The following is a 112,713-nucleotide window of genomic DNA, read 5'->3' as shown; positions in this document are numbered from 1 at the left end:
GCGGCGCAGTCCCTCGCACCCGCTGCGGTGAACGATCCTCCGGCTCGGTGCCCCGGCATGTCCCATCTCCTTGCGGCCGAGCCCGCTCCGCTGTCCATCGATCCCGCGACCACCGCTCTGGTGATCATCGACATGCAGCGCGACTTCCTGGAGCCGGGCGGCTTCGGGGAGACCCTGGGCAACGACGTGTCGCTGCTCCAGGCCGCGGTGCCGCCGATCCGGTCCGTCCTCGCCGCCGCCCGACGCGCCGGCCTCCTCATCGTGCACACACGGGAGGGCCACAAACCGGATCTGTCCGATGCGCCTGCGGCCAAGCTGGAGCGGGGCGAGCCCACGGCACGGATCGGTGCGCCGGGCCCGATGGGCCGGATCCTGATCCGGGGCGAGCCGGGCCACGGCATCGTCTCCGAGTTGGCGCCGATGCGCGGCGAGGTGATCATCGACAAGCCCGGGAAGGGCGCCTTCTACGCCACCGATCTCGGGGCCGTCCTCGCCGCACGCAGGATCGCCACCCTGCTCGTCTGCGGCGTCACCACCGAGGTCTGCGTGCACACGACGATCCGCGAGGGCAACGACCGTGGCTACCGCTGCGTGGCGATCGGGGACGGCTGCGCCTCCTACTTCCCCGAATTCCACCGGGTCGGTCTCGCGATGATCGCCGCGCAGGGCGGCATCTTCGGCTGGGTCTCCTCCTCGGCCGCGGTGATCGAGGTCCTCGGCGGCGCGGGCTGAAGCCGCGCCGACCGGAACGAATGTCCAGGCACGCGGGAGCGGCACACCAGCGGGAAGGAGCACGAGCATGACGGCGGGCACATTCGGGACAGGGTCGGCGTCATCCGGATTCGGGGGGCAGTCCCGCCCGAGGCTCTGGGTACCGGGAGACTGGAACGCCTTCTTCGGCTTCGGCACCAACATCCTCGTCAATCTGCTGGTGCTCACCGGCCTCCTGCGCTTCGTGCTCGGCATGCCCGACGCGATCACCTTCGGACGCATCCTGCCGGCCATCGGGCTGATGCTCTGCCTCTCCACCGCCTATTACGGCTGGCTGGCCTACCGCCTCGCCCGTGACACCGGGCGCGACGACGTCTGCGCGCTGCCCTCCGGCATCAGCGTACCGCACATGTTCATCGTGGTCTTCGTGATCATGCTGCCGATCAAGCTCGCCACGGGCGATCCCGTGAAGGCCTGGGAGGCGGGTCTCGCCTGGGTGTTCATCCAGAGCTTCATCCTCATGATCGGCGGCTTCGCCGCGCCGGTGATCCGGCGGATCACCCCGCGGGCGGCGCTGCTCGGCACCCTGGCGGGCGTCTCCGTGACCTTCATCGCCATGCGTCCGGCCCTGGAACTCATCACCACTCCGGTGATCGGGGTCGTGGCCTTCGCGATCATCCTGCTCGCCTGGTTCGGGGGCCTGCGCTATCCCGGCCGCCTGCCGGCGGGCCTGGTTGCGATCCTGTTCGGGATGGTGGTGGCCTGGGGCGCCAAGCTGTTCGGCCTGGACATGGGCGGCGTCAGCGGCCCCGGCCTCGTCGCGGCGCTCCAGGGCATCGGCTTCTCGGTGCCGCTGCCGGCGGTCGGCCACGTCTTCTCGGGCTTCGACTTCATCGGGATCATCCTCGTGACCGCGATCCCGTTCGGCATCTACGATTTCGTGGAAGCCATGGACAACGTCGAGAGCGCCGAGGTGGCGGGCGACCCCTATCCCACCACCCGCGTGCTCACCGCCGACGGTGTCGTCAGCCTCATCGGCTGCCTCATGGGCAACCCCTTCATCAATGCGGTCTATATCGGCCATCCCGGTTGGAAGGCGATGGGCGGACGCATCGGCTATTCCTTCGCCACGGGGGCAGTGATCCTGCTGCTGTGCTGGCTCAACCTCGTCTCGCTGCTGTCCAGCCTCGTGCCCGTCGTGGCGATCGCCCCGATCCTGCTCTACATCGGCATGCTCATCGGAGCGCAGGCCTTCCAGGAGACGCCGCATTCCCACGCACCGGCCATCGTGCTGGCCTTCGCGCCGCACCTCGCGGCCTGGGCCAAGACCCTGATCGACGGTGCGCTGGGCGCGGCCGGCACCAGCGCGGCGGCGGTGGGCCTCGCGAAGCTGGGACAGGCGGGAGTCCTGTACGAGGGCCTGGGCATCCTCGGCGAGGGCGCGATCCTCGGCGGACTCATCCTCGGCGCCGTGACGGTGTTCATCATCGAGCGCGATTTCGCCAAGGCGGCCGCCTTCGCGCTCGCCGGAGCGGTGCTCACCTTCTTCGGCTTCATGCACGGACCGGCGGTCGGAATCGCGGTGACGCCCGGCCTGGCGCTTGCTTACGCGATGGTGGCGGCACTGCTCTACGCCGCCTCGCGCTCGACGGCGGCCGCACGCCTGATGCCGCCCTCGACTCACGCCGCGGTGGCGGCAGAATAGGTCCCGCTCCGTGCGGTGAAGGCCAACGGCCGCGCGGACGGAAGTCCCTGGGAGGAAGTTCATGTCGGAGCGCAACGACCCGCCATCCGGCGGCCTCGACGCCTACATCGACGCCGCGGCCGGTCTGCTCGCCATTCCGCTCGATCCGGCCTGGATCGGCGCCATCGGCAGCAATCTCGCCGTCCTGCGCGCGGCGGCCGCCCAGGTCGCCGCGTTTCCCCTGCCCGACGAGGCGGAAGCCGCTCCGGTCTACGAAGCATGACGCGCGGTCCGGATGCGATGCCCGATCCGAGCACCATGACCGCCGAGGCGCTGGCGGCGGCGTTCCGGGACGGAACCACGACCGCCGCCGCGAACGTGGCCGCCACCCTGGCGCGCATCGCGCGGGTGGACGGCGCGGTGAACGCCTTCACGGACGTGCTCGGCGCGCGGGCGCAGGCGCGCGCCGCCGCCCTGGACGCGGCCCGGCTCCAGGGCGAGCCCCTGGGGCCTCTGGCCGGCGTGCCCTTCGCGGTCAAGAACCTGATCGACATCGCCGGCCTGCCGACGCGCGCGGGGTCGAAGATCAACCGGGAGCGGCCCCCGGCCGAGCGCGACGGTGCCCTGGTGCGCCGGATGGAGGCGGCCGGCGCCATCCTCGTCGGCGGCCTCAACATGGGCGAATACGCCTACGACTTCACCGGCGAGAACGTCCATGACGGGTCGACCCGCAACCCGCACGATCTCGGCCACATGTCCGGAGGCTCGTCCGGGGGCTCGGGCGGCGCCGTCGGAGCCGGCCTGGTACCGATCGCCCTCGGCTCCGACACCAACGGCTCGATTCGGGTCCCCTCCGCCTTCTGCGGCTGCTTCGGCCTCAAGCCGACCTACGGCCGCCTGACGCGGGCGGGCAGCTTCCCCTTCGTCGGCAGCCTCGACCATCTCGGCCCCATGGCACGCAGCGTCACGGACCTCGCCCTGAGCTACGATTCCATGCAGGGGCCGGACCCGGACGACCCCGTGGCGACGACGCGGCCGGCCGACCCGGTCCTGCCCGGTCTCGCCGAGGGCCTCGGCGGCCTGCGGGTCGCGGTGGCGGGCGGCTACTTCGCACGCGGCGGCGACGCCGAGGCGTTCGCGGCCGTGGCTGCCGTCGCCCGAGCTCTCGGTGCCACGCGCAGCGTCGAGATCCCGGAGGCGGCCCGCGCCCGGGCCGCCGCCTACCTCATCACGGCGGCCGAGGGGGCCGCCCTTCATCTCGACCGCCTCAGGACCCGCGGGCACGATTTCGACCCGGCCGTGCGCGATCGGCTGATCGCCGGGGCGATGATCCCGGCCCCGCTCGTCGAGCGGGCGCAACGCTTCCGCCGCTGGTACCGGGCCGCCGTGCAGGACCTGTTCCGTGACGTCGACGTAATCCTGGCGCCTGCCACCCCGTGCCGCGCGCCCCGTTCGGGACAGGCCACTTTCGTCCTCGACGGGGTGACTTTGCCGGTGCGGGCCAATATCGGCGTGTTCACCCAGCCAATCTCCTTCATCGGCCTGCCCGTGGTGGCCGTGCCGGTGCGCCTCGACGACAGCCTGCCGCTGGGGGTTCAGGTCATCGCCGCGCCCTGGCGCGAAGACCATGCCCTGCGGGTGGCACACCATCTGGAGCGGGACGGCATCGTCCGGGCGCCCGTGGCGAAGCTGTGAGCGAGGCTCCGATGATCATCGACGATCCAGCCGTGAAAGCCGAAGTGGCGGCCGCCTTCGCGGCCTACGAGGCGGCCCTGGTGGGCAACGATGTACCGACCCTGGAGGCACTGTTTCACGACGATCCGCGCACCATCCGCTACGGCGGGGCGGAGAACCTCTACGGGATGGAGGCGATCCGCGCCTTCCGCCGGGCGCGCTCGCCCGTGGGGCTCGCCCGCGACCTCAGGGACACGGTCATCACCACCTACGGCACCGATACCGGGATCGCCATGACGCTGTTCACCCGGTCGAGCGCGCCGGGACGGATCGGACGCCAGAGCCAGACCTGGATCCGCTTCCCCGACGGCTGGAAGGTCGTCGCGGCCCATGTCAGCGTCATCGAGGGGTAATCCCGTCGTCGCGGCGGGTCAGGCGCCGTCCAGCGCCTTGGACAGGCGACGCACGCGACCGCCGCGCTTCTCATACGCGAAGAGAGAGGCCAGGGTCTGTCCGTCGGGGACGGACACGTCGACCGGGTCGGCATCTCCGTCCGTCCCGGGCGTCCGGGCCTCCGCTGCGACGGGGAGGGGCGGGGACAGGCGCAGGCCGGCGCGTCGTACCACCTCCCGGTCTCGCTCGATCTGCGCGGCCGTCTCGCCGTCGACCCGGATCAGCGCGCCGGCACCGTCCCTGAACCGGAGTTCGACGGACCAGGCCGGCCCCGCGTCACCGCCCAGCACGTCGAGGCCTGCATGCACGAGGGAAGCGGCGAAGCCGAACGGATTCGGCAGGGGACCGGTCGCCGCCAGGGCCTCGCGTAATCCCCGGGCGATACCGGAACGGCGCGGCGGCTGGTCCGGCGGCCGGAGCGCCGAGGATTCCAGGTCCTCGACTCCGCGCCGGCTTCCATCGGGCAACGCGAAGACGCCGAACTCGTAGGAGCCCGCTCCGGGGCCGAACGTTCCGGATATGATCTGAATGGCGATCATCGATACTTTCCGTCCGAACCATCCCACCGGCTGACCAGAGGGAGATCCGGGAACATCAACACCGTCAGGTTTTGCGGAATCGTGTGTCGGAAACAGGGCCGGAGCTTGAGCGCAACCTGAGCCCACACAACCTCAGGCTGATACGAACCCTGAAAATCCCTCGCCGCGCTCTTGACAGTCTTGGGCACAGCCTTGCCAAGAGCAGTGGTCATTCCCGGTCTTGGAGGCTTTCCGGCATGCAGGTGATCGAGACGGAGATTCCGGCGGTGCGGCGGGTGGTGCCCCTGCGGCTGGGCGATGCGCGGGGCTGGTTCTGCGAGACCTACCGGGCCGACATCCTGGCGCAGGCGGGCATCGCGGATGTGTTCATCCAGGACAACCAGTCCTTCTCCGCCCCGCGCGGCACCGTGCGCGGCCTACACTTCCAGCGCGCCCCCATGGCCCAGGCCAAGCTGATCCGGGTGCTGTCGGGCGCGATCCTGGACGTGGCGGTCGACCTGCGGCGGGCCTCGCCCAGCTTCGGCCGGCACGTGGCCGTGCGCCTCGATGCGCAAGCCGGCGAGCAGCTCTACATCCCGGTCGGCTTCGGGCACGGCTTCTGCACCCTGGAACCCGACACGATGGTGGCCTACAAGGTCGCGGGCGGGGTCTACAGCCCCGAGCACGACGGCGGCCTGCTCTGGAACGATCCGGCGCTCGGCATCGCCTGGCCGGTGAGCGAGGCGCAAGCCCAGCTCTCGGCCAAGGACCGGGTCGCCCCGCGCCTGGCCGATCTTCCGCCGCTTTTCTGAAGCCTGTGCGGCGGGACACGGCCGGACCCGGTCCCGCCCCCCTGGATCGTCCGGATCGTCCACCGATCCGCCTTCACGAGAGACCTTCATTCCATGCGCATCTTGGTAACAGGCGGCTGCGGCTTCATCGGATCGGCCCTCGTGCTGCACCTGGTGCAGGAGCGCGGGCACGACGTGGCGACCCTTGACGCGCTGACCTACGCGGCCAACCCGATCTCGCTCCAGCCGCTGGCGGGCAACCCCGGGCACCGGCTCGTCGAGGCAGACATCTGCGACCCGAACGCCGTGCACGCCCTCTACGCCGACTTCCGGCCCGAGGCCGTGATGCACCTGGCCGCCGAGAGCCACGTCGACCGCTCGATCACCGATCCGGGCGCCTTCATCCGCACCAACGTGGTCGGCACCCAGGTCATGCTCGACGGGGCGCGCAGCCACTGGGAGACGCTCGCGGGGCCCGAGAAGGCGGCCTTCCGCTTCCTGCACGTCTCCACCGACGAGGTCTACGGCTCGCTGCCGCCCGACGGCTTCTTCACGGAAGCCAGCCGCTACGACCCGCGCTCGCCCTACTCGGCCTCCAAGGCGGCCTCCGACCACCTGGCCCGCGCCTGGCACGAGACCTACGGCCTGCCCGTGCTGGTGACGAACTGCTCGAACAACTACGGCCCGCGCCACTTCCCCGAGAAGCTCATCCCGCTGATGATCCTCAACGCGCTGGAGGGCAAGCCGCTGCCCGTCTACGGCGACGGCCTGAACGAGCGCGACTGGATCCACGTGGAGGACCATGCCCGCGGCCTCGTGGCCGTGCTGGAGAGGGGGCGGGTCGGCGAGACCTACCTGCTCGGCGGGCGGGCGGTGCGCAACAACCTCGCCGTGGTCAAGGCGCTCTGCGCCGCCTTCGACCGCCTGCGCCCGGAGCAGGCCCCCCACGACCGGCTGATCACCTCCGTCACCGACCGGCCCGGCCACGACCGGCGCTACGCCATCGACCCGTCCAAGGCCGAGGCCGAGCTCGGCTGGCACCCGACCAAGGACTTCGAGCGGGCCCTGGAGGAGACGGTGCGCTGGTACCTGGCCAACGAAGCCTGGTGGCGCCCGATCCGCGAGGGCCGCTACACCGGCGAGCGCCTCGGCCTCGCCCCCGCCCCGAGCGCCTGAGGCCGCGCCGATGCCCGAGCCCCAAGCCCCCGAGCCCCAAGCACCCGAAACCATGAACATCCTCATCCTCGGCGGCGCCGGCCAGGTCGGCACCGAGCTGCAGAACCCCGCGCTCTGGGATGCGGGCGTGCGCCTGCACGCCCCGGGCCGGGCGGAGCTCGACATCACCGATGCGGGCGCGATCGACGCCGCCCTGGCGCAGCGCCCCTACGCGGCGCTGGTCAACGCGGCCGCCTACACCGCGGTCGACAGGGCCGAGAGCGAGATCGCCGCGGCCTGGAACCTGAACGCGCTGGCGCCGGCGCTGCTCGCCGCGGCCACCGCCCGGGCCGGCATCCCCCTCGTCCACGTCTCCACCGACTACGTCTTCGACGGACGCGGGACGGGCCCCTGCACCCCCGACATGCCGGTCAACCCGCAGAGCGTCTACGGCGCCAGCAAGGCGGCCGGCGAGATCGCGGTGCGCGCCGCCAACCCGCGCCACGCCATCCTCCGCACCGCCTGGGTGGTGAGCCCGCACCGGGGCAACTTCGTCAAGACGATGCTGCGGCTGTCCGCCGAGCGCGAGCGCCTCGCCGTGGTCGACGACCAGCACGGCAATCCGACGAGCGCGGGCGACCTCGCCGCGGGCCTGGCGCAGATCGCCCAGGCGCTGGCCCGCGATCCCGGCGCGCCCACGGGCACGCACCACTTCGTCAATGCGGGCGCCACCACCTGGTGCGGCTTTGCCCGCGCCATCCTGGCGGGCGCGGCCCGGCGCGGCGCCCGCAGCGTCCCGGTGGACGCCATCCCCACCAGCGCCTTCCCGACCCCGGCCCGCCGGCCGGCGCATTCGGTGCTCTCGACCGCGAGCCTGACGGCCGCCTACGGCCTCGAGCCCCGGCCCTGGGCCGAGGCCCTCGACGACATCCTCGACCGGCTGGTCGGGCCTGAACGGACAACGACGGAGACACGGGCATGAAGGGGATCGTTCTGGCCGGCGGCACGGGCACGCGCCTGCACCCGGCCACGCTGTCGATCAACAAGCAGCTGCTGCCGGTCTACGACAAGCCGATGATCTACTACCCGGTCTCGGTACTGATGCTGGCGGGCATCCGCGAGATCCTGATCATCTCCTCGCCTGAGCACCTCGACAACTACAAGCGCCTGTTCGGCACCGGCGAGCAGTTCGGGCTGTCCTTCAGCTACGCCCTCCAGCCCCGGCCGGAAGGGCTGGCCCAGGCCTTCCTGATCGGGCGCGACTTCGTGGGCGCCGACAGCGTGGCCCTGGTGCTGGGCGACAACCTGTTCTTCGGCTCAGGCATGCGCGAAATGCTGGCCCGGGCCTGCGCCCGCCCGACCGGCGCCACGGTGTTCGCCTACCACGTCGACGATCCCTCGGCCTACGGCGTGGTCACCCTCGACCCGGACGGGCGGCCCCTGCGCCTCGTCGAGAAGCCGGTCGAGCCCGAGAGCCCCTGGGCGGTGACGGGGCTGTACGTCTACGACAACCAGGTCCTCGACATCGCCGCGGCCGTGACGCCCTCGGCCCGGGGCGAGCTCGAGATCACCAGCATCAACGAGGCCTATCTGGAGCGGGGGCAGTTGCACGTGGAGCGCATGAGCCGCGGCTACGCCTGGCTCGACACGGGCACGCATGACAGCCTGCTCGAGGCGGCCGAGTTCGTGCGCACCCTCCAGCACCGCCAGGGGCTGCAGGTGGCCTGCCTGGAGGAGATCGCCTACCTGCAGGGCTTCATCGGCAAGGACCAGCTCATCGCCCGCGGCACCCTCTTCGCCAAGACCGCCTACGGACGAAACCTCCTCAAACTCGCCCAAGAAGACCAGAGCGCGCTCAGGATGCGGTGAGCGCGGATGGGAGGCCGTCGGGCAGGGCTCTCCCCCACACGAGGACGCTGGGGTATAGGAGCGGAAATGGACAACATCATTCGCCCCACCTTCGGCGCGCCGCGCCGCCCGGAACCGACCGATCCCCGCCGCGTCCAGGTTCTGACGCAGCGCGTGTACGGAGAGGCCCATGGCTGCCGCGTCTGCCTCGTCCATGACGAGGGCGCTCCGGAGGGCGACGTCTACAAGGTGGTGGTCGGCTTCCTCACGGACGACGAGGTGAGCACCGTGGCGATCCTTCCGGCCACACCGGAGGGAGAGACCGATTGCGAGATCGTCGCCCTGGCGATCCTGCGTACCTTGGGGATGATCGAGGCCCGCACCGAGCTACCTGGCAGCGCCTGACGCAGGACGCAACATCGCCCGGGCGGGGCTTCAGAAGCGGGCTTGCATCGATCCGGAAAGCCATGCTATCGCCCCTGCACCGGAACGGACCGGGCTGCGACCGCCACCGGTTGCGATGGAAAACCGGATCCTGCCTCGTGCCACGCGAGGATGTTGGGGGATAGTTTAACGGTAGAACAGTGGACTCTGACTCCTCTAGTCCAGGTTCGAATCCTGGTCCCCCAGCCACTGATCAAAGAATACCTTTCTACTTCCGATAGAGAACGGCACGGCTCGTATGGGCGATGCTGTAGAGCACACATCTGAGATCGATCACGCACATCCTGCAACGAGTGCCCGGCCACTCTCGCGCCTCCCATCGCGGAGCATCCCGCGGGCGCCGGTCTCGTTCCCTGCGGGCGGATGCGTCTCTCGCGAAGACCGCACGGATCACGGTCGGCACAGACGGCTCAGCATGGCTGGCCGGGACGTCCGTCAGTGGACTTCATTCAAGATCAGCCCGTGACCGGGGCCTCGAACCGGCAACCCCTGTTGGGCAATACTCGCCAAACGCTCAGCGCAGGCCACGCGCCGCCATCTCCTCCGGGGCCTGCTCGGCCGCATTCTGGCGTGCGATGAGCGTCATCAGGTTGACCGGTCGATAATCGCACGCGTCCGCGCCCACGTCGCAGGAACGGCTCGTGTCCGGCAGGCAGGCATGGGTATGTCCGTAGAGGTGGCGCGTTTCCCGCCAGAACCCCGGCCAGGACCGGTGGGGGTAGTGTGACAGGAACAGCCGCCAAGCTCGCCCTTCGGGGTCGTGCACGCTGATCCGGGCATTTTCCACGGGCGGCTCGGCCCAGGGCAGATCAAGTACGCGATTGGTGTCGTGGTTGCCGCGCACCAGCCGTTTGATGCCGTTGAGCCGGCCAAACACCGCCGCACAATGCGCGCGGCTCGCGCCCGCTGCGAAATCGCCGAGATGCCAGACCTCGTCGCTTTCGCGGACAACCGCGTTCCAGCGGGCGATCAAAGCCTCATCGTGGCCCTCGATCGACCCGAAGGCCTGGCGCCGCCTCTGTACGAGGGGCGCATCCCCGAAATGCGTATCTGCCGTGAAGAACGTCGCCATGCACTCTTCGGTGTCAATCCGTCTTTGGAGCACGGAAATCGGCCCGCGCGCCGTCGACCACCGAAATGGCACGGCTTCGGCAGCGCTCAATCGGGCGCGATGTCGCTTTCTCTGCGCGACCCATTCGCGCGCGACGGTCTTCGATCGGCCGGACCGCGATCGAAGGACTTGCGGCTACCCGCCGCGTGCCGGAACTCCCGTCCGCCGCAATCCTTTCCTCGATACACAACACGAATGGATCGGGGTCGTTTTCATGCGTTATACTTTGCTCGGACTTGGTGCACTGGCGACCATGACCCTCACGGACGCGGCCCTGGCCCAGAGCAAGCCTCTGCCGCCGCCCTCGAGCGACGTCATGCCCCCCGTCGAGCTCACGATCACTATGGACGGCGATAAGCCCGTCTGTGCGCCGGCCGAACTGAAATTGCCTGCCAACACGAATGTGGAACTCCACATCGTGAGCCAGGCTGCGGAACCCGTGACCATCACGGCGCCGGGACAATTCGAGAATGCCAACGTCCTGCATGCCGATGGCGATCTCGTCCACGTCGCCAGCGAAAAGGGGTATCTCGTCAAGCAGAACGGCAAGGGCGTCCTGCGCATCCGAACCCTGAAGGAAGGCCAGGAAACCTATGCCTGCACGAGCAACCGCAACCAGAAAGCTCCCTTCGAAGGCAAGCTGGTGCTGACGGCGCCCGCGGGCTAGCCCCACCGGGGGCAGCGGTTCGTCTCCGATCCCCTCGCGGCTGCCGATACGACAGCCCGGGGGCGTACCCAGCGCTTCCCGCTACGGCCATCGTCGTCGGGTCCGGGTTTCGACAGCGCCGTCTCGCCGGCCCCGATCTGCCAATCAGGAATCCGCCGCGATCTCGAACTCCATGCCCCGGCCCGGCCCCTGATCGGCATAGTCGACGAGGATGTAGCCGCGTTCCCGCAGGGCGGCGTTGAGGCTTTCGCGGTGCTTGCGGAACGTCTGGCCGATCGCGAGCGGTGTTAGGCGCGGATTGCCCTGGCGAAGTGGATCGACGCCGATATTCAGGGGCGCTCCCTCGCGGTCGGCGATCCGGATCAGGGCGGAAGCGAGGTCGGAGGCCTTCGTCTCGGCCGCGGATTTCGCCTTGAAGGCCATTGTCAAATCCTTTCCTTGCTGCCGCGCGCAGGTGAATGGGGCGACCGGGCACGTTCCGATCAGGAACGAAGCAGTTCCGTCGATCCTGTTCCTCGTTCGTTCTAACAGGCCACCGGCCGGGATGCACGGGGAAAGGACCGAGTTCGGCAGAGCCTCCTCCACAGCGGGTGCCAGGGGCGATTGAAAGACGGGAACGCTGGCATCCAGCACGTGCAGTCATGAGCTATCATCACGAAGTCGTGTGCGCGGGCTATGCTTTTAACTCAGGACATAAGCCTCGTCTGATCTTTCCAGTCGGGAAGCAGAGGTAACGCATCGTTCATTGCGGCTCTTGACGAAGACATAAGGCCTTCGTCGCTAAAAGCTGCGCATGATGCTCACCCTGATTACGCTTCTGGAGAGCCAGGCGGTCGTCTCCGTGCTGGCCGCAGCGACGATCTGCACCCTGAGTGCCTGGCTGACGGTGCACCTGCTGCGCAAGGCCGAGGCCGCTCCGGCGAACCGCCGTGTCCGCTGGCTGACCGGCACGGCACTCGCGGCGGGCCTCGGGGTCTGGACCACGCATTTCATGGGGATGCTCGGATATCGGACCGACGTCATCCTGGGCTATCACTACGGCACGACCGTCGTGTCCGCCGTCATCGCCGTGATCGCGGTCGGCGTGCCCTTCGCGCTCTCGGCCCTGCCGAGGAGCCGCCTGTCCCGGGGCCTCCTCGGTGCCATGTCGGGGCTCGGCATCGGTGCGATGCACATCACCGGCATGTCCGCTCTGGAGGGGTGCCTGCAGAGCCAATCCGAGACGGCCAATGCCCTGGCCTACCTCCTGGGAGCGGTGGCGATGGCCGTCGTCCGCCTCCTTCCCGGGCGACGTCCCTTCGATGCCCTCGCCTGTGCGCTCATCGTCCTGGCGGTGTGCGGAACGCACTTCACTTCCCTGGCGGGGACGACCGTAGAGGGGCAGCTTACCGGCGGTATCGGCGCCAACATTCAGGTGGCACTGAGCATCCTCACCGCCTCCGGCGCCACGATCCTCATCACCGGCGCCTTCATCGCCCTGGCCGCGACCCGACGCTTCGAGGCGCAGGAGCAGGCGCATCTCAACGTCCTGGCGACGGCCCTTCAGAACATGTCCAACGGCATTCTAAAGATCTCGTCCGGCGGGACGATCCAACTCTACAACCAGCGCCTCCTCGGCCTGCTCGGTCTCAGACCCGGCGACATGCACATCGGCATGCATCTCGACGCCTTTCTTACGGCCACGGGCAAGGCCAACGGCTGGGATGCCGAGCGTATCGCCCGGACGGTGAGGAATCACTGGATCTGGATGGCCAAGGGCGAGGAAACCTGCATCGAGCACGTCTTCGACGACGGCCGAATCCTGTCGATCGCCTGCCAGCCCGTCACCGACGGCGCCGTCCTGACCTACGACGACGTGACCCGGGACCGGCGCGCCCAGGAGGAGATTTCGCAGCTCGCCTATCACGACCCTCTGACGGGCCTGTGCAACAGGCGCGCGCTCAACGAGCGGATGCAGGCCGATCATCACGCCGGAGCCCAAACCACCCTGCTGCTGGTCGATCTCGACCGGTTCAAGTTCGTCAACGACACGTTCGGGCACGCGGTCGGGGACCAGCTTCTCGTCGCAGTGGCGGCCCGGCTGCGCACCCTCGCCGGCGAGCAGGGATTCATCGCGCGGCATGGTGGCGACGAACTCGCGATCCTGACGTCGGGCGATGTGGAATCCGCCAAGGCTCTCGCGGACCGGATCGTGGCGGAGATCGAGAAGCCGTATCCGCTGGAGAGCGTGACCGTGGTCGTTGGCTGCAGCATCGGCGTGTGCAGCGTCGACGACAGCACCAGCCCGAGCGACCTGATGCAGCGGGCCGACATCGCACTCTATGAGGCCAAGCGCCGTGGACGCGGGCTGGCGGTCGGCTATCGGCCCGGCATGATCGAGGCCATCGCCGAGCGCGGTCACCTCGAGAACGATCTCCGCGGCGCGCTGGCCGAGCAGCAGTTCCACCTCGTCTACCAGCCGATCATGTCGCTCACGAACGACCGGATCGTCTCGTGCGAGGCGCTGATCCGCTGGAACCATCCGCACCGCGGCGCGGTCCCTCCGGACGAGTTCATCCCTCTCGCCGAGGAGAACGGCCTGATCGTCCCGATCGGACGGTGGGTGCTGGAGCAGGCCTGCCGGGAGGCCGCCGGCTGGCCGCCCGAGCGGCATCTGGCCGTGAACGTCTCCGCGGTGCAGCTCCGTTCGCCCCTGCTGCTCTCGCACGTCACCGAGGCCCTCGCCCGGAGCGGGTTGCCGGCGAGCCGCCTCGAACTCGAGCTGACCGAGACGGCCCTCGTCGAGGACGGGCCGCAGATCGCCCATACCCTGCAAGCCCTTCGCCGTCTCGGCATCAGGATCGCGATGGACGATTTCGGGACGGGCTACTCCTCCCTGGCCCATCTGCGCGACCTTCCCCTCGATCGGATCAAGATCGATCGCAGCTTCGTCGCCGCGGCCCTGAACGACCGCCAATCCCTGGCGGTCATCAAGGCGGTGACGCAGATGGGCCGGGACATGAACATCCCGACGCTGGCGGAGGGCGTGGAAAGTCGGGAGCAGGTCGACCTTCTGCGTACGATCGGCTGCGACGCGGTCCAGGGCTACCTGATCGGCCGTCCCGCCCGCCCCCGACAGGAGAATAGTCCGGAGGCCGGCAATCGGGCCGCCTGACTGCTCCGGACCGAGCCGCCGGCTCACCGGCAGAGCGGATTATGGGAAATGGCGGGCTGGACGCGGCTTTCGGCGCAGCCGCCCTGAGAGCCCGGCGGGACGCATGAGCGGTGTATCGGGCGCGGATGCGCCACCCCGGGGTGAGAATGTTAACCCAGTTCGGGTCATCGAAAGCGGGGCAGCGAGCGCAGGGCACCCTCCGGGATCGTCACGCGCTCCGAGGGGCATCCTTCGCGGGTTCCAGGTAATTCGATGCGGAATGATCCACGGCTGTACAGTCTTCCCCGCTGGGGCGTGACCCGGTGGCTGACCGATGCGGGCCGCGACGTCCCGGAGGAGATCCGCACTGCCCTGATCGCGAGCCTGTTCGGTACGCTTCCGATCTTCGCCGGCGGCGTCCTGAACACCCTCTCGGTCTCGACGCTCGTCGCCTGCCGGAATCCGCAGCCGCAGTTCCTGATCTGGTGCGTCCTCGAGTTCGGTATCTGCCTGACCCGTCTCCTGGTGCTCGTGGTCGCGCAGCGGGCTGCCGTCGCCGGCCGCAGGACGCCCACGGACCTCTACATCCTGCTCGGCCTCGCCTGGGCCGCGAGCGTCGGCTACGGGACCTTCATCAGCCTCGTCAGCGGGGATTGGGTCGTCGCGACCCTGGCGTGCCTCTCCGCAGCGGCGATGGTCGGGGGTATCTCGTTCCGGAACTTCGGTGCGCCGCGGCTGGCGGGCGCGATGATCGTCCTGACCCTCGGCTCCTGCTGTCTCGCCGCGCCCTTCACGGGAGAGCCGCTCCTCTTCATCACCTTCCTGCAGATCCCGTTCTACCTCGCCAGCATGAGCGCGGCCGGGTTCCGTCTGAACCGGATGCTGGTCGCCACCATGCAGGCCGAGCGCGATCAGGCGTTCCGGGCCCAGCACGACAGCCTGACCGGCCTGCTGAACCGGGCCGGCCTCGCGGAGGCGATCATCGCACGGCGCGACGGGCTCGCCGCCCTCCTGTATCTCGACCTCGATGGCTTCAAGGCCATCAACGACACCCACGGCCACGGCACGGGCGACCAGTTGCTCCAGGCGGTCGCGGAGCGCCTTCGGAAGAGCGCGAGGCCGCAGGATGCGGTCGCGCGCATCGGAGGCGACGAGTTCGTCGTCCTCACCGACGTGCTGGCCCCCACGGCGCTGCTCGCCTTCAGCGAGCGGATCGTCGCCGGGATCTCCGTCCCCTTCACCCTGGAGTCCGACCGGACGGTGACGGTGGGCGTCAGCATCGGCATCGCCCTGGCTCCCGAGCACGGTACCGATCTGGCGGGCCTGCTCTCCGCCGCCGACGAAGCCCTCTATGCCGCCAAGGCCCTGGGGAAGAGCCGAAGCGCCCTCGCGTCGGTCCGCGCCGCGGCCTGAGTCGCATCGGGCAATCGCGGGAGCCTTCCCACACACGCAGGAGGCCTGGAAGCGCGACCGAGATCCGGGACGGTCCCGGGATCAGGGGCGCCGGGGACTTCCGGCCGAGCGGAGGCATCCTCATCGACCGACTTGCCCGACCCAACGGGGCGACCCGCCGCCCTCGCATCCGAGGCCGCCGTCCCTTCTATTCCGCCGCGGCGACCGCGTGGGAGGCCGCCGGCCGCGTGAGTGCGAAGAAGGCGAGGGCGGCGGCGAAGATCACGGCGCCGAAGGCCGCGGCGGTCCCGAGCACGACGTCGAAGCCGCCGCGGTCGTGCAGCAGGGCGATGATCGGCACCACGAATCCGCTGACGGTGAAGCCGAGGAAGTAGCGCACGCTGTAGGCCCTGGCACGGTAGAGCGGCGGCACGTAGCGGGCCACCATCGCGTCGTTGATGACGACCTGCCCGTAGAGCGCCGCCATGGTCAGCACCAGTCCGGCGAGGAGCGGGACGCCGGTGCTCAGCGCCGCGAGGGCGAGGCCGAGCGGTTGGAGGGCGGACAGGCCGAGGAAGAGCGCCGGCAGGCTGAAGCGGTCGATGAGGCGGCCCATCAACAGCTGCGTCAGGGCTCCGAAGACGAAGACGAGGGTGGCCACCGAGCCGATCAGCAGGAGGGGCAGGCCGTCGCCGACACGCTCGTCCACCACCTTGGGCAGGGCGATCGTGGTGATGTTGAAGGTCATGCCGCCCGCCACGATCGCGACGGCGAAGACCACGAGCAGGGGAATCGGGCGTGCGACCGGGATGATGGGCTTGGCTCCCGCCTTGCCCTGCGAACCGACGCCGTCGCCGGGTACGAGGGCCAGGAACGCCGCGCCGCAGGCGAGGCAGAACAGGCCCGGCACGATGAAGGTCGCCTGCCACCCGAACGCGGTGGCGAGGAGCGCCGTCACGCCAGAGGCGGTGGCGGCGCCGAGATTCCCCCAGACGCCGTTCACGCCGAGATCGCGCCCGAGGCGGCGCGCATGGGTCACCAGCATGGTCGAACCGACGGGGTGGTAGATCGCGGAGGCAAGCCCGAGCACGCAGAGCCACACCATGAACGCCGTCGGGCTGCGCGCGCTCGCCACCCCGAGGCAGGACAGGCCGTAGCCCAAAAAGAACACCGCCAGCAGGGTCCGGCGCCCGAACCGGTCGGCGAGCCAGCCCATCGGCAGGGCGCAGAGGCCGAAGGCCACGAAGGCGCCGGTGGCGAGCCTGATCAGTTCACCGTAGCCGAGACCGGTCTGGGCCGCGATCGCGATCACGGCCGTGGGGTAGATCAGCAGGACGAAGTGATCGAGCGCATGCGCCACGTTGACGAAGCGCAGGGTGCGGCGGGACAGGGTCTCGGCGTCCATCGGTCGGGGATCTCCTCTGGCGGGCTCCTGCTCGGATTCCCGCCCCGGCCGCCCTCTGGGGGGCTTGTCTCCCGTCTACCTGACCCGTTGAATGGTGTCGGGCCGAAGATGTACGCAATCGGGCCAGGGGAGAGGCCATGCGTTCGATCCGCGCCGAGGACTACCAGGATGTCCCACGGGCCGTCGCGGTGATGCCCAAGACCTTCGCGGCCGGCAGCAGCACGGACCGGCATCACCATCCGCGGGCGCAATTGCTCTATGCCACCGCAGGGCTGATGATGGCGACCGCCGAGGACGGGACTTGGGTCGTGCCGGAGGGCCATGCCCTGTGGATCCCGCCGGGCCTGCCGCACGCGGTCGTCATGCACGGACATGTGGCGATGTGCTCGGCCTACCTCGCCGTGGAGGCGATCGCAGGCTTTCCCCCTCGGGCCCGGGTGATCGAGGTCTCGGCCCTGCTCGCTGCGGCGCTGGCCGCCCTGACGCACGAGCCCGTTCTCTATGCCGAGGCCGGCCGCGGCGGACACTTGGCGGCGCTCATCCTCGATGAGATCGGGCGCGCCGCCGAGACTCGCCTGACCCTTCCCCTGCCGCGCGATCCCCGCCTCCGCCGGGTCTGCCTCGGCTTGATCGACGACCCCGCCCGGGCGTTCGACCTCGACGCCTGGGCCGAGCAGGGCGGTCTGAGCCGCCGGACGCTGACGCGGGGCTTTCGCCGGGAAACGGGTCTCACCTTTGGGCAATGGCGGGCGCGGGCCCGCGTCGTGCGCGCCCTGGCGCTCACCGCGGATGGCCGAACCCCGCGCCAAGTCGCGGCCTCCGTGGGGTACCGAAGCCTCCAGGCCTTGCGCGGCAGGACCGAGGCCTTGGTCGGCGGCGTGCGGGAAGTCTGACGAGACCGTCTGCCGTGGACGATGCGTCCGATGCCGACAGGCGATGGCAACGAAAAACCCGCCCGGCAGCGCCGGGCGGGTTTCTGACAGATCCGTCGAAGTCAGGCGATCAGCAATCGTCACCCTTCTTGCCGAGATCCTGATTGGCGCCGGCATTGTTCATGGCACCCACGGTCCCGGGGGAGGCGGGCTGCTGGCCGCCGGCGAGGTTCTTGCTGGACGTTCCGACCCCGCCGCCCTGATCGTTCTTGGCGTCCGAGCCAGGCTTGTCGCCGACCATCTGGTTGGCACCCACGTTGTTCATCGCGCCCACCGTTCCGGGCGAGGCGGGCTGCTGGCCGCCAGCGAGGTTCTTGCTGCCCTGATCGGCCGCGGAACTCTTGTCGTTCGAAGCCTGCTGCCCGGGGCTGTTGCCCTTCGTCGAGCCCGTGTTGCAGGGGGCGGCGAGGGCAGTCCCAGCCGTGAGCGCGAAAATGGCGGCAGCGCCGGCAATCGTCGAAAGTTTCACTTGGCGTTCCTCCAGAGATGATATCGGGAAGTATAATTCTGCTCTGGAAATTCGGTTCCCACCCCTTTGGATGGTTCGGCAACCGGATTTGCCGAGATATCGCCAACCGATCGGCCGGAATGTCCCACCGGCCGGGCTGCACTGCGAAGACGAACCGCTCTCGCCGGTCGGTTTGCCGTCACTGCGCGATCTCGGTTCGAAAACACCGGATCCCGAGACCCGGGTCCCTGCAGCCCTGTCGCGGCCTGGACCCGCCGCGACAGGGCTTGGTTCGGCAGAACGTCCGGGATCAGCCGAAGATGCCGTCGTTGAGGACGGCGCGGTTCTCCACGAGGCCGAACTGCAGGTAATGCTGCATCGGATCGTAGCCGGCCTGGGCCACGTCCGGGTTGGCCTTCAGGTAGGCCTTGGTGTCGAAGTCGGCCGCCGGATCACGCCCTTCCCGGATACCGAAGGTCTCGTAGTGGTTGAGCGGGTTCATGCCGGCCTGGGCGACGTCGGCATAGGCCGCCAGGTAGCCCTTGGTGTCGAAGATCGCGTTGGGGTCGCGGCTCTCCTTCCAGCCCAGGGCGTCGAAGTGCTGGCGCGCGAAGGCGAAGGTGTCGCCCCCCGCCCGCGAGGCGGCCGCGGCCACGTCCGCGTTGGCGAGCAGGTAGTACTCCGCATCGAAGCCGCCCTTGATGTCGATGGGCCGGCCCACCGCCGCGAAGGTCGACCGCCCCTCCGACTGGCCGAACTCGAGGTAGTGCGCCAGCGGATTGGCCCCGGCGGCCTTCACGTCGGGATTGCGGGCGAGATAGAACTCGTTGTCGAAGGCGGCACCGGGATCGCGGCCCTCCTTCCAGCCGGTGAGCGCGTACTGCGTCAGCGGATTGGCTCCGGAGGCGGCGACATCCGGGTTGGCGGCGAGATAGCCCTTGGTCGAGAAGAACGCGTTCGGGTCACGGCCTTCCCGGGCGCCGAACTGGGCGTAGTGGTCGTCCGCATCCAGGCCCGAGGCCAGCACATCCTTGTACCGGGCGAGGTAGTACAGGTCGTTCACCAGCGGATTGGCGTCGTTGAGGACGATGGTCGCGTCCGAGAACAGGATGCGCTCGAAGCCCCCGATCGTGTCGCGGCCCTCCGGCCCGGTGACGATGGTGAGGTTGCCGTCCTGCGTCACCTGCGCGTCGGCGAGGCGGGACTGGAAGATCAGGGTGTCGTTGCCGACCGCGCCGGCGATGCCGCCGCCGGTCAGGATGTCGTCGCCGAGGCTGTTGACGATGATGTCGTCCCCGGCACCACCGGCCAGTATGTCGTTGAAGGCCGTGCCCTGGAGGATGTCCGAGCCCTCCGTGCCGTTCTTGGCGAGTCCCCGCTGGAATACGGTGTCGGCGCGGGCAGCGAGGTTCTGGATGCGCGGGTCACCGGCCGGTCCAGTATCGGCGGTGCCGTAGGGTGTGACGGTATGGAACGCCTTCAGGTACTCGGCGAGGGCGTCCTGCTCGGAGCCCTTGACCGCGAAGGTCTCGGTATCGGGCAGGGAGACCGGGGTGGCGTCGCGCAGAGCGATCTTGTTCTCGCCATAGGCCGGGAAGGGGTAATTGTCGCCGCCGAGACCCGGCGCCGAGGCGGTTCCGGTGGCGAGGAAGTCGAGGGTCACGACCTTGATGGCGCGCCCCGCATCGCCCACGATCTGGCCGTTCTGAACCAATGTGTCGAGGACGCGGCCGTCGGCATCGATGATCGCCGCGTTGACGATGCGCTGGCCCTCGCGGGTGACGCTGCCGTTCGTGTCGAGGGTCTGGGCCTGTTTCGTCGCGTCGAAGCTGTAGGAGATCCCACCGACCTGGGCGAACTGGCCCGGGGTCGCCCCCGGCGCCACCGCGGCGACGCCGTGCTCGAGGATGCGTTCGAGCTCGGCGGCCGTGACGGTGGTGATCGCGAGGTTGTTGTTGAAGCGCAGTGAGTTGGTGACGTCGAGCTGCGAGATGTCGCCGGCCTGCTTGCCGGCCGAGGGATTGGCCGCCGGGGGCAGCTCCGCGGTGGTACCGCCCGCGGTCGAGAAGGAGCCGATCGAGTCGCGAATGCCGCCGCCGTTCTTGATCGAGACCGTGACGCCGGCATCGAACTGCTTGGCGTACCAGAGATTCGCGTCCGACGAGAGGTCGCCGAGATTGGTCTCCTCGGTGCGGACCTCACCGCGCCGGCCCTCCAGGTAGACGCTGGTACGGCCGAGGATGTTGCCGTCCTGCTGGCGGATGACGTCGGCGATACCGGCGGTCTCCTGGACGCCGTCGTTGTTGGCGTCGAGGCCCTCGATCACCTCGCGGACGAGGAAACCCTTGCTGCCGGGGGTAAAGGCGGCGGCCGTCGAGCCGTAAAGCGCGGCCACGCTGGCGTCGTCCACCGCCACGGCGCCGCTGGTGGCCGTGTTCACCGAGTTTCGGATGATGTTGCCCCGCTCGTCGAAGGTGACGGTGAGACGGCCCACGTAGGAATACTCGGAGGCGGTGTTCACCAGGGCGAGGGTCTGGCCGCTGGCATTGGTGAAGAATTGCGGGTAGCCGCCGGCGGCCGTGTCGCCGGGAAGCAGCCGGTCGTCGCCATCCGCCAGGAGGGTGTGCGAGCCGCCGCCGATGAGCACGTCGACGTTGCGCAGGAGCGGCGCCAAGGCCTGCTCGTTGGCGAGCTGCTGCAGGTGGGTGCCGACGATGACCTTGTTCACGTCCGGATTGGCGGCGAGCACCCGGTCGACCTCGGCGTTGATTTGGCTCGCCAGCAGGGCGATGTCGTCCCGGCCGGTGAAACCGTCCAGCGTGACGTTGCCGAGGGTCGTCAGGAGGGGCTCGAGCTGGGTGGTGGCGCCCACGAAGGCGATCTTCTCGCCGTTCTCGACCAGGATCGTGGATTTGGCGATCTTGTCCGCCCCCGTGCCGATCTGCGTCGAGGTCGGCCCGGTCTGCGCGAAGGTGGCGTTCGAGACGTTCGGGTTCACCAGCCCCGAGAGCGCGGCCTCACGCGAAAAATTCAGGTTGGCGGAGAGGTAGGGGAACTGAGCGCCGACCCAGGTGTCGTCGCCATTGCCCGCGGCCGTGCCGAGGTTGGCCCCGATGATGTTGGCCACCTCGGTCGGCCCCGAATCGAACTCGTGGTTGCCGAACACCGCCGCCTGGACGCCGATGATGTTCTGGATCGTGACGTCGGCCCGGCCCACCGAGGCCGCGAGCTTGGTGTAGGCGGCCGCGCCCGTGAGACCGTAGAGTTGGTTGTAGACGCCGTTATAGGTCGCGGCGAGCTGCGGATCGGCGCCCGCGATGAAGAACGGGCTGGGGATCCAGCCGTCCCCGGTGGAGAGGGTGATCGAGTTCGGGGTCACATCCTCGAGCTTGTCGACGATGGCGGCGAAGTTCGCCGCGCGCTGCGTGGCGAGGAGGCCGGCCTCCCAGTCGGAGGCGTGCAGGATCTGGAGCGTGTAGGTCATGGCCGGCGGGGTCTCCGTCGTGAAGTCGAGCTGGTCCTGGGGGATGCCGGCGAAGGCGTTGCCGGCGCTGTCGAGGACGGCGCCCGCCGGGACGATCACGTCGTAGGCGGTGCCGGCCTTGAGGTCGGCGGCCGGGTCGATCGTCACCGTGGCGCCGCTGATCGAGACCTGGGAGGTGTCGCCGATCGCGATGACGCGGATGTCGCCGGCTCCGTCCGTGATCGTGATGCTGCCGCTGCCGGCCCTCACCGCCTCGCTGAGGGTCAGGACGATGCTGGCGCCCACCGCCACCGCGAGGGCATTGTCGGCCGGCGTCGCGGCGACGAGGCGCGGCGCGGTCTGGTCGAGGCGCAGGCCGACGAGGATCGGGTCGTGGTCGGATTCGCGGGCGGGGACGAGCCCGTCGAAATAGCTGGCGGAGCGGCCGAAATCGAGGTTGTAGTCGATGGCGTCCGCCTCATCGGCGTTGATGTGCCATTCGGTGACGCCGGTGACCTGGCGATTCAGGCTGCCGCTCGCGAGGGCATGGTCGAGGGCGCCGTAGGCCCCATCGAAGACGTAGGAATACGGGTCGGCGAGCCGGTCCTCGGCGAGGTTGATGAAGCCGCCGGCCTTGAGGACGTCGAGGGCGTCCTCCTTCAGGTAGGCGTTGAAGTCGCCGAGCAGGACGACGTCGCCGTCCGGCGTTCCCGTCGGCTTAAGGGCGAGCCATTCCTTGAGCGCGGTGGCGGCCAGCTCCCGCTGCTGCTGCCAGCCGCCCTGTCCGTCGCCCTGGTCGGCATCGGCTCCGGTGCCGGCACCGCTCTTCGACTTCAGGTGGTTGATGACCGCCGTGAAGTCCTCGCCCGTGGCGGTCTCGCGGAAGGTCACCGCCAGGGAGGCGCGGCTGGTGTTGGCGCCGTTGAAGATGTGGCCGATCGTGCTCTGCTGGAGCAGGGCGGGATCGAAGGCCTGGACGTCCGTGTCGTCAAGCTTCTCGATGGTGGTGTTCGGCGCCACCGAGACCTTGCTCGGCTTGTAGACGAAGCCCACCGCGATGGCGTCGCCGCCGAGGAACTGGCCCTGGTCGAGCTGGGCGCCGGGCCGGATCCAGTCGTAGGTGCCGGCGCCCGCACGGGCGTTGAGCTGCCCGACGAGGTATTCGAGCGCGTTGCCCGGGTTGCCGGGCTGGAACTGGTTCTCGAGCTCGGTGAGGCCGAACACGTCGGCCCCGGAGGCAATCACCGTGGTGACGAGCTTGGCTGTCTGGCGGTCGAACTCGGCGGTGGTGTTGGCGCCGCGCGGGTCCAGACCGAAGGCGGTCTTGACGCCCGAAGCCGTGCCGTCGCTGTCGAGGGTGCGGAAGTAGTTCAGCACGTTGAGGCTGCCGACCTTCAGGCTGCCGCCGACGTCTTCGGGGGCGGCCGGACGTGGATTGGTCCTGGCGAAGCCGTTGTCGCCGTCGTCGATCGCCCGGACCCGGTAGGCATTGGCCGGGCCATAGTCGAGCACGCCCGTGAGGCCCGTCACCGTGTCGCCCATCCGGAGCGCGGCGGCGGTGGCATAGGCCGGGCCGAAACCGTCGAGGCGATCGACCGGCTCATTCTGGACGTCGAGCCCGTCGTCGTAGGTGATCGAGCGAGCCGCGACCTGCGCGAGGTAGGCCGCGTAGGCGGTGGTGCCGGGGTCGAACGCGTTGGTGAAGGTTTCCGGGCGGCCGCCGGCCGCGAGGCGGATCTCGTTGAAGCGGTCGAGGTTGAACTGCTCGGTGATGGTCAGCGTCTGGCCGAACCGGACGAGCATGCCCTCGTAGCGCTCGAGGTCTGGCTGCGCCGTGGTGCCGGTGCCGATCGTGGCGGCGGCGGGCAGGTCGACTACTGTCGCGGCGGCCTTCAGGGCGGCGGCCGAGATCGCTCCGGTCTGGACGACCTGAATCTGGCTGGCGTCGGTGACCGTGATCTGGGTTTCGCCGCCGAACTCGCCGACGATCCCGGTGACCCGGACGCGGTCGCCCTCCTGCAGGTCCTTGAGCAGGTTGCCCGCGCCCTCGTAGACGAACACCCCCTCGGAGGTCAGCGGGCTGCCGTCGGCGTCCGTTGCTTCCTCCTGCAGGTAGAACCCGCCGAGGTTGCGCTTGGCGTCGCCGTCGCCGGTCTGGAAGTCGCCGACGACGATGGCCTCCACCGTGACGGTGCGGCCGGCGAGGGGGCTCGCGGTCCCGGCGCCCTGGATGGCGGAGATCAGGGTGACGTCGTCGTTGAGGATGATGCCGGTGGCCACCGTTCCGCTCCCGGCGAGCGCCGCCGTCACGCCGCTCTGGCTGGCGCTGGCGCCCTTGAGCGTGACGGTGAAGCTCTCGTTGGCCTCGGGCAGCGCGTCGCCCTGAACCGTGACGGTGATGACGGCCGAGGCCGCGCCCGCCGGGATGGTACCGGCGATGGTCGCCGGCAGGGTGGGACCGCCGGCGAAATCCGCACCATCCGCCCCCGCACCGGTGAGTTCCGCCGTGAAGGCGAGGCTGCCCAGCGTGCCGCCCGTGCGCTCCACCGTGAAGGCGAAGGTGGTGGTGCCGGCATCGCCCTCGGCCTTGGCCAGCGCGAGGGCGCCCGGCTGGAAGGCGAGGGTCTGGGTGGAGCCCTGGGTCAGGGCGGCGTAGAGCGTCGCACCGCCACCGGCCTCGTTGGCGGTGACGAGGAGCGGCGTGCCGGTGGGGTTGCGGTCGGCGGCGATGAAGGTCAGCACCTCCGGACCAAGATCGGCCGAGACGCCCGCCAGGGGCGGCACGTACGAGACATAGGAAGCCGTCTCGGGGGTGGTGACGTCGTAGACGATCACGCCGCTCTGGCGCTCCAGGCCGACGAAGGCGTAGAGGCGGCCGTTGACGGTGCCGATGGTGACGCCCTCGGGCTCGGGGCCCTTGTTGTCGGAGCGGTCGTCGGGCGTGTTGGCCACCCCCTGGTCGTTGTTGAAGCGCTGCGGGTCGAGGCTCGCGAAGATCTTCTCGAACTCGCCGCCGGTCTCGCGCACCTTGGTCAGCCCGCCATCGGCTTCCTGACGGAAGATCGAGATGCCGCGGCCGCCGAGGGTGTTGAGCTGGTCGATGACGCCGTCGTTGTCGGTGTCGCCCGTGCGCAGCAGGACATTGAGGCGGGCATAGGCCGGGTCGGCCTTGAGCGCCTGCAGCGCCGGGGTGAGGCGGCTGTTGGCGATGCTAGAGAGGCGGGCCACGTCCGCCGAATCGTCGGCGCCTCCGATGACGCGCTGGTCGCCCTCGTTGGCGGAGACGACGTAGGTCACGCCATTCACGGCGAAGCTCGCCGCGGCGTCGGGCTGGAGCAGGCCGTAGATCGGCGCGGCGGCGGGCGTGTTGGCGATGCGGATCGAGGCCGTGCCGCCCGCGCCGTCGCGGTCGGAGGCGTCGAACTCGTTGCCGGGCAGCGAATGGTTGACGGAGCCGAGCGGCTGGATCGCGATCGGGGCGGTGCCGGGATTGGCGAGGTCGATCACCGCGATACCGTTGACCTCCTGCAGGGTCACGTAGGCGAAGCGGTTGTCGGGGGAGAGGGCGATGTATTCGGGCTCGATGTCGGCGGCCGCACTCTTCCCCGCGGTGATCGCGAGCCCCCTGGCGCGCAGGACCGCCTCGCTGCCGTCGAGGGACTCGAAGCCCACGGTGGCGCTGACGCCGGCATTGGCCGCGCCGCCGGAGAGATCGAGGATCGAGACGCTGCCGACGGGGTTGATGGCGCCCGTGAACTGCTCGCCCTCGTTGGCGACAAGGAGCTTCGTGCCGTCGCCGGTGAAGACGATCTGATCGGGCCCGACGCCGACCGTCACCGATTTCAGCAGGGTGCCGGCCCGGTCGAACAGGGCGACGCGGCCGGGCTGGTCGCCGGAGGCGTTGGCGTACGCCACCGCGACGACGCCGTTGGAGACCGCCACCGAGTTCACCGAACCGTACTGGTCGAGGCCGGCGAGCCGGATCTCACCGGATTTCGCCAGGGTGCCGTCGGCGCCGATGGCGACGATCTCGATCCGGTTCTCGTTGGTGTTCTGGATATAGAGGCTGCCGGTGGTGCGGTCGTAGGCCACCACCTCGGCATTGGCCGCGGCGGCGGTGGCCGGGTCGTTGGTGGTGGCGTAGCTGCCCAGGCGCACGAGCTGAAGGGCGCCGGTGGGAGAGGGAGGAGTCGTCGCGGTCGCCCCCTGGAAGCCCTGGAGCGAGGCCGCCGCATCGAACACCGCGACGCCGTTGATCACGGTGGCGGCGTCGTCGTTGACGATGGTCCCGACCGCCACGCCGTCGGCGACGGTGGCGCCGACGACCTTGGTCACCCGCAGCGCGAAGGTCTCGCCGGCCTCGAAGAGCCGGTCTCCGATCACCGGCACGGTGATCGTGGCGGACGTGGCACCGGCCGCGATGGTCTGTCCGGTCAGGGCCGTGGCGACGTAGTCGGAGCCGGCCTGGGCGGTGCCGTCGGCGGTGGCGAGGTCGAAGGTCACGCCGCCGGCCGGGGCGGGGGCATCGAGCGAAACCGTGAAGGTCAGGCTGGCCGTGCCCGCCTGTCCCTCGATCACCTGCGCATCGGCGATCGACAGGGCCGGCAGGGTGACGGCCGCGCTCAGACTCGACACCGCGATGTCGTCGATCCCGATCCACTCGTCGTTGCCGACGGCGTTGGTGGTGAGGATGCGGACCTGGAGATTTGCCACGCCATCGGCGTCGGCCGGCAGGGTGAGGCTGATGGGGGTCACCTGCGTGGCGCTGCCCTGGGTGGCGGCATCGGCCACGAACCCGGCCGGCAGGTTTTTCCAGGCCCCGTTGTCGGTCCGATACTGGACGGCGATGGGCTGCACGGCGTTGTCGGCCGAGCCGTCGATGTCGCGGGCGTTGAAGGCCACCGTCACGTTCCGGCGCCCGGTGGCATCGAGGGAGATGACGAGATTCGGCGCATCCGCCGTGCCCGAGCCCTGCAGGGCGATGGTCGGGTCGGCGAGCGCGAACTCGGCGACGCCGCCGGACCCCAGCGTGCCGGGATTGGTCTGGTTGGCGATCACGTCCACGTCGTTCGGCAGCGCCGAATCGCCGGTCACGACCTGCGGATCGGCGCCCGTGCCGGTGGTCAGATCCTGGCCCAGATACCCGACGATGGCCGGCACCCGGCTCCAGTCGTCGTTCGTCGTGATCGCACCGGTATCCGTCCAGTCCTGGAGAAGGGAACCGTTCGCGAGGACGTGCGGCGTCGTGTTCATGCGGGTACTCTGCGGAGGGGACGCGTCGGCGATCGACGCCCGGTTCGCGGGCCTGCATGGCCATTCGGCGGCACAGGGCACGATCCGCCATCCCGCTGGTCTCGCAGCATCGGAAGGCAGGCCGCCCTGCCGCGTCAGGACAGATCAGGCACAGGCAGCGAATAGATCCGCCAGATGACAGATCGATGAAAACAAGCTCGCCGATCGACTTGCCGGACGATCAGGTCGCGGCAAAGTATTCTTCGTCTCCGGATTGGACTTGCTATCGGACTTTAATCCGCAACGATCGATGTATTTTTGTATGCGTTGGGCACTGTGCCGACGAGGGGGGAGGCGGAGGCTGACGGGCCCGCCTCGCGTTCAGGCTGCGGGCAAGGGCGAGGATTCGGGGGCGGCCACGATCCCGGCACCATACCGCGGGTGTTCGCGCCACAGCGGGCGGCCCGCCGCATCAGCGATGGCCGCGAGACGCGAGGCGCATCCGATGAAGCCGGGACACACGGATCCTGGTCGTTCGCCACGACGCCGCCTCGGACGGCATCGTGCGCGATGAGCGGCGTCGAGACGCGCCCCATCCGCCGGTGCCTTGACGCGCTGCGGCGAAGTTCGCCACATCGGCCCGACCCGGGAGCCCTCGAATGACCGCATCGTCCTACAACCCCCCATGCGGCGGCCTGCCGCCTCAGACCGCGCTGATGACGGGCCGGGCCGTGTTCACCGAGGCCTACGCCGTCATCCCCCGGGGCGTGATGAGCGACATCGTCACCTCCGTGCTGCCGTTCTGGGAAGGCACCCAGGCCTGGATGCTGGCCCGCCCGCTCTCGGGCTTCTCCGAGACCTTCGCGCAGTACCTCGTGGCGCTCACCCCCGGCGGCGGCAGCGAGCGGCCCGAGCCGGACCCGGAGGCCGAGGGGGTCCTGTTCGTGGTGGAGGGGCAGGCCCGCCTCGTCCTCGACGGCCGGACCCACGCCCTGACACCCGGCAGCTACGCCTACCTGCCGCCCGGCGCCACCTGGAGCCTGCGCAACGACGGGGCCGGACCCGCCCGCCTCCATTGGATCCGCAAGGCCTACATGCGGGTGCCGGGCATCGAGGTTCCACCGGCCTTCGTCACGCATGAATCCGCCGTCACCCCGGCGCCGATGCCCGGCACCGACGGGGCCTGGGCCACCACCCGCTTCGTCGCCTCCAACGACGTGCGCCACGACATGCACGTCAACATCGTCTCCATGCGCCCGGGCGCCTCGATCCCCTTCGAGGAGACGCATGTGATGGAGCACGGCCTGTTCGTGCTGGAGGGCAAGGCGGTCTACCGGCTCAACCGCGACTGGGTCGAGGTGGAGGCCGGCGACTTCATGTGGCTGCGCGCCTACTGCCCGCAGGCCTGCTACGCCGGCGGCCCGGGCCCCTTCCGCTACCTGCTCTACAAGGACGTCAACCGGCACGCCCCGCTGGCCCCGTTCCGGGCGGCCCGATGAGCGACCGTCGGATCGTCGCCGAGCCGCTGACGGCCGGGGCCTTCGCCCCCTTCGGCACGGTGATCGACAGGGCCGCCGTCGCGCCGCGCCCGATGAATGCCGGCAAGGCGCGCCGCTTCCACGACCTCGCGCAAGTGCGGGTGGCAGGCGAGGACGGGCATGTGGTGATCGGCTACGTCGAGGCCGAGCCCTACGCGCTGCCCCTCCCCGTGAGCCTCGTCGAGCGCCATCCGCTGGGGGCGCAGGCCTTCCTGCCGCTGAACACCGCCCCCTTCCTCGTGGTGGTCTGCCCCGACGAAGGCGGCCGCCCCGGCCGGCCGCGCGCCTTCGTCACCGCCCCGGGGCAGGGCGTCTGCTACGCCCTCGGCACCTGGCACGGCGTTCTGACGCCGTTCGGCGCCCCCCAGGACTTCCTCGTGGTCGACCGCGGCGGTCCCGGCACGAACCTGGAGGAATACGTGTTCGAAGCGCCCTGGGAGATCCATGGGCCGGCGCGTCGCTGACGGGCGGTTCCGCCCGGTCCGTCAACCGACCAGCACGACCGCCTTCCCGACGTAGAACGAGCGTTCGATCTCCGCGACCAGGAAATGGGCGACATCGGCCCGGGAGATGAGGCCGTTGCGCCATGACGATGGCGTACTGAGGATTTCGTAGCGCCCGGTCGCAGCCCCGGAAGTCAGGATCCCGGGTCGGACGAGCGTCCAGTCGAGGCCGCTTCGGCGGATGCGGATCTCCTGGGCATCCTTGTCGTCGTAGGCCCGGCCGAAGACCAGGCGGAACGGAATGCGCTGGAGGACGCCCATGGCGTCACGGCTGTCGCCGGCGCCGAAGCCCGTGACCGCGAGCAGGCGGCGAATGCCGGCCCTCTCCATCGCGGGTACGAGCACGTTGGTGGCCTCCGAGAACAGCGTCACCGGGCCGAGAAGGGCGCGTGTCGGAACGCCGAGGGCCTGAACCACGACGTCGATGCCCTCGAGAGCGGAGACGACGTCCACGGAACGAGTCGCATCGCCGGCGAACCGTTCCAGGTTCGGATCCGAGACCGGGATCTCCGCGGCGGAGCGCGCGAAGGCCCGCACCTGATGCCGGGCGGCCAGGCCCGCCTTCACGGTCTGCAGGCCGATGCCTCGGCTGGCACCGATGACGAGGATATGGGCCATGACGGTTTCCAGGGTGTGACGCGCTCGACGGACGGAGCCGCGCCCCGGGACCATTCGGAGGGCGATCTCCGAGTCGGGAAGGGCGCCCGGTCGAGACCGGGCGCCCGGGCTTCAGATCCGGACCGCCTTACCAGCGGTGGTGCCAGCCCACGTGGCGATAGCCGCCATGCCAGCCCCAGGGGCGATGATAGCCGATGTGGCGGTAGCCACCCCAGCGATGCCAGCGGGGGCCGTACCAGCCGACGCGACGGTAGCCGTACACGATCGGACGGGCCACGATGGGGCGGTAGACGACGTTCGGACGGCAATATCCGTAATAGCCGCGATGCCCCCCAGGTCCACACCCGTCACGAGCCTCGGCGGCACCAGCGGTGGCAGCAATGGTACTCAGCGCAAGGACGGCTGCGCCAGCAAGCTTCAGTCGCATTCGCATCTCCTCTGTTGCGATGACCCAGGAACACCAGATTCATCAGAATGGTTGCGAATCTATAGGCTAGATTTTGTAACGAAACGTTTCAATCACCGAATCTTGAGGGATACTCATCTGCCGGATCAGAATCGACAACAGACAAGATCTTTATGGCTGCGCTCTCAACGGGTCCTGCGCGAGGTCCAGCGCCCGGAACAGCTCACCGGTCCGGTCAGGGTCCAGAGCCCGGACCCGTCCAAGGCCCGCAGCAGGCCTTCGACGGCCACGTTCGCCAGGCCGCTGCGGATGGTGCCGACGATGCGGCCGTCCGATCCCGCTCGCCCGGAGACATCGACTCCGCTGCCGCCCGCGTCATCGACGATGCCGTCACGGATGACGATGGGATACCGGTAGGGTCCCGTGCAGCTGCCGTCGTCGACGGTCGCGGTCACGGACCAGTTTCCATCGAAGCGCGTGGCGGCTTGGGCCGCCGAGACGCCTACGACGGACAGGACCGTCGCAAGCCATCGTGAAAAGGGGCTCATGTTCTCCACTCTGTGCCGCCGTCTCGGCGGCGGTCAGTGCTCGTCCGCGTCCCCGGCGAGGTAGCGGACCATCAGTTCACCGGTCGCCCGAACCGCGTAATCCGCGGCCGTCTCGCCGGCCTGCGGCGGAACCACCTCGGTGACGGGGCGTCCGCCGAGGAGGGCGGCGAGTTCCGCGCGCGCCATCCCGGATTCGACGGCTTCGCGGACGACGCCCTCGCCGTAGGCCCGAATGTCCGGGATGGACGGCGGGGCGGGTCGGCCGGGGGTCAGGAACGGGCTCCGGGATCGACCGGTGCCCCGGGACCGAGGTCAGGGCCGATATCGGGCTCGCCCGGGATTGCGCCCGGCAGTTCCTCGAAAGGGGCCGAGGGCTCGTCGGACCCGAGCGGGCGCTCGCCCGGATAGGGTCGCGGCGGCAGCTCGGACGGCGTGCCGCCCGGGACGGGCCCGGGCATGCCGGGATAGGCCATTCGACGCTCCTCCACTGGTGTCGCGGTTTCCGCGTGATGCTCTCGAAAGGGGGACCTTGGGGCCGGGCCTGCGCCCGGAACGGCACGACGCCCGGCCCTGCGGCCATGCCGGACCTGATCGGGGGGACTTACGAGGTCCGGCATAACTCTGAAGCGATTTCGACTGCGAAGCAGTGCTGCCGTTGATCTGCGCTGGCGTCGAGATATGTGCGGCAATGCTGGGCTCAATGATGCAGATGCATCATTTCATTCGATTTTTTCCTGGTGCAACCGGCTACCTTTGCTTGTCGTCCTTGGGAGCCGGGAGGCCCCGGAGGGAACCCGCATCGATCAGGAGGCGCGCTTCTTAAGGACCTCCGTCTCGGTCGCCGGTCCCGGCTCGTAGAGCCAGCGGGCGAGGCTGCCCGCGATGACCGCACCGATCATCGGCGCGAGCCAGAAGAGCCAGAGCTGCCCCACATGCGCGCTGCCCGCGAACAGGGCCGAACCGGTGCTGCGGGCCGGGTTGACCGAGGTGTTGGTGATCGGGATCGTGATGAGGTGGATCAGGACGAGCGCGAAGCCGATGGGGATGCTGGCGAACCCCACCGCCGCGCCCTTGGAGGTCGTCCCTTGGAGATCGTCCCGATGATGATCATCAGGAAGAAGAACGTCGTCAGAACCTCCGCCAGCAGGCAGGCCGGCAGGACGTAGCTGCTGGGGCTCAGGGGCCCGTACCCGTTGGCCGCGAAGGCGCCGGGCTGCCAGCCGGCCTTGCCCGAAGCGATGAGGTAAAGGATGGCCGCACCGAGAGTCGCACCGAGGATCTGGGCGACGACGTAGGCGACCACGTGCTGGTTCGCGCACCGGCCCGCGGACCACAGCCCGACGGTCACGGCGGGATCGGCATACGCAGCGAGGTCCCTGAGCGAGGCTCGGTATCCGCGCGCCTCGGCGGCGAACCGGGCTCGGGACCTCAGGCCTGCCCGGAAGCGGGGGGCGCGTCGTCGGGGGCAGGGGGCGCCAGCGGGAGCGGCGCGGACGGGCTCGTCGAGATCCCGCCATAGCCGAGGGCGACGGCCTTCCAGAACGCCTCGCGCTGGTCGGGCGCGCGCTGGCGCAGGTAGCTGTCGATGGCCGCTCGAACCCACGCGCCCATGGGGCCGGGGTCGAAGGGCGGTGCGGATGCATCCGGCGGACTCATGCCGCGCCCATCGCCTTGACCAGGCGCTCGCGGGCCCGGCTGACACGGCTCTTCACGGTACCGGTCTGGCAGCCCAGCACGGCGGCGGCCTCGTCGTAGAGCAGGCCGTCCACCATCACGAGGAGCAGGGTCTCGCGGTGCTCGGCAGTCAGGCCGTTCAGGGCCGCCTGGAGTTGGACGAGGCCGACGCGGTGCTCCTGCTCGGGCTCGAGGCGAAGGGTGGCGGCGAAGGCACCATCGACATCCTCGACCTCGCGGCGCAGCCGTTTGCGCTGATTGATGAAGGTATGACGCAGGATCGTGAACAGCCAGGCGATCAGCCGGGTCCCCGGCTCGAACCGCGACCGGTTCTCCCAGGCCCGCATCAGGGTGGTCTGGACCAGATCGTCCGCCTCGGCCGCGTTCCGGCACTGGGAGAAGGCGTAGCGGCGCAGACGCGGGACGGCAGCGACCAGGTCGACCCGGAACGTGTCGGGCACCTGCCCATCGGCCTGCGCCGCCGACAACGCGTCCCCGAGCCGAACCAGAACCCGACCGAGCTTCGAACCCTCCTCGATGCCGTCCGGAAAGGGAAAAATCTCGTTCAGTCGTCGGCCGATCAAATCCTGGATATGCCGCGGCAATCCTTCGCCCTCCGAAGAGGACCGGAGCACTGTGACGTCTGGCTGCACGGATGATCGCCCTCTTGTTTTGAACAGACGATGATTTGCCAGCCTCAGAACGAATGGAGGCTGCCGGAGCCTTGTGATTGGGCAATCACATTCACGTCAATGATCCAGATATACCAGACAATCGCTTGTTGACCGCGGAACCGGCCTTCCACGGACTTGTTACGAGCTGGACTTCGCGAACAGCGCAATGCGCGATGGGAGCCCCGGTGACACTCGGCGTCGACAGGCATGAACTCCGGCAGATCGTTGCGGGCTTGAGCGAGGGCGTGATCCTGGTCGAGCCGGACCAGACCATCGCCTATGCCAATGCGGCGGCGCTGGAGATGCACGGAGCCGAGACTCTGGAGGAGCTGGGCGGGACGGTGGACGCCTACCGGGCACGCTTCTCCCTACGCTACCGCAACAACCACGCTCCCAACCACTATCCGATCGAGCGCGTGGTGGCCGGCGAGAGCTTCCACGACGTCATCGTCGAGGTGACGCGGACCGACCGGCCCGACGCCGACTTCGTCCATTCCCTGCGCAGTCTCGTCGCCACCGATCGCGACGGCCAGCCGAGCTGCCTCGCCCTCATCCTCAAGGATGTCTCGGACCAGTTCGAGGCCGAGGCGCGCTTCGAGGCCACCTTCAACGCCAACCCGGCGCCGGCCCTGATCTGCCGGCTCGCGGACCTGCGCTTCGTCAAGGTCAATCTCGGTTTCCTGGAGATGACCGGCTACACCCGCGATGCCGTCATGGGCCGCAGCGTCTACGAGGTCGACGTCCTGGCCAATGCCCGCAACCGGGATCTGGCGATCGCCCGCCTCAACAGCGGGGGCACCATCCCGCAGATGGAGGCCTGCCTCGATCTGCCCGACGGCAGCACCCGCTTCGTCATCGTGGCCGGTCAGCCGATGGAACTCGGCGACGAGCCCTGCATGCTCTTCACCTTCGCCGACCTGGAACTGCGTCGGAAAGCCGAGACGGCCCTGCGCCAGAGCGAGGAGCGCTTCGCCAAGGCGTTCCGGCTCACCCCCGTGCCCACCCTGCTGGCCCGTGCCGAGGGGCTGGCGATCACCGGGGTGAACGAGGCGTTTTCCCGCGTCTTCGGCTTCGGTGCCGAGACGGTGACCGGACGCACGCTGGCCGATCTCGATCTGTGGGTCTCACCGCCCCAGCGCGACCGGTTTGAGACCGCGCTCGCCCGCACCGGCTACGTCCTGGGCCTGGAGGTCTGCCTGCGCCACGAGGACGGGGCCAATCTCGACTGCCTCGTCTCGGCCGAGCGGGTGGAGATTGGCGCCGAATCCTTCGCGCTCCTCGTCCTGCAGGACATCACCGAGCGCAAGCGCACCGAGCGCGAGCTGTTCGAGGCCATCGAGGCGGTGATGGCCGACACCTCCTGGTTCAGCCGCGGACTGATCGAGAAGCTGGCGCATCTGCGTCAGCCGGGCGCCGGCCATCAGGATGCGGTCTCGCCCAACATGACGGTGCGCGAGCGCCAGATCCTCGATCTGATCTGCGCCGGACTCTCCGACGAGGTGATCGCCCGGCGCCTGGGCCTGTCCAAGAACACGGTCCGCAATCATGCGGCCGCGCTCTACCGCAAACTGGACGTCCACAAGCGCTCGGAGGCGATCGTCTGGGGCCGCAACAACGGCTTTCCGACCGCATCATCCGGGTAAAAAAACACGGTCTACCGGTACGTCTGCATCATTGATGAGGCGGATCGCGAACCCATCTCAACAGCCATGGACCCAGCCATGGGTGCCGCGCGGCGGCGCCATCGAACCCTCGTCCGTCTTTCCGGAGACCTGCCATGACCGCGATGAAGCCGCCCGCCTCCGCCGCTGCCGTGAAGGGCTCGGTCAAGGAAGCCCTCGGCAAGCTGATCGGCGACGGGTCGGTCGAGGCCGAGGGCCGCAGCGAGGCGCAAGGCTCCCCCGAGGGGCAAGGCGACCCCGAAGCGCGGGGGCAGCGCGAGGGCGCGTCCCCCGGGGACGAGGCCCGCAGGCCCGGGGCGGACAGGCCGCGCAGGGCCGACAAGCCGGCGACCCGGCCGGCCGGTCGCTAGCGGCGGGCCTCGCCCGACCCGCCCCGCCTCACCCCCGGCGCCCCCGCGCGTCTTCACCCCACCCCTTACCCACTCACCCACTCACCCCGGCCCGCCCCAGGCGCGGCCAACAAGGATCAGGCATCATGGTGGACACCAATCGGATCACGGGCGCGGCCCAGGAACTCGGCGGCAAGGTCCAGGGCGCGGTGGGCGACCTCACCGGCTCGAAGCGCGACTCCCTCGAGGGCCGGGCCCGCGAGGCGCAAGGGGCGGCCGAGAGCCTCTACGGCCAGGCCAAGGACGGGGTGCGCGAGGCCGCCGACACCGTCGCCGACACCGCCCGCGAGCTCGGCGGCAAGGTCCGCGACGCGGTCGGCCACCTGACCGGCTCGGGCGAGCTCGAGGAGCGGGCCCGCCGGGCGCAGGGCGCGGCCGGCGACACCTACGAGCGGGCCGAGCGGGCGGTGCGCCACGCCGCCGACGATGCCTACGACCAGGTCGGGGACGCCTATGCGGCCGGCCGGCGCTCCCTGCGCCAGGGCGGCCACGAGGTCGGCCACCAGGTCGCCGAGCATCCCGTGGCCGCGCTCCTGGTGGCCGGCCTCCTCGGCTACGGCCTCGGCCTGCTCATCCACGGCCGCGACTGAAGCCCCGGCCGCGGCGGCCTTCGCCGCGGCCGGGCGCCTTCGCAGCCGGGACTTCTTCGCAGCCGGGACTTCACGGCTGGAACTTCCACGGCCGGGACCCTGCCCGGCCGCCCCCTCACCCCCCCGACGACCTCACACCCCCGACTGACCCCTCGCCCCGACTGACCCCTCGAACGACCGAGCTTCTCGGACGACCGACGACCCGGAGTACCTGTCACGTGTCCACCTCCCCCCTTCTCGCCACCTCGACCCCCGGCGCCTCCGCCGACACCCGCACGGTCCTGCTCAACCAGGTCTCGTGGGGCGCCATCTTCGCGGGCGCCGTCACCGCGCTGGTGAGCCAGGTCATCCTCAACATGGTCGGCGTGGGCGTGGGCCTGTCCAGCGTCGGCGCGAACGCCGCCGACAACCCGGCCGCCGCGACGCTCTCGCTGGGCGCGGGGCTCTGGTTCGTGGGATCGGGCGTGGTCGCCTCGCTCGCCGGCGGGCTCATCGCCGGGCGCCTGTCGGGCAAGCCCGTCCCGGGTGCGGCCGGCCTGCACGGCCTCGTCTCCTGGGCGGTGACCACCCTGGTGGTGCTCTACCTGCTGACCTCGGCGGCCGGCGGGCTGATCGGGGGGGCCTTCTCGGGCGTGACCAGCACGCTGGGCGGGGCCGGCTCGCTGGTGGGCGGCACGGTGCAGACCGCCGCCCAGGCGGCCGCGCCGTCCCTGTCGAAGATCTCGAACCCCTTCGACGGCATCGAGCAGTCGGTGCGCCAGCAGGCGGCCGGCCAGGACCCGCAGGCGGCCAAGGACGCGGCGGTGGCCGCCATCCGGGCGCTGTTCACCGGTGACCCGGCCCAGAAGGCCCAGGCCGAGACCCGCGCGGCCGACGCCCTGGCCAAGGCGCAGGGCATCCCGGCCGACCAGGCCCGGGCGCAGATCCAGGACTACAAGAAGCAGTACGACGAGACCGTGGCCAGCGCCAAGCAGAAGGCCGAAGCGGCCGCGCTGGCGACCAAGTCGGCGGCGACCCAGGGGGCCTTCTACGGCGCGCTGGCGCTGATCCTGGGCGCGCTGGCCGGCTTCCTCGGCGGCCGCCTCGGCGCGCCGAAGCTCCACACCCTCGCCGCCGGCTACGACGCCCGCCGCGCCTGAGCCGACCCCCGGCCGGTCCCCCCGCGGGACCGGCCGGGTCCATCCACTTAGCCCCGGGGCCCGACCCCATCCCAGGAGACCTGCCATGAACCGCGACGAGTTCCGAGGCGCCGCGCGCCACCTCAAGGGCCGGGCCCAGACCGCCCTCGGCGGCCTCACGGGCGATCCGGCCCGCCAGGTGCGCGGGGCGGTCGACCAGGTGGCGGGCGGGGCCCAGTACGCCTACGGCCGGGCCCGCGACCGGGTCGAGGACTGGGCCGAGGACGGGCGCGACCGCGCCGGCGCGGCCCGGGATCGCGCCGGGTACCTGATCGCGGACGGGCGCGACCGCGCCCGCCAGGCCCGCGCGCGCGGCACCGCCTATGGCCGGCAGGCCGTCCGCTACGCCGACGACCACCGCGCCTCGGCCCTGCTCGGCCTGGCCGCCGTCGCCTTCGCCGTCGGATGGCTCGCCCGCCGTCCCTGAACTCCCTTTCAGGACTGCCCCTGCACGCCTCCGGGCCCTTGGAGAGACCCCATGATCCGCAAGCTTCTCACCGCGTTCCTGCTGCCCAAGCTCATCGCCTATGCCAGCCGTCGCTTCGGCGGTCGCGCCGCGGCTCCCCCGCGCCGCCGGGGCTGAGCCCGATCGCACCCGGGGGGACGCCCCCGGGTCCACCGCCGAAGTCCGAGGATTCCCGATGAAGCTGATCTTCGCCCTCGCCGCCACCCTGGCGGCCTCCCTGCTGAGCCTGCCCGCCACGGCCGCCCCGACGGAGCAGGGCGCAGCCGCCGCCCTCGTCCGAGGCGACCTGCCCACGGATTACGTCCAATATCGCCGGTTCGGCCATCGTCACGGCTGGCGCGGCGGGCGCGGTTACCATCGCGGCTACGGCTATCGCCGCGGCTATGGCTATCGTCGCGGTCCGGGTGTCGGCGCGGCCGTCGGAGCCGGCGTGGCTGGTCTCGCCGCCGGCGCGATCATCGGTGGCGCCATCGCGAACTCGCAGGCCCAGGCCGCGCCGCGCGGGGTGCCGGCCGAGGCCGTCGCCGCCTGCGCCCGGCGCTTCCGCTCCTACGACGCGAGCAGCGGCACCTATCTCGGCAACGACGGCGAACGGCATTCCTGTCCGTAGGGATTCGGATGGCCGGCGCGCAGGACGCAGCGGGGCCGCGTGCCCCGCTCCAGGAGGGAGCGAACGACCATCGATGAAGTTCGCCAAGGTCCTCCTGCGGCCGGAGCTCGTGTTCCTGCTGCTCACCGTCCTCCTCGGTCTCGCGGCGGGGGCGGCCTATTGGGTCTCCCGCGCCACGGTGCTGACGGTGGCGGTGGCGCCCCGGGACGGGACCGAGCCGGCCCTGATCCAGGCCTATGCCGACGCGCTCGCCAAGCGCCACAAGGAGATCCGGCTCAAGGTCCTGGCCCTGGACGACGTGCGCGACAGCGCCGCCGCCCTGCAGGAGGGACGGGCGGACCTCGCCGTGGTACGTCCCGACGTCGACCTGCCCGACAACGGCCTGACCCTCGCGATCCTGCGCGACCAGGCGATGATCATCGCCTCGCCGGAAGGCTCCGGGCTGACCCGGTTCCCACAGCTCGATCGCAAGCGCCTCGCCATCCTGGCCCACCGCGATGCCGACCAGGCCCTGATCAAGGCCATGGTGGAGCATTACGGTCTGACCCTCCTCGACAAGGAGCCCGACGGTCCGGTGCCGCCGCGCCACGTGGCGCTGGTGGAGATGACGGAGGCGGAGCTCGCCGGCGCCTTCACCCGCAAGCGGATCGACGCGGTGGTCTCGGTGATCGCCCCGACCTCACCCACCGCCCAGCGTATCGTCGGCATCGTCCAGGGCGTCAGCCGGACCGGAAAGGTCGCCTTCGTCGACGTGGAGAACGCCGACGCCATCATCGCGCGCCTGCCGCGCCTCCAGGCCGTGACGATGCCGGCCGAGACCTTCGGCGGCAGCCCGAAGGTGCCGGCCGAGGATGTCCATACCGTGGGCGCCTCCTATCGTCTGATGGCCCGCACCAGCCTGTCCCGCCCGGTCGCGGCCGACGTGACCCAGCACCTGTTCGAGATGCGCAGCGGGATGGCCAACGTGACACCTGCGGCCGACTACGTGCAGGCGCCGAGCTACGACAGCACGGCCGGGGCGACGAGTGCGCGGCTCCCCATTCACCCCGGCGCCGTGGATTTCTTCGAGCGTGAGCAACAGGGCTTCGTCGAGCGCTACGAGACCTGGATCTACCTCGTCGCCTTCCTCGGCGGCGGCATCGGCTCGGCCGTCGCCTGGGTCGGGCAGCGCCTGTCGCGCCTGCGTCGCGAGCGCATCGAGGAGGCGACCGACCGCCTGCTGGAGATTCGGCAGGAGGCGCAGGACAGCGCCGACGCGCCGCGCCTGGAGCAGCTCGCCCGCGAGATCGACGACCTCGCCGGCGACATCGCCAAGCACGCCCTCGAACGCCCGACCGAGGCCCGCACCATGTCGGCGGCGGCCATCGCCATCGACGCCGCCCGCTCCACGGTCAAGCGCACCATCGCCGCCAGCCAGTATGCCGCCGAATCGAGCGATCTGGCCGGGCGCACCACATCGACGGAGGCCGCCGCGGCAGGCTGACGACGAGAGCCCGGGCAGGTGCCTGTCCGGACCCCTTCCACCCCCAACACCCATCCACCCCCCACCCACGGAGACGAACGATGAGCAAGGGCTATCCCTCGATGACCGCGCTGCTGGGCCTGCTGGCCGTGGCCGGCTACCAGAACCGCGACAAGCTCGCCGAGCTGCTGAAGGGCCATGAAACCGTCCCGACGCGCGGCACCGTCCCGCCGATCCCGAACACGTCGGCGACTGGCGGCACCTCCGGCGGCGGCCTCGGCAGCCTGGCCGGTCTCCTCGGCGGCGTCGGGACGGCGGGCGTCGGCGGCCTGATCGCCAGCGGCCTCAGCGAACTCGTCGACCACTTCACCAAGAGCGGCCACGGCGAGACGGCGACGTCCTGGGTCAGCCACGGACCCAACCGGGACATCCCCGAGGCGGACCTCGAGCGCGCCATCGGCTCGGACACCCTCGACCACCTCACCCAGCAGACCGGCCTGAGCCGGTCGGCCCTGCTGGCGCGCCTCTCCCGCGAGTTGCCCTCGGCCATCGACCGCTACGCCGCCGACGGCCGCCGTCCGGCCTGACCCGGCCCGCGTCAGGCGACTCGCCCGTGGGCGCGTGCGTAAAGGATCGCGCGCGCCCACGTGAATGTCCGGAAGGAGACATCGAAACCATGTCCAAGTTCATGAAGACGGTCACGTACCTCGCGGCAGCCGCAGCCCTGCTCACGCTGATCTTCGTGGTGTTCCAATCCACGAGCATGCTGGCCAATTCCTGAACCCCGCCCAGTGGGGTCGCGATACGACACGTGGAGAGTTCAGACCCGGCGGCGCGTTTCGCGTCCGGATGGTCCATCGACATTCGTTGCGACCTCGAATTCCTGCGATGAATTGGCACTTGTCGCGCAAGTGAAGGAACGGTCCTGCTCTGATCCGGTTCTTGGCATCCCAAGTCGGAGCCCGGAACAGACATGCGCAACTTGGCCTCTGCAGCCTCGATCTTCAGGAAGCGCCTCAAGGCTGAGCTTCCGCCGATCAAGACATCGCGACCGCCGCAAGCCCGTTCTCTGCAGGGCCCGAATGACGTTCCCGTCTATCCGGTCGGCCAGAGCTATATCTGGGGCGCTCCAGCCCCGGCCTCGCATGGTTTCGCCCCCGCTATAGGCTACGATGCCTATCTTGGTGGAAACGGCTACTGACCCTGTGACGTGTTGAACCATGGCCGGGGCCGGAACGTGCCGGGCGCCAGGCTGTTATGAGGCTACATCCCACACGATAGGAGAGATCGAATGCGCAAGCTCGCACTTGCTTCGACGGCCCTGCTCGGACTCGGCCTGCTGGCATCGGCACCCGCCGAGGCCCGCGGCTGGGGCTATGGCGGCGGCTACGGCCATGGTGGTTACGGCTACGGCGGCGGCTATCGCGGCGTCGGCTTCCGCGGCGGCCACGGTGGATACCGGGGTTACGGCGGCTACGGCCGTGGCTATGGATATCGTCGCGGCATCGGGCCCGGCGCTGCGATCGGCCTCGGCATCGCGGGCCTCGCGGCCGGGGCCATCGTGGCGAACAGCTACGGCGGTTACGGGTACGGCTACGGGCGCCCGGTCGGCTATTACGGCGGCTACGGCTATGCGCCTGCCTACGGTTATGGCGGCGGCTACGGTTACGGCTACCCGGCCTACGGGTACGGCTACTAATCGGGCACCATCGGCAACCGGCGTTCCGCCGTTGACTTGACGTCCTGAGACACCGATGCGCCCGGAGAAGATCCGGACGCATCGGTCGTTTATTTTCGAGCTTCTACATTTCACTCTACGCTTTAAACACAATCCTTAAATTAAACGTGATGATTCTATAGTGAACTTATATTTGATCTAGTCGTTGACGGGGGCATTTCAGCGAGGAATCCCATGTCACGTCTCAAGACGATCAGCTGCACCGCCGCATTCTCCCTCCTCGGTCTCGTGAGCACGGCCGCCTTCGCGCAGGAGGGTGGTCCCTGCAGCGATGACATCGCCAAGCTCAAGCGCGAGCTCGGAACCCAGGTCGGCATGGGTGCGCCCGTATCGCAGCCGGATACCGGACAGCAGAAGGGCCCGAGCGCAGCCTCGGCCGACCAGGCCGGCGGCACCACGGGCGGCACCGCCAAGATCGGAAGCTCGGAGACGGACAAGTCGCAGCAGGGCGGCGCGTCCCGCGAGACCGGCGGCTCCCCGGGGACGGTGGGTGGTGTCGCAGGCCCCGTCGCCGCGGCCGCCGGGAAAGGCCCGGCGAATTCGGTCGCGACCGGCCAGATCGCGACGTCGCCGGCAGATGTCCGCGCTCAGTCCGAGAACAAGCCCACCGCGGCGGCCGAGGCCTCCAAGGGCGGTGAGGCCTCCGCCTCTGCGAGCCTCTCGTCCGAGGACAAGGTCTCGCAGGCCAAGTCCGCCCTCCAGCGCGCGACCGATCTCAACGCCAAGGGCGATGCCTCCTGCCGCGATGCGGTCCAGCAGGCCCGGTCGCTGATGCCGCAGCAGGGTCGCTGATCGTCCGACCGAGACAGCCGGCATCCGCTGCGAAGGCAGCCCACCGGCAAAGACAGTCCTTTAGCGAAGACATCCCCACCGACGGCGCGTTCCGATCCACGGTTCGCGCCGTCGGCTTGTCCGTGACGCCTCCTGCCGGCCCGTCGCGCCGATCGCCCTGGCGGCGCGGCCCGAGCGAGTCGTCCGCGCAGGGGCACCTTCGTCCAGGCCACAGCCCGAGGGACGTCCAGCCGGTCCGGCGACCGGGCGCCGTCGCAGTCATCGCTCGACCAGCGGCCTTCGGCACCCCGTCGAACGTCGGCGCACGGACGGACCACGGAAGCATTAATCCCGAAATCACGCGCCAGGATGCTTGGTCAACGCAGGTTCGGTCCGCAATTTGCTGCAAAGATGTCCCTTAATCTCCGATCGGGGCCAGCGCGATGACCTATGTGACCACCAAGGATGGCGTCGAGATCTTCTTCAAGGACTGGGGTCCCAAGGATGCCCAGCCGATCATGTTCCATCACGGCTGGCCGCTCTCGTCCGACGACTGGGACGCGCAGCTGCTGTTCTTCCTGCAGCACGGCTACCGCGTCGTCGCCCATGACCGGCGCGGCCACGGTCGCTCGGCCCAGGTCGATGGCGGCCACGACATGGACCACTACGCCGCCGATGCCTTCGCGGTGGTGGAGGCACTGGATCTGCGCAACGCCGTGCATATCGGCCATTCCACCGGCGGGGGCGAGGTCGCCCGCTACGTGGCGCGGCACGGCGAGCCGGCCGGGCGCGTCGCCAAGGCGGTGCTGGTCTCGGCGGTACCGCCCCTGATGCTGAAGACAGACGCCAATCCGGAGGGCCTGCCGCGCGACGTCTTCGACGGCTTCCGCGCGGCCACCGCCGGCAACCGCGCGCAATTCTTTCTCGATGTCGCGAGCGGCCCGTTCTACGGCTTCAACCGCGACGGTGCGAAGGCCCTGCCCGGGGTGGTCCAGAACTGGTGGCGTCAGGGCATGATGGGCAGTGCCAAGGCCCATTACGAGGGGATCAAGGCCTTCTCGGAAACGGACCAGACCGAGGATCTCAGGGCCATCGGCGTCCCGACCCTGGTCCTGCACGGGGATGACGACCAGATCGTGCCGATCGCCGATGCGGCGCTGAAATCGATCAAGCTGCTCCGGAACGGAACGATCAAGACCTATCCGGGCTACCCGCACGGCATGCTCACGGTGAACGCGGAGGTCCTGAACGCCGATCTGCTCGCCTTCGTGCGAGGCTGATTCCGAACGCGGCGGCCTCGGCGCCCGAGGCCGCCGGCCGTATCATCGGCCGGCACGGCGTCAAACGGAAAGGTCCGACATGACCGATACATCCCTCGCGGCGGAGACCGACGGCGACGCGCGCGCGGCGCAGACCTTTCCGCGCTTCGACGACGAGATGGCTCAGCGGGTCGCCGGCTACGGCCGGGAGGAGACCCTGCCGGCCGGGACGCTGATCTTCGCGCGCGGCCAGCGGCGGGTGGATTTCTTCCTCGTCCGCTCCGGGCGGATCGAGATGTTCGAGACCGACCGCGCCGGGCAGACGAACGTCTTCACCGTGCATACGGAGGGTCAGTTCACCGGCGAACTGGACCTGTTCAACGACCGCGAGATCCTGGTCTCGGGCCGCACCGCCGTCGACACGCGCGTGGTCCGGATCGACCGGGCCGCCTTCCGTCGGCTGGTGACCGCAGAGCCCGATATCGGCGAGATCGTCATGCGGGCCTTCATCCTGCGCCGGGTCGGGCTGATCCAGCACGGGCGCGGCGGGGTCGTGCTGATCGGCCTCGGCCACCAGCGCGAGACCCTGCGCCTGGAACGCTTCCTCGTCCGGAACGCCTATCCGCACCGCATCCTCGACATCGCCCTCGACGGCGAGGCGCGCAGCGCGCTCGACGGTTTCGGTCTGACGGAGGCGGACCTGCCGGTGGTACTCGCGCCGGGCGAAGCGGTCCTGCGCAACCCGAGCAACGCCGTGCTGGCGGATGCCCTCGGGCTGACGGAGACCATCGATCCGGGACGCGTCTACGACGTCGCGGTGATCGGCGCCGGGCCGGCGGGCCTTGCCGCCGCGGTCTACGCCGCCTCCGAAGGGCTCGAGACCATCGTGGTTGAGGGCTTGGCGCCCGGCGGGCAGGCGGGCACCTCCTCGAAGATCGAGAACTACCTCGGCTTCCCGACCGGCATCTCCGGCCAGGCCCTGGCCGGCCGGGCGCAGGTCCAGGCCCAGAAGTTCGGGGCGCGGCTCGCGATCTCCCGCATGGCGACCGGACTCGACTGCCACGGCCCGGGGTTCCGGGTGCTCCTGGAAGATGGCACGGCGATCCCCGCCCGCGCGGTCGTCGCCGCCACCGGCGCCCGCTACCGGCGGCTCGACCTGCCGCGCTACGCGCATTTCGAGGGGCAGGGCATCCACTACGCCGCCACCGCCATGGAGGCGCAGTTCTGCACCGACGAAGAGGTGGTCGTGGTCGGCGGCGGGAATTCGGCCGGCCAGGCCGCGATGTTCCTGTCCCGCACCGTGGCCCACCTCCATCTCCTGGTGCGGGCCGACGGCCTCGCCGCGACGATGTCCGACTATCTCGTGCGCCGGATCGCCGCCTCGCCGCGCATCACGCTGCATGCCCGGACCGAGATCACCGCGTTCCACGGCGACGACACGCTGACGGCGGTGACCTGGGCCGACCGGTCCAGCGGCCTGAGCGAGACCCGGAGCGTCAAGAACGTCTTCATGATGATCGGCGCCGTGCCGAATACCGGCTGGCTCGCCGACTGCCTAGCCCTCGATCCGAAGGGGTTCGTCCCGACCGGCCTCCAGCGGGACGGAACGCCGGCCCCGTCGCCCTACGCCACAGCCGTCCCGGGACTCTACGCCGTCGGCGATGTCCGCGCGGGTTCGGTCAAGCGGGTCGCTTCCGGGGTGGGCGAGGGCTCGGTGGTCGTCCAGGCGGTGCACGGCTACCTGAATCGAGATCCCTGATCGCTTCGCCCGGCGGCCCGGCCTCGGGCGCGACAGCGTCCGCCGGCCTCGCCAACGCCTCGAGGCCGGACGGGCCCCGGGGACCCGGCCCACGGAGGTTAAAGGAAAATTAACCGTCCTGCCCACAGACGTGACGAGACCCGTCCGTTTTGTGTCGCGTTCCGGGACATGCAAGCAGCAGAGCGATCAGCGACATGTTGGGAATGGATCGCGTTTCTCTGAAGGCCATAGCGGCCTTTCAGGCTGGCACCGTCGCCGTGCTCAGCGCCGCGGTGGTCTGGGGCAGCCTCGCGCTGACGGGGGCTCCGCGCGGGTCCGGGTCCGACGCCACGCAGCTCCGCCGCACCTCCGAGGCCTTCGCGGGCGCCCTCGACCGCGGCCTCTTCGAGGTCTCTCAGGATCTGCGCACCGCGGCCGTCGCGCTGCGCCAGACCGGCACCGGCCTGATGGACGCGGACCCCCAGGCCGTGCTGCGCGCCTGGGCCGACCTGCGCCCGGCCTATGCCGACATCCTCCTCGTCGGCGCGAACGGGCGCATCCGGGCCGCCGGCCGCGAAGACATGATCGGCCGCGACGTCTCGGGACAGCCCTGGTACGCCAGCGCACGCAACGCGTCCGCGACCGTCGTCACGGCCGCCGCGACCCCGCGCGACCCCGTCCCCTTCGAGGTCTCGATTCCCGTCGCCGGGTCCGGCTCCCGCAACACCGAGTACCTCGTCGCCCGTCTTGCCGACACCTGGCTCGGCGACCTCCGCAGCGGAATCCTGCGCGCGCGGCCCGCCTCGGACTCCACCCTCGCCCTCACCGTGCTGGCGCCCGACGGACGCGCGCTCGTCAGCGCCGGCGGACAGCCGGCCGCCGACGGCGGCCCCCGCAACGTCGAGCACGCGACCCCGAGCGCCGGCTACGGCGACCTCGGGCCCTCGGGCTGGCTCGCGGTCGCCCGCGCGGCCGAGCCGCGCGGCACCGCGATCGGCCTGCCGGACCCGCGCCTCTGCGCGCTCTGGCTCGCCACCGCCCTGCTGGCGGCCGGCCTCGCCTACGCCATCACCGGTCGCCTGACGCGACGCCTGACCAGGATCATGGAATCGGACGGTGAGGCGAGCGTGCCGTCGCGCATCGCCGAGTTCCGCGCGGGGGCCGAGCACCTCGTCACCCGTGAGCGCGCCCGCGGCCGTGCTCTGCAGGAGGCGCGCACCGCCCTGGCGCGGGTGCGCGAGCGCCTGCGCACCTTCGAGGCGATGTCGGGCTGGACTTACTGGGAGATCGACACCGAGGCAGGCAACGTGACCTGGGTGGATTCCACCGCCCCCGGCCTCGCCACCACCGACCGCGCGGTCGCACTGACCGACCTCACGAACGGGATCAAGCCGCAGGATCGCGACCTGATGCGGTTCACCATGCAGGCCGCCCTGGACGGGGAGGGCCCGCACGACGTGGTGCTGCGCCGGGCGGAATCGACGGACGGCCAGGAGGCGCGCCGCCTCCTCGTCCGCTTCATCCGCGGCAGCGCGGCGGTCTCCACGCCCGGCGCGGCCCGCCTCCATGCCCTGAGCCGCGAGATCCCGGCGGGACTGGCCACCGGTGAGACCGGGTCGCCGGACGGCTCGGAAACGGTCGACGCCAGGGCCAAGGCGCCGGAGCGGCGCGGCGAGGGCATGCTGCGTCAGGTCATCGACGGCGTCGTCGACGACTTCAACAACCTGCTCACCGTCATCAGCGGCAACCTCGGGACCCTGAGGCGCCGCAACGGTCTCAACCCGGAGCAGATGCGCCTGATCGAGGCGGCCCTGGCCGGTGCCCAGCGAGGTTCGAGTCTGACCCGGCGCCTGGTCCGCTTCGTGCGCCGGGACGATTCCACCCTGCAGGAGACGGAGATCGGGACCGCCCTGACGGCGTTCGCGCCGTTCCTCAGCGCCAACGTGCTGAACCAGGCCGCCATCAAGATCCGGGTCCGTCCCGGTCTCGCCCGCGCCCTGTGCAGCGAGGGCCTGCTCGAGGCCGTGCTGCTGAACCTCGCCTTCCACGTCCGCGATCTCGGCTCCGAAGGCTTCGCGATCGGCGCCGACGAGCGGGTGCTGACGGAGGAGGATGGAATCGCCCTGCGGCCGGGTCGCTACGTGCGCCTCGTGCTGGCCAGCGGTACGCCCGGGCGGGTCACCCCCCTGGCGACGCCGCCCGGGGAAGAGCGCTCCACGGCCGCAGTGGCCAGCCTCCTCAGCGGCATCGGCGGCGGCTTCCGCCTCGTGGCGGACGGACGCGGCGAATCCGCCTTCCTGGCCGAGATCTGGATCCCCGCCGGCGAGGCGCCGGCCGAGGCCGGACACGAGGAGACGGCGCCGGCCCAGCCGCGCCTGCATGTCCTCCTCGTCGACAGCGACACCCTGGTCCGCGAGAGCTTCGCCGAGGCGCTCTCCGATCTCGGTCACCATGTCACCCAGGCCGGCTCCGCCGAGCATGCCCTGGCGCTCCTCGACGCGCCGGAGGGGTTCGACGTCATGATCGCCGATCAGCGCATGCCGGTGATGAGCGGGCTGCAACTGGCCGCCACCGTGGTGCAGCACCATCCCGGCATCCGCATCGTCCTCGCCGGTCCGCAGGGGCACTTGCCGGAGAGCGCCCGGGCGTTCCTGCAGATCGACAAGCCGTTCCGCTACGGCGACCTCGCCGCCGTGATGCGCCGGGCCGCCCGCGATCCCGCCGCCAAGGCGGCCTGAGGCCACCGCCCACGACAGGTGCTCCGGGTCCCGGCACGGGAACCGGAGCACCTGTCGTCCGGCGGGCGAAGGTTCGGGCACGTCAGTCCGGCCTCGTGATCGACCGCGCGATCCGCAGGCGCCCCGGCCGCGACGCGTGGGTCCCGACATGCGCATCGGTCCACCTGCGCCCCCTGGCCTGCGCTCCCTGGTTGGAGCCATCCACAGCGCCATCCTCTGAAAAGTTGGTCCCGCATCGGCGGCGATCGCACCGACGCGAACCGACGGTTCCAGGCACTAGCGATCCCGATTCGACGGCGCTCCAGCGCAATGAATCCGCCGCAGATCCGATTCGTCCCGCCAGCCGGTCGTATGATTCGACAAACCCGTGGCCGAACTCCGCCGCGATGCTGTGACGATAGCCTTGGGAAGACTCATACGAATAGCCGAACTCTTGGGCAGTTGCTCATCGAACGAACATCGTGATCAGCAATTCAAAGATCATCCATCACCGCCGATCATCGCGCATGTTGCCCGCAAACCCGCCTATGGGCTCAGCGACTTGAGATATGCAGCTTTCGTGATCGCGTTAAGATTTGATTAACCCCGAAGGTCGATGAATTACCGCGAGCGGACGCCGTCGATCTCCATCGCATCGCGCGCGAATGCCTCAACGGAACGGATCGCCCGCATCGATGTCGCGCATCGCCCTTCTCACCTCGACCCTGCCTCTGGTCCTGGGCCTGTCCCACGCGGCCATGGCCGCGGACTGGTACACCGGCGCGGAACCGGTGATCCTGGACGAGAACTGGACGGTGGCGGTCGACGCCTCGGTGGCGGTCACGTCCAACAGCTCCGCCTTCGGCTCCGTCACCGGGACGATCGCCACGGAGGGCACGCTCCTGGAGAGCGGCCCACGCCTGCGCGTCGAGGGCGTCGCCGGCACCTACAGCTATCCCGGGCAGCGGGTGGGGCAGCGGGTGACGGGCTACCAGCAGGAAGGGGCGCTGTCGGGCGGCTACGAGTGGATCTGGCGCGACGCGGCTCTGGCGGGCTTCGTCGGGTTCAACGTCCGCAGCAACCAGCTGTCGATCCTTGATCCGGGCAACCCCGTGGTCGGAACCGGCGTCGGCGCCAAGTTCGCGGCCAACTTCTATGCCCGGCCGACCGAGAACACGATGGTCTCGGCCTACGGCTCGTACTCGACGCAGTTCAACGCCTACTACTCGCGCTTCCGGGTCGGCTACATGGTCGCCGACGGGGTCTATGTCGGCCCCGAAGCGATGTTTCTCGGCGATAACTTCTTCAACCAATACCGTATCGGCGGACACCTGACAGGCTTTTCCTTCGGCCCGATCAAGATGGCTGTCGGTGTCGGCTACGTGAAGGATCGCATTCAGGGCAGCGGATACTACTCGACCGTCGAAGCGAGAACCGCGTTCTAGCCGTGCCTTCAGACCTCGTTAGGAATGATTCGGTGCGTGCCAGTTGAGTTTTTTCATATGTGCCATCTTACAACAGTTGAGCGCATTCAATCCCGGAAATGCGCAAATCCCGCGACGCGTGGCCCGGATTCTCTTGGCAGGCAAATCGCTCAGGTGTTTCAAGGTTTTTGCGCCGTCCCGTTCCCGCGCAGGTTGCTGCCCTGAAGGCCCTCCGGGCGCAGGGCGGCCCTGGAGGAACCCGGGCGACGCGGATTGCGGAAGGGCAGGGTCGTGGCAAGTGCATTTCGTTGGGTGGCCTGGATCACGTCGGCCGCTGCGATCCTGGTCCTGCTGAGCCAGCCCGTCAGCACGCAGGACCAGCTGGTCATGAGCCTCTGCGCCATGGCGGCCATGGTGGTGCTGTGGGTGTTCTTCGACAACCAGCCGGCGCGCTTCGTCTTCCTGGCCTTGGGCAGCCTCGTCGTGCTGCGCTACATGTTCTGGCGCGTAACGAACACGCTGCCCTCGGTCAGTGATCCGGTCAGCTTCGGCTTCGGCCTTCTCCTGCTCCTGGGCGAACTCTACTGCGTCTTCATCCTGTTCGTCAGCCTGACGATCAACGCCGATCCACTGCGGCGTACCTCCCCGCCGATGGCCACCGCCGACGATCCGGAAGCCTTCGACGCGCTGCCCACCGTCGACATCTTCGTCCCGAGCTACAACGAGGATGCGAGCATCCTCTCGGTGACCCTCGCGGCCGCCCGCCTGATCGACTACCCCGCCGACAAGCTGACGGTGTGGCTGCTCGACGACGGCGGCACCGACCAGAAATGCGCCGATCCCGACCCGGTGAAGGCCCAGGGCGCGATGCGGCGGCGCATGGAGCTCCAGGCCCTGGCGGCCTCTCTCGGCGTCGAATACCGCACCCGCTCCCGCAACCAGCACGCCAAGGCGGGCAACCTGAACAACGGCCTCAAGCATTCGCACGGCGAGATCGTCGTGGTGCTGGATGCCGACCACGTGCCGTTCCGGTCCTTCCTGCGCGACACGATCGGCTACTTCGCCCAGGACCCGCGCCTGTTCCTGGTGCAGACGCCGCACGCCTTCCTGAATCCCGACCCGATCGAGCGCAACCTGCGCACCTTCGACCGCATGCCCTCCGAGAACGAGATGTTCTATTCGGTGACGCAGCGCGGCCTCGACAAGTGGAACGGCTCGTTCTTCTGCGGCTCGGCCGCGCTCCTGCGCCGGCGCGCCCTCGACGAGGCGGGCGGCTTCTCCGGCGTCACCATCACGGAGGATTGCGAGACCGCCTTCGAGCTGCATTCGCGCGGCTGGAACAGCATCTACGTCGACAAGCCGCTGATCGCCGGCCTGCAGCCCGAGACCCTGGAGGCCTTCATCGGCCAGCGCTCGCGCTGGTGCCAGGGCATGTTCCAGATCCTTCTCCTGAAGAACCCGCTGTTCAAGCGCGGCCTGCATACGATCCAGAAGGTCGCCTACCTGTCGAGCATGACGTTCTGGTTCTTCCCCGTGCCGCGGCTGATCTTCATGTTCTCGCCGCTGCTGCACATCTTCTTCGACCTGAAGATCTTCGTCGCGAGCGTGGACGAGTCCATCGCCTATACGGCGACCTACATCGTCATCAACCTGATGATGCAGAACTACGTCTACGGAAAGTTCCGCTGGCCGTTCGTCTCCGAGCTCTACGAGTACGTCCAGGGCCTGTTCCTGTTCCGCGCCATCACCTCGGTCATCGTCTCGCCCCGGCGGCCGACCTTCAACGTCACCGCCAAGGGCACCACCCTGGAGCAGGACCACCTCTCGGCCCTGGCCTGGCCGTTCTTCGCCGTCTACGGCCTGCTGATGCTCGGCTGCGCCACGGCGCTCTACCGCTACCTGTTCGAGCCCGGCGTCACCAACCTGATGCTCGTCGTCGGCCTGTGGAACTTCTTCAACCTGCTCATGGCCGGCGCCGCCCTCGGCGTGGTGGCCGAGCGGCGCGTCACCGAGGCGAGCCCCTCCCTGGCGATCAACCGGCAGGGCCGGATGATGCTGGCCGGCCGCGCCCTCGACGTCGCCGTGGACCGGGCCTCGGCCCTCGGCTGCACCGTCCGGTTCGGGGCCGACGCCCTGCCGTTCGGCACCGGCAGCACCTACCGCACCGGCCAGCTCACGGTGCAGCCGATCGACGGCGCCCCCGCCGGCGGCGCGCTGCCGTTCGAGGTCGGGACGATCGCCCACGCGGGTGACGACGTGGTGGTGACCCTGCGCTTCCAGCCCCTCGACGCCCAGGGCTATGCCGGCCTCGCGAGCCTGATGTACGGCGATGCCGGCGCGCTGCTGCGCTTCCAGCAGGGACGCCGCCGGCACAAGAACCTGGTCTCGGGCACGCTGCAGCTGATCTGGTGGGGCCTGGCCGAGCCGTTCCGCGCCTTCAGCTACCTGTTCAAGCCGCGTCCGCAGGCGGCCGCCGCCCCCACCACCGACACCGCCCTTCCGCGCACGGTCCCGCGCGCGCCGCTCCTGCCCGGCGGCAACCCCGGCGGTGCCGAGGCCGCCCGGCCGCGTCCGGCCGACAATCCCCTGCCGGCCCGGGCGAGCTTCGCGCGCAGCAACGACGCCGAGCCGGGCACCGACTGGGTCCGCCTGATGCTGGAATTCGAGAACGATCGCCTGCTCGGCGGTGCGGCGGGCGGTGGGCGCGGCGCCGACCTCCACGCCCGGTCGTGAGGGAGGCTCGCATGCGTGTCACGACGATCACCCGCGGGCTCCTCGCCCTGGCGCTGGTGGGAGGGGCCACGGAGGCGCGGCCCCAGAGCTTCATCGGCGCGGGTCCGGCCGAGCGCTTCTCGGTTCCCCCCGCGGGCGACGCCCTGCGCCGCGAAGGCGCGCCGGTCCAAGGCCGCCCGCCCGCGGCCGCCGCCGCCACGGCGGTCCGGGACGGCACCGTGGCGACGATCGGGCCCGCCCGGCGCCTGCCCGCCACCACCGGCGGATTCCGCCTGGAGGGCGAGGAGGACGTCCTGCGCTTCCCGGTCTACGTGACCGAGGCGCAGAGCCGCGGACGGCCCCGCCTGCGCGTCTCGTATCTCTCGGCCATCTCGGTGGCCCCCGAGACTTCGGAGCTCGTCGCCAGCGTCAACGGCATCGTGGTCGGCCGCACCCGCATCCAGGCGCCCGGCGCCGTCAAGGTGGTGGAGTTCGAGCTGCCCGAGGGCAGCCTCAAGCTCGGCTACAATTCCGTCGACCTCGCGGCGAGCCAGCGCCACCGGGTCGACTGCTCCCTCGACGCGACCTACGAGCTCTGGACGCAGATCGATCCCTCCCGCTCCGGCCTCGTGGTGGCGCCGGTCGCCGCCACCGGGCTCGAGCTGAAGGATCTCGCGGCCCTGGAGCCCGACGACGGCGGCGCCCTGCCGGTCCGCGTCGTGATCAACGACAAGCCGAGCCTGCCCCGCCTGGAGCGGATGTTCCACGCCATCGAGGCGATCGGCCTCGTCGGGCGCATCGCCCGGCCGGTGGTGGAGTTCGGCTCGGTCATGACCGGCCGCGCCGGGATCAACCTCATCGTCGGCACGGCGGCGGAGCTGCGCGGCACGCCGGACATCGAGACCGTCGGCCCGATCACGGGCCCGAAGCTGGCGATGCTGCCGCCGCGGGAGGATCGGGCCCCCGCCCTCGTCGTCAGCGGCACCAGCTACGACGAGATCGAATCCGCCATCGCCACCCTGGCGCGCGGCACCGAGCCCTACGGCACGCCGCGCGGCCTCAAGGCCGCGTCCCTCCTGCGCGGCGCCCCCCTCGACAGCGGCGACCGCGTCTCGCTGCAATCCCTCGGCGTGACGACCCGCGAATTCTCCGGGCGCCTGCTGACGACCCGCTTCGACGTCCAGCTGCCGCCGGACTTCCTGCCCGCCGATTACGGCAAGATGCTCCTAAACCTCTCGGGCGCCTACGCGTCCGGCCTGTCGGCGGAGGCCCGCGTTCTCGTCGATCTCAACGGCCGCAACGCCGCCAGCGTGCCGCTTCCGCGGACGCGCGGCGAGGTCTTCGAGAACAACACCATCCCGCTGCCCCTCGGCCAGTGGCGGCCGGGCCTGAACCGGGTCGAGATCTCGGCCCAGGTGCCGACGCCCGGCGACGCCACCTGCACGGCGAACACCACGGAGCCGAAGCGCGAGCGCTTCCTGTTCCTCGACCGCACCACCCTGACCGTCCCGAACCTCGCGCGCGCCGCCCGGATCCCGGACCTCGCCGCCACCACCAGCGGCGGCGCCCCCTTCCTCGAGGACGGCAAGCGGCCGCGCCTCGTCCTGCCGGTCCTCGACCGCGACACGGTGGCGGCGGGCGCCATGATCGCCGCGCGGCTCGCGAGCGCGGCCGGGCGGGTGATCGACTTCGAACTCGCCACCGAGGCGCAGGGCGGGACCGGACCCACCCTGGTGGTGGCCCCGGTGCGCGCCGTGGCGCCCGCAACCCTGACCGGGCTCGGCCTCGACCCGGAGCAGATCCGCCGCATCTGGGAGGCCCGCGCCGAGACGGCCCGGCCGGCGGGACAGTCCGGCTCGGTACCGGCCCCGACCCTCGACCGCCTGCGCCGCAACGTGCCGGCCCGCTGCAGCCTGCCCGACCTCAACTTCCGCGTCGCCGGCCCGGTGACGCCGCGCGGCGCCGCTTCGGACCCCGTCGCCGGCGCCCGCACGGGCACGGTCCGGGCGACCGACGGCGACCTCGTGACGAAGTGGGACGAGACCCTCCGCGCCCGCCACCCCCTGGTCGAGGCCGCCGACGGCCTCGTGGAGCGCGCCTCGACCGCCGTGCGCGGCCTGCTCGGAGAGACCCGCACCTGGATCGACGCCGATGCGTCGGAGCGGACCTCCGCCGTGCCGCCCCGCGCCTCGCTGATCCTGGCGCAGGCCCTGTCGAGCGGCGGCATCGGCGTCGACGACACCACCACCCTGGTCACCGCCCCGAACCCGCTCCTGCTCAAGGCCTCCGTGGCCTGCCTCATCGACCCCGGGGTCTGGTCGCGGATCAGCGGGCGCTTCGCCTTCCTCGACGCCGCCGACGGCCGCCTCGACACGGTCGAGCCGGACAGCGTCCGCATCGTGGAGACGCGGTCCCCCTCGATCTGGAACCTGCGGCTCGTCCTGGCCGGCTGGCTCTCGATGAACCCCGCCATCTACGCGGTCCTGGCGCTGGCCCTGGCGCTCTGCCTCGGGCTGACCACCACGCTCATGGTCCGCAATGTCGGCCGGAGGAATGCATGAGCCGCCCCACCCTGAAGCGCTCCTGCCGGGCGCTGCGCGGCGCGGCCCTGGCGGCCCTCCTGGCCACGGTGTCCGCGGGCGGGTTGACCGCCGGGTCCGCCCTGGCCCAGGGCAGCGCCGCGCCGCTGCCCGCCGGCGCGGCACGCGATCCCCAGCCCCGTGATTCCGCCATGCCGGACCTGCCGACCTCCGTCCCGCCCTCCATCGCCCTGCCGGCCCAGCCCCCGGCCAAGGACGAGTCCGCCCGCGCGGCCCAGCCCCTCGCGGGGAGCCTGAAGAGCGCGGAGGGCTGGCGCCTGTACCGGGCCCGCTTCGTCACCGAGGCCGGGCGGGTCGTGGACACCGCCAATGGCGGGATCAGCCACAGCGAGGGTCAGGGCTACGGCATGCTGCTCGCCGTGGCGGCCAATGACCGGCCCACCTTCGAGCGGCTCTGGGGCTGGACCCGCGCCAACCTGATGGTGCGCCCGGATTCCCTCCTGGCCTGGCGCTGGGAGCCCGGCAAGCGCCCGGCGGTGGCGGACATGAACGACGCCTCCGACGGCGACATCCTGGTCGCCTGGGCGCTGGCGGAGGCCGCCGAGGCCTGGGACGATGCCGGCTACCGCGTGGCGGCCCGGCGCATCGCCGTCGAGGTCGGCCGCCGCACCATCCTGTTCAAGGACCGCAACGGCGCGCTGCTGCTCCCGGCGGTGGCGGGCTTCTCTGCGGCGGAACGCGCCGACGGCCCCCTGATCAACCTGTCCTACTGGGTCTTCCCGGCCTTCGCCCGCCTGCCCCTGGTGGCTCCGGAATACGATTGGGCGGCCCTGACCCGCAGCGGCCTGCGGCTCCTGCGCCGGGCCCGCTTCGGCAGCGCCAACCTGCCCACCGAGTGGATCTCCCTGAAGGGCGACCAGCCCCGCCCGGCCGACGGCTTCCCGCCGCTGTTCTCCTACAACGCGATCCGGATCCCCCTCTACATGGCCTGGGCCGATGTCGGCCGCCGGGAGGATTACGACCCCTTCGTCGCCCTCTGGTCCGGGCCCGACCGCGAGCGCCTGCCCATCGTCGACACCAGCGACGGGCGCACCGTCGAGTGGCTCGGCGAGAGCGGCTACGCCGCCCTGTCCAGCCTGCTGCTCTGTGCCGTGAAGGGGACGCCGCTCCCCGACGGCTTCAGCCAGGTGCAAGACAACGAGAACTATTATCCGACCACGCTGCATCTCCTGGCCATGGTGGCCGCGCAGATGAGGGGACCGTCATGCTCGAAGCGTTAGCCCGCCGGCTGAGCCGCGGCACCGCGCCTCTCGGCGTCCCCCTGGGCGTGGCCCTGGCGGCCCTCGCCCTGCCGGCCCTGGCGCAGGGCCCGGCCGGCGAGGATGCCAGCCGGGCGCCCGCCATCGTCGTCGATCCCACGGGGTCGGCGGCCAGCGGCATGGTCGACGAGAGTGCGCTGCGCTACTACGCGGCCCAGAAGCAGACGGCCCGGATGAAGGCGGAGGCCGCGCGGCTGAAGCAGCTCTATCCGGGCTGGACCGAGCCCACCGACCTCGACACCCTGCAGCCGAGCCCGCCCGAGGAGGCGCCCCTCTGGGACCTCTTCACCGCGGGCCGCTTCGACGACCTCTACGCGGCGATCGCGGGCCGGCGCGCGATGGACCAGAACTGGCAGCCCTCCGACGAACTGGCGCGCAAGCTGCGCCGCGCCGGGTTCCGCAGCCGCCTCAAGGGGCTCGCCAGCGCCAAGCGCAACCTCGACGTCATCGCCCTGTATCGTGCCGACCCCAGCGCGCTCGATCCCGGCGACGTCGAGAGCATCTGGATCGTCGCCGACGGGCTGGCGGCCGAGGAAGCCACGACGCAGGCCTTCACCCTCTACAAGTCCGTCCTCGACACCAGCAACGACACCGGCGCCCGCCTGGCCACCATCCAGAAGGCGATGTCGAACCTGCCGATGGCCGCGGCCGAGCAGCTCATCGCCCTTGGCCGGACGGATTCCGACGGCAATTCCGAGTTCCGCCGCATCGCCATCGACATCACCCGCGCCCGCATCGTCGCCTTCCTGCACGACGAGGCGGCGCAGGAGCCGACCGCCACGGACATCGCCGTATTCCAGGCCCAGGCCCGTCGGACCGGCGACCCGCGGGAGACCGGCCTGCTCGGCTGGTACGCCTACAAGCGTCAGCAGTTCCGCGAGGCGCTGGACTGGTTCAAGCTCGCGATCAGCCGGGGCGGCGACGCGATGATCGCCCACGGGCTCGCCCACGCGCTGCGCGCGGTGGGCATGGCGCGCGAGGCCGAGGAGGTGGCCTATGCCTGGCGCGACAAGTACGTCGGCAACAACATCCTCTTCATCGAGCTCCTGGAGCGCAGGCTCACCCAGGCGAACCCGGCCTTCATCGACCTGGACCGGATCAACCGCTACGCCAAGGTGACGCTGGCCTCGAGTTCCGGGGAGGGCGCCCAGGCACTCGGCTGGTACGCCTACAATTCCTGCCAGTTCGACGCCGCCCTCGAATGGTTCCAGCACGGCATCGCCTGGTTGCCCAGCGAATCGACGGTCCTCGGCTACGCCCTGGCGCTGCAGCGCCTGAAGCGCACGCGCGAGTACCTCGAGGTCGTCAACCGCTACGACGGGCTGTTTCCCAAGGTCGTGGACCTGCTGTTCCGCGAGGGGCCGGACGGTCCGCCGCTCGCCTGCAGCGTCGCGGCGGCACCGCCCGCCGGCGCACGCCAGCCCGCGAGTCCCGCGCCGACGGCCGTGCTCGCCAACGCCGCCCGCGCCTCGGCCGCCTACGGCCGCGTGCCGAAGCCCGACATTTCGGCCAACGGGGCGGTGCGCCCGCTTCCGGTCCAGCGCAGCGAGTTTCCTCTGTCCGTCGCCGCCGAGAACCCGTTCCGCTACCTGCCGGCCGCCCTGGTCCGGCAGGCGCCCGAGCGGAGTGCGGGCGGCTTCCTGGCCGAACCCGCGACGGGGGCGCCCCCCCTGGTGGCCCGCCGGGTGCCCGGCGCCGGGCCGATGCCCTACGAGCGCTACGGCTTCGCCCTCCTGCCGGGCTACAACGGCATGACGCAAGCCTCCACCCTGACCGATCCGCCCGCCGGCACGCAGTGGCAGGACCAGCAGACCGCCAACGCCAGCGGCCAGACCCGATCCAGCCGCGAATCCGACCGTTTCGGTATCCCGGGCTCGCAACGCACCAACATCGTCGAGGCCGGCGTCGGCGCCGGACAGCAGCCATGACTCGGAGACGGCCTTCCACGACCGCGGCGGCGCTGGCGGCGCTGCTCCTCCTGCCCGCGGTCTCCGCCGTCGCCCGCCCCGGACGCGCGGCCCTCGACCTGCCGGGCGCCGGACCCGTGTCCGACGTGGCGCAGAACGCGTCCCGGGACGGCTATTCCCAGCGGATCACCTTCCGGGACGATCCGCGCGGCGTCGCCGAGGTGAGCGTCCGCAACGGGGAGGGGGGCTCCGGCCCCGCCCTCGTCATGGCCAAGCCGAGCCGGGCCGGGATCGCGGCCGAATTGCGGGCGCGCTTTCCCGGCGAGACCATGCGGGTCGTGACCCAGGCCCACCGCAACGCCTACGGCCCGGTCGGCCTCGCCCTCGGCAACGACTGTCTCTTCGCCTGGCAGTGGATCGACATCGCCGGCGAGGCGACCGGGAGGCGGCCGTCCTCCCTGTTCGGCAGCGACGCCAGCGCGCCTGCCGCCTCGGTCCGGATCAGGCTCTGCCGCACGGCCACGTCCAGCCTCGCGGACCTGACCCGCGCGGTTGAGCAGATGCGATTCTCGGCCAATCCCGCCGATGCGCCCCGCACCGGGGCGGCGGTGGCGGCCCGCCGCCCATCCCCGGCGCGACGCGATGCGGCGGCCCCGCCGCGGGCCTCCCGGGAAGCCGCGCAGGCACCGGAGAAGGCCGTGCGCACGCCCGGCCCGATGGAACGTCCGGGCTCGGAGAAGCGTCCCGAGGCGACGGCGCGCCGCATGGCCTCCGAGCAGTCCGGCGAGACGCAGCGCTACCTCGTGCCGGGCCCCGGCGCCGCACAGCCCACGCCCGCGGTTCCCGTTCCGGTCCCCCCCGGCAATGGCCAGGGCCCGCGCTACATCACCGACGGCGCCCAGGCGGACGGCTCCATCGCGATCGCGGTTCCGAGGCCGGCCTCCAACCGCGCCGAGGTCGAGGACCTCATGGCCCGGGAACTCCCGGCACGGGCCTATCGTCCGCCGCCGTAGGGGCTCGGGCTCCGGGAATTCCAAATTCCCGTCATCCGCCGCATCTGCAACCTTGAATACGCCCGTCCGGCAGGCGAAGAAGCTTGCGGCGGGGGTGATGGGTGACGCAGATGGCCCGGGTCAGCGGACGTGATCTTCCTCCGACCGCGGCGCTCGCCGCATGAGCACCGCGACGGATGAGTCTGGCGCCGACGCGGCCGGCGCAGAGCCCGGCATCCGTCTCGCCTTCACCGCCACGGACCATGTCGGCCTCGCCTGTCACGAGAACGCGGTCCCGGTGATCCGGGAGATCGTGATCGCGAACGACTCCGAGAAAGACCTCGTCGACCTGCGGCTGCGCATCGAGAGCCAGCCCGCCGTGATGCGCCCGCTGGTGATCCGCATCGACCGGGTGGCGGCCGGCGCGGACCACCGTATCGAGACCCCGGACCTGCACCTCGACGGCGGCCTGCTCGCCGGCTTCACCGAAGCCAGCCGCCTGACGCTCACCCTGATCCTGGACGATGCGGACGGCGAACGGGCCCGGACGGTCGCCGGGATGCGCCTGCTGCCGCCCACGCACTGGGGCGGCGGGCGAAGCGCGCCGGAACTCCTCGCCGCCTTCGTCCGGCCCAACGATCCGGCCGTCGACGTGGTCCTGCGCGATGCCGCCACGAAGCTCGGCGAGGCCGGTCGCGAGACCGGGCTGGACGGCTACCGGACCGGCAGCAAGGCGCGGGCGTGGGACCTCGCGGGGGCGATCTGGGCCGCTCTCGCCGACCGCCGCCTCGCCTATGTCCTACCGCCGGCGAGCTTCGAGCGGACCGGACAGAAGGTGCGCGGACCGGGCGACGTGATCGCGCGCCGGGTCGGCACCTGCCTCGACCTCTCGCTGCTCTATGCCGCCTGCCTGGAGCAGGCCGGGCTCAACCCGGTGCTGGTCCTCACCGTCGGCCATGCCTTCGTCGGCCTGTGGCTGCAGGACGAGGATTTCGCGAGCGCGACGGTCGACGATCGGCAGCACCTGCGCAAGCGTCGCGACCTGCAGGACCTGATCCTCGTGGAGACGACGCTGCTGACCCACGATCCGCCGGCGACGTTTCAGGCCGCGACCGACCAGGGCGGACGGCTCGTCGAGGACACCGCTCCGGCCGCCCTGGAAGTCGCCATCGACATCCGCCGCTGCCGCCGGCGCGGCATCCGCCCCCTGGATCTCGGCGACGGCCCGAGCGGGACGGTGGTGCCGGGGCCGGCCGCGCCCCTGAACCAGTCCCTGTCGGCGGCGCCGGCCTTTGACGAGGCCGTCCGGCCACCCGTCGACGAGTCTCCCGAAACCCCGGTCGGGCGCATGGAACGGTGGAAGCGCAAGCTCCTCGATCTTTCGCTGCGCAACAAGCTCCTGAACTTCAAGCCCGGCAAGGGCTCGGTCGTCCTGGAGGGGGTCGATCCCGGCGCCCTGGAAGACGGCTTGGCGGCCGGGGACGAGTTCCGGCTGCGGCCGGCCGCGGACGACCGGGCCGGACCCGGCCCGCGCGACCCCGACGCCGGCGCGGCGGCCCTGGCCCGCCGAGAGATCCAGACCACCGCGACGGAGGCCGATCTCGACCGTCGCCTGCTCGATCTCCACCGCCTGGCCCGCAACGGCTTCGAGGAGGGCGGGGCCAACATCCTGTTCCTGGCCATCGGGTTCCTGTCCTGGACCCGCAAGCAGGGGGAGACCGCCTACCGGGCCCCTCTGCTGCTGGTCCCGGTCGCCCTCCGGCGCTCCAGCGTGCGCGCCGGCTTCCGCCTGGCGCTGCACGACGACGAGGTCCGGATCAACCCGACCCTGCTGGAGATGCTGCGCCAGGATTTCCGGATGCGGATGCCGGAATTCGAGGGCGAGCTGCCCCGGGACGCCTCCGGCATCGACGTCGACGCCATCTTCCGGATCGTCCGCTCACACCTGCGCGACCTGCGCGGCTGGGAGGTGGTGCCCGACATGGTGCTGTCGGCCTTCTCCTTCACCAAGTACCTGATGTGGAAGGACCTCGTCGACCGGGCCGACCTCCTCACGCGCAACCCGGTGGTGCGCCACCTCCTCGAGACGCCCCAGCACGCCTACGGCGACGGCGCCCCCTTCCCCGATCCGGCGCATCTCGACCGGGACCACCCGCCCGAGACCGTGTTCACGCCACTCTCGGCGGATTCCTCCCAGCTCTCCGCCGTCCTGGCCGCCGCCGGGGGCAAGGACTTCGTGCTGTTCGGGCCGCCCGGCACCGGCAAGAGCCAGACCATCGGCAACATGATCGCCCAGTGCCTCGCGCAGGGGCGCACGGTGCTGTTCGTCTCGCAGAAGACGGCCGCCCTCGAGGTGGTGCAGCGGCGCCTGCAGGAGATCGGGCTGGGGGATTACTGCCTGGAGGTGCACGCCACGAAGGCGCAGAAATCGGCCGTGCTCGGCCAGTTGCGTCGGGCCTGGCACGAGCGCGCCGCGCCCGCACAGGCCGAATGGCAGGGCGCCACGCGCGAACTCGCGGCCCTGCGCGCGGAGCTGAACGGCCTCGTGCAGGCCCTGCATCGGCGGCGGGAGAACGGGCTCTCGGCCTACGAGGCCTTCGGACGCGTGATCGCAGCGGGCCCCGACGCGGCGGACCTCGTCCTCGCCTGGCCCGACCACCGCGCGCACAGCGCGGATACCCTCGCGTCCCTGCGGGCGGCCTGCCGGGACCTGCGCCCCGTCCTGGCCGCGGCGGGGTCACTCGCCGACCACCCGCTGCAGGGCCTCGAGGCCACGCAATGGTCGCCGGTCTGGCGCGACGGGTTGGACGCGACGCTCACCACCACGGTCGCGGCGCTGAGCGCCCTCCGGACGAGCGGCGAGGCCTTCGCCGAGGCGATCGGCCTCCCGTCGCTCCTGGCCACCGATGCGGGAACCCGCGGCCTCCTGGTCCTCGGCAATCTCCTGCTGCGTCCCGAGGCCCGCTGCGGGGCCGCTGTCCTGGCCGACGGCGCGGGCGACCTGCGTCGGGCCGTCGCCGCACGCGAACGCTTCCAGGCCACCCGGGCGGAGCACCAGGACCGGCTCACCGGTGCCTACCGGCCCGGAATCCTCGACCAGGACCTGCCCGGCCTCCTCGCCGCCTGGGTCGCCGCGCGCGGCGCGAACTTCCTCGTCCGCGGCGGGCGGCAGAGACAGGTCCTGCTGCAGGTCCAGCCCTATGCCGAGGGCCCGCTGCCGGACGATATCGGCCCGGACCTCACCGGCCTGATCGCGCTCGCCCGGCACATTCGGACCGCCCGCCCCGAGGAAGCGTTTCTCGCCGCGCTGGGGCTGCCCTGGAGCGACCCCGACCTGCCGGCCGCCGCCTTCGGGCCGGCCCTCGCCTGGGCCGGGACGGTGGAGCAGATCCTGCCCATCCTCGGGCCGCCGACCCTCGGCGTCGCGGGCCTGCGCGACCACCTCGTCCGGCTGGTGGCGCACCCGGACCGGGACCTGGAGGCGGGCGGGCGTATTGCCCGGGCCTACGCCGCCTTCGCCCAGGATCGCCTGCGAGCGAACGATGCGACGAGGGAACTCTCCCACCGGGCCGGGCGGCCCGATCCCGACGCGCCGCTGGCGACGGAGGCGGACTGGATCGCCGCCAGCATCGCCCTGGCCCGGCGCTGGGCCTCCGGGCTCGGGCGTGCCCAGGGCTGGTGCGCCTGGCAGGCGACGGCCGGGGCGGCGCGGGGCATCGGCCTCGCCCCGCTGATCGACGCCCTGGAGGCCGGCCGCATCGCCCCCGAGCGGGCCGAGGCGGCCTTCGAGACCGCCTATGCCCGCTGGTGGATCGACCGCGTCGTCAGCGACGACCCGGTCCTGCGCAGCTTCCTGCCGGAGCGCCACGAGGACACGATCGCCCGGTTCCGCGCCGCCGACGCGCGGGTCGGCGACTTGGCCAAGCAGGTCGTCGGCGACCGGCTCGGCCGCGGCATTCCGGGGCCGACGGCCTTCGGGAGCGATCCGGAATGGGGCACGCTCTCGCACGAGCTGACGAAGAAGCGGTCGCAGATGCCCCTGCGCAAGCTGTTCGGCAGGATGCCGAACGCCCTCACCCGGCTCACGCCCTGCGTGATGATGAGCCCGTTGTCGATCGCCCAGTACCTGCCGCCCGACGCGGTGCCGTTCGACGTCGTCATCTTCGACGAGGCCTCTCAGATCGCGCCCTGGGACGCCATCGGGGCGATGGCGCGGGGTGGGCAGGTCGTCGTCGTCGGGGATCCGGAGCAGCTGCCGCCGACCAATGTCGGCGATCGCGGCGTCGACGACATCGAGGACGGCAGCGACGTCACCGACCAGGAATCGATCCTCGATGCCTGCCTAGCGGCCAACATCCCGCGGCGGACCCTGGACTGGCACTATCGCAGCCGCCACGAGAGCCTGATCGCCTTCTCGAATGCCCATTACTACGGCGGTCGGCTCGTCACCTTTCCCTCGCCGGTCACCGAGGACCGAGCGGTGCGCCTGACCTTCGTGCCCGACGGCGTCTACGAGCGCGGGGCCGGCCGCGTGAACCGGCCCGAGGCCCGTATCGTGGTGGCCGACATCGTGCGGCGCCTGCGCGATCCGGACTTCGCGCAGGCGCGGCGCTCGCTCGGCATCGTCACCTTCAACGGCGAGCAGCAGCGGCTGATCGAGAACCTCCTCGACGAACAGCGGCGGTCATACCCGGAGCTGGAACCGTACTTCGACCGCGATCGCTGGCACGAGCCCGTCTTCGTCAAGAACCTCGAGAACGTGCAGGGCGACGAGCGCGACACGATCCTGTTCTCGGTCGCGGTCGGGCCCGACGCGGGCGGCCGAACGGTGAGCACGGTGTCCTCGCTCAACAGGGACGGCGGCCACCGCCGCCTGAACGTCGCCATCACGCGGGCCCGTCGCGAGCTCGTGGTCTTCGCCTCCCTGCGCCCCGAGCAGATCGACCTCGGCCGCACCCGGGCCCGCGGCGTGCGCGACTTCAAGCACTTCCTCGAATTCGCCGACCGCGGCGCGCGGGCGCTCGCCGAGGCCTTCGCGCCCACCGGGGGCGGTGTCGAATCGCCGTTCGAGGCCGCCGTGATGGGGGCGCTCCAGGCCCGGGGCTGGAGCGTGCACACCCAGATCGGGGTCTCGGGCTTCCGGATCGACCTCGGCATCGTCCACCCCGACGCGCCGGGGCGCTACCTTGCCGGGGTGGAGTGCGACGGGGCGACCTATCACCGCTCCGCCACGGCGCGCGACCGCGACCGCCTGCGCGAACACGTGCTGACCGATCTCGGCTGGCGCATCCGGCGGGTCTGGAGCACGGAGTGGTGGACCGACGCGAGCAACGCCCTCGACAAGCTCGACCGGCACCTGCGGGAGGACCTGGAGGCCGACCGCGCCGCCGCCGCGACGGCCGCCGGCCCGATCGAGGCGCCGGAGCCTCCGGCGCCGGCCATCCCCGGGGCAGCGGACCGAACGACCTCGGCCGCGGCGGAAGCCGCGCCTGAGCCAGAGGCGGCTCCGCAGCCGCGCGACGAGACTCCGGCCCGGCGGCTCTACGCCGACCCGCCGCCTGCCTTCCCGTCCGTCATCGCCCCGGCGCCGGCCGCGGACACGCGGCGGGATCCCGCCTACCGCCTCGCCGACCCGGCCGACCTCGGCCTCACCCTGGAACCGGAGCGCTTCTACGACGCGTCCTACCGTCCCGTCCTGGCGGCCCTGGTGGCGCACGTGGTCACGGTGGAAGGGCCCATCTTCGAGGATGTGCTGCTGCGGCGCGTCGCCCGTGCCCACGGCCTGCAGCGGGTGGGGCCCCTCATCCGCGAGGCGATCCTCGATCAGGTTCCCGCCTCGGTGGCGCGCAGCGACGATGACGGCCGCTCCATTCTCTGGCCGCCCGGCGACGCACCGCGGGCGCGCCATCCCTACCGGCCGGCGGTCTCCGACCTGCGCAGCCACGCCGATACGCCGATGCCGGAACTCGTCGGCCTGGCCGGAACGCTGCGCCCGGGGGCATCCGAGGCGGAGCGCGTGCGGCTGATAGCCCAGGCGACCGGCCTCTCGCGGGTCGAAGCGGCGACGCGAGCCCGATTCGCACGGGCGAGCGAACTGGCGCGCCAGTCGCAGGCACCCGCCGACGGACCCTCCGGCATCTGATGGAACGGGCGCCGAACGGCGCCCGCCCGGCCCCTCGGCCGGATGCCTCCGGGCGCCATGGTCATGGAAGCGGGGCGTCGCAGGGATCGCCCCTCGGGTTCGATCGAGGCCGCGCGAGCCGCGGCCCCACCGGCGCCGACCTGCCGAATCGGTGGGCGGACCGCTGCGGACGGAGACTCGAATGCCGGCACGAGCCGCAACCCTGCACCGACGGCAGGGCTCGGTGGAAGAATGCGCGCCGCGCGCGGCAGGTCGCTCGACCCGGCGCGGGTGGGCCACGTCCATCAATCTTCGTGTCGATCTTCGTCCCTTCCCTCAATGGATCACGGAATTGCGATCTTCAGGACCCATCAGATGCGACAATGCGCATGGTGCATCGCAGCAAAACCGCCTCGCATTGATCAGCGAAAATGTTCGCCATTCTTACAGAGCAACCGCAGATCGAAGCGTTACACAGCAACAAATATTTGCTTAACTTACTTTCACTGGCATAAGACAACCGTCAATTGTCGCAGAAAACGCAGCTCGCGAGGCCCAACAACGCCGCGCGCGACAGTTGAGAGCTGGATTTGCCGGCTCGCGAATAATTGGCTTGGTTTCTGCTTCATTAGGAGAGATAGACGTGCAGCGAAGCGAAATGGGACGGAACTGCCCCGTTTCGCTTCAGCGCCAACGGGCTGATGCGAACCGATGTCTGCTTATCCAGAGGGCTCCGTCACGATGGACACCACTTCTGCTCGGAAGAGCCTCGCGGCCGGATCGGACACCGCCGTCCTGGCCCGGTCGCGCCCGAGCCTGTCCGCCGTCCGTCCCGCCCTCGATCCCGCCCTGGCGGCCCTCGCCCTGTTCCTGGTGGCCCCGCTGCTGATCCTCGTGGCCCTGCTGGTGCGCCTCGACAGCCAGGGCCCGGTCCTGTTCCGCCAGACCCGCACCGGCAAGGACGGGCGCCCCTTCCAGATCTACAAGTTCCGCACCATGCGGGTGCTGGACGACGGGGCGGTCGTGCACCAGGCCACGCGCGGCGATGCCCGGGTGACCCGGGTCGGCGCCCTCCTGCGCCGCACCAGCATCGACGAGCTGCCCCAGCTCCTCAACGTGCTGCAGGGCGACATGGCCCTGGTCGGCCCGCGCCCCCACGCCCTGGCCCACGACCTCTACTACGGCGCCGAGATCCCGACCTACCGCCACCGCTTCGCCGTCAAGCCCGGCATCACCGGCTGGGCCCAGATCAACGGCTCGCGCGGGCCCACCCCCACCCTGGCCGACATGCAGCGCCGGGCCGCCCTCGACCTGTGGTACATCGAGAACCAGAGCCTGCGCCTCGACCTCCAGATCCTCGTGCGCACCGTCCTGGCCGAAATCACCCGCCGCACCAACGCCTTCTGAGCCTGACGCGAGACGCGGATCGGGCAGGGCGGTCGCTCAAGTGGCCGGGTCGCGCGCGGCCCGCTTCGGGTCCGGTCTTCACCAAATCGATGCGGTCGCGCTAGGCTGGCCAGTGGCCGATTCACCACCCGCCTTCATGCAGAGCGACTTCCGATGACCGTCTCCCACAGCTTCGGCGCCCGGTTCGAGTCCCTCCGGGGTTCGGTCCAGCGGAACGTTCAGGTGGCCCGCCTGGCCGCCGCGGTGGAGATGAGCAAGCCGCGCACCCGCGGCACCGGCTACGCGCTCCTCGCCCTGGGCGTCGCGCTCGGCGTCCTGATCTCGTTCCTGCTTCAGTTTCTCGCCGTCCTGGTGATGATCGCACTGGGTTTCGGCCTCGGCTACGCCGCCCGGTCCTACGTCTCGAAGCGCCGCAGGGATCGCTTCCTGCAGGACCGGCTGATGCGCTGAGCCCAGCCCCGCGAGACCGACCGCTGCCCGCGGTACCTGTGCCGGGCAGACGCGGGTGCGAGCCCGCCGGTCTCTGCCGCGAACGTATCCCCTCAGCGCCACCGATCTTCGAAGTCCGGGGGCGCCCCCGCATGCCGCGACGAAAGCCGGCCGGCCCGAACGCGCGTGCGCGGGACGTAACGTGGGTGAATGCCGCCGTCCGGCGCGTCGGCCATAGTCGGAGCGCTGGCCGCGTCCCCCCGATGGCCAGTGTGGCCCCGCTCCGCGCTCCCCCCCAATCGATCGCGGGCGGGGCCACCCCCGATCGGTATGGCGGAAGCGGATGGAGGCTCGCGGAGCGCGCGGGCCGGTTCGTCCGTCAGAGCGGGCGCGAGCCGCGCATGCGGACCAGTTCCATCACCGCGAGCGCCATGGGCGTGCCGATGAGGACGAGGGCGAAGAAGAGAGACATGCGTGACCGTCCGCGTGCGTCGGGTTGAGGCGGGCCGTCCAGGCTCACGCAGGAGCCGGGGCGGAACCCCGCCGGAGGAACGACTGTCAACGCTGGGCCGCGGAAGAGGGTTTCGCGCCGGTGCTGGGCCCGGCGGGCCGACGGGCATGCCGCCAGGATCCGGTGCGCGTACATCCGGCGTCACCCGATCCGGCGGCATGGCCGTCGCCGGTCTGGCGGCACGCGGCCGCCACCGGCTTGATCCGACCTTGAGGCATCATGGTTAAGGATCGGTGAAGGGCCCCGCGGCCGGGCTCCCTAGAGCGGCCATCCGCAACTTCAAGAATGTCGTCTGCGGTCAAGCTTTGCTAATCGCCCTCCACAGGCGCGGGACGGGGACGAATGGCGGCAGACAGCGATACGCGGGCGAGGCAGGCTCGGGCCGAAGACCCCAGGGCAGCCCGGCTTCGGCGGCTCTGGCGGAGCCAGGACACCACGCTCCGGTCCAGCGGACTCGCCCTCGGGCGGCCGGTCCTGGCCATGGCGCGGCCGGAGGCCTCCGATGTCCCGACGCGTGGGCTCACCGCCCGCGAACTCATCAACATGGCCCGGGCGGCGCGACGCGAGGGAGAGCGCCGGACCGGCCTCAGCCCCTGACGGCCCCGAGCCGCCGCGCCGGAACACCGCCCGGACCGCTCCCGTTGACCTCGCAACAGGGAGTGAAACCGATGATCGATGCCGCGCAGATCAAGGAACATGCCGACGTGGTCGGCTCGGACGGTGCCCATGTCGGCACCGTCGATCACGTCGACAAGGGCGAGATCAAGCTGACCAAGAAGGATCCGGACGCGGGCGGCCTCCACCACTTCATCCCGGTGGATTTCGTCCAGTCCGTCGAGGGCAACACCGTGCGGCTCGACCGCCCGGCCGAGGAGGTCAAGCGGGAATGGTCGACCTCCTGACCCCGAGTTCGCTTCGCCACCCGGTTCATTGACGATGCATCGGCCCGTTCCCACATCGGGTCCGGGCCGGTCGCAGGACCGGACGCGGCCACGAGCCGGAATCGGGTGAGGCCGGAAGGATGCGCACCGGGTTTCGGCCTGCGTGGCCGTCGCGGTTTCGGCGGTCGGGCGCCCGTCCGTGTGAACAGAGCCCCTTGAGGAACAGAGGCATGGCGGACGTCATCACGGGAGATTTCGGCACGAGCCGCGAGGCCCTGGCCGGGCTGGAGCGCGTTTTCGGGGACGCCGCCGGTCTGCGCGTCGGCCTGCGCCGCATCGAGGCGCCGCACGGCGACGAGTTGCAGGTCACGGTCGGTGCGCAGGCCCTGTCGGTCCCCCGGCCCGTGGCCGTGGTGCTCGCCAATGCCGCGGGCGAGGACGAGGCCGACCGCATCGGCAAGGCCGTCCTCGAGGCCCTCCAGTTGTCGGAAGGGCTGCGCAGGGGAACGCTCTGAAAACGAGGCGTTTCTGAACAGGCGCAGCGATCAATTGACAGGTTCCATCTTGCCAGCCGGCACCGGAACCGCTTTTATTCTCGCGCTGCCCGTGCTGGTCCTCGGGTGATTGGCAACAACCTTCAGCGCCCGCGGCCCTCCGGCCTGCGGGCGTTCTTCTGTGCGGTCTCCGGGGACCCGTTCAATCCACGGCCGCGCCGTGCAGCTCCGCGCTGGTGAAGCGCTGCTGCTCGGCCATCACCAGGCCGGCGAGTTCGCGCTTCAGGGCGTTGAACTCGCCCGAGGCCGTGTCGCGCGGGCGCGGGATCTCCACCGTGAGGTCGCGCTTGATGCGCCCGGGGCGGTAGGTCATCACGAGGATGCGGTCGGCGAGGTAGATCGCCTCCTCGATGGAATGGGTGACGAAGACCACCGTCTTGCGGTACTCGGCCCAGATCCGCAGGAGCTCGTCCTGCAGGGTGCGCCGGGTCAGGGCGTCCAGCGCCCCGAAGGGCTCGTCCATCAGCATCACCGGCGGGTCGAGCGCCAGGATGCGCGCGATGGCCACGCGCTGGCGCATGCCGCCGGAGAGGTCCTTCGGATAGCGCTTGCGGAAATCCGACAGGCCGAGGGTGGCCACGATGCGGTCGACCGTCACGGTGGCGTCGGCCCGCGGCACGCCCCGGATGTCGAGGCCGAATCGGACGTTGTCCTCCACGTTCATCCAGGGAAACAGCGCGTATTCCTGGAAGACCATGCCGCGGTCGGGCCCCGGCTCGGTTACGGGGCGCCCGCCCATGGTGATCCGCCCGGCGCTGAGCGGCGTGAAGCCCGCGATGGCGTTGAGCAGGGTGGACTTGCCGCAGCCGGAGGGCCCGAGCAGGCAGAGGAACTGCCCCTCCGGCACCGTCGCGGTGATGTCGTCCAGGGCCGGCACGGCGCCGGCACCCGTCCCGAACACCTTGCTGGCGTGGGCGATCTCGATTTGCGCCGACATGATCAGGCGTCCCGGTTCAGCGTTCAAGGCCGCGGTGCCAGCGCAGGAGGTGATCGTTGAGGCGCGACATCGCCCCGTCGATGATGAGGCCGAGGACGCCGATGGTCAGCATGCCGCCGATGATCTTGTCGGACCACATGTACTCGCGCGCCTCCAGGATGCGGTAGCCGAGCCCGTCCGAGACCGCGATCATCTCGGCGACGATGACCACGATGAAGGCGGTGCCGATGCCGATCCGCATGCCCGCCAGCACGAAGGGGCTCGCCGCCGGCAGGATCACCCGGCGGAACATCGTCCAGGAATTCGCCCCGAGGTTGCGCGCCGCGCGGATGTAGATCGAGTCGACCTGCCGCACCCCCGCGATGGTGTTGACCAGCACGGGGAAGAAGGTGCCGAGCGCGATCAGGAACAGGGCCGGCGGATTGCCGAGGCCGAACCAGACGATGGCGAGCGGGATGTAGGCGATGGGCGGGATCGGCCGCAGGATCTGCAGCAGCGGGTTGAACAATCCGTAGAGCCGGTCGCTGGTCCCGAGGACGAGCCCGATCGGCACCGCGAGGCCGGCCCCGACGCAGAAGCCCATCACCACGCGGGTGAGGCTCGCCACCGCGTCGTGCGGCATCTCACCGGAGAACATCCAGTGCCAGTAGCTCTCGGTGGCCGGATCGTAGGGCAGGCCGGGCAGGAGGCCCGAGTACCACTTCGCCGCCACCGCGCTCGGCGGCGGCAGGACAATGGGGGAGAACACGCCGGCCCGGCTCAGGATCTCCCACAGGATCAGGAGGGCAAGGGGGACGAGGGCGCCGCGAAACCGGTTCATCGCGACGCTCAGTTCGTCTTGAGTTCGGCTTTCGCCTTTTCGAGGAGGTCGGTCTTCACCCACTCGGCATCGGATTTGGGCGGGTTCACCATCTTACCGAGGCCGTACTTCATCATGTAGTCGGTCGTGGTCTGCATGTGCCCGGCCGGCACGTCGTAGGTGTACTTGGCGTTGGCCATGCCATCGCGGAAATCCTGGCTCGAGAGCTGGCCCTTGAACACGCTCTCGCGGACGTACTTCTCGGCGAGCGCCGGATCGTCGATGAAGGCCTTGGTGGCGGCGACGAACAGCTTGAGCACCTTGGCGGCGACCTCGGGGCGCTCGTTGTACATCTTCTCGGTCATCACCAGCGGGCGCACCGGCACGCCGATGGGGGTGTCGTAGGGCTTGACCACCTCGGTGGCGTAGCCGGCGCTGATCGCCTGCGTGGATTGCGGCTCGCTCTGGCAGATGACGTCGACGTATTTCTGCGACAGGGCCTGGTTCAGGTCGGCGTAGTTGTTGAAATAGATCAGCTGCACGTCCTTGCCGGGCCGCTCCGACCAGGTCATCCCGTGCTTGTCGAGCTCGGCCAGCAGCATCAGGTCCTGGGTGCCGCCGCGGACGGTGGCGACCTTGAGGCCCTTCACGTCCTTTAGGGTCTTGACCGTGTCGAGGTCGGGCCGGCGCAGGATGCGCACGCCGCCATTGGCGAAGCCCGCCACCACGTAGAGCTTCACGCCGTTGCCGCGGGCGGCCACGGCGCCGTCGGCACCGGAGGCGGAGATGTCGATCTGGTCCACCGCCATGGCGGGATAGATGTCGGCCCCCTTGGCGAAGACCTTCTCGTCGATCTTCAGGCCGTATTTCGGGGCGATCTCCTTCATGTAGGAGATGGCCCCGTAATGGGCGAATTTGAGGTTGCCGAGGCGGACCACGTCCTCCGCCCGGGCGCTGCCGAGGGCACCCAGAGTCGCGAGAACCAGCAGGGCGGCGCGCGCCGTCGCGTTGCGTGTAAGCATCGGTTTCCTCCGGTCGCGGGTCGTGTCGCCCGCTTCGTCCGCCGTGAGAACGGTCGGTACGGGGTTGAATAAGCGTATTCTGGATTCGAAAGTAAACCCGCCCCGGAGAGAGTTTTGAGAGCCATTGAAACGGATGAAATCGAGCGGGTCACCGTGCTGGGCTGCGGCACCCTGGGTGCCAGCTGGGCGGCCCTGTTCCTCGCCCACGGACTCGACGTGGCGGCCTACGATCCGTCGCCCGGCTTCGAGGCGGGTGCCGCCCGCGCGGTCGAGGCGGCGCGGCGGCAGCTGGCCGAGCTCGGCCTGAGCGGGCAGGGCACCCTGCGCTTCCACGACGGCCTGGAGGAGGCCCTGGCCGGGACCGGCTTCGTGCAGGAGAACGCGCCGGAGAACGAGGCGGTCAAGCGCGCCCTGCTGGCGGAGGTCGATCGCCGGCTGCCCCCCGCGGTCCTCGTCGCCTCGAGCACCTCCGCCATGCTGCGCAGCGCCCTCGTCGCCGATTGCGCCCGGCCCGAGCGGATCCTGGTGGCGCATCCGTTCCACCCGCCCCACCTCGTGCCCCTGGTGGAGATCGTGGCCGGCGACGCCGCCACGGCGGCGCGGGCCGCCGCCTTCTACGCCCGGCTCGGACGCCGGCCGGTGGTGCTCCAGCGCGAGATGCCGGGCCATATCGCCAACCGCCTCGCCTCGGCCCTCTATCGCGAGGCCGTGAACCTCGTGGCCGAGGGCGTCGCGAGCGTCGCCGACATCGACGCCGCCCTGTGCAACGGTCCCGGCCTGCGCTGGGCCGCGATGGGCCCGCACATGACCTATCACCTCGGCGGCGGGGAGGGCGGCATCCGGCACTATCTCGACCATCTCGGTCCCAGCCAGGTTCGGCGCTGGGCCAGCCTCGGAACCCCGGAGCTGACCGAGGCCGTGAAGGACCGGATCGTGGCCGGGATCGAGGCGGAGGCCGCCGGCCGCTCGCTCCAGACCCTCGCCGAGCGCCGCGACCGTGCCCTGATCGAGATCCTCAAGGCCCGCACCGAGGTGGCGGGCGAGGGCCCCTGAGCCCCTGCATGCCACCGTTCCAGATCCCCGATCCGCCGTATCCCCGAAGGCTGACAGACCGTGACCGCATCCCCACCGGATCGCCGACCCCTGGTCGTCCTCACCAACCCCATCCACCCTGAGGCGGTAGCCCGGCTCTCGGACGAGGCCCGGGTGGTCGCCGCCGCGGACACCCGGCCCGAAACCCTGCGCGCCCTTTCGGCCGAGGCGGCGGGCCTGATCGTGCGGGCGCAGCTGCCCGACGACATCCTCGACCACGCGCCGAACCTGCGCGGCATCGTCCGCCACGGCGTCGGGCTCGACTTCGTGCCCCTGGAGGCGGCGACCGCCCGCGGCATCCCGGTGGCCAACCTGCCGGGCAGCAACACCCAGGCGGTGGCCGAATACGTCTTCTCGGCCCTGCTCCACCTGCGCCGGCGCCTGGGGCCGCTGGACCGGACGCTGCGCGAGAGCGGCTGGCTCCCGGCGAAGTCGCTGGCGAGCGACCTCGGCGAGATCGGCGGGACGACGATCGGCATCCTCGGCACCGGCGAGATCGGGCGCCGCGTCGCCGCCATCGCCCGACACGGCTTCGGCATGCGGGTGCTCGGCCATTCCCGCAGCGCCGGCACCGCCGGCGGCCTGATCGAACCGGTGGACCGCGAGACCCTGTTCGCGGGAAGCGACGCCGTCGTCGTCGCCTCCCCGCTGACGCCGGAGACCCGCGGCCTCGTCGATGCCGGCCTGATCGGCCGGATGCGGCCCGACGCCGTGCTGATCAACGTGGCGCGCGGCCCCATCGTGCGGGACGACGCCCTCGCGGCGGCCCTGCGGGCGGGGGCGATCGGGGGCGCGGCCCTCGACGTGTTCGCGACCCAGCCCCTGCCCGGGGACCATCCCTATTTCGGCTGCCCGAACCTGCTCCTCACCCCGCACATCGCCGGCACCTCTGCCGCCAGCCTGCGGGTGATGGGCCTCGGCGCCGCCGAGGCGATGCTGTGCATCCTGCGCGGCACGGCGCCCCCGAACCTCGTCAACCCGGAAGCCCTGCGAGCTCCGGGCTGAGTTTGGGCGCTTCGGCTGCGCACGGCACGGGTCGGTTAAGGATTTCCCGCTCCGTCATGCGTCGTACGCAGGGTTCCCAGACCGAGGGGGCGATTGCTGCAGCGCAGCATCGAGTTCAAGTCGCGGTCATCGCGGGTGCCCCGCCCGCATCCCCAGACCTCGCGAGATCGCCATGTCCGCCGCCCCCGCCGTTTCCGCCGCCGCCCGGCCCCGCCTGCCGGCCGCCGACAGCCTGTTCGCCCGCATGATCCAGGCCTGGCTCGGCCATTACCAGCGCCTCATCGACGCCGGCGCCCACCCGGTCTGAGCCGGAGGCCAGCCCGACCGGTCCTCCATCCCGGTTCGGCCGAACATCGCCGTCCCCGGCTTATCGCCGCCGCCGCGAACCTGTAGAACGGGCTCCTGCCGGAGGGCGGAGGACACCTCCCCCGGGGCGCGCCGCGACCGCGCGTCGGCGACCGAAGCGGAGGACAGGGCCGCTGGATCTCGGATTGCGCCCGCGTCGATGGCGGGACGATCCTGAGTGTCCGACGTGCCCTGGGCCCGGCGCGGCCGCGCGGGTTTCTCGAGGGAGGACACCATGGCTCTGACCAGTGCGATCAAGGGCGTGATCCCCATCGCCCCGACGCCCTTCCATCCCGACGGCCGGGTCGACGAGACCTCCCTCGACCGGATGTCCGAGTTCTTCCTCGGCGCGGGCATCGACGGCCTCACCATCCTGGGCCAGCTCGGCGAGGCGCCGAAGCTCGACCACGCCGAGGCGGTCGCCATCGCCCGGCGGGTGATCGGGCGCGTGGACGTGCCGGTCCTCGTGGGCGTCTCGGCCCCGGGCTTCGCGGCCATGCGGTCGCTCGCCCGCGAGGTGATGGACCTGGGTGCGGCCGGCGTCATGATCGGGCCGCCCAACACCCTGCGCACCGACGACCAGGTGGTGGCCTATTACCGCAACGCCGCCGAGGCGATCGGCCCCGACGTGCCCTTCGTGATCCAGGACTATCCGCTCACCTTCTCGGTGGTGATGACGCCCGCCGTCATCCGCCGGATCGTCACCGAGACCCCGTCCTGCGTCATGCTCAAGCACGAGGACTGGCCCGGCCTCGACAAGATCACCGCCCTGCGCGGCTTCGAGCAGGACGGCTCGATGCGCCACATCGCGATCCTCACCGGCAATGGCGGCCTGTTCCTCGATTTCGAGATGGAACGCGGCGCGGACGGGGCCAACACCGGCTACGCATTCCCGGAGATGCTCGTCGACGTCGTGCGTCTGTCGCGGGCCGGGGAGCGCGACGCGGCGCACGACCTGTTCGACGCGCACCTGCCGTATCTGCGATACGAGCAGCAGCAGGGCCCCCTGGGCCTGGCCGTGCGCAAGTACGTCTTCCGGAAGCGCGGGATCTTCACCTCGGACGCCCAGCGCAAGCCGGCCGCGAGCCTGTCGGCCCAGAGCAAGGCGGAGGTCGACTACCTCCTGTCGCGCATCGCCCGCGTCGATCCGCGCGCCCGCGTGGCCCCCTGACACCCGGACCGGGACGAGCATCATGAGCAAGGGTCTGCGCAAGGGCCTCACCAGCTACGGCGACGCGGGCTTCTCCCTGTTCCTGCGCAAGGCCTTCATCAAGGCGGCGGGCTACTCGGACGACGCCCTCGACCGGCCTATCGTGGGCATCACCAACACGGCCAGCGACTACAACCCGTGCCACGGCAACGCCCCGGCCCTGATCGAGGCGGCCAAGCGCGGGGTGATGCTGGCCGGCGGCCTGCCCATGGTGTTCCCGACGATCTCGATCCACGAGAGCTTCGCGCACCCGACCTCGATGTTCCTGCGCAACCTCATGGCGATGGACACCGAGGAGATGCTGCGGGCCCAGCCGATGGACGCGGTCGTCGTCATCGGCGGCTGCGACAAGACCCTGCCGGCGCAGATCATGGCGGCGGCGAGCGTCGACCTGCCCACCGTGGTCATCCCCGTCGGCCCGATGGTGGTCGGCCACCACAAGGGCGAGGTGCTGGGCGCCTGCACGGACTGCCGCCGGCTCTGGAGCGCACACCGGGCCGGCGAGATCGACGAAGGCGAGATCGAGCGGGTCAATGGCCGCCTCGCGCCCTCGGTGGGCACCTGCATGGTGATGGGCACCGCCAGCACCATGGCCTGCGTGACGGAGGCGCTCGGCCTGTCCCTGCCCATGAGCGCCACGGTGCCGGCCCCCCATGCCGAGCGCATCCGCATCGCCGAACTCAGCGGGCGCCGCGCCACGGAAATGGCGCTGTCGGGCGGCCCGCGCCCGAGCGCGCTCCTGACCCCGGCCGCCTTCCGCAACGCCGAGGTCGTGCTGCAGGCGATCGGCGGCTCGACCAACGGCCTGATCCACCTCACCGCCATCGCCAACCGGACGCCGCACGCCGTCGACCTCGACGCCTTCGACGCCCTCGGGCGCGCGGTGCCGGTGCTCGTCGACCTGAAGCCCTCGGGCCAGCACTACATGGAGCACTTCCACCATGCCGGCGGCGTACCGGCCCTCCTGCGGAACCTGGGGGCGCTGATCGACCTCGACGCCGGCACGGTCGCGGGCGGGACCCTGCGCGACGTGGTGGCGGCGGCCGAGACGGTCCCGGGTCAGACCGTGATCCGGTCCGCCGATGACCCGATCAAGCCCGTGGGGGCCATGGCGGTGCTGCGCGGCAACCTCGCCCCGCGCGGCGCCCTGATCAAGCACAGCGCCGCGAGTCCGGCCCTGCTCCAGCACACGGGGCGGGCCGTGGTGTTCGCCTCCATCGCCGACATGACCGCCCGGATCGACGACCCCGATCTTGAGGTCGGGCCGGACGACGTCCTCGTCCTCCAGAACGGCGGCCCGAAAGGCGCACCCGGCATGCCGGAGGCGGGCTACCTGCCGATCCCGAAGAAGATCCTGGCGCGCGGGATCAAGGACATGGTGCGCATCTCCGACGCGCGCATGAGCGGGACGGCCTTCGGCACCATCGTCCTCCACATCACGCCAGAATCGGCCGTCGGCGGTCCCCTCGGCCTCGTCCGGACCGGCGACCGCATCCGCCTCGACACGGCCGGCCGGCGGATCGACGTGCTGGTCGACGACGCGGAGCTGGAGGCCCGCCGCGCCGCCCTCGACCCGTCTCGCAGGCCGGACTGGGCCAAGCGCGGCTACGCGCACCTGTTCTACGACACGGTGCTGCAGGCCGACGAGGGCTGCGACTTCGACTTCCTGCGCGCCGAGCCGGCGCGTGGGACGGAGCGGTAGGACCTGCGGACCACTCGCGATGGAATCCGAACGGATCCATCCGCGGGCGCGAAAAATCCGCTAGAGGCAGGGCTCTCGTATCGATGCCGCGAAGAGGTCCGCCATGTCCGAAGCGATTCCCGAAGCGATTCCCGAAGCCTTCGATCCCCAGCCCGCCGCGGATATGCTGCTGGCCGCCTATCGCGACGGGCGTCAGTTCGTCGAACTGCCCGAGGCCCTTCGGCCGCGGACGATGTCCGAGGGCTACGACGTCCAGGATCGGCTCGTGGCGGCGCTGGGCGCCAAACCCGCCGGCTGGAAGCTCGCCATCGGCAGTCATAGGGGCAAGCGCAGTTCGGGAGTCGGACGCTCCATCGCCGGGCGGGTGCTGCGGGACCGGCTTTACGGCGAGGGGGCCGAACTGCGGATGCCGCATGCCGGGGCGGTGACGATCGAGTTCGAGATCGCCTACGTGATCGCCCGCGACATCCCCCCCGACGCGCCCGTGGTCCCGGCGGCCGAGGTCGTCGGCGAGACCCGGGCGGCGTTCGAGCTCGTGCTGTCCCGCTTCGTGGACCGGCGTGCCGTCGGCTGGCCGAGCTTCGCGGCCGACAATTCCGCCTTCCAGGCCCTGGTGCTCGGCCCGGCCTTCGCGACGGAAGACCGCGCCGCAATCGCGCGCAGCCTGGCGGTCGAGGTCGACGGCGCCGAGCGGGTTCGGGCCGTGACGGGGGAGGACGAGACCGATCCCCTGGCCGCCCTCACCGACCTGATGGCCGTGGCGCGCGAGCGCGGCCTGACGATCCCCGCGGGCAGCATCGTTTCGACCGGCACGCTCTCGGTGCCCTTCGACCTAGCCGGACCGGGCCGGATCACGGCCCGGTTCCTCGATCAGAGCCTGGGGTTCACGCTCCTGCCGGTTTGAGCGGGGCGGCCCGGCGCTCCGATTCGGATTGCGCGGCGCGGCGCGCCGCGCAATCCGCCCGGATCTCGGCGCTCGACGCCCCGAGGGCGGGCGGCATCCGGCGGACGGGCAGGCGCTCCCCGTCGAGCCGATAGGGGGGCGCGAGAACATGAGCGGCGGGTCCGGCGTCGCCGCCCTGGGGCAGCACGAGATTGCCGGCGCGGGCCCGGTCGGAGGTCAGGGCCTCGTGCAGGCCCAGCACCTCGCCGCAGGGGATGCCGGCCGCGTCGAGCCGGGCGATGAGCGCGGCGCGGGTCCAGCGGGCGAGTTCGGCCTCGATCACCGGCAGAAGCTGCGCACGGTTGCAGGAGCGTTCCAGGTTCGTGGCGAAGCGGGGGTCCGTAGCGAGATCGGGGCGCGCCAGCACCTCGTCGCAGAGGCGGCGGTACTGGCCGTTGTTGCCCACCGCCAGCACGACGGGCCCGTCCCCGGTCTCGAACACGCCGTAGGGGGCGATCGACGGGTGGGCGTTGCCGGCGCGGACGGGGTCGTGCCCACGCACCATCGCCTCCAGGCCGCAATAGGCGGTCAGTGCCAGGCCGCAATCGAAGAGGGCGAGCTCGATGTGGCGCCCGCGCCCGGTGCGCTCGCGCTCGAACAGGGCGGCGAGCACCCCTTGTGCCGCATATTGCCCGGTGAAGAGGTCGACCGCCGCGAGGCCGAACTTGAGGGGCGGCCGCTCGGCCTCGCCGTTGAGCGCCATCAGGCCGGCCTCGCCCTGGACCACGATGTCGTAGCCGGGCCGGGTCGCCTCCGGCCCGTCCGAGGCGTAGCCGGAGATCGAACAGTAGATCAGGCGCGGGTTCTCGGCGCTGAGGGCGGCGTAGCCGAGGCCGAGGCGATCCGCGCCCCCGGTCTTGAAGTTCTGAATCACCACGTCGCAGGTGCGGGCGAGGTCGCGGGCCACCGCGAGCCCGTCCGGGGTGGCGAGGTCGAGGGTGATCGAGCGCTTGTTGCGGTTGGCGGCGTCGAAGTAGGAGGTGTTGGTCGCCCCTGTGCGCAGGCCCCAGTCGCGGGTGTCGTCGCCGCGCTCCGGATGTTCGACCTTGATCACCTCGGCACCGAGGTCGCCGAGGCACATCGCGCTCCAGGGTCCGGCGAGCACGCGCGAGAGGTCGAGCACGCGGATGCCGTCCAGCGGCAGGGGCCGCGGGAGGGGCTCGGGGCCGTCGTCGCGCGCGGTCGTCTCGCCCATGGTCGGTTCTCCGTCTCGCAGGTGCGGCCTCTGGTCCGGCATCCGGGGCGCCGCTTCGATCCGCATCTGTCTATCAGGATTCCGGTCCGCTCGATCCGGCGACAAGGGCCGGGCCGCATAGGTGGCCTCCGCGGCGCGGCCTGATAGGATCGGCGGAACGCGAAGAAACCTCGAGGAACCGCCCATGAACGCCCCGACGCGCCCGCCCGGCTCCGCCGCGCCCGAAGCCCCCGCCTCGGCGGGCTTCGCCTGGGACGACCCCTTCCTCCTCGACGACCAGCTCACCGAGGACGAGCGCGCCATCCACGAGGCCGCCCGGGCCTTCGCCCAGGAGGAACTCCTGCCCGGCATCGTCGAGGCCTACGCGCAGGAGACCAGCAATCCGGAGCTGTTCCGGAAGATGGGCGAGCGCGGGCTCCTCGGCGTCACCCTGCCCGAGGAATACGGCGGCGCCGATGCGAGCTACGTCGCCTACGGCCTCGTGGCCCGCGCCGTCGAGGCGGTGGATTCCGGCTACCGCTCGATGATGAGCGTGCAATCCTCCCTGGTGATGTACCCGATCCACGCCTACGGCTCGGAGGCGCAGCGCCTGAAGTTCCTGCCCAAGCTCGCCTCGGGGGCGTGGATCGGCTGCTTCGGCCTGACCGAGCCCGATGCCGGTTCGGACCCGGCCGGGATGAAGACGAAGGCGGTCAGGACCGACGGGGGCTACCGCCTGTCGGGGGCCAAGATGTGGATCTCGAATGCGCCCTTCGCGGACGTCTTCGTGGTCTGGGCCAAGTCCGAGGCGCATGAGGGTGCGATCCGGGGCTTCATCCTGGAGAAGGGCATGAAGGGCCTCTCGGCCCCGACCCTGAAGGGCAAGCTTTCCCTGCGCGCCTCCACCACGGGGGAGATCGTGATGGAGGATGTCGAGGTCGGCGAGGACGCGCTCCTGCCCAACGTCTCGGGTCTGAAGGGGCCGTTCGGCTGCCTCAACCGGGCGCGTTACGGCATCGCCTGGGGCGCCATGGGCGCGGCCGAGGATTGCTGGCACCGGGCCCGGTCCTACACCCTGGAGCGCAAGCAGTTCGGCCGGCCGCTGGCCCAGACCCAGCTCGTGCAGAAGAAGCTCGCCGACATGCAGACCGAGATCGCCCTCGGGCTCCAGGCCGCCCTGCGGGTCGGTCGCCTGTTCGACGAAGGCCGGATGGCCCCCGAGATGATCTCGCTGATCAAGCGCAACAATTGCGGCAAGGCGCTCGACATCGCCCGGGTCGCCCGGGACATGCACGGCGGCAACGGCATCATGGGCGAGTACCACGTGATGCGCCATGCCCAGAACCTCGAGACGGTGAACACCTACGAAGGCACGCACGACGTCCACGCATTGATCCTCGGCCGGGCGCAGACGGGCCTGCAGGCGTTCTTCTGACGGAGCGGGAGGACCGTCGCCGGTCCACATCGGCACCGCGCCGCGTCCCTGGTCTTCTCCGGACAGGACTGGCGTCGTTTCCGGGGGGAGGACACCGCGCCGTGAGTCAGGGGGACGTGATGCCGTCGCCGCCCCGGCGCCTCGGCCGCCCGCCGCGCGGGAGCGAGGGCGACGTGCTTCTGCGCGTCCTCGCGGCCGCCAAGGTCGTGTTCCTCACGGAGGGCTTCGAGGCGGCGGGCATCGATGCCATCGCGGGCTCCGCCGGCCTCCCGAAGAAGACGATCGACACGCGCTTCGCCTCCAAGGTGGATCTTTTCGAGGCCGTCTGCGTGCGCTTCATCGAGGAGAACGTGCCCTCCATCGAGAAGGTGGCCGCGCGGCGGCCGGGTCCGTGGAGGGACGGCTCCACCGCATCGCCCTGGCGATCCTCGAGACCGTGGTGACGCCGGATTGCATCGCGTTCCGGCGGGTCATGGTGGCCGAGGCCGGCCGCTTCCCGGAATTCGCCCGGGCCCTCCACGAATTCGGACTGGCGCGGGTGGTGCCCCTGGTAGACCGCTGCCTGGAGGACGGGGTCCGCTCGGGCGCGCTCGCGGTGGACGATGTCCGGCACGCTGCCGATGCGTTCCTGGGTCTGACCATCCGGGGCTTCGTGGACCGGACGCAGCCGGGCGTGGAGCGGCCGGGCATGACCCATGTCAGGCGCGAGACGCTGAAGCGGTCGCTCAATTTCTTCCTGCGGGCCTGCCGGCCCTGATCCCGCGTCAGGCGGCCCGCGAATTCGGACTCCGGAGGCTTGCCGCCAGGGGCAGGGCCAGGACGCAGAGCGCCGCCATGCTCCAGAACGCATCCGCTCCGAGCCGTCCGTAGAGCCACCCGGACAGCCCGGTCAGGACGGTGTTGGCGAGCCCGAGGCCCAGGGTCGCGTAGAGGGTCTGGGCGGTGGCCGCGCTGCGGGCGGGCACGAGGTCGGCGAGGAGGCGCATGTTGGCCAGATGCAGCAGCGCGAAGGTGAACCCGTGCAGGGCCTGGCCGATCGCCAGCATCGGCACCGCCACCGTCGTCGCCATGATCGCCCAGCGCAGGATTCCGGCCCCGGCCGCCAGCATCGCCGCCCCGGCGGTGCCGAGGCGGTCCAGCAGCCGGGCCCCGCCCAGGACGAACACCACGACCTCCGAGAGCACGGCCAGCGACCAGAGCAGGCTGACGGTTCCGGGGCCGAGGCCGGCCGCGCGCCAGCGGATCACCGCGAAGGCCTCGTGCAGGGCGTGGCTGCCGATCACGAGGGCCGCCACCAGGAGCACCCGCCGGAAGAGCGGGATCGCGAGCAACTCGCGCAGGGCGTGGCGGGCGGATTGCGGCGGGCCAGGCCCATCCCGTCCCGCCGCCCGCGGGGCGGCGGGAACCCGGCGGGCGGCGAGGGCGGTGAGGAGGAAGAGCAGGCCGCTCGAGACCAGGACGCTGGACAGCCCGGCCCAGGCGACGGCCTGTCCGGACACCAGGGTCGCCAGGATGAAGGCGGCGGACCCGGCGCCCCGGACCCAGCCATAGGCGAAGGTCCTCTCCCGCTCCGCAGCCGCGAGGGTGAGGGCGTCGGCCAGGGGCGCCAGGCCGGCGAGGGCGACGGCCTGGGCGAGGCCGAGGACGAGGAGCGCGGGGAAGCCGTGCCCGAGGAGGGTGGCGAAGGCCAGGAGCCCGGCGGCGGCGGCACCGGCGGCCACCACCGTCCGGGTGGCGTCGAGGCGGTCCGCGATCCGCCCCGCCGCCGGCCCGGCCACGAGCCGCATCAGCGTGCCGGCAGCGAGCACGATCCCGATCTCGGAGGCGTCGAGCCCGTGCTCGCCGAGGAAGCTCGGCAGGAAGGGCGAGACCGTCCCGTAGGCGGCATAGAGGCCGCCCTGCAGGCCGACGAAGGCCGGGAAGGAGCCGAGGCCGGACCGGGCAGGGGGACCACGCATCCGTCCAGCCTCTCCTCCGTGCCGGGACGTCGGACCGACGTCCGATGCGTCAGGGGGCCACGATCCCTCAGGGGGCCACGATTCCTCAGGGAGCCTTGGCGGGCGGAAAGGCGGTGCCGGGGCAGTTGGCGGCCAGTCCCGTCTCGCCGACGCGGTCGGGCGCGCAGGCGGGAATGGCCGGGCGTCCGCCGTTCTCGATGCGCGCCTCCTGCAGGCGGTCGTACTTCCACAGGCCGAGGCCGATCACCACCAGGATGGCGAGGAGGGCGGCGCCCGCCAGCGGCAGCCAGCGCGGCATCAGCGGGCGCTCGCCCCGGCTTCCGGCACCGGCTGGGTGTGGGCGGTGTCGCCGTGCTTGACGAAGGAGAACAGGATCAGCCCCGCCAGGAGGGCGACGGCGGCGATGAAGACGGGGAAAAGGCGACGCATCGGACGAGAACCACGCTGGGAGGACGAACCGCCGGGATCGTGTCGGCGGGTGCGGGTAACGCGCGGGCGGGGCCCGGGGTCTCAGGACGGGGCATCACAAATTCAGCGGCGGCCCGCGAAAAATCCGTCAGGACGGCGCCGTGACCCGCTGGCCGGACGCGCCGTATCCGAGCCGTGCCCCCTCGCGGTTGACGATCCCGAAGCGCAGGGTCGCCTCCTCGAGGTAGTCGATCGCCGCGATGAGGGCGTGCCGGGCCGGCTCCACGGCCTCGGGCTCCTGCTCGGGTGGCGTCTCGGCGAAGTTGACGGCGGCGATGAGCACGCGGTCGCGCTCGTCCTCGATCCGGCGGTCGCGCTCGACGCGGCCCCGGATCTCGGCGTCGAAGGCCGCCACCACGGCGAACGGGAAGTCGTCGCGCCGGGATCCCCGCGGATAGGCCAGGGTCAGGCGACGGGCGAGATCGGCCGCGCGCCGGACCTGATCTGCGAGCTTGGCCTCTGTAGGCTTGGCCTCTGCGGGCTTGGCGTCCATGGCGGTCTCCGGCGCCGACGGCACCGTCGGCGCGGGGGCAACGCATCGCATCCGGTCACCGGTTCCGGCCCTGCACCAAAGGCGCTCCGCCGCGTTATCGCCCCATGACCGATTCAACCGCGACCGCTTCACCCGCCCGCCTCGGCTTCTGCTGCAAGTTCATCCTCGAACCGCCGTCCGAGCCCTTCAAGACCCTGAAGGCCGCCCGCGAGGCGACCCTGCAGATGAACCTCACCCACGCCACCATGGCGCATCTGAAGACCCTGGCGCCCGCCGCGCGCCGGGACAAGCTGGAAGGCCTCGTGCGCCACAACCTCGGCGCCCTGGAGCGCCAGGTGGCCTGGGTCGCCGCCCGCCCGGCGATCGAGCGCCTGCTGCGGATCGCCAGCAACGTCCTGCCCGGCTACACCCATGCGGTGGCGCAGGACATCTATGCCGAGCCCGAGATGCGCCGGCTCGTGGAGGACGGCCTCGCCCGGATCGGCGAGATCGCCCGGACGGGGGCGGTGCGCCTCAGCTTCCATCCCGGCCCGTTCTGCGTCATCGCCTCGCAGAACCCGGCGGCCCAGCGCAACGGCATCGAGGAGCTGGAGCACCACGCCGAACTCATGGCGATGCTCGGCTACGGCCGCGGCTGGCACCCGCACGGGGCCCACATCAACATCCATGTCGGCGCCCGCGACCCCGGAATCGAAGGGTTTCGCGCCAATCTGCCCAAGCTCTCGCAGACGGCCCGCGACCTCCTCACGGTGGAGAACGACGAGAACTTCTTCGGCCTCGACACGGTGCTGGGTCTGGCCGACGTCGTGCCGGTGGTGCTCGACCTGCACCATCACTGGGTCGAGAGCCGGGGGGAGTATATCGAGCCCGACGATCCCCGTGTCGTCCGGGTGCGCGAGTCCTGGCGCGGCGTGCGCCCGGTGGCCCATATCAGCGTCTCGCGCGAGGGCCTGCTGGAGGGGCACGACCCCGGTGCCCTGCCGGACTTCGCGGCGCTCACCGAGGCCGGCCACAACTGGCGGGATCTCGCGGCCCATTCCGACATGATGTGGAACCGCGCCGTGAACGCCCTGGTGGCCCGCCACATGGCCTGGGCGGATTTCGAGATCGAGGCGAAATCCAAGAACATCGCCTCGGCCGGCATCGCCGCCGAGATCGCCCAGACGCTGCCCACGGCGCAGATCGAGGTGGCGGCCTGAGGACGGCACCGCGGCCGCTCACGAGCGTTGCGGCGCGCCGCTCAGTGACCGTGATCGTGATCGTGTCCGTCGGCCTCCGGCAGGGTCAGACCGAAATGGCTGACGAGGTCCTGCACCTGGCCCGGGCTGAGGTAGCGCGGATTGAGATTGCGCAGGAGGAGGTAGAGCTTGGCCGTCTCCTCCAGCTCCTCGGTGGCGAAGACCGCGTTCTCCAGGCTGGCGCCGGCCACCACCGGGCCGTGGTTGGCCAGCAGCACCGAGGCGTAGCGGCCGGCAAGGCCCCGGATCGCATCCGCCACGGCCGGGTCGCCGGGCCGGTAATAGGGCACCAGGGCCGTGGCCCCGGCGCGCATGAGGTAATAGGGCGTCAGGGGCGGCAGCACCGCCTTCGGGTCGATCTCGGGCAGCATCGACACCGCCACCGCGTGGGTCGAGTGCAGGTGGACGATGGCACGGGCCTCCTGCCGGCTGTCGTAGAGCGCCGCGTGCAGCGGAATCTCCTTGGTGGGCGCGTGGCCCGAGATCAGGGCGCCGGTGGCGTCGAGGCGCGAGATGGTGCCCGGGTCGAGGAAGCCGAGGGAGGCGTTGGTCGGCGTCACCAGCCAGCCGCCGTCGTCGAGGCGCAGGGAGATGTTGCCCGACGAGCCCGGCGTCAGGCCGCGCTCGAACAGCGAGCGGCCGAACCGGCAGATCTGTTCGCGAAGCTTCGATTCGCACGTCGTCTCGCTCATGGCGGTCCTTCAGGTCACCGGAGAAGGGGACGATCTCAGGCGGTGGCGCCCGCGATCAGTTCGTAGCCGAGGTCGACGGTCTCGGCCGGGCCGTCGGCCGCGAGGCGCTCGGCGGCGACCGCACCGATCTCCAGGCGCGGGGTGCGGATGGTGGTCAGCGGCTGGGGCATCGCGGCGGCGATGTCGAGGGCGTTGAAGCCGAACAGGGCGAGGCGCCCCGGCACCGCGATCCCCTCGGCGAGGCAGTGGAAGTAGCCGCCGAGGGCCATGTCGTCGTTGGAGAAGTAGACCGCGTCGAGGTCGGGCCTGCGGGCGAGGAGCCGCCCCAGGGCCTCGCGCCCGGCCGCCGCCGAGGAGGGGCCCGGCGCGATCTCGGTCTCCGCCAGCGGGTGCCCGGCAAGGGCCAGCGTCTCGCGGAAACCGGCCAGGCGCTTGGCGGCGCGCAGGTCCCGCGTGATGTCGTGGCCGACATAGCCGATGCGCCGGTAGCCCCGGGCCAGCAGGTGCCGCGCGCTGTCGCAGCCCACCGCCCGGTTGGAGAACCCGACCACGATGTCGAGGCCGACTCCGTCGGTATCGATCATCTCGACGATGCGGATGCCGCTCGCCCGCAGGCGCGCGAGCGCACCGGCCGTGTGCTCGAGGCCGGTGACGATGAGACCGGCGGGACGCCAGGAGAGCAGGGCCCCGATCAGGGCCTCCTCACGCTCGGGATCGTAGTCCGAGACCCCGATCACGCTCTGGAAGCCGCCGCGGTCGAGGGCCGCGTTGGCGCCCCGCAGGAGGTCGGGGAACACGATGTTGGTCAGCGACGGGATGATGATGCCCACGAGCTTGGCTCCCGCCGTGGTGCCCGAGCCCGCCAGCATGCCGGCGAGCCGGTTCGGCACGTAGCCGAGGCGGGCCACCGCCTCCGCCACCCGGTCCTGCGTGCGCTTGGAGAACGAGCCCTGATTGCGCAGGACCCGCGAGACCGTGCTCTCGCCGACGCCGGCCTCGCGGGCGACGTCGGACAGGGTCACGAGCCGGCGCTCGGATTCCTGCGGGGACCTCTGGACGTTCATCGTCGGCCTTCATCTCCGGTCCCGGGCTGTCCAGCCCATAGCAAGGTTAGTTGCTCACAACAATCAGATTGGCAGCGCTGCCAACATCTGTTACGCAAGATGCAAGCGCTGCCATGAAGAGTAGCGCCGCAAGAATTGGTGCAACGCCAGAACGGCGCAGCGCGACGCGCGCCGGCAGGAGGAAACATGAGCGTGCAAGCCGCCAGCGCGCGGGGCATCGATGCGCCCGCAGGGGATTTCGTCGAACAGACCTACCGCAAAGTCTTCTGGCGGCTCGTGCCGTTCCTGATGCTCTGCTACGTGGTCGCCTATCTCGACCGCGTGAACGTGGGCTTCGCCAAGCTCCAGATGTCCCAGGAACTGGGCTTCAGCGAGACCGTCTACGGCCTCGGCGCCGGCCTGTTCTTCATCGGCTACTTCCTGTTCGAGGTGCCCTCGAACGTCATCCTGCACCGGGTCGGCGCCCGGGTCTGGATCGCCCGCATCATGATCACCTGGGGCATCATCTCCGCCGGGTTCATGTTCGTGAACTCGGCGACCTCGTTCTACATCATGCGCTTCCTGCTGGGTCTGGCGGAAGCGGGCTTCTACCCGGGCGTGATCCTCTACACGACGACCTGGTTCCCGGCCCATCGCCGCGCCCGGGTGATCGCGGTGTTCATGTCGGCGATTCCCGTCTCCGGCATCTTCGGCAACCCGCTCTCCGGCTGGATCATGGACGCCTTCAACGGCACCTACGGCCTGTCGGGCTGGCAGTGGATGTTCCTGATCGAGGCGGTGCCGGCGGTGATCGTGGGCCTCGCGGTGTTCTTCTACCTCGACAACCGCCCCGCCGAGGCCAAGTGGCTGAATCCAGCCGAGCAGCAGGTCATCGAGCGCGACATCGCCGCCGATGGCGCCGGCAAGGAGGCGAGCCCGCACTCCATCGCCACCGTCTTCCGCAACGGCCGGATCTGGTTCATGAGCCTGATCTACTTCGCCTTCGTCACGGGCCAGTACGGCCTGACCTTCTGGATGCCGACCATCGTCAAGGCCTCGGGCATCCAGGGCAACCTGAACATCGGCCTGGTCAGCGCGATCCCGTTCCTGTTCGCGGTCTTCGTGATGATCCTGCTCGGCCGCAGCGCCGACCGGATGCGCGAGCGCCGCTGGCACCTCATCGTCCCGGCCCTCTGCGGCGCGGTGGGCTTCGTGGTCGCCGCCAGCACGGGCAGCACCGTCGTGGCCATCGCGGCGCTCGCCGTCGCCGCCGGCGGCGTGCTCACCTGCGCGCCCCTGTTCTGGTCCCTGCCCACCGCCTTCCTCAGCGGCGCGGGGGCTGCCGCCGGCATCGCGCTGATCAACTCGGTGGGCAACCTCGCGGGCTTCGCCAGCCCCTACGTCATCGGCGCCCTGCGCGATTCCACCGGCAGCACCGCCGCCGGCATGTACGCGCTCGCCGTGATGCTGGTGATCGGTGCGGTCTGCGTGTTCGTCACCCCGAAGCACGTGGTCAACCGCTGAGCCGGAGGGCTCCGTAACCCGCACCGTCATTCCGGGGCTGCGCAGCAGAGCCCGGGATGACGGGACGGGTCGCGGCACCGTCGTTCCGAATCGACCGCCCCTGATCCCGACATCCAGTGAACAGGTCCCCATGAGCATCAACACCCAGACCCAGCGCGCGGCCGTGATCGGCCTCGGCTCCATGGGCGCCGGCATGGCCGGCGCGCTCCTCCGGGCCGGCTTCCAGGTTTCGGCCTGCGACGTGAACCCGGAGGCCGTCGCCCGCTTCGCCGCGAATGGCGGGCAGGCGGCGGCGAACCCGGCGGCGGCGGCGGAGGGCGCCGACGTGGTGATCTGCGTCGTGGTCAACGCCGCCCAGACCGAGGCCGTGCTGTTCGGGCACGACGGCGCCGCGAAGACCATGCGGGAAGGCGCGGTGTTCGTCTCCTCCGCCACCATGGACCCGGCCATCGCCCGGCGTCTCGCGGCCCGTCTGGAGGAGACCGGCCGCCACTACCTCGACGCGCCGATGAGCGGGGGCGCCGTCCGCGCCTCCGAGGGCGAACTCACCTTCCTGGCCTCCGGCACCAAGGCGGCCTTCGACGCGGCCCGTCCGGCCCTCGAGGCCATGGCCGGCAAGCTCTACGAGCTCGGCGACGCGGCCGGGCAGGGCGCGGCCTTCAAGATGATCAACCAATTGCTCGCCGGGGTTCACATCGCCGCCGCCAGCGAGGCGATGAGCTTTGCCGCCAAGCAGGGCCTCGACCTGCGCAAGGTCTACGAGGTGATCACGGCGTCGGCCGGCAACTCCTGGATGTTCGAGAACCGGATGCCGCACGTGCTCGACGGCGACTACAGCCCGAAGAGCGCGGTCGACATCTTCGTCAAGGATCTCGGCATCGTGCAGGACATGGCGCGGGCCGAGAAGTATCCCGTGCCGGTGGCCGCCGCCGCCCTGCAGATGTTCCTGATGGCCTCGGGCTCCGGCATGGGCCGGGACGACGACGCCTCGGTGGCCCGCCTCTACGCGCAGGTGGCCGGCGTCACCCTGCCGTCGCCCAAGGCCTGAAGGGAGCCCGAACCCATGCCGCGCTTTGCCGCCAACCTCACCCTGATGTTCACGGAGCACGCCTTCCTCGACCGCTTCGCGGCCGCCGCCGCGGCGGGCTTTACCGCGGTCGAGTTCCTGTTCCCCTACGACCATGCTCCGCAAGCCATCGCCGAGCGACTGGCGCGGTTCGGGCTGACCCAGGCCCTGTTCAACCTGCCGCCGGGCGACTGGGCGGCGGGCGAGCGCGGCCTCGCCGCCCTGCCGGATCGATTCGCGGAGCTGCAGGCGGGCGTCGAGACCGGGCTGACCTACGCCAAGGCCACGGGCGTCGCCCGGCTCCACCTCATGGCCGGCATGGCCGATGCCGCCGATCCCGGGGCGCAAGCGGCCTATCGCCGGGCCGTGGCCTGGACCGCCGAGCGCGTGGCCCGCGAGGGCCTCGACCTCGTGCTGGAGCCGATCAACGGCCGCAACATGCCGGGCTACTTCCTCGATGATTTCGGGGCCGCCGCCCGGCTGATCGAAGACCTCGCCCTGCCGAACCTGAAGCTCCAGTTCGACCTCTACCACTGCCAGATCCTGCACGGGGACGTGACCACGCGCCTGCGCGCGCTGATGCCCCTGGTCGGGCACGTGCAGACCGCGAGCGTCCCGGCCCGGCACGAGCCCGGCACCGGCGAGATGAACGACGCCTTCCTGTTCGCCGAACTCGACCGGCTCGGCTATGCGGGCTTCGTCGGCTGCGAGTACAATCCGGCCGCCGCCACGGAGGCGGGCCTCGGCTGGTTCGAGCCCTATCGCGGGTCCCAGATCCAAGAGGGCACCCGCCAAGTCCAAGAGGGCACTTGCCAAGTCCAAGAGGGTACCCGCCAGGTCCAGGAGGGCACCCGATGAGCCTCGCCCTCGGATCGGTGGCCGACGACTATACCGGCGCCTCGGACCTCGCCAACACGCTCACCAAGGGGGGACTGCGCACGGTCCAGACCATCGGCATCCCCGCCGACGACCTGGATCTGGCCGGTGTCGACGCCGTCGTGGTGGCCCTGAAGAGCCGGTCCATCCCGGCCGCGGAGGCCGTGGCGCGCGCCCGCGCGGCGGAGGCCTGGCTGCGCGGGCGGGGCGCCGCCCACGTCCTGTTCAAGATCTGCTCGACCTTCGATTCCACCGACGCGGGCAATATCGGCCCCGTCCTGGACGCCCTGCGGGCCGATGCCGGCGAGGCCATCGCCCTCGTCTCCCCCGCCTTTCCGGAGACTGGGCGCACCGTCTACCAGGGCAACCTCTTCGTCGGCGCGGTGCCGCTGAACGAGAGCCCGCTCAAGGACCATCCCCTCAACCCGATGCGGGACGCCAACCTCGTCCGGGTACTGGCCCGCCAGAGCGCGGCGCCGGTGGGCCTGGTCGATTTCGCCACCGTGGCGCAGGGGCCCGAGGCCGTGGCCGCGCGCCTCGAAGCGCTTGCCGCCGAGGGTATGGGCGCGGCCATCGCGGACGCCGTCGTCGAGGCCGATCTCGAGACCCTCGGCAGGGCGGCGCTCGGCCACCGGGTCTCGGTGGGCGCCTCCGGTCTCGGCCTCGGCCTCGCCCGTACCCTGGTCGCGGCCGGGCGCGCCGCCGCACCGGACAGCGCGGCGGATCTCGGCGCGCCGGTGGGGGGGCTGTCCGCCTGCCTCGCCGGCAGCTGCTCGCAGGCGACCCTCGGCCAGATCGCGGCGGCCGAAGTGCTGATGCCGGTGTACCGCCTCGACCCCGAACGGGTGCTCGCGGGGGATGCGGAGATCGAGGCCGTCCTGGCCTGGGCCGGCGCGCAGGTCGGCGCCGGCCCCATCCTCATCGCCAGCAGCGCCGAGCCCGAGACCGTGCGGGCCCTCCAGGCCCGCCACGGCGGCGACCGGGTCGGCCACGCCCTCGAGGATGCGCTGGCCCGCATCGCGGAAGGCCTGGTCGCACGCGGCGTGCGCCGCCTCGTGGTGGCGGGCGGGGAGACCTCCGGCGCGGTCGTCGACCGGCTCGGGCTGAAGGCCTTCCGCCTCGGGCCCGAGATCGCCGCCGGCGTACCGGTGCTGCGCACCCTGGGGACAGGGGCGGCAGGCCTCGGCGAGCCCATGCTCCTCGCCCTCAAATCCGGCAATTTCGGCGGTCGCGACTTCTTCCCCCGCGCCCTCGACCTGATGCGCTGAGCTCCCTCCCGGACAAGGACGACCCCATGCACGCTCTGATCCTCGGCGCCGCCGGCATGATCGGCCGGCGCCTCGGCGATGCCCTCGCAGCAGCGGGCGAGGCCCGCGCCCTCACCCTGGTGGACGTGGTGGAGCCCACGGCGCCGGCGGGCTTCACCGGCTCCGTCGTCACGGCCGCCGCCGACCTCTCGATGCCGGGGGCGGCGGAGGCCGCCCTGATCGGCCGGCCGGACGTGATCTTCCACCTCGCGGCGATCGTCTCGGGCGAGGCCGAGGCCGACCTGGAGAAGGGCTACCGGGTCAATCTCGACGCCACCCGCCTGCTCCTCGACGCGATCCGGCAGGCCCACGTCGCCGAGGGCTACCGGCCGCGCGTGGTCTTCACCTCGTCGCTCGCCGTGTTCGGGCCGCCGCTGCCGGGCGTCATCCCCGACGACATGATCCTGACGCCGGCCACCTCCTACGGCACGCAGAAGGCCATGGGCGAATTGCTGCTCGCCGACTACAGCCGGCGCGGTTTCTTCGACGGCATCGGCCTGCGCCTGCCCACCATCTGCGTGCGCCCGGGCAAGCCGAACAAGGCGGCCTCGGGGTTCTTCTCGGGCATCATCCGCGAGCCGCTGGCCGGCCAAGAGGCGATCCTGCCGGTGCCCGACACCGTGCGCCACTGGTTCGCCAGCCCGCGCTCGGCCACCGAGTACCTCCTGCACGCCGCCCGCATCGACCTCGCCCCCCTCGGCCTGCGCCGCAGCCTGACCATGCCGGGGGTCTCGGCGACGGTGGCCGACGAGATCGAGGCCCTGCGCCGCATCGGCGGCGACGCGGCGGTGGCGCTGATCCGGCGCGAGCCGAACCCGGCGATCCAGGCCATCGTCGAGACCTGGCCGGAGGCCTTCGACACGCGCCGCGCCCTCGAGCTGGGCTTCACGGGCGATGCGAGCTTCGACGCGCTAGTGGAGCTGCACATCGCCGAGACGCGGGGCTGAGAGCGGGCACCGGCCCCTGACCTCTCCTCCTTGCGGGGGAGGGGTCAGGGCGGGGGTGGTCGCGGGGGTGGCCGGGTGACCCTCACCGTGCGGAGGCCGGCGGCGGCGCCCCCCCCCTTCGATCCCCCCAACCGGGGGAGGGAGGTGCCTATCCCCGCACGCGGCCCTCGATCGGATAGGCCGGGTCGTTGTAGCCCGGCGTCGAGGGGTGGCCGGTGACGACGTGGGCGTCGACGAGGGCCTCGTCCTCGTCCGTGAAGGTGTAACCCAGCGCCCCGAGATACTCGTCCCACTGCGCCTCCGTGCGCGGCCCGGCGATGACCGAGGTGACGGTGCGGTTGGCCAGGACCCAGTTCACCGCGAACTGCCCCGCCGTCAGGCCGCGCGCGGCGGCATGGGCCTGGAAGGTCCGGGCGATCACCAGGGATTCCGGGCGCCACTCCGTCTGCATCATGCGGGTGTCCTGGCGGCCGGCGCGGGTGCCCTCGGGGGGCGGGGCGTCGGGGTCGTACTTGGCGGTGAGCACGCCGCGGGCCAGCGGCGAGTAGGGCACCACGCCGAGGCCGTAATGGGCGCAGGCGGGCAGGTGCTCGGTCTCGGGCATCCGGTTCAGGGCGTTGTAGTAGGGCTGGCTGACCACGGGCCGGTCGATGCCGAAATCGTCGCACAGGCGGCAGATCTCCGCGACCCGCCAGGCCCGGTAGTTCGAGACGCCGAAATAGCGGATCTTGCCCTGGCGCACGAGGAGCGCGATGGCGCCGATGGTCTCGGCGAGCGGCGTGGTGTGGTCCTCCTTGTGGAGGTAGTAGATGTCGATGACGTCGGTGCCGAGCCGCCGGAGGCTGGCCTCGGCGGCGCGCAGCACGTGGGCGCGCGACAGGCCGCGGTCGTTGGCGCCCGGCCCCATCGGATTGGCGACCTTGGTGGCAAGCACCCAGGCCTCGCGGTCCTGGCGAAGCGCCCGGCCCACCACTTCCTCAGACCGGCCCTCGTTGTAGACGTCGGCGGTGTCGAGGAAGTTGATGCCGGCGCCCCGGGCGCTGTCGATGATGCGGCCAGCGGTGGCCTCGTCGGTAGGACCACCGAACATCATGGTGCCGAGGCAGAGCGGCGAGACCTTGAGGCCCGAGCGGCCGAGATTGCGATACTGCATCGTGTGCGTTTCACTCCGTTGGGGTTGAGGCCCCGTTCTCGATCCATTGGACCACACCGTCGGGCCGACGAAAATCCTCCAGCGCATGAACCTGCGCCTCGGGCAGGGCCGCGCGGGCCATCGTGGCGAGGGCGTGGCCGGGGCCGAGCTCCAGCACCCGCGTCGCCCCGAATTCACGGATGCCCTCCAGGCAGGCGGCCCAGTCCAGGGTCTGCGAGACCTGCGCGGCGAGCTTGGGCAAGCCCGCCTCCGGCCGGAACACCGCCGCCCCGTCGAGGCCGCTGAGAAGGCGCGGGGCCGGACGCGGCGGGGTCGCCAGCGGGGCGGCGTCGAGGTGCGCGCGGAAGGCCTCCGCGGCCGGCGCGAGCAGCGGCGTATGGGAGGGGATGTGGACGGGCAGGCGAACGGCCCGGGCCGCGCCCGCCTCCAGGGCGTCCGCGCAGAGGGCGTCCAGGGCCGCGGCGGCACCGCCCACCACCACGCTGTCGGCGGCGTTGCGGATCGCCGGATGGCACCCGTGCGCCTCGGCCATGGCGAAAGCCCGCGCGGCGGGCAGGCCGCGCAGGCCGGCGAGGCCGTAGCCGGGGCCGGCCGCCGCATCCATCGCCTCGGCGCGGGCGGCGGCGAGCGTCAGCACCGTCTCGGATGCGAACAGGCCGGCGCAGCCGAAGGCCGCGAGGTCGCCGATGCTGTAGCCCGTCACCACGACGCGCGCCGGCCTGGCCGCCCGAACCAGGGTCCAGGCGGCCAGGCCGGCGACGCAGCACAGGATCTGCCCGGTGCGGTTGGCATGCAGGTCCGCCCCTGCGCGCACGAGGTCGCGCGGGTCCCGGCCGAGCAGGGGGGTCGCGGCCGCGAAGACGCCCTGCGCCTCGGGCAAGTCGGCCGTGAGGTCGAACATCCCGGGATGCTGGCCACCCTGGCCGGAGAGCAGGACCGCGAGCGTCATGACCGCTCCCAGGCGTCGACGAACAGCGTCATCGCGAGGAGGTCGGCCGCCCCGCCGGGGCTGAGGCGGCGGGCGACGAAGGCCCGGTGCAGGGTTTCCGCCCGCGCGAACCAGTCGGCCCGGGCGATGCCGCCCTCGGCGACGAAGCGGGCGGCCTGCGCCCGGGCGAAGGCATAGCCCTCCGCACCGCCGCGATGCAGGAGGTTGGTGTCTTCCAGGCGCGCGACGAGGGCGAGGCAGGCCTCCACCCGCGTCGCCTCGGGCGCCCCGGGGCGCCGGGCGCGGGCGCGGCGCAGGGCCGGCAAGCCGGTGCCGTAGAGGGTCGGAAAACCCGCCGCGGCCTCGGCCGGCGCCCCCCCGATCCCGTGCCGCCGCCGGGCCCGCGCGCCCGGCGCGTGCAGCAGTTCGGGGCCGTCCAGGATGGCATCGGCGTAGCGGACCCGGACATGGGCCCCGAGACTGCCGGCCGGGGGGCGAGGCCCGAGGGCGCCGGCGGCGGCGCTGAGGAGGCCGAGGCCGAAGATGGCGCCCCGGTGGGTGTTCACGCCCCCCGTGGCCATCCGCATCGCCGCCTCCGCCGCCAGACCGATGCGGCGCAGCTGCGCCATCCCGGCCCCGGCGGCTCCCGCCGCGGCGAGTTCGCCGAAGAAGGGCTCCAGGGCGGACGCACTCGCCCGGAAGGTGCACGCATCCATGTCGGAATGGCTGCCGCTGTCCACGTGGCTGACGAGGCCGGGCTTGGGATAGGTGGCGAGTTCGCGGTGCAGGCAGCGCGCGGCGAGGCGGGCGATCCGGTCCGCCTGCCGGGAGATCGGCACGGAGGCCCCGGTTTCCGGCAGGGCTGCGGGCCTCGGGAGGCTTGCAAGCATCGGCATCCTTCAGGCTGCCGGCAGCGGGGCGGCCACGAGGGCCGGGACCGGCCGGAGTTCCAGCCGTTCGAGGCCCTTGGCCAGGACGGTGTCGCCCGGTCCGGCCGCGTGCAGTTCGCGCCAGTTCACCGCGAAGCCGTCGGCCAGATCGATCTCGCCGTCGAGGCGCATCGGCGCCCGCATCGCGATGTCTGCAAGGCCGGCGAGGAAGGCCGGGTCGACGGGGCCGGCCCAGAGCAGGTCGAGGTCGGAGGCGGGCGAGAGATAGGGCAGGCCCGTCAGGGCCTGCCAGAGCAGCCCGCCGAACACCCGCGCTACGCGGCCGTGGACGGCCCCGTGGGCCAGGAGCGCATCCAGCGTGGGGTGCCAGGCGGCAGGCGCTGCCCCGCGCGCCTCGGCGAGGGTCAGGCCCGGGCGCGGGCGCACCGCCTCGGGGGGGAGCGCGAGGCCGATGCGGCGCTTGCCGAGGGTCGGCGGCAGCGGCAGCCCGGCCGGGACCAGGGCGCCATCCTCGCCGGGCACGCGGCGGCGTACGATCACGGGCCAGCCGCGCGCGGCCCATCCGGCGAGATGGGGAATCCCGTCGAGGTCCGGCCGCTGCGCCAGCAGCGCCCCCCAGGCAGCGGGCGCCACCGTGAGCAGGTCGTGGCGGGCGAGGTCACGCACCCCGCGCCTCGCGCACCACCATGCCCTGCGCCTCGCGCACCGGCAGATCCTGCGCTTCGCGCACTACTTGGGCGGCGATATCGTGGGCGAACGGGCGCCCGCCCCGTTCGCGGCCGAGCGCGTCGCGGGTGTCGACCGCCCGGCTGTCCGCGATCAGGGCACTGACCTGGGCCCCCAGGGGCTTGTCGGGGTCGAGGGTCGCCTGCACGGCGCCGGCCTGGACCATGTTGTCGAGCCCCGGTGCGAAGACCGAGGTCGAGCGGGCCATGTCCTGCAGGGTCTCCAGGGGCAGCTTGGTGACGCGGGCCACGGAGGGGAGGTCCATCACGCTCGGATGGGCACCGGGCAGGGCCGCGAGCACGCGGGTGGCCAGCGCCGTGGCGATGAAGGCGCCGGCCGCGCTGTGCCCGTAGAGCAGGCCGATGGTCGGGTGGCCCTGCGCGTCCGCCAGCAGCAGCGCCTTGGCCAAGTGCGCGAGGTACTCGTTGAGGCCGAGGAGCTCGTCGCGCCGGCTCATGCGCTGGCTGTCGGAATCGATGAGGACGAGGATCGGCGTGCCGCCGCCCGCCCGCACCACGTCGAGGACACGCCGAGCGAGGACGCAGGCGCCCTCGATTCCGAGCGCCGTATCGCCGTCGATGCCGATCACGGCGATACGGCCCTGGTCCAGGAAGCCCTCGCCGGAGATCAGGCCGTCCGCCACCGTGACGGCGTGACCCGCCGGGAAGAGTGAGGCGAGGATGGCGTCGAGGGACATCTGATCGGGCGGTGATTTACCGGGCATGGTGCGCGCCCTCCGGCAGGCTGTCGAGCAGGGCGTCGAAGCCCTCGGTGGTCAGGCCCGGGACGGCGTCCGGGTCGTTGACGCCGAGGCGGCCCCAGATCTCGGTGGCGTCCCGGGCGTCGCCGAAGCGTTCGAGGCGGGCCTCGAGCCGGGCCTGCTCGGCCTCCAGGGTCGCGAGGTCGAAGGCCGGAGCCGTCGGGATCGCCGCCAGGGCGGCCGCGCGAAACGCCCCGATCGTGTCGGCCGCGAAGGCGTCCGCCGCGCCCAAGAGACGGCGATGCTTGCCGCCCATGGTGCGCCAGACGAGGGCCCGGTCGCGGGAATCGAACTCCTCGGCGCCCTTGTTGGTCTCGATCACCTCGGGGCCGGAGACGCTCAGGCGCCCGCCCTCGGAGATGACGAGGCGTGCGCAGGTGCCGGCGATGAGGCCGCCGCCGCCGTAGCAGCCGGCCCGCCCCCCGATGAGGCCGATCACCGGAATACCGGCGGCGCGCACCTGCGTGATCGCCCGCATGATCTCGGCGATGGCGGTCTCGCCGGCATTGGCCTCCTGCAGGCGCACGCCCCCGGTGTCGAACAGGATCAGCACGGCGGCGGGCTTCAGGTGGAGCGCGGCCCGCAGCAGGCCGACGAGCTTGGCCCCGTGGATCTCGCCGAAGGCGCCCCCCATGAAGCGGCCCTCCTGGGCGGCGACCAGCACGTCCCGGCCGTCGAGGCGCCCGCGCCCGACGATCATGCCGTCGTCGAAGGCGCGGGGCAGGTCGAAGAGCGGCAGGTGCGGGCTCATCATCCGCTGCTCGGGACCGATGAATTCCTGGAACGTATCCGCATCGAGGAGGCCGGCGAGGCGGGCACGGGCACTCGCCTCGTACCAGCTCTGGTCCAGGGGCGCGGCGGAGAGGGCGACCGGCTTCCAGTCCATCACGACAGCTCCATCAGGCGGGCGCCCTGGGCGAGGCGCAGGGACACGGTGTCGGGGCGCGCACCCCCGTCGTTGATGGTGATGGTCAGCCCGCCGGGCTGCCGACGGGCCACGAAATCCGCCACCACCGCGGCCCAGACCTCGCCGTAGCCCTTGATGGCGGTGTCGATCTCCACGTGGCAGGCCTCGGGCGCCAGGTTGCGTTCCAGCAGCACTTCGAGGTTGCCGGAAGCGACGACCCCGGTGATCGCGCTGGCCCGCGTGCCGGGGAGCGCCGTCCGGGTGGTGTGGCGGAAGCTCAGCTTCTCCATGACGCGAAATCCCTCACCAGTTCCGGAATTTGGCCGGCGGCTCGTAGAGGCCGCCCGACCAGTGCACGAGGTCCTTGATCGAGCGCGCCGCGAGCAGCGAGCGGTCGGCGTCGAGGGGCTCGATGCCGAGATCCTCGGGGCGCCGGATGATGCCCCGCGCCCTCAGGCGCTCGACCTCGGCGTGGTCGCGGCCACGGCCCACATCGGTGTAACCCGCCACACCCCGGATCGCCTGCTCCCGCTCGTCTGGCGTCCGGCACAGCAGCAGGTTGGCGATGCCCTCCTCGGTGACGATGTGGGTCACGTCGTCGGCGTAGACCATCACGGGGGCGAGTTCGAGGTTGAGCTTCCTGGCGAGTTCGAGGGCGTCGAGCCGCTCCACGAAGGCCGGCACCAGCTTGTCGCCGAAGGTCTCGACGAGCTGCACCACGAGTTTTCGCCCGCGCCGGAGCGCCGGGTCGCCGGTGCCGCCGGCTTCCTGCCCCGCCTTCATCCAGGTGTCGGAGGGGTGCCGCCGCCCGTGCGGGTCCGAGCCCATGTTCGGCGCGCCGCCGAAACCCGCGACGCGGTTCGTCGTGACGGTGGAGGAATGGCCTGCCAGGTCGATCTGCAGGGTCGAGCCGATGAACAGGTCGCAGGCATAGAGGCCCGCCGTCTGGCAGAAGGCCCGGTTCGAGCGCAAGCTGCCGTCGGAGCCCGTGAAGAACACGTCCGGCCGGGCGCGGATGTACTTGTCCATGCCGACTTCCGACCCGAAGCAGTGGATCTGCTCCACCCAGCCGGATTCGATGGCCGGGATCAGGCTCGGATGCGGATTGAGCGCCCAGTGGGTGGCGATCCGGCCCTTCAGCCCGAGGCGCTCGGCATAGGTCGGCAGCAGCAGCTCGATCGCCGCCGTACCGAAGCCGATGCCGTGGTTGAGGCGGCGGATGCCGTATTCCGCGTAGATGCCCTTGATCGCCATCATGGCCATCAGGATCTGCGTCTCGGTCACGGCGCCGGGGTCGCGGGTGAAGAGCGGCTCGACGTAGAACGGCCTGTCGGCCTCGACCACGAAATCGACCCGGTCGCCGGGGATGTCGACGCGGGGCACCCGGTCGACGATCGCGTTCACTTGCGCCACCACCACGCCGTTCTTGAAGGCGGTCGCCTCCACCACGGTGGGCGTGTCCTCGGTGTTGGGGCCCGTGTAGAGATTGCCGTCCCGGTCGGCCGAGACGCCCGCGATCAGGGCCACGTTCGGCGTCAGGTCGATGAAGTAGCGCGCGAAGAGTTCGAGGTAGGTGTGCACCGCCCCGAGCTCGATCTGGCCGCCATAGAGCATCTTGGCGATGCGGCCGCCCTGCGGGCCGGAATACGAGTAGTCGAGCCGCCGGGCGATGCCCTGCTCGAAGATGTCGAGGTGCTCGGGCAGGACGATGCCCGACTGCACCATGTGCAGGTCGTGGACCCGGGCCGGGTCGCAGGCGCTGAGGCCCCGGGCGAGGCAATCGGCCTGCTTCTGGTTGTCGCCCTCCAGGCAGACCCGGTCGCCGGGCTGGAGGATCGCCTCCAGGAGATCGACGACCCGGGCCGCCGGCACCACCTTGCCGTCGGCATGCGGCCGCGCCCGTGCGAGACGCGCGTCGCGGGCGGTGCGTTCCCGGCGCCAGTCCATCATCCGATCCGCTCCCTCGTCACGGCCTGCGTATACCGCTCAGCTTTTTCGGCCCCCGATGGAATGCGGGCCGCCGTTTTCATGCCGTATCAGTATTCCAAATTGTGTTCCTGTCAATCACCTGTATACTGAAACCAATCAAAAACGAATCACGGAATACCCAGGAGGGACGCCCCATGCCCCATCTCGTCCGCACCCCGTGCCCGACAACGCGCGAGGCCGCCCGATGACCATCTTCGGCGTCGCGCTCCTCGCGCTCTGCACCCTGATCGGGGTGTTCCTCGGCGACCTGCTGGGCGTCGCCCTCGGGGTGAAGGCCAATGTCGGCGGCGTCGGCCTCGCCATGATCCTGCTCATCGCCGCCCGGTCCTGGCTCCTCGCCCGGGGCAAGCTCGGCGGCGGGATCAAGCTTGGGGTCGAGTTCTGGTCGACCATGTACATTCCCATCGTGGTGGCGATGGCCGCGCAGCAGAACGTGGTGGCGGCCGTGCGCGGCGGGCCCATCGTGCTCATCGCCGCCACGATCTCGCTGCTGCTCTGCTTCGCCTGCGTCGCCCTGCTCGGGCGCTTCGGGCGGCGCGAGCCGGCGGAGGACGCCCAGGTCCGACACGGCGGCCAGGTGATCGGCGGCCAGGTGATCGGCGGCGACCTCGACGACGATGCCCCGGCGCCCGTCGCGCCGCCCCGCTCCGTCCGGAAGGCGTGATCCCATGCTGCACATGATCCAGCACGTCTTCGTCGAGCAGAGCCTGGTGGCCGCCTTCGCGGTGGTGGGCGCCCTGATGCTGGTCTCGAACGTCGCCAGCCGTCGGCTCACCGGCGGCCGGGTCCACGGCTCGGCCATCGCCATCGTCCTCGGGCTGGTGCTCGCCTACGTCGCCGGCCTCTACACCGGCGGCCAGAAGGGGGTCGCCGACCTGCCGGTCTTCGCCGGCATCGGCCTGATGGGCGGGGCGATGCTGCGTGACTTCGCCATCGTGGCCACCGCCTTCGAGGTCGACGTCGTGGAGGCGCGCCGCGCCGGGCTCCTCGGCGTGCTGGCCCTGGCGCTCGGCACCGTGATCCCCTTCGTGGTCGGCGCCCTGACGGCGGTGGCCTTCGGCTACACCGACGCCGTCAGCATCACGACGATCGGCGCGGGGGCCGTCACCTACATCGTCGGGCCGGTGACGGGGGCGGCCCTCGGCGCCGATTCGGCCGTGATGGCGCTCTCCATCGCCACCGGCGTCACCAAGGCCGTGATGGTCATGGTCGGCACGCCGCTGGTGGCCAAGCTGATCGGCCTGGACAATCCGCGCTCGGCCATGGCCTTCGGCGGCCTGATGGGCACGGTGAGCGGCGTCGCCGGCGGGCTCGCCGCCACCGACCCGAAGCTCGTGCCCTACGGCGCGCTGACGGCGACCTTCCACACCGGAATCGGCTGTCTCGTCGGTCCGTCGCTGTTCTACCTCACGGTTCGGGCCATCGTGGGATGACGGACGGGGCGTCGCGCGTCCTGAGCAGGGAGCGGATGATGGACGGGGGGCCGATGGACGAGCAGGGGGCGGAGCGCGGGCTCCTGTCGGACCAGATCCGCAACGCGCTCACGGACGAGATCGCGGCCGGCCGCCTCGCCGCGGGCACGGCCCTCGACGAGCAGGACCTCGCCGACCGCTTCGGCGCCTCGCGCACCCCCGTGCGGGAAGCGCTGCGCCAGCTTGCCTTCAACGGATTGGTGGAGCTGCGCCCGCGCCGGGGCGTCGTGGTCACGCGCATGACGCCCGAGCGGATCATGGACATGTTCGAGACCACCGCCGAGTTCGAGGCGATGTGCGTGCGGCTCGCCACCTACCGGATGACCCCCCTGGAGCGCAGCCACCTGATGGACCTGCATGCGCGCTCCGGCGACATGGTCGCGGCCGGCGATGTCGACGCCTACGACACCCTGAACCGCAGCTTCCACGAAGCGCTCTACGGCGCCACGCATAACGGCTTCCTCAAAGAGCAGGCACTGGCGCTGCGCACCCGCCTCTCGGGCTTCCGCAGGACGCAGCTGCGCCATGGCGACCGCATCCACGGCTCGCGCGAAGAGCACGGGGCCATCCTGGCGGCGATCGCCGAGGGCGACGGAGAAGCGGCGGCCCGGCGGATGCGCGCCCACATGCTCAACGCCGCCAGCGCCCTGCGCCACTACATCGACGCCCACTCCGATGTGTGATGCGGCACACGCATAGAGCGGCGCGAACGCGGCGCGAGAAATGCGCCAAGCGCATGCGATAGGTGCTGCAGCGCACGCCGCCCCGGACAGGCCGGTCCTATATCGAGATCGTACCAAGAAGAACGGCCCCCGGACATCCTGGACTTGATCCTCGAATGTTTGACGGAGACCGGACCTGTACATCTGGATACCACGACCATGAAGACTCGTCTTGCTTCCGCCGCCGTTGCCCTGGTCCTGACCCTTGGCGCGCCCGCCTCGTCCGCCCTCGCGCAGAGCTACAACGCCCCGGCCGGCATTCCCGCCGCCACGGCGCCCGGCAGCCGCGTCGTCGGCGCCTTCGACGACGTGACCACCGGCTCGATCACCCGCCGCGCGGACGATTCGGCCAAGGCCGGCAACGCCGAGCAGAACAACAAGCCGACGGCCAATTACGGCACCACCTCGGGCGGCCCGGCCTACTGAGGCCACGCCGCGACGGACGGCGTGCAGCGCGGTCCGTCGCGGGAAAACCACCTGAGCCGATCACGGCGGGGCGCGAGCCCCGCCGTGATCGTTCGTGGGCGCGTCAGCGCGCGAGATAGTCGGTCAGCGTCATCCCGAACAGGATCGCGACCCAGAAGAACCCGACCCCGGCGAACAGGCGCACCAGGGGCGGCTCGTGGCGGACCTCCATCGACACCAGGACGATGATCGCCGCCATGGCGCCGACCACCGCGAGTTCGAGCAGCCAGACCTGCTCGAAGGGCCGCGTCGCCCCGAGACCGACGTTCACGGCGAGCAGCGCCAGGAGCGCCAGGAAGGTCCGCACCGGCGTGCGCAGGCGGCTCCGGAGCAGGGCCCGGTCCTTCGCATCGAGGGCGTGGAGGGGATTGCGCATCCTCACGCCTCTACCGGTTGACCACGTAGAGGACCGGGAAGGCGATGATCCAGATCAGGTCGATGAAGTGCCAGTACAGGCCGTAGACCTCGATCCAGTTCTGGTGTCGCTGCAGGAAGCCCGGCCGCGACGCCTTCCAGGTGATCCCGAGCAGGATGGCGATCCCGGTGAACAGGTGGACCGCGTGGAGCGCGGTCGCCACGTAGTAGAGGTTGACGAAGAGCCGCGACGCCGGCTGCTCGGCCAGGGCGTAGGGCCGGCGGGCGAGGAACGGCATCATGTGCTCCTCGTAGTCGGCGTAGTACTCGTAGCCCTTCAGCATCAGGAACAACGCCCCGAGGCTCGCGGTGGCGACGAGGCAGCCGACCATCATCCGCTGCCAGCCGAGCCGCGAGAGCTCGATGGCCGCCGACATGGTCAGGCTCGAGCAGAGCAGCACCACGGTGTTGGTGGCCCCGATCCAGAACTTGAGATGGCCGGCCGCCGCCTGCACCGCCTCCGGGTGGAGCAGGCGCAGGACCAGGGCCGTGAGGAACAGCCCGGCGAAGAGCAGGAGTTCGGTGAGCAGCCAGGCCCACATGCCGAGCGTCGCCGCGTGGCGCTGCTGGCCGACGGTGGCGAAGTGCTCGGCGCGCGTCACGCCGACGGGCCCGGCGGCGGCGGGGTCGGCACTCACGTGTGCTGCCTCCCGGTCTCCCGGGCCTGGATCGGGTAGTCGTAGGGGACCTTCGGCACCTGGGGCACCCCCGCGAAGTTGTGGGGCGGCGGCGGGGAGGCGGTCTCCCATTCCAGCCCCCTGGCGTCCCAGGGGTTTGCAGGCGCGCGGCGCCCGAACCAGAGGGAATAGACGAGGTAGACCATCGGGAAGAGGTAGCCCGCCGCCAGGATGGTCGAGCCCGCCGAGGAGAGCACGTTGAGGAGCTGGAATTCCGGCGGGTAGGTCGCGTAGCGCCGCGGCATCCCGAGGTAGCCGAGGATGAATTGCGGGAAGAAGGTGACGTTGAAGCCGATGAAGATGAACAGCGCCGAGATCCGGCCCCAGGGCTCGCTGTACATCCGCCCGGTGATCTTCGGCCACCAGAAGTGCAGCCCGCCGAGGAAGGCCAGCACCGTGCCGCCGACCATGATGTAGTGGAAATGCGCCACGACGAAGTAGGTCGCGTGGATGTGCTGGTTGATGGCCAGGGTCGCGAGGTAGAGCCCGGTGAGACCGCCGAGCACGAACAGGCCGATATAGCCCATGGCGTACAGCATCGGGGTGTCGAGGCGCAAAGACCCCTTATGGATGGTGGCGGTCCAGTTGTAGACCTTCACCGCCGAGGGCACCGCCACCGCGAAGGAGAGGGCCGAGAAGGCGAGGCTCGCCAGGTCGCTCTGCCCGTTGACGAACATGTGGTGACCCCAGACGAAGAACGTCACGGAGGCCAGGCCGATCGCCGCGTAGGCGACGAAGCGGTAGCCGAAGAGCTTCTTCTGGGCGAAGGCCGGGACGATCTCGGAGATCACGCCCATGCCCGGCAGCACCATGATGTAGACCGCCGGGTGCGAATAGAACCAGAACAGGTGCTGGAACAGCACCGGGTCGCCGCCATAGGCCGGGTCGAACACGCCCACGTGGAAGGCGCGCTCGGCGATGAGCAGGATCAGCGCGAGGGTGATGACGGGGGTCGCGAGCAGGAAGATCAGGCTCGTGGCGTAGTGCGTCCAGACGAAGATCGGCAGGCGGAACCAGGTCATGCCGGGGGCCCGCATCGTGTGGATGGTGACGACGAAATTGAGCCCCGTCAGGATCGAGGAGAAGCCCACGATGGTGACGCCGATCAGCGCCGGCAGCACCCAGGTGTTCGAGAAGGCGGTGGAGAGGGGCGCGTAGAAGGTCCAGCCGGTGTCGACGCCGCCCAGCACCACCGCCACGAGGGTGAACAGCGCCCCCGTCATGAAGACGTACCAGCTCGTCAGGTTGAGCTTCGGGAAGGCGAGGTCCTTGGCCCCGATCATCAGCGGGATCAGGAAGTTGCCGAAGGTCGCTGGGATCGACGGGATCAGGAAGAACCACACCATCACCACCCCGTGGATGGTGAAGGCCTTGTTGTAGGTGTCGTTGGTCATGATCGCGCCGTCGGGCACGACGAGGGCGAGGCGCACGAAGCCGGCCGCCACCGCACCGATGACGAAGAAGGCGGTGATGCTGGCGAGATACAGGAGCGCGATGCGCTTGTGGTCGGTGGTGAGGAACCACGAGCGCAGGGTCGATTCGGCGTGGAGATAGTCGCCGGGCCGGTCGAGGGTCGGCGGCGGGGTGTGGGGGTCGCGCGCGGCGGCGTCGCCGTGCAGGGTGCCGGCGCTGCTCATCGGGGGTCTCCTTCCGCCACGCGGTCATAGGCCTTCAGGTAGCCGACGAGACGGTCGAGATCGTCGGCCGGGATCACCCCGCGGAAGCTCGGCATCACCTGCTTGCCGCCGCCGGCGAGCCGGTTCTCGTTGGGGTTGAGGATCTTGGCGCGAATGTAGTCCGCATCCGCCGTGAGCGTGCGCCCGTCGGCGAGATGGACCGCGCGGCCGTAGAGGCCGACGAGGCTGGGCGCCCTCACGCCCGCCACCGCGCCGTCGTGGCAGCCGGCGCAGCCGTAGGATTCGTAGAGGGCCCGGCCCGCCGCCAGGTTCGATTGCTGCGCGTGCCCATGGGTCAGCCAGTCCTGGTACTCGGCCTGGGTCATCAGGGTGAGGTTGCCGTCCATCACCGAGTGGTCGGTGCCGCAATATTCCGAGCAGTAGAGCCGGTAGGTCCCGGTGCGGTCGGCCTTGAACCAGATCTCCGTCGTCCGGTCGGGCAGGGCGGCGATCTGCAGGCGCAGGGCCGGCAGGTAGAGGGCGTGGATCACGTCCTGGCTGGTGATGCGGATCCGGACCGGCTGGTCGATGGGCAGGTGCAGGTCGTTGATCTCCGACTGCCCGGTGGGGTGCTGGAACTTCCACATCCACTGCCGGCCCACGGCTTCCACCACCATGGCGTCCGGCGGCGGGTGGCGGGAGGCGATGAAGAGCTTGGCGCCCCATCCGAAGAAGAACAGGGTCAGCACGTAGGGGATCAGCATCCAGCTGATCTCGATGAGGACGCTGCGGCGCTCGTCGGTGCTGCGGTCGGCCTCCTCCCCCTGCCGGTAGCGCAGGGCGAAGTAGGTGATGGCGAGGAAGATCGGCACCGTGAGGAGCAGGGTCAGCACGGTGAAACCGAGGATGATGTGGTCGGTCTCGACGGCCGTGGCGGAGGCGGCCGGCGGCCACAGGGCGAGGGCGGACTGGGCCTTCATGGGGCAGACGCCTTCGCGGGTTCCGGGGAATCCGCCGCGGCCCCGGACGGGGCGGGCGCCGGGTCGAAGGGCCGCCCGGCCATGAGCGTCATCGCGCGGTCGATGGGAATGCGGGCGCGGGTGCGGTCCGCGTCGAGATAGGCGTAGCCGGCGAGGCGGCCGGCCTCGTCGGCTTGCCTCGCGTCGATCTCCGCGTAGGGGTCCGCCTGCAGGTTCGGCGGCGGCGGCCGGATCGCGGTCGTCTGCTGGGCGGTGAGGGGCGGCAGGGCGGCGCGCTGGCGCCCGAGCACCGCATAATTGAGGGCGAGCACCGCCCCGATGGTGGCTAGCACCGCCCCGGCGAGCCCGAGCATCACCCAGGCGGTCTTGCCGGCCTCGGCGTCGCTGCGCTCGTAATCCCAGTCCTGCCCGCGGTGGTCCTCGGCGGGGGCCGCAGGCGCGGGCGGCACCGCGCCGGTGCGGCGCAGGATCAGGCCGGCGAGGATCGCCGGGACGAGGGCGAGGCTGGAGCGGCGGGGGGCATCGGGCGGGCTCATGCGGCGATCCATCATGCGGCGGCCTCGGCGTCCGGGCCGGGGGCGGGGGCCGACAGGAGCGGCGCCAGCATCGGGGCGAGGCCGGCGGCGAGGGCGGCGACGCCGAGCCCGGCGAGCACGTCCGGCCCCGTGACCACGAAGGCGCCGCGCCCGGCCGGCGTCACGAACCAGGCCATCTCGGCGGCATGGACCGCCAGGACCAGGGCCGCCGCCGCCCGCGTCGTCCAGGGGCCGGGGCGCAGGGTGAGGGCGGCGGCGAGCAGGGCGGCGGCCCCGCCCGCGAGGCTGAATCCCCGGCCGAGGAGGCCGCCGCGGGCGAGGTACCACGACACCTCGGCGGGCAGGTTGGCCGACCAGACCACGAGGAACTGCACGAAGTGCAGGAAGGCCCAGGCGGCCGTCAGCACCGCGAGCGGCAGCAGCCCCGCCTTGGGCCGGCGCGCGGAGGGCATGAGGAGGGCGGCGGCGAGCGCCGCGCCGCTCCAGGCCAGCATCGTCAGGAGCCCGATCAGGCTGGAGCCCAGGCGCGGGTCGAGGGCGGTGATCAGGTCGAAGCTCAGCAGCGTCGCCAGCACGGCATGGAGCCCGAGCACGAGGGCGACGGGTCCCCGGCCCGCCGCGGTCCGGCGGCAGAGCCAGAGCCAGAGGGCGAGCGCCGCCGCGAGGCGCGCCGCGAGGAACGGCAGCGTCAGCCAGATGCCGGCCAGCGGCGTCGCGGCGGGCGTTCCGTTCGCGAAGGGGTAGAGCGCCGGCACCACCGCCAGCAGGGGCAGGGCGAGGAGGGCCGCGACCGGCATCAGGCGCAGGCACCCCACGAGCGCGGGGCGCAGGCTCGCGAGCCGCTCCGGCGCCAGGGCGTCGAGGCCGGCCACCAGGGGGAGGGCGCCGAGAGGAAGACCCAGGAGGGTGAGCCACGCCGCGAGGTAGCCGGCCTGCCACTCGCCGAGGAGGACGGCCAGACCGAGGGCTGCGAGGCCGGCCACGAGGAGGAACAGGGGGCGGGCGGCGCTCATCGGGTCGCCCGCATGGCGCCGTCCTGCAGCTTGGCCTGGTCCTCCGCCGGCAGGCGCGCCACCTCGGCCCCCTGGCTCAGCTGCAGGGCGCGCAGATAGGCGACGATCGCCCAGCGGTCGCCCGGCGCGACCTGCGCGCCCATGGGGAGCATCGCACCGTGGCCTTCCGTGATCGCCGCGTAGAGCCGCTCGGAGCTCGCTGACACCAGGCGCGCGCTCGCGAAGGACGGGGCGGCGGGAAAGCCCCGGGCCACGATCATGCCCCGGCCGTCGCCGCTGGCCCCGTGACAGGGCGTACAGGCGATGCCGTAGCGCTCCCGGCCCCGCTCCAGCAGGGCCGCGTCGATGACGGCCGGGCGGGGTACGAAGCGGGCCGGATCCGTGCGGGGCACGGTGCCGGCCACGGGCGGGCGCATGGTCATGCCCTGCGGAAAGAAGCGGTTGGCGTCCCAGGTCTTGGCCTTGGCCTGGTCGCGCATGTTGGCCTCGCCGCAGCCGGCGAGAGCCGAGGCCAGGGCCAGGATCACGCCGGGTCCGCGCCGGCGCCTCATCGCGGCACCCGCGCGATGGCGAGGGGCCGCCCGCCGCCTTCGGGCAGGGCGGCGAGCTGGCGCACGACGCGCTCGACATCGAAATCCGGGCCGCGCGCCTCGGCCGCCAGGAAGTAGCGGTCCTGCGTCGCGCGCCCGAAGCCGGGAATGTTGAAGGCCGGATGGTTGAGGCGCGGCAGGCGGTTCACGAACAGGAGCACCGCGTGCACGGCGAGCGTCCCGCTCATCATCGCGAAGGAGACGCTCGGCACCACGAAGGAGGGCCAGGAGAAGCGCGGACGCCCGCCCACATCGAAGACGTAGCCGTAGGCGGTGGCGTAGACGCACATCCCGTAGAAGGCCGCCCCGCCGGCGAGCGCCGCCCCGAGGGCGTAGGGCAGGATCGAGCGGTTGCGGCGGCCGAGGCCCTTCAGGGCATCCGGCATCGGCACCGGGCCGAAGGCGTCGAGGCGCACGGAGTCGCTGCGATGGGGCCGGTCGCCGTGGTGGGGGTGGCGCCGGGCCAGTGCCCGCATGGCGACGGCGAGTTCCGCCTGCGTGGCGAATTCCGCGCTGACGCCCCAGATCGGCGCGCCGGTCCCGGGCCCCGGCACGTCCGTCCCGGCCGAGGCCTGCGCGGGGTCGTCGCCCACGCCCGTCTGCTCGCGCAGGTCCGTGAGCGAGGCCACCGGCAAGGCCCGCAGGAACAGAAGCAGCAGCACGAGGAACAGCCCCACCGATCCGGCGAAGGTCGCCACGCCCCAGAGCCCGACCCGGTAGTCGAGGGCGGAGGAGGGCAGGAAGTCGTGGGAGAGCGTCACCACCAGCACCATGACGTGGTCGGCATAGGCGCCCACAGCCACGAGGCACCCGACGAGGGCCAGCGCCAGGGGCGAGCGCCGGAGCCACGCCCGCCAGAACAGGTGGACGGGCAGCAGCGCGCAGGTCAGCACGGTCCAGGCCGCCCAGGCATGCGGGCCGGTGAAGCGGCGCACCAGGGTCGCGCGGGCGTAGGCGTCGCCGTGCAGGAAGCCGGAGAAGAGTTCGGCCGCGTAGCCGTACAGGCTGGCGAGCCCGAGGCCGAGGAGGAGCCGGGCCAGGATCTCGATATGGGCTTCGGTGACGACGGCCTCGAGGCGATAGACGGTGCGGACCAGCATCGTCAGGGCGGCGGTGACCGCGATCCCGGAGAACACCGCGTTGACCAGGAAGGTGACGGGGAGGATCGTGTCGTGCCAGCCCGGCAGCACAGAGCCCGCCAGCATCACCGAGGCTCCGGTCTGGAGCGAGACCACGAGCAGGATGCCGAGCAGCGCGACGATGCGGTAGGCCTGGTGCCAGAGCTGCCAGTGCGAGGCGGAACCGCGCCAGCCGGCGGCGGCGACGCCGTAGGCCTGCGCCTTCAGCATCGGCCAGCGCCGCGGACGCCTGGTGCGCTCGGACTTCGCCTGCGCCTCCTCGAAGGCCCGGTCGCGCAGGGTCGCGAGGTCGGGCAGGAGTCCGATGTACCAGAGGCTCACCGTGACCACGAGGAAGCTGACGATGTCGATGGCGTCCCAGACCAGGGGCGACCGGAATTGCGGCCACAGGCCGAGCGTGTTCGGGTAGGGCAGGTTCCAGTAGAAGAACCACGGCCGCCCGAGATGGATGATCGGGTAGAGCCCGGCCGCGATCGTGCACAGGAGGGCGTTGGCCTCGGCGAGGCGACCGATGGCGCCGCGCCCGAAAGCGTCCCCCCTCGTCGTCCCCGCCAGGCGCAGCGTGCCGGCGAGCGCGAGACTGCCGCACGCGATGCCGATCCACCAGTCGTAGGAGGCGATATCGAGGGCCCAGACGACGGCGTTGTTGTTGTTCCAGATGCCGATTCCGGTGAAGAGCAGGTACAGGATCACCCCGAAGAACAGGCCGAGCAGGCTGGAAGCCGCCGCGAAGGCGATCCACCAGCGCCGACCGAGGGGGTCGTGCAGGGCGACGTCGGAGACGGCGCGTGCCATTCCGCCGGCGCGCGTCGGGGTGTCGGGGGTGAGGACGGCTCCGGCCATGGCGCGTCAGCCCTCGCGGCCCGGCTCGGCGCCGGGTGCCAGGCTCGCCAGATAGGTGGTGCGCGGGCGGGTGTTGAGTTCGCCGAGCAGCGCGTAGTTGCGCGGGTCCCGGCGCGCGGCCGCGACCTTGCTGCCCGGATCCGAGAGGTCGCCGAACACGATGGCGCGGGTCGGGCAGGCGCCCTGACAGGCGGTCTCCACCGCCCCGTCGGGGATCGGCGCATGGGCATCCTTGGCGGCGTCGATGCGCGCGCCGGCGATGCGCTGGAGGCAGTAGGTGCACTTCTCCATCACGCCGCGCGCCCGCACGGTGACCTCGGGGTTGCGCTGCTGCTGCTCCACCGGCGCCATGCCGCCGGTGTAATCGAGATAGTTGAAGCGCCGCACCTTGTAGGGGCAGTAGCTCTGGCAGGTGCGGGTGCCGATGCAGCGGTTGTAGACCTGCAGGTTCAGCCCCTCGCTGTCATGCACCGTCGCCTCCACGGGGCAGCCGAGCTCGCAGGGCGCCGCCTCGCAATGCATGCAGGGCACGGGCTGGAAATGCGTCTCCGGCGCATCGAGGTCGCCGGCGTAGTAGCGGTCCACCCGCAGCCAGTTCATCCAGCGCCCGCGCTCGACCTCCTCGCGGCCCACCACCGGAATGTTGTTCTCGGATTGGCAGGCGGTGAGGCAGGCATTGCAGCCGATGCAGGCGTCGAGGTCGATGACCATGCCCCAGGCCCGACCGGCGGCCGCGTTGGCGCCTCCGCCGGCCGACGCCTCGCCCCGCCGCGCCGAGGGCGGCTCGGGATAGAACGACGGCACCGCCGCGCCCGGCGGGTCGCCGACGCTCGGTCCCCCCAGGGCCTGGACGCGCACGAAATCGTGCCCCTGCATCGTACCGAGGTCCTGCGTCGTCACCGGCCTGGCGCGGCGGCCGGTCTTCGTCAGGGCGACGTCGGGAAGGCGATAGGGCGTGGCGGCGGGGCGCAGGGCCTGGGCATCGTAGCCGAGGCCGTGGGCGAGGTGGTCCGGCACCCGGCGGCCGTAGCCGAGGGTGAGGGTCACGGTGCGCTCGGCCTGGCCCGGCAGGATCCAGGCCGCGCCCTCGACGCGCCGGCCGTTCGCCTCCACCGCCACGACGTCGCCGGTGACGAGGTGCAGGCGCTCGGCGAGCCGCGGGCTGATCGCCACGACGTTCTCCCAGACCACCTTGGTCAGCGGCTTGGGCAGCTCCTGCAGCCAGCCGAGATCGGCCGAGGCCCCGTCCCAGACGCAGGGGTCGGGCCGGAAGACCGCCTCGATCCGATCCTCCGGGGCGGGGACCGGCGCAGGGTCCGCGCCGCGCCCGGTCAGCGCCACTGTCTCCGAGGGCAGGGCGGTGTCGGGCAGGAAGCCGAGGCGCAGGGCCTCGGTGAACCGGGCCTCGAAGGCGGCGGCATCCTCGCCGGGATCGCGCCAGTGGCGCTTCAGCAGGTCGAGCCCCTGCTCGGGCCCCTCCTGCGCGGGCGCCTCGGCTCCGAATAGGGTCAGGATCTCGTGGGCCGAGCGCCCGCCATAGAGGGGGGCGATGGTCGGCTGGATCAGCCCCACGGTGCCGTCGAGGGAGCGGGCATCGCCCCAGCTCTCCAGGGGATGGGCCAGCGGCAGGTGCCAGTCGGCATGGGCCGCGGTCTCGTCGAAATACGTCCCCGCATGGATCTTGAACGGCACCCGCGCCAGATGCTCGGCGAAGGCGAGGTCGCCCGAGGCCGCATAGACCGGGTTGACCCCGAGCATCAGAAGGGTGCCAACGCGCCCTCCGGCCATCGCCTCGCCGAGCTCGGACAGGCTCTCGGCCCCGGGCACCGGGACCGGCGCGGTGTGCACCACGGTGGTGCCGGTATTTCCCAGGGCGCCGTTGATGCGGTGGACGAGGGCGTGCACCGCCGCCGGCTGGCCGATGCCGGCGGTGACGAGGCTGCGGCCCCGGTCGGCCAGCAGCGCCGTGCCGGCGCGTTGGAGCCAAGCCGCCATCGGCCCGTCCGGGATCTCGGGCTGCCCGCCCTCGGCGATCCGCAGGAGATCCGCGGCCAGGCGCGCCAGCTCGTCCGAGCCGGCCGCCAGGGTGTGGTCGGCCTTGACGCTGGTCAGCCCCGGGGTCGGCGCCGCCGCGTGCAGGGTCAGGAGTCGGCCCTCCGCCTGCGCGGCCCGGCGCGCGTCGATCCAGCGGCGCGCCAGCCCGACCTGGCCCGGCCCGACATCGAGGAAATCGCCGTCGAGGCCGACGAGGGTGCGGGCGGCCTCGAACCGGACCTGCGTTTCCAGGGGTCGGCCGTAGGCCTGCCGCGCGCCGGCATAGAGCCCGTCCCGCGGTACGGTCTCGGCCACGTGCCAGCGCAGGCCCGGATAGGCGGTCCGCAGCCGCGCGATCTCGGCGGCCAGGGACGGCGACGTCACCGGCCCGGTGAGGAGGTGGAAGCCCGTTCCTCCGGTCTCGCGCAGGGCCGCGAGGCGCGCCAGCAGAGCGCCGCGGAAGGCCGACCAGGCGGCGGGCCGGCCGAGATGCTGTACCGCCTGGCTGCGGAAGGGATCGTAGAGTCCGAGCACCGAGGCTTGGCCCAGGACGTCGGTGCCGCCCCGGCTCCAGGGATGCTCCGGGTTGCCCTCGACCTTGAGCGGACGGCCGTTGCGCGTGGTGACCAGGATACCGTTGGCGAAGCCGTCGAACAGGGCCGAGGTGGCGTAGGCGAGGGGGGCGCCGGCGACGATGCGCTCGGGCTGCACCACGTAGGGCACCTCGCGCCCGCGCCCGTCGAAGGCGTCGCAGGCCGAGAGCCCGGCCAGCGCGAAGGAGGCCGCCATCAGCTTGAGGAAGCCGCGCCGCTCCGGCCCCTGCGCCAGGGGCAGCCCCCCCGGAAACTCGGACCGCAGATAAGTTTGGAACGCCGCCGTCCCCGCCAGCGCGTCGAGGCTGCGCCAGAAGGCGGGCCCGTTGCCGGAGGCGAGGCGCTGGCGCAGCTGCGCGAGATCGAGGTCCTGATCCATCAGCGGTGACAGATCCCGCATTCGAGGAGCCGGTCGCCCGCGTGGATGTGGTTCTTCGCCACCAGTTCCGGCCCGAGGGTCGCCTGGTTCGCCGGCGGGCTCCAGTTCATGTTCCAGACCTGGTCCGGCGTGCGCACCCAGCGCTCGGGCGCCCGGTGGCAGTCGAGGCAGAACTGCATCTCGAAGGCGTTG

The 112,713-nt window shown here is 71.2% G+C and carries 100 protein-coding genes, 1 tRNA gene and 1 pseudogene (1 of these 102 cut by a window edge); 61 read left to right on the top strand and 41 right to left on the bottom strand.

Annotated features, from left to right (window positions below):
• The first annotated feature begins 57 nt into the window (after positions 1-57).
• The 5 genes from ACXJY8_RS08435 (at position 58) to hpxZ (ending at position 4,482) form a co-directional block, all read left to right on the top strand.
• Positions 58-732, top strand: coding sequence for a cysteine hydrolase family protein (locus tag ACXJY8_RS08435; RefSeq protein ID WP_463778674.1), 675 nt, complete (start codon positions 58-60; stop codon positions 730-732).
• A gap of 67 nt (positions 733-799) precedes the next feature.
• Positions 800-2,416: a regulator gene (locus tag ACXJY8_RS08430; RefSeq protein WP_463778672.1), complete on the top strand. Its 1,617-nt coding sequence runs from the start codon at positions 800-802 to the stop codon at positions 2,414-2,416.
• 61 nt (positions 2,417-2,477) lie between these two features.
• Entirely contained in the window at positions 2,478-2,678 is a 201-nt protein-coding gene (locus ACXJY8_RS08425) for a DUF4089 domain-containing protein (protein WP_463778670.1), read from the top strand.
• Between the two features lie 17 nt (positions 2,679-2,695).
• A complete protein-coding gene (locus ACXJY8_RS08420; RefSeq protein ID WP_463778668.1) occupies positions 2,696-4,090 on the top strand; it encodes an AtzE family amidohydrolase in 1,395 nt (464 codons plus the stop codon).
• An 11-nt stretch (positions 4,091-4,101) separates the two neighbouring features.
• Positions 4,102-4,482 (top strand): oxalurate catabolism protein HpxZ, encoded by a 381-nt coding sequence (gene hpxZ / locus ACXJY8_RS08415; RefSeq protein ID WP_463778665.1) that lies wholly within the window; start codon positions 4,102-4,104, stop codon positions 4,480-4,482.
• Between the two features lie 18 nt (positions 4,483-4,500).
• Here the strand turns inward: hpxZ and ACXJY8_RS08410 are convergent, their stop codons facing one another.
• A complete protein-coding gene (locus tag ACXJY8_RS08410) occupies positions 4,501-5,061 on the bottom strand; it encodes a hypothetical protein (RefSeq protein ID WP_463778662.1) in 561 nt (186 codons plus the stop codon).
• A 236-nt stretch (positions 5,062-5,297) separates the two neighbouring features.
• Between ACXJY8_RS08410 and rfbC the strand changes: the two genes are divergently transcribed.
• From rfbC to ACXJY8_RS08380, 6 genes are all read left to right on the top strand, one after another.
• On the top strand, positions 5,298-5,852 hold the full coding sequence (gene rfbC, locus ACXJY8_RS08405; protein WP_463778659.1) for a dTDP-4-dehydrorhamnose 3,5-epimerase: 555 nt from the start codon (positions 5,298-5,300) through the stop codon (positions 5,850-5,852).
• 93 nt (positions 5,853-5,945) lie between these two features.
• Entirely contained in the window at positions 5,946-7,007 is a 1,062-nt protein-coding gene (gene rfbB / locus ACXJY8_RS08400) for a dTDP-glucose 4,6-dehydratase (protein ID WP_463778656.1), read from the top strand.
• A 52-nt stretch (positions 7,008-7,059) separates the two neighbouring features.
• On the top strand, positions 7,060-7,968 hold the full coding sequence (rfbD, locus tag ACXJY8_RS08395; protein ID WP_463778653.1) for a dTDP-4-dehydrorhamnose reductase: 909 nt from the start codon (positions 7,060-7,062) through the stop codon (positions 7,966-7,968).
• On the top strand, positions 7,965-8,855 hold the full coding sequence (gene rfbA, locus ACXJY8_RS08390; protein ID WP_463778651.1) for a glucose-1-phosphate thymidylyltransferase RfbA: 891 nt from the start codon (positions 7,965-7,967) through the stop codon (positions 8,853-8,855). The genes rfbD and rfbA overlap by 4 nt, the downstream gene beginning before the upstream one ends.
• A 66-nt stretch (positions 8,856-8,921) precedes the next feature.
• Positions 8,922-9,239: a hypothetical protein gene (locus ACXJY8_RS08385; RefSeq protein WP_463778649.1), complete on the top strand. Its 318-nt coding sequence runs from the start codon at positions 8,922-8,924 to the stop codon at positions 9,237-9,239.
• A gap of 154 nt (positions 9,240-9,393) precedes the next feature.
• Positions 9,394-9,467, top strand: a tRNA-Gln gene (locus ACXJY8_RS08380).
• A gap of 325 nt (positions 9,468-9,792) precedes the next feature.
• On the opposite strand, the gene ACXJY8_RS08375 is transcribed toward ACXJY8_RS08380, so the two are convergent.
• A complete protein-coding gene (locus ACXJY8_RS08375) occupies positions 9,793-10,350 on the bottom strand; it encodes a metallophosphoesterase (protein WP_463778646.1) in 558 nt (185 codons plus the stop codon).
• Between ACXJY8_RS08375 and ACXJY8_RS08370 the strand changes: the two genes are divergently transcribed.
• Complete coding sequence (locus tag ACXJY8_RS08370; RefSeq protein WP_463778644.1) at positions 10,334-11,056, top strand: cupredoxin domain-containing protein; 723 nt, start codon at positions 10,334-10,336, stop codon at positions 11,054-11,056. The two genes, ACXJY8_RS08375 and ACXJY8_RS08370, sit on opposite strands and share 17 nt — an antisense overlap.
• A 144-nt stretch (positions 11,057-11,200) precedes the next feature.
• On the opposite strand, the gene ACXJY8_RS08365 is transcribed toward ACXJY8_RS08370, so the two are convergent.
• On the bottom strand, positions 11,201-11,479 hold the full coding sequence (locus ACXJY8_RS08365) for an adenylosuccinate synthase (RefSeq protein ID WP_463778640.1): 279 nt from the start codon (positions 11,477-11,479) through the stop codon (positions 11,201-11,203).
• Between the two features lie 370 nt (positions 11,480-11,849).
• On the opposite strand from ACXJY8_RS08365, the gene ACXJY8_RS08360 reads away from it, so the two are divergent.
• Positions 11,850-14,210, top strand: coding sequence for a bifunctional diguanylate cyclase/phosphodiesterase (locus ACXJY8_RS08360; protein WP_463778637.1), 2,361 nt, complete (start codon positions 11,850-11,852; stop codon positions 14,208-14,210).
• Positions 14,211-14,504: 294 nt separating this feature from the next.
• Entirely contained in the window at positions 14,505-15,602 is a 1,098-nt protein-coding gene (locus tag ACXJY8_RS08355; protein WP_463778635.1) for a diguanylate cyclase, read from the top strand.
• Between the two features lie 187 nt (positions 15,603-15,789).
• Here ACXJY8_RS08355 and ACXJY8_RS08350 read toward each other — a convergent pair whose 3' ends face one another.
• Positions 15,790-16,986 (bottom strand): MFS transporter, encoded by a 1,197-nt coding sequence (locus tag ACXJY8_RS08350; RefSeq protein WP_463778632.1) that lies wholly within the window; start codon positions 16,984-16,986, stop codon positions 15,790-15,792.
• A 137-nt stretch (positions 16,987-17,123) separates the two neighbouring features.
• On the opposite strand from ACXJY8_RS08350, the gene ACXJY8_RS08345 reads away from it, so the two are divergent.
• Complete coding sequence (locus tag ACXJY8_RS08345; protein WP_463778630.1) at positions 17,124-17,879, top strand: helix-turn-helix domain-containing protein; 756 nt, start codon at positions 17,124-17,126, stop codon at positions 17,877-17,879.
• 109 nt (positions 17,880-17,988) lie between these two features.
• Here ACXJY8_RS08345 and ACXJY8_RS08340 read toward each other — a convergent pair whose 3' ends face one another.
• Positions 17,989-18,387 (bottom strand): exopolysaccharide production protein YjbE, encoded by a 399-nt coding sequence (locus ACXJY8_RS08340; RefSeq protein ID WP_463778627.1) that lies wholly within the window; start codon positions 18,385-18,387, stop codon positions 17,989-17,991.
• 289 nt (positions 18,388-18,676) lie between these two features.
• Positions 18,677-27,082 (bottom strand): ExeM/NucH family extracellular endonuclease, encoded by an 8,406-nt coding sequence (locus tag ACXJY8_RS08335; protein ID WP_463778625.1) that lies wholly within the window; start codon positions 27,080-27,082, stop codon positions 18,677-18,679.
• A gap of 638 nt (positions 27,083-27,720) precedes the next feature.
• Between ACXJY8_RS08335 and ACXJY8_RS08330 the strand changes: the two genes are divergently transcribed.
• Positions 27,721-28,560, top strand: a complete 840-nt coding sequence (locus ACXJY8_RS08330; RefSeq protein WP_463778620.1) for a bifunctional allantoicase/(S)-ureidoglycine aminohydrolase — start codon at positions 27,721-27,723, stop codon at positions 28,558-28,560.
• A complete protein-coding gene (locus tag ACXJY8_RS08325) occupies positions 28,557-29,063 on the top strand; it encodes an ureidoglycolate lyase (RefSeq protein ID WP_463778617.1) in 507 nt (168 codons plus the stop codon). The genes ACXJY8_RS08330 and ACXJY8_RS08325 overlap by 4 nt, the downstream gene beginning before the upstream one ends.
• 21 nt (positions 29,064-29,084) lie before the next feature.
• Here the strand turns inward: ACXJY8_RS08325 and ACXJY8_RS08320 are convergent, their stop codons facing one another.
• From ACXJY8_RS08320 to ACXJY8_RS08290, 7 genes and pseudogenes are all read right to left on the bottom strand, one after another.
• Complete coding sequence (locus ACXJY8_RS08320) at positions 29,085-29,720, bottom strand: NAD(P)-dependent oxidoreductase (protein ID WP_463778613.1); 636 nt, start codon at positions 29,718-29,720, stop codon at positions 29,085-29,087.
• 127 nt (positions 29,721-29,847) lie between these two features.
• Positions 29,848-30,147, bottom strand: coding sequence for a GCG_CRPN prefix-to-repeats domain-containing protein (locus ACXJY8_RS08315; RefSeq protein ID WP_463778609.1), 300 nt, complete (start codon positions 30,145-30,147; stop codon positions 29,848-29,850).
• 164 nt (positions 30,148-30,311) lie between these two features.
• Positions 30,312-30,581, bottom strand: coding sequence for a hypothetical protein (locus tag ACXJY8_RS08310; protein WP_463778606.1), 270 nt, complete (start codon positions 30,579-30,581; stop codon positions 30,312-30,314).
• Between the two features lie 126 nt (positions 30,582-30,707).
• The gene (locus ACXJY8_RS08305) at positions 30,708-30,860 is read right to left on the bottom strand and encodes a hypothetical protein (protein ID WP_463778603.1); all 153 of its coding nucleotides are present in this window, start codon (positions 30,858-30,860) and stop codon (positions 30,708-30,710) included.
• A gap of 617 nt (positions 30,861-31,477) precedes the next feature.
• Positions 31,478-32,031 (bottom strand): annotated as a pseudogene (locus tag ACXJY8_RS08300) (aquaporin); the annotation flags it as partial.
• Between the two features lie 71 nt (positions 32,032-32,102).
• Positions 32,103-32,330 carry a hypothetical protein gene (locus tag ACXJY8_RS08295; RefSeq protein WP_463780947.1) on the bottom strand — a complete coding sequence of 76 codons (228 nt, stop codon included), beginning with the start codon at positions 32,328-32,330 and terminating at the stop codon, positions 32,103-32,105.
• Positions 32,327-32,953 carry a sigma-70 family RNA polymerase sigma factor gene (locus ACXJY8_RS08290; protein ID WP_463778600.1) on the bottom strand — a complete coding sequence of 209 codons (627 nt, stop codon included), beginning with the start codon at positions 32,951-32,953 and terminating at the stop codon, positions 32,327-32,329. Before ACXJY8_RS08290 ends, ACXJY8_RS08295 begins: the two co-directional genes overlap by 4 nt.
• Positions 32,954-33,207: 254 nt before the next feature.
• Here ACXJY8_RS08290 and ACXJY8_RS08285 point away from each other — a divergent pair, with 254 nt between their 5' ends.
• The 25 genes from ACXJY8_RS08285 to ACXJY8_RS08165 all read left to right on the top strand — a co-directional run bounded on the left by ACXJY8_RS08285 (position 33,208) and on the right by ACXJY8_RS08165 (position 68,380).
• Entirely contained in the window at positions 33,208-34,665 is a 1,458-nt protein-coding gene (locus tag ACXJY8_RS08285) for a helix-turn-helix transcriptional regulator (protein ID WP_463778598.1), read from the top strand.
• Between the two features lie 134 nt (positions 34,666-34,799).
• Positions 34,800-35,054 carry a CsbD family protein gene (locus ACXJY8_RS08280; protein ID WP_463773205.1) on the top strand — a complete coding sequence of 85 codons (255 nt, stop codon included), beginning with the start codon at positions 34,800-34,802 and terminating at the stop codon, positions 35,052-35,054.
• Between the two features lie 125 nt (positions 35,055-35,179).
• Positions 35,180-35,683 (top strand): CsbD family protein, encoded by a 504-nt coding sequence (locus ACXJY8_RS08275; RefSeq protein WP_463773207.1) that lies wholly within the window; start codon positions 35,180-35,182, stop codon positions 35,681-35,683.
• Positions 35,684-35,901: 218 nt separating this feature from the next.
• Positions 35,902-36,822 carry a PhnA-like protein gene (locus ACXJY8_RS08270; RefSeq protein ID WP_463773211.1) on the top strand — a complete coding sequence of 307 codons (921 nt, stop codon included), beginning with the start codon at positions 35,902-35,904 and terminating at the stop codon, positions 36,820-36,822.
• A gap of 85 nt (positions 36,823-36,907) precedes the next feature.
• Positions 36,908-37,288: a CsbD family protein gene (locus ACXJY8_RS08265; RefSeq protein WP_463773215.1), complete on the top strand. Its 381-nt coding sequence runs from the start codon at positions 36,908-36,910 to the stop codon at positions 37,286-37,288.
• 214 nt (positions 37,289-37,502) lie between these two features.
• Positions 37,503-37,937 (top strand): BA14K family protein, encoded by a 435-nt coding sequence (locus ACXJY8_RS08260; RefSeq protein WP_463778596.1) that lies wholly within the window; start codon positions 37,503-37,505, stop codon positions 37,935-37,937.
• Between the two features lie 73 nt (positions 37,938-38,010).
• Positions 38,011-39,420, top strand: coding sequence for a TAXI family TRAP transporter solute-binding subunit (locus tag ACXJY8_RS08255; RefSeq protein WP_463778594.1), 1,410 nt, complete (start codon positions 38,011-38,013; stop codon positions 39,418-39,420).
• Between the two features lie 80 nt (positions 39,421-39,500).
• Positions 39,501-39,986: a YidB family protein gene (locus ACXJY8_RS08250; protein WP_463778591.1), complete on the top strand. Its 486-nt coding sequence runs from the start codon at positions 39,501-39,503 to the stop codon at positions 39,984-39,986.
• A gap of 704 nt (positions 39,987-40,690) precedes the next feature.
• Positions 40,691-41,098, top strand: coding sequence for a hypothetical protein (locus ACXJY8_RS08245; RefSeq protein WP_463778588.1), 408 nt, complete (start codon positions 40,691-40,693; stop codon positions 41,096-41,098).
• A 213-nt stretch (positions 41,099-41,311) separates the two neighbouring features.
• On the top strand, positions 41,312-41,929 hold the full coding sequence (locus ACXJY8_RS08240; protein WP_463778585.1) for a hypothetical protein: 618 nt from the start codon (positions 41,312-41,314) through the stop codon (positions 41,927-41,929).
• A 422-nt stretch (positions 41,930-42,351) separates the two neighbouring features.
• Complete coding sequence (locus ACXJY8_RS08235; RefSeq protein ID WP_463778582.1) at positions 42,352-43,188, top strand: alpha/beta fold hydrolase; 837 nt, start codon at positions 42,352-42,354, stop codon at positions 43,186-43,188.
• A 79-nt stretch (positions 43,189-43,267) separates the two neighbouring features.
• Positions 43,268-44,926, top strand: a complete 1,659-nt coding sequence (locus tag ACXJY8_RS08230; RefSeq protein WP_463778578.1) for an FAD-dependent oxidoreductase — start codon at positions 43,268-43,270, stop codon at positions 44,924-44,926.
• A gap of 203 nt (positions 44,927-45,129) precedes the next feature.
• The gene (locus tag ACXJY8_RS08225; RefSeq protein WP_463778575.1) at positions 45,130-47,643 is read left to right on the top strand and encodes a response regulator; all 2,514 of its coding nucleotides are present in this window, start codon (positions 45,130-45,132) and stop codon (positions 47,641-47,643) included.
• 674 nt (positions 47,644-48,317) lie between these two features.
• Positions 48,318-49,067 (top strand): cellulose biosynthesis protein BcsS, encoded by a 750-nt coding sequence (gene bcsS / locus ACXJY8_RS08220; protein ID WP_463778572.1) that lies wholly within the window; start codon positions 48,318-48,320, stop codon positions 49,065-49,067.
• 291 nt (positions 49,068-49,358) lie between these two features.
• Positions 49,359-51,779: a UDP-forming cellulose synthase catalytic subunit gene (gene bcsA / locus ACXJY8_RS08215; protein WP_463778570.1), complete on the top strand. Its 2,421-nt coding sequence runs from the start codon at positions 49,359-49,361 to the stop codon at positions 51,777-51,779.
• Between the two features lie 11 nt (positions 51,780-51,790).
• Positions 51,791-54,319 (top strand): cellulose biosynthesis cyclic di-GMP-binding regulatory protein BcsB, encoded by a 2,529-nt coding sequence (locus ACXJY8_RS08210; RefSeq protein ID WP_463778567.1) that lies wholly within the window; start codon positions 51,791-51,793, stop codon positions 54,317-54,319.
• Positions 54,316-55,578 carry a family 8 glycosyl hydrolase gene (locus tag ACXJY8_RS08205; RefSeq protein ID WP_463778564.1) on the top strand — a complete coding sequence of 421 codons (1,263 nt, stop codon included), beginning with the start codon at positions 54,316-54,318 and terminating at the stop codon, positions 55,576-55,578. Before ACXJY8_RS08210 ends, ACXJY8_RS08205 begins: the two co-directional genes overlap by 4 nt.
• Entirely contained in the window at positions 55,563-57,545 is a 1,983-nt protein-coding gene (locus tag ACXJY8_RS08200; RefSeq protein ID WP_463778561.1) for a tetratricopeptide repeat protein, read from the top strand. Before ACXJY8_RS08205 ends, ACXJY8_RS08200 begins: the two co-directional genes overlap by 16 nt.
• Positions 57,542-58,537 (top strand): cellulose biosynthesis protein BcsN, encoded by a 996-nt coding sequence (bcsN, locus tag ACXJY8_RS08195; protein ID WP_463778558.1) that lies wholly within the window; start codon positions 57,542-57,544, stop codon positions 58,535-58,537. Before ACXJY8_RS08200 ends, bcsN begins: the two co-directional genes overlap by 4 nt.
• Before the next feature lie 160 nt (positions 58,538-58,697).
• The gene (gene proA / locus ACXJY8_RS08190) at positions 58,698-64,658 is read left to right on the top strand and encodes an anti-phage protein ProA (RefSeq protein ID WP_463778556.1); all 5,961 of its coding nucleotides are present in this window, start codon (positions 58,698-58,700) and stop codon (positions 64,656-64,658) included.
• Between the two features lie 720 nt (positions 64,659-65,378).
• Positions 65,379-66,044: a sugar transferase gene (locus ACXJY8_RS08185; RefSeq protein WP_463769788.1), complete on the top strand. Its 666-nt coding sequence runs from the start codon at positions 65,379-65,381 to the stop codon at positions 66,042-66,044.
• Between the two features lie 153 nt (positions 66,045-66,197).
• On the top strand, positions 66,198-66,494 hold the full coding sequence (locus tag ACXJY8_RS08180; RefSeq protein ID WP_463778553.1) for a hypothetical protein: 297 nt from the start codon (positions 66,198-66,200) through the stop codon (positions 66,492-66,494).
• An 832-nt stretch (positions 66,495-67,326) separates the two neighbouring features.
• Positions 67,327-67,581 (top strand): hypothetical protein, encoded by a 255-nt coding sequence (locus tag ACXJY8_RS08175; RefSeq protein WP_463778551.1) that lies wholly within the window; start codon positions 67,327-67,329, stop codon positions 67,579-67,581.
• Positions 67,582-67,652: 71 nt separating this feature from the next.
• A complete protein-coding gene (locus ACXJY8_RS08170) occupies positions 67,653-67,886 on the top strand; it encodes a DUF2171 domain-containing protein (RefSeq protein WP_463778547.1) in 234 nt (77 codons plus the stop codon).
• Between the two features lie 209 nt (positions 67,887-68,095).
• Positions 68,096-68,380, top strand: a complete 285-nt coding sequence (locus ACXJY8_RS08165) for a hypothetical protein (protein ID WP_463778544.1) — start codon at positions 68,096-68,098, stop codon at positions 68,378-68,380.
• A 181-nt stretch (positions 68,381-68,561) separates the two neighbouring features.
• Here the strand turns inward: ACXJY8_RS08165 and ACXJY8_RS08160 are convergent, their stop codons facing one another.
• Genes ACXJY8_RS08160 through ACXJY8_RS08150 form a run of 3 tightly spaced genes read right to left on the bottom strand, consistent with a single transcriptional unit; the run spans position 68,562 to position 71,177 of the window.
• Complete coding sequence (locus tag ACXJY8_RS08160) at positions 68,562-69,356, bottom strand: ABC transporter ATP-binding protein (protein ID WP_463778541.1); 795 nt, start codon at positions 69,354-69,356, stop codon at positions 68,562-68,564.
• 16 nt (positions 69,357-69,372) lie between these two features.
• Positions 69,373-70,176, bottom strand: coding sequence for an ABC transporter permease (locus tag ACXJY8_RS08155; protein ID WP_463778538.1), 804 nt, complete (start codon positions 70,174-70,176; stop codon positions 69,373-69,375).
• An 8-nt stretch (positions 70,177-70,184) separates the two neighbouring features.
• Positions 70,185-71,177 (bottom strand): ABC transporter substrate-binding protein, encoded by a 993-nt coding sequence (locus ACXJY8_RS08150; protein ID WP_463778535.1) that lies wholly within the window; start codon positions 71,175-71,177, stop codon positions 70,185-70,187.
• A 114-nt stretch (positions 71,178-71,291) separates the two neighbouring features.
• On the opposite strand from ACXJY8_RS08150, the gene ACXJY8_RS08145 reads away from it, so the two are divergent.
• The 6 genes from ACXJY8_RS08145 to ACXJY8_RS08120 all read left to right on the top strand — a co-directional run bounded on the left by ACXJY8_RS08145 (position 71,292) and on the right by ACXJY8_RS08120 (position 77,435).
• Positions 71,292-72,230 (top strand): 3-hydroxyacyl-CoA dehydrogenase NAD-binding domain-containing protein, encoded by a 939-nt coding sequence (locus ACXJY8_RS08145; RefSeq protein WP_463778532.1) that lies wholly within the window; start codon positions 71,292-71,294, stop codon positions 72,228-72,230.
• 60 nt (positions 72,231-72,290) lie between these two features.
• A complete protein-coding gene (locus ACXJY8_RS08140; protein ID WP_463778529.1) occupies positions 72,291-73,274 on the top strand; it encodes an NAD(P)-dependent oxidoreductase in 984 nt (327 codons plus the stop codon).
• Between the two features lie 172 nt (positions 73,275-73,446).
• Positions 73,447-73,581: a hypothetical protein gene (locus ACXJY8_RS08135; RefSeq protein WP_463778527.1), complete on the top strand. Its 135-nt coding sequence runs from the start codon at positions 73,447-73,449 to the stop codon at positions 73,579-73,581.
• A gap of 273 nt (positions 73,582-73,854) precedes the next feature.
• On the top strand, positions 73,855-74,790 hold the full coding sequence (locus ACXJY8_RS08130) for a dihydrodipicolinate synthase family protein (RefSeq protein ID WP_463778525.1): 936 nt from the start codon (positions 73,855-73,857) through the stop codon (positions 74,788-74,790).
• Between the two features lie 22 nt (positions 74,791-74,812).
• The gene (locus ACXJY8_RS08125; protein WP_463778523.1) at positions 74,813-76,531 is read left to right on the top strand and encodes an IlvD/Edd family dehydratase; all 1,719 of its coding nucleotides are present in this window, start codon (positions 74,813-74,815) and stop codon (positions 76,529-76,531) included.
• Between the two features lie 103 nt (positions 76,532-76,634).
• Positions 76,635-77,435 (top strand): 2-keto-4-pentenoate hydratase, encoded by an 801-nt coding sequence (locus ACXJY8_RS08120; RefSeq protein ID WP_463778521.1) that lies wholly within the window; start codon positions 76,635-76,637, stop codon positions 77,433-77,435.
• Here the strand turns inward: ACXJY8_RS08120 and ACXJY8_RS08115 are convergent.
• On the bottom strand, positions 77,416-78,669 hold the full coding sequence (locus tag ACXJY8_RS08115; RefSeq protein WP_463778519.1) for a CaiB/BaiF CoA transferase family protein: 1,254 nt from the start codon (positions 78,667-78,669) through the stop codon (positions 77,416-77,418). The genes ACXJY8_RS08120 and ACXJY8_RS08115 overlap by 20 nt on opposite strands.
• A 184-nt stretch (positions 78,670-78,853) precedes the next feature.
• Here ACXJY8_RS08115 and ACXJY8_RS08110 point away from each other — a divergent pair, with 184 nt between their 5' ends.
• The 3 genes from ACXJY8_RS08110 (at position 78,854) to ACXJY8_RS08100 (ending at position 80,840) form a co-directional block, all read left to right on the top strand.
• A complete protein-coding gene (locus ACXJY8_RS08110) occupies positions 78,854-80,083 on the top strand; it encodes an acyl-CoA dehydrogenase (RefSeq protein ID WP_463778517.1) in 1,230 nt (409 codons plus the stop codon).
• A gap of 101 nt (positions 80,084-80,184) precedes the next feature.
• Positions 80,185-80,526, top strand: coding sequence for a TetR/AcrR family transcriptional regulator (locus ACXJY8_RS08105; RefSeq protein ID WP_463778515.1), 342 nt, complete (start codon positions 80,185-80,187; stop codon positions 80,524-80,526).
• Positions 80,475-80,840 carry a TetR/AcrR family transcriptional regulator C-terminal domain-containing protein gene (locus ACXJY8_RS08100; protein ID WP_463778512.1) on the top strand — a complete coding sequence of 122 codons (366 nt, stop codon included), beginning with the start codon at positions 80,475-80,477 and terminating at the stop codon, positions 80,838-80,840. The genes ACXJY8_RS08105 and ACXJY8_RS08100 overlap by 52 nt, the downstream gene beginning before the upstream one ends.
• Before the next feature lie 7 nt (positions 80,841-80,847).
• Here ACXJY8_RS08100 and ACXJY8_RS08095 read toward each other — a convergent pair whose 3' ends face one another.
• From ACXJY8_RS08095 to ACXJY8_RS08080, 4 genes are all read right to left on the bottom strand, one after another.
• On the bottom strand, positions 80,848-82,041 hold the full coding sequence (locus ACXJY8_RS08095; RefSeq protein ID WP_463778509.1) for an MFS transporter: 1,194 nt from the start codon (positions 82,039-82,041) through the stop codon (positions 80,848-80,850).
• 85 nt (positions 82,042-82,126) lie between these two features.
• Positions 82,127-82,339 (bottom strand): hypothetical protein, encoded by a 213-nt coding sequence (locus tag ACXJY8_RS08090; protein WP_108040341.1) that lies wholly within the window; start codon positions 82,337-82,339, stop codon positions 82,127-82,129.
• Positions 82,339-82,470 carry a hypothetical protein gene (locus ACXJY8_RS08085; RefSeq protein WP_463778506.1) on the bottom strand — a complete coding sequence of 44 codons (132 nt, stop codon included), beginning with the start codon at positions 82,468-82,470 and terminating at the stop codon, positions 82,339-82,341. The genes ACXJY8_RS08090 and ACXJY8_RS08085 overlap by 1 nt, the downstream gene beginning before the upstream one ends.
• Positions 82,471-82,597: 127 nt before the next feature.
• Entirely contained in the window at positions 82,598-83,002 is a 405-nt protein-coding gene (locus tag ACXJY8_RS08080) for a hypothetical protein (protein WP_463778504.1), read from the bottom strand.
• Positions 83,003-83,106: 104 nt separating this feature from the next.
• On the opposite strand from ACXJY8_RS08080, the gene ACXJY8_RS08075 reads away from it, so the two are divergent.
• The gene (locus ACXJY8_RS08075; RefSeq protein ID WP_463778501.1) at positions 83,107-84,201 is read left to right on the top strand and encodes an apurinic/apyrimidinic endonuclease family protein; all 1,095 of its coding nucleotides are present in this window, start codon (positions 83,107-83,109) and stop codon (positions 84,199-84,201) included.
• A gap of 41 nt (positions 84,202-84,242) precedes the next feature.
• Here ACXJY8_RS08075 and otnC read toward each other — a convergent pair whose 3' ends face one another.
• A complete protein-coding gene (otnC, locus tag ACXJY8_RS08070) occupies positions 84,243-84,932 on the bottom strand; it encodes a 3-oxo-tetronate 4-phosphate decarboxylase (RefSeq protein ID WP_463778498.1) in 690 nt (229 codons plus the stop codon).
• Between the two features lie 35 nt (positions 84,933-84,967).
• Positions 84,968-85,996, bottom strand: coding sequence for a LacI family DNA-binding transcriptional regulator (locus ACXJY8_RS08065; RefSeq protein ID WP_463778495.1), 1,029 nt, complete (start codon positions 85,994-85,996; stop codon positions 84,968-84,970).
• Positions 85,997-86,182: 186 nt separating this feature from the next.
• Here ACXJY8_RS08065 and ACXJY8_RS08060 point away from each other — a divergent pair, with 186 nt between their 5' ends.
• The 5 genes from ACXJY8_RS08060 (at position 86,183) to denD (ending at position 91,695) form a co-directional block, all read left to right on the top strand.
• Positions 86,183-87,499 carry an MFS transporter gene (locus ACXJY8_RS08060; RefSeq protein WP_463778493.1) on the top strand — a complete coding sequence of 439 codons (1,317 nt, stop codon included), beginning with the start codon at positions 86,183-86,185 and terminating at the stop codon, positions 87,497-87,499.
• A 130-nt stretch (positions 87,500-87,629) separates the two neighbouring features.
• Positions 87,630-88,547 (top strand): L-threonate dehydrogenase, encoded by a 918-nt coding sequence (gene ltnD, locus ACXJY8_RS08055; RefSeq protein WP_463778491.1) that lies wholly within the window; start codon positions 87,630-87,632, stop codon positions 88,545-88,547.
• A gap of 15 nt (positions 88,548-88,562) precedes the next feature.
• Positions 88,563-89,423, top strand: a complete 861-nt coding sequence (gene otnI / locus ACXJY8_RS08050) for a 2-oxo-tetronate isomerase (RefSeq protein WP_463778487.1) — start codon at positions 88,563-88,565, stop codon at positions 89,421-89,423.
• On the top strand, positions 89,420-90,709 hold the full coding sequence (gene otnK / locus ACXJY8_RS08045) for a 3-oxo-tetronate kinase (RefSeq protein WP_463778484.1): 1,290 nt from the start codon (positions 89,420-89,422) through the stop codon (positions 90,707-90,709). Before otnI ends, otnK begins: the two co-directional genes overlap by 4 nt.
• 26 nt (positions 90,710-90,735) lie before the next feature.
• Positions 90,736-91,695: a D-erythronate dehydrogenase gene (gene denD / locus ACXJY8_RS08040; RefSeq protein ID WP_463778477.1), complete on the top strand. Its 960-nt coding sequence runs from the start codon at positions 90,736-90,738 to the stop codon at positions 91,693-91,695.
• A gap of 148 nt (positions 91,696-91,843) precedes the next feature.
• Here the strand turns inward: denD and ACXJY8_RS08035 are convergent, their stop codons facing one another.
• Genes ACXJY8_RS08035 through mdcA form a run of 8 tightly spaced genes read right to left on the bottom strand, consistent with a single transcriptional unit; the run spans position 91,844 to position 99,009 of the window.
• Positions 91,844-92,848 carry an aldo/keto reductase gene (locus ACXJY8_RS08035; protein WP_463778473.1) on the bottom strand — a complete coding sequence of 335 codons (1,005 nt, stop codon included), beginning with the start codon at positions 92,846-92,848 and terminating at the stop codon, positions 91,844-91,846.
• A 10-nt stretch (positions 92,849-92,858) separates the two neighbouring features.
• Complete coding sequence (locus tag ACXJY8_RS08030) at positions 92,859-93,797, bottom strand: acyltransferase domain-containing protein (RefSeq protein WP_463778470.1); 939 nt, start codon at positions 93,795-93,797, stop codon at positions 92,859-92,861.
• Positions 93,794-94,666 (bottom strand): triphosphoribosyl-dephospho-CoA synthase MdcB, encoded by an 873-nt coding sequence (gene mdcB, locus ACXJY8_RS08025; protein WP_463778467.1) that lies wholly within the window; start codon positions 94,664-94,666, stop codon positions 93,794-93,796. Before mdcB ends, ACXJY8_RS08030 begins: the two co-directional genes overlap by 4 nt.
• 9 nt (positions 94,667-94,675) lie before the next feature.
• Positions 94,676-95,332, bottom strand: coding sequence for a malonate decarboxylase holo-[acyl-carrier-protein] synthase (mdcG, locus tag ACXJY8_RS08020; protein WP_463778465.1), 657 nt, complete (start codon positions 95,330-95,332; stop codon positions 94,676-94,678).
• Positions 95,325-96,089: a biotin-independent malonate decarboxylase subunit gamma gene (gene mdcE, locus ACXJY8_RS08015; protein ID WP_463780475.1), complete on the bottom strand. Its 765-nt coding sequence runs from the start codon at positions 96,087-96,089 to the stop codon at positions 95,325-95,327. The genes mdcG and mdcE overlap by 8 nt, the downstream gene beginning before the upstream one ends.
• Positions 96,090-96,105: 16 nt before the next feature.
• On the bottom strand, positions 96,106-97,038 hold the full coding sequence (locus tag ACXJY8_RS08010; RefSeq protein ID WP_463778461.1) for a biotin-independent malonate decarboxylase subunit beta: 933 nt from the start codon (positions 97,036-97,038) through the stop codon (positions 96,106-96,108).
• Entirely contained in the window at positions 97,038-97,349 is a 312-nt protein-coding gene (gene mdcC / locus ACXJY8_RS08005) for a malonate decarboxylase acyl carrier protein (RefSeq protein ID WP_463778458.1), read from the bottom strand. Before mdcC ends, ACXJY8_RS08010 begins: the two co-directional genes overlap by 1 nt.
• Positions 97,350-97,362: 13 nt before the next feature.
• Positions 97,363-99,009 carry a malonate decarboxylase subunit alpha gene (mdcA, locus tag ACXJY8_RS08000; RefSeq protein ID WP_463778454.1) on the bottom strand — a complete coding sequence of 549 codons (1,647 nt, stop codon included), beginning with the start codon at positions 99,007-99,009 and terminating at the stop codon, positions 97,363-97,365.
• A gap of 223 nt (positions 99,010-99,232) precedes the next feature.
• Here mdcA and madL point away from each other — a divergent pair, with 223 nt between their 5' ends.
• From madL to ACXJY8_RS07980, 4 genes are all read left to right on the top strand, one after another.
• On the top strand, positions 99,233-99,712 hold the full coding sequence (gene madL, locus ACXJY8_RS07995) for a malonate transporter subunit MadL (RefSeq protein WP_463778452.1): 480 nt from the start codon (positions 99,233-99,235) through the stop codon (positions 99,710-99,712).
• 4 nt (positions 99,713-99,716) lie between these two features.
• Positions 99,717-100,481 carry a malonate transporter subunit MadM gene (gene madM, locus ACXJY8_RS07990; protein WP_463778449.1) on the top strand — a complete coding sequence of 255 codons (765 nt, stop codon included), beginning with the start codon at positions 99,717-99,719 and terminating at the stop codon, positions 100,479-100,481.
• Between the two features lie 35 nt (positions 100,482-100,516).
• The gene (locus ACXJY8_RS07985; RefSeq protein ID WP_463778446.1) at positions 100,517-101,203 is read left to right on the top strand and encodes a GntR family transcriptional regulator; all 687 of its coding nucleotides are present in this window, start codon (positions 100,517-100,519) and stop codon (positions 101,201-101,203) included.
• A 198-nt stretch (positions 101,204-101,401) separates the two neighbouring features.
• On the top strand, positions 101,402-101,668 hold the full coding sequence (locus ACXJY8_RS07980) for a hypothetical protein (protein ID WP_463778444.1): 267 nt from the start codon (positions 101,402-101,404) through the stop codon (positions 101,666-101,668).
• Positions 101,669-101,771: 103 nt separating this feature from the next.
• On the opposite strand, the gene ACXJY8_RS07975 is transcribed toward ACXJY8_RS07980, so the two are convergent.
• The 10 genes in view from ACXJY8_RS07975 to ACXJY8_RS07930 are tightly spaced (at most 11 nt apart) and all read right to left on the bottom strand, a layout consistent with a single transcriptional unit that may run on beyond the window.
• Entirely contained in the window at positions 101,772-102,083 is a 312-nt protein-coding gene (locus tag ACXJY8_RS07975) for a cytochrome C oxidase subunit IV family protein (protein WP_463778441.1), read from the bottom strand.
• A 10-nt stretch (positions 102,084-102,093) separates the two neighbouring features.
• Positions 102,094-102,759, bottom strand: a complete 666-nt coding sequence (locus ACXJY8_RS07970) for a cytochrome c oxidase subunit 3 (protein ID WP_463778438.1) — start codon at positions 102,757-102,759, stop codon at positions 102,094-102,096.
• Positions 102,756-104,435: a cytochrome c oxidase subunit I gene (locus ACXJY8_RS07965; RefSeq protein WP_463778435.1), complete on the bottom strand. Its 1,680-nt coding sequence runs from the start codon at positions 104,433-104,435 to the stop codon at positions 102,756-102,758. The genes ACXJY8_RS07970 and ACXJY8_RS07965 overlap by 4 nt, the downstream gene beginning before the upstream one ends.
• Complete coding sequence (gene coxB / locus ACXJY8_RS07960) at positions 104,432-105,394, bottom strand: cytochrome c oxidase subunit II (protein WP_463778432.1); 963 nt, start codon at positions 105,392-105,394, stop codon at positions 104,432-104,434. Before coxB ends, ACXJY8_RS07965 begins: the two co-directional genes overlap by 4 nt.
• Positions 105,391-105,930 (bottom strand): hypothetical protein, encoded by a 540-nt coding sequence (locus ACXJY8_RS07955; protein ID WP_463778430.1) that lies wholly within the window; start codon positions 105,928-105,930, stop codon positions 105,391-105,393. The genes coxB and ACXJY8_RS07955 overlap by 4 nt, the downstream gene beginning before the upstream one ends.
• A gap of 11 nt (positions 105,931-105,941) precedes the next feature.
• Positions 105,942-106,943: a hypothetical protein gene (locus ACXJY8_RS07950; protein ID WP_463778426.1), complete on the bottom strand. Its 1,002-nt coding sequence runs from the start codon at positions 106,941-106,943 to the stop codon at positions 105,942-105,944.
• Positions 106,940-107,494 (bottom strand): c-type cytochrome, encoded by a 555-nt coding sequence (locus tag ACXJY8_RS07945; RefSeq protein WP_463778423.1) that lies wholly within the window; start codon positions 107,492-107,494, stop codon positions 106,940-106,942. The genes ACXJY8_RS07950 and ACXJY8_RS07945 overlap by 4 nt, the downstream gene beginning before the upstream one ends.
• On the bottom strand, positions 107,491-109,515 hold the full coding sequence (locus ACXJY8_RS07940) for a quinol:electron acceptor oxidoreductase subunit ActD (RefSeq protein ID WP_463778420.1): 2,025 nt from the start codon (positions 109,513-109,515) through the stop codon (positions 107,491-107,493). The genes ACXJY8_RS07945 and ACXJY8_RS07940 overlap by 4 nt, the downstream gene beginning before the upstream one ends.
• A gap of 6 nt (positions 109,516-109,521) precedes the next feature.
• A complete protein-coding gene (locus tag ACXJY8_RS07935) occupies positions 109,522-112,521 on the bottom strand; it encodes a TAT-variant-translocated molybdopterin oxidoreductase (protein WP_463778418.1) in 3,000 nt (999 codons plus the stop codon).
• Positions 112,521-112,713 carry the final stretch of a cytochrome c3 family protein gene (locus ACXJY8_RS07930; protein ID WP_463778416.1) on the bottom strand. 467 nt of this gene lie beyond the right edge of the window, so the window shows 193 of its 660 coding nt (coding positions 468-660); its start codon lies off the right edge, out of view; its stop codon occupies positions 112,521-112,523. Before ACXJY8_RS07930 ends, ACXJY8_RS07935 begins: the two co-directional genes overlap by 1 nt.

Source organism: Methylobacterium sp. TK31, from assembly GCF_055361545.1.
This window is presented reverse-complemented; position numbering and strand designations above follow the sequence as displayed.

Excerpts from the sequence above, each read along its gene's own strand:
- ACXJY8_RS08435 (WP_463778674.1), top strand. The coding sequence starts at position 58 with ATGTCCCATCTCCTTGCGGCCGAGCCCGCTCCGCTGTCCATCGATCCC.
- ACXJY8_RS08430 (WP_463778672.1), top strand. The coding sequence starts at position 800 with ATGACGGCGGGCACATTCGGGACAGGGTCGGCGTCATCCGGATTCGGG.
- ACXJY8_RS08425 (WP_463778670.1), top strand. The coding sequence starts at position 2,478 with ATGTCGGAGCGCAACGACCCGCCATCCGGCGGCCTCGACGCCTACATC.
- ACXJY8_RS08420 (WP_463778668.1), top strand. The coding sequence starts at position 2,696 with ATGCCCGATCCGAGCACCATGACCGCCGAGGCGCTGGCGGCGGCGTTC.
- hpxZ (WP_463778665.1), top strand. The coding sequence starts at position 4,102 with ATGATCATCGACGATCCAGCCGTGAAAGCCGAAGTGGCGGCCGCCTTC.
- ACXJY8_RS08410 (WP_463778662.1), bottom strand. The coding sequence starts at position 5,061 with ATGATCGCCATTCAGATCATATCCGGAACGTTCGGCCCCGGAGCGGGC.
- rfbC (WP_463778659.1), top strand. The coding sequence starts at position 5,298 with ATGCAGGTGATCGAGACGGAGATTCCGGCGGTGCGGCGGGTGGTGCCC.
- rfbB (WP_463778656.1), top strand. The coding sequence starts at position 5,946 with ATGCGCATCTTGGTAACAGGCGGCTGCGGCTTCATCGGATCGGCCCTC.
- rfbD (WP_463778653.1), top strand. The coding sequence starts at position 7,060 with ATGAACATCCTCATCCTCGGCGGCGCCGGCCAGGTCGGCACCGAGCTG.
- rfbA (WP_463778651.1), top strand. The coding sequence starts at position 7,965 with ATGAAGGGGATCGTTCTGGCCGGCGGCACGGGCACGCGCCTGCACCCG.
- ACXJY8_RS08385 (WP_463778649.1), top strand. The coding sequence starts at position 8,922 with ATGGACAACATCATTCGCCCCACCTTCGGCGCGCCGCGCCGCCCGGAA.
- ACXJY8_RS08375 (WP_463778646.1), bottom strand. The coding sequence starts at position 10,350 with ATGGCGACGTTCTTCACGGCAGATACGCATTTCGGGGATGCGCCCCTC.
- ACXJY8_RS08365 (WP_463778640.1), bottom strand. The coding sequence starts at position 11,479 with ATGGCCTTCAAGGCGAAATCCGCGGCCGAGACGAAGGCCTCCGACCTC.
- ACXJY8_RS08360 (WP_463778637.1), top strand. The coding sequence starts at position 11,850 with ATGATGCTCACCCTGATTACGCTTCTGGAGAGCCAGGCGGTCGTCTCC.
- ACXJY8_RS08350 (WP_463778632.1), bottom strand. The coding sequence starts at position 16,986 with ATGGACGCCGAGACCCTGTCCCGCCGCACCCTGCGCTTCGTCAACGTG.
- ACXJY8_RS08345 (WP_463778630.1), top strand. The coding sequence starts at position 17,124 with ATGCGTTCGATCCGCGCCGAGGACTACCAGGATGTCCCACGGGCCGTC.
- ACXJY8_RS08335 (WP_463778625.1), bottom strand. The coding sequence starts at position 27,082 with ATGAACACGACGCCGCACGTCCTCGCGAACGGTTCCCTTCTCCAGGAC.
- ACXJY8_RS08330 (WP_463778620.1), top strand. The coding sequence starts at position 27,721 with ATGACCGCATCGTCCTACAACCCCCCATGCGGCGGCCTGCCGCCTCAG.
- ACXJY8_RS08325 (WP_463778617.1), top strand. The coding sequence starts at position 28,557 with ATGAGCGACCGTCGGATCGTCGCCGAGCCGCTGACGGCCGGGGCCTTC.
- ACXJY8_RS08320 (WP_463778613.1), bottom strand. The coding sequence starts at position 29,720 with ATGGCCCATATCCTCGTCATCGGTGCCAGCCGAGGCATCGGCCTGCAG.
- ACXJY8_RS08315 (WP_463778609.1), bottom strand. The coding sequence starts at position 30,147 with ATGCGACTGAAGCTTGCTGGCGCAGCCGTCCTTGCGCTGAGTACCATT.
- ACXJY8_RS08305 (WP_463778603.1), bottom strand. The coding sequence starts at position 30,860 with ATGGCGCGCGCGGAACTCGCCGCCCTCCTCGGCGGACGCCCCGTCACC.
- ACXJY8_RS08295 (WP_463780947.1), bottom strand. The coding sequence starts at position 32,330 with ATGAGTCCGCCGGATGCATCCGCACCGCCCTTCGACCCCGGCCCCATG.
- ACXJY8_RS08280 (WP_463773205.1), top strand. The coding sequence starts at position 34,800 with ATGACCGCGATGAAGCCGCCCGCCTCCGCCGCTGCCGTGAAGGGCTCG.
- ACXJY8_RS08275 (WP_463773207.1), top strand. The coding sequence starts at position 35,180 with ATGGTGGACACCAATCGGATCACGGGCGCGGCCCAGGAACTCGGCGGC.
- ACXJY8_RS08265 (WP_463773215.1), top strand. The coding sequence starts at position 36,908 with ATGAACCGCGACGAGTTCCGAGGCGCCGCGCGCCACCTCAAGGGCCGG.
- ACXJY8_RS08260 (WP_463778596.1), top strand. The coding sequence starts at position 37,503 with ATGAAGCTGATCTTCGCCCTCGCCGCCACCCTGGCGGCCTCCCTGCTG.
- ACXJY8_RS08255 (WP_463778594.1), top strand. The coding sequence starts at position 38,011 with ATGAAGTTCGCCAAGGTCCTCCTGCGGCCGGAGCTCGTGTTCCTGCTG.
- ACXJY8_RS08250 (WP_463778591.1), top strand. The coding sequence starts at position 39,501 with ATGAGCAAGGGCTATCCCTCGATGACCGCGCTGCTGGGCCTGCTGGCC.
- ACXJY8_RS08245 (WP_463778588.1), top strand. The coding sequence starts at position 40,691 with ATGCGCAAGCTCGCACTTGCTTCGACGGCCCTGCTCGGACTCGGCCTG.
- ACXJY8_RS08240 (WP_463778585.1), top strand. The coding sequence starts at position 41,312 with ATGTCACGTCTCAAGACGATCAGCTGCACCGCCGCATTCTCCCTCCTC.
- ACXJY8_RS08235 (WP_463778582.1), top strand. The coding sequence starts at position 42,352 with ATGACCTATGTGACCACCAAGGATGGCGTCGAGATCTTCTTCAAGGAC.
- ACXJY8_RS08230 (WP_463778578.1), top strand. The coding sequence starts at position 43,268 with ATGACCGATACATCCCTCGCGGCGGAGACCGACGGCGACGCGCGCGCG.
- ACXJY8_RS08225 (WP_463778575.1), top strand. The coding sequence starts at position 45,130 with ATGGATCGCGTTTCTCTGAAGGCCATAGCGGCCTTTCAGGCTGGCACC.
- bcsS (WP_463778572.1), top strand. The coding sequence starts at position 48,318 with ATGTCGCGCATCGCCCTTCTCACCTCGACCCTGCCTCTGGTCCTGGGC.
- ACXJY8_RS08210 (WP_463778567.1), top strand. The coding sequence starts at position 51,791 with ATGCGTGTCACGACGATCACCCGCGGGCTCCTCGCCCTGGCGCTGGTG.
- ACXJY8_RS08205 (WP_463778564.1), top strand. The coding sequence starts at position 54,316 with ATGAGCCGCCCCACCCTGAAGCGCTCCTGCCGGGCGCTGCGCGGCGCG.
- ACXJY8_RS08200 (WP_463778561.1), top strand. The coding sequence starts at position 55,563 with ATGCTCGAAGCGTTAGCCCGCCGGCTGAGCCGCGGCACCGCGCCTCTC.
- bcsN (WP_463778558.1), top strand. The coding sequence starts at position 57,542 with ATGACTCGGAGACGGCCTTCCACGACCGCGGCGGCGCTGGCGGCGCTG.
- proA (WP_463778556.1), top strand. The coding sequence starts at position 58,698 with ATGAGCACCGCGACGGATGAGTCTGGCGCCGACGCGGCCGGCGCAGAG.
- ACXJY8_RS08185 (WP_463769788.1), top strand. The coding sequence starts at position 65,379 with ATGGACACCACTTCTGCTCGGAAGAGCCTCGCGGCCGGATCGGACACC.
- ACXJY8_RS08180 (WP_463778553.1), top strand. The coding sequence starts at position 66,198 with ATGACCGTCTCCCACAGCTTCGGCGCCCGGTTCGAGTCCCTCCGGGGT.
- ACXJY8_RS08175 (WP_463778551.1), top strand. The coding sequence starts at position 67,327 with ATGGCGGCAGACAGCGATACGCGGGCGAGGCAGGCTCGGGCCGAAGAC.
- ACXJY8_RS08170 (WP_463778547.1), top strand. The coding sequence starts at position 67,653 with ATGATCGATGCCGCGCAGATCAAGGAACATGCCGACGTGGTCGGCTCG.
- ACXJY8_RS08165 (WP_463778544.1), top strand. The coding sequence starts at position 68,096 with ATGGCGGACGTCATCACGGGAGATTTCGGCACGAGCCGCGAGGCCCTG.
- ACXJY8_RS08160 (WP_463778541.1), bottom strand. The coding sequence starts at position 69,356 with ATGTCGGCGCAAATCGAGATCGCCCACGCCAGCAAGGTGTTCGGGACG.
- ACXJY8_RS08155 (WP_463778538.1), bottom strand. The coding sequence starts at position 70,176 with ATGAACCGGTTTCGCGGCGCCCTCGTCCCCCTTGCCCTCCTGATCCTG.
- ACXJY8_RS08150 (WP_463778535.1), bottom strand. The coding sequence starts at position 71,177 with ATGCTTACACGCAACGCGACGGCGCGCGCCGCCCTGCTGGTTCTCGCG.
- ACXJY8_RS08135 (WP_463778527.1), top strand. The coding sequence starts at position 73,447 with ATGTCCGCCGCCCCCGCCGTTTCCGCCGCCGCCCGGCCCCGCCTGCCG.
- ACXJY8_RS08130 (WP_463778525.1), top strand. The coding sequence starts at position 73,855 with ATGGCTCTGACCAGTGCGATCAAGGGCGTGATCCCCATCGCCCCGACG.
- ACXJY8_RS08125 (WP_463778523.1), top strand. The coding sequence starts at position 74,813 with ATGAGCAAGGGTCTGCGCAAGGGCCTCACCAGCTACGGCGACGCGGGC.
- ACXJY8_RS08120 (WP_463778521.1), top strand. The coding sequence starts at position 76,635 with ATGTCCGAAGCGATTCCCGAAGCGATTCCCGAAGCCTTCGATCCCCAG.
- ACXJY8_RS08115 (WP_463778519.1), bottom strand. The coding sequence starts at position 78,669 with ATGGGCGAGACGACCGCGCGCGACGACGGCCCCGAGCCCCTCCCGCGG.
- ACXJY8_RS08110 (WP_463778517.1), top strand. The coding sequence starts at position 78,854 with ATGAACGCCCCGACGCGCCCGCCCGGCTCCGCCGCGCCCGAAGCCCCC.
- ACXJY8_RS08095 (WP_463778509.1), bottom strand. The coding sequence starts at position 82,041 with ATGCGTGGTCCCCCTGCCCGGTCCGGCCTCGGCTCCTTCCCGGCCTTC.
- ACXJY8_RS08090 (WP_108040341.1), bottom strand. The coding sequence starts at position 82,339 with ATGCCGCGCTGGCTGCCGCTGGCGGGCGCCGCCCTCCTCGCCATCCTG.
- ACXJY8_RS08085 (WP_463778506.1), bottom strand. The coding sequence starts at position 82,470 with ATGCGTCGCCTTTTCCCCGTCTTCATCGCCGCCGTCGCCCTCCTGGCG.
- ACXJY8_RS08080 (WP_463778504.1), bottom strand. The coding sequence starts at position 83,002 with ATGGACGCCAAGCCCGCAGAGGCCAAGCCTACAGAGGCCAAGCTCGCA.
- ACXJY8_RS08075 (WP_463778501.1), top strand. The coding sequence starts at position 83,107 with ATGACCGATTCAACCGCGACCGCTTCACCCGCCCGCCTCGGCTTCTGC.
- otnC (WP_463778498.1), bottom strand. The coding sequence starts at position 84,932 with ATGAGCGAGACGACGTGCGAATCGAAGCTTCGCGAACAGATCTGCCGG.
- ACXJY8_RS08065 (WP_463778495.1), bottom strand. The coding sequence starts at position 85,996 with ATGAACGTCCAGAGGTCCCCGCAGGAATCCGAGCGCCGGCTCGTGACC.
- ACXJY8_RS08060 (WP_463778493.1), top strand. The coding sequence starts at position 86,183 with ATGAGCGTGCAAGCCGCCAGCGCGCGGGGCATCGATGCGCCCGCAGGG.
- ltnD (WP_463778491.1), top strand. The coding sequence starts at position 87,630 with ATGAGCATCAACACCCAGACCCAGCGCGCGGCCGTGATCGGCCTCGGC.
- otnI (WP_463778487.1), top strand. The coding sequence starts at position 88,563 with ATGCCGCGCTTTGCCGCCAACCTCACCCTGATGTTCACGGAGCACGCC.
- otnK (WP_463778484.1), top strand. The coding sequence starts at position 89,420 with ATGAGCCTCGCCCTCGGATCGGTGGCCGACGACTATACCGGCGCCTCG.
- denD (WP_463778477.1), top strand. The coding sequence starts at position 90,736 with ATGCACGCTCTGATCCTCGGCGCCGCCGGCATGATCGGCCGGCGCCTC.
- ACXJY8_RS08035 (WP_463778473.1), bottom strand. The coding sequence starts at position 92,848 with ATGCAGTATCGCAATCTCGGCCGCTCGGGCCTCAAGGTCTCGCCGCTC.
- ACXJY8_RS08030 (WP_463778470.1), bottom strand. The coding sequence starts at position 93,797 with ATGACGCTCGCGGTCCTGCTCTCCGGCCAGGGTGGCCAGCATCCCGGG.
- mdcB (WP_463778467.1), bottom strand. The coding sequence starts at position 94,666 with ATGCTTGCAAGCCTCCCGAGGCCCGCAGCCCTGCCGGAAACCGGGGCC.
- mdcE (WP_463780475.1), bottom strand. The coding sequence starts at position 96,089 with ATGTCCCTCGACGCCATCCTCGCCTCACTCTTCCCGGCGGGTCACGCC.
- ACXJY8_RS08010 (WP_463778461.1), bottom strand. The coding sequence starts at position 97,038 with ATGGACTGGAAGCCGGTCGCCCTCTCCGCCGCGCCCCTGGACCAGAGC.
- mdcC (WP_463778458.1), bottom strand. The coding sequence starts at position 97,349 with ATGGAGAAGCTGAGCTTCCGCCACACCACCCGGACGGCGCTCCCCGGC.
- mdcA (WP_463778454.1), bottom strand. The coding sequence starts at position 99,009 with ATGATGGACTGGCGCCGGGAACGCACCGCCCGCGACGCGCGTCTCGCA.
- madL (WP_463778452.1), top strand. The coding sequence starts at position 99,233 with ATGACCATCTTCGGCGTCGCGCTCCTCGCGCTCTGCACCCTGATCGGG.
- madM (WP_463778449.1), top strand. The coding sequence starts at position 99,717 with ATGCTGCACATGATCCAGCACGTCTTCGTCGAGCAGAGCCTGGTGGCC.
- ACXJY8_RS07985 (WP_463778446.1), top strand. The coding sequence starts at position 100,517 with ATGATGGACGGGGGGCCGATGGACGAGCAGGGGGCGGAGCGCGGGCTC.
- ACXJY8_RS07980 (WP_463778444.1), top strand. The coding sequence starts at position 101,402 with ATGAAGACTCGTCTTGCTTCCGCCGCCGTTGCCCTGGTCCTGACCCTT.
- ACXJY8_RS07975 (WP_463778441.1), bottom strand. The coding sequence starts at position 102,083 with ATGCGCAATCCCCTCCACGCCCTCGATGCGAAGGACCGGGCCCTGCTC.
- ACXJY8_RS07965 (WP_463778435.1), bottom strand. The coding sequence starts at position 104,435 with ATGAGCAGCGCCGGCACCCTGCACGGCGACGCCGCCGCGCGCGACCCC.
- coxB (WP_463778432.1), bottom strand. The coding sequence starts at position 105,394 with ATGAAGGCCCAGTCCGCCCTCGCCCTGTGGCCGCCGGCCGCCTCCGCC.
- ACXJY8_RS07955 (WP_463778430.1), bottom strand. The coding sequence starts at position 105,930 with ATGAGCCCGCCCGATGCCCCCCGCCGCTCCAGCCTCGCCCTCGTCCCG.
- ACXJY8_RS07950 (WP_463778426.1), bottom strand. The coding sequence starts at position 106,943 with ATGAGCGCCGCCCGCCCCCTGTTCCTCCTCGTGGCCGGCCTCGCAGCC.
- ACXJY8_RS07945 (WP_463778423.1), bottom strand. The coding sequence starts at position 107,494 with ATGAGGCGCCGGCGCGGACCCGGCGTGATCCTGGCCCTGGCCTCGGCT.
- ACXJY8_RS07940 (WP_463778420.1), bottom strand. The coding sequence starts at position 109,515 with ATGGCCGGAGCCGTCCTCACCCCCGACACCCCGACGCGCGCCGGCGGA.
- ACXJY8_RS07935 (WP_463778418.1), bottom strand. The coding sequence starts at position 112,521 with ATGGATCAGGACCTCGATCTCGCGCAGCTGCGCCAGCGCCTCGCCTCC.